106 protein-coding genes and 1 pseudogene (1 of these 107 only partly in view) are annotated in these 111,849 nt (G+C 68.8%); 57 read left to right on the plus strand and 50 right to left on the minus strand.

What is annotated here, in order from left to right; all coding sequences use genetic code 11:
• The 5 genes from sucD to DIE23_RS19630 form a co-directional block, all read left to right on the plus strand.
• A partial coding sequence (gene sucD, locus DIE23_RS19610) for a succinate--CoA ligase subunit alpha (RefSeq protein WP_124613651.1) occupies positions 1–786 on the plus strand: 786 nt, incomplete at its 5' end.
• Between the two features lie 160 nt (positions 787–946).
• Positions 947–1,651: a TerC family protein gene (locus tag DIE23_RS19615; protein WP_124613652.1), complete on the plus strand. Its 705-nt coding sequence runs from the start codon at positions 947–949 to the stop codon at positions 1,649–1,651.
• Positions 1,652–1,748: 97 nt separating this feature from the next.
• Positions 1,749–2,345 carry a pilin gene (locus DIE23_RS19620; protein ID WP_124613653.1) on the plus strand — a complete coding sequence of 199 codons (597 nt, stop codon included), beginning with the start codon at positions 1,749–1,751 and terminating at the stop codon, positions 2,343–2,345.
• A 150-nt stretch (positions 2,346–2,495) separates the two neighbouring features.
• Complete coding sequence (locus DIE23_RS19625; protein WP_124613654.1) at positions 2,496–4,274, plus strand: Wzy polymerase domain-containing protein; 1,779 nt, start codon at positions 2,496–2,498, stop codon at positions 4,272–4,274.
• A gap of 215 nt (positions 4,275–4,489) precedes the next feature.
• Positions 4,490–4,840, plus strand: a complete 351-nt coding sequence (locus DIE23_RS19630; RefSeq protein WP_124613655.1) for a TonB family protein — start codon at positions 4,490–4,492, stop codon at positions 4,838–4,840.
• A gap of 87 nt (positions 4,841–4,927) precedes the next feature.
• On the opposite strand, the gene DIE23_RS19635 is transcribed toward DIE23_RS19630, so the two are convergent.
• Both DIE23_RS19635 and moaC read right to left on the minus strand, forming a co-directional pair.
• Positions 4,928–6,133 carry a hypothetical protein gene (locus DIE23_RS19635; RefSeq protein ID WP_124613656.1) on the minus strand — a complete coding sequence of 402 codons (1,206 nt, stop codon included), beginning with the start codon at positions 6,131–6,133 and terminating at the stop codon, positions 4,928–4,930.
• Positions 6,134–6,224: 91 nt separating this feature from the next.
• Positions 6,225–6,713, minus strand: a complete 489-nt coding sequence (gene moaC / locus DIE23_RS19640) for a cyclic pyranopterin monophosphate synthase MoaC (protein ID WP_124613657.1) — start codon at positions 6,711–6,713, stop codon at positions 6,225–6,227.
• Positions 6,714–6,987: 274 nt separating this feature from the next.
• Here moaC and DIE23_RS19645 point away from each other — a divergent pair, with 274 nt between their 5' ends.
• On the plus strand, positions 6,988–8,682 hold the full coding sequence (locus DIE23_RS19645; protein WP_124613658.1) for a M48 family metalloprotease: 1,695 nt from the start codon (positions 6,988–6,990) through the stop codon (positions 8,680–8,682).
• A gap of 32 nt (positions 8,683–8,714) precedes the next feature.
• On the opposite strand, the gene DIE23_RS19650 is transcribed toward DIE23_RS19645, so the two are convergent.
• From DIE23_RS19650 to DIE23_RS19675, 6 genes are all read right to left on the minus strand, one after another.
• The gene (locus tag DIE23_RS19650; protein ID WP_124613659.1) at positions 8,715–9,326 is read right to left on the minus strand and encodes a DUF2946 family protein; all 612 of its coding nucleotides are present in this window, start codon (positions 9,324–9,326) and stop codon (positions 8,715–8,717) included.
• Positions 9,319–10,356, minus strand: coding sequence for a hydrolase (locus DIE23_RS19655; RefSeq protein ID WP_124613660.1), 1,038 nt, complete (start codon positions 10,354–10,356; stop codon positions 9,319–9,321). The genes DIE23_RS19650 and DIE23_RS19655 overlap by 8 nt, the downstream gene beginning before the upstream one ends.
• Before the next feature lie 33 nt (positions 10,357–10,389).
• The gene (locus tag DIE23_RS19660; RefSeq protein WP_014896161.1) at positions 10,390–10,836 is read right to left on the minus strand and encodes a nuclear transport factor 2 family protein; all 447 of its coding nucleotides are present in this window, start codon (positions 10,834–10,836) and stop codon (positions 10,390–10,392) included.
• A gap of 115 nt (positions 10,837–10,951) precedes the next feature.
• A complete protein-coding gene (gene waaF, locus DIE23_RS19665; protein ID WP_121859459.1) occupies positions 10,952–11,989 on the minus strand; it encodes a lipopolysaccharide heptosyltransferase II in 1,038 nt (345 codons plus the stop codon).
• A 142-nt stretch (positions 11,990–12,131) separates the two neighbouring features.
• Positions 12,132–12,326: a zinc-finger domain-containing protein gene (locus DIE23_RS19670; RefSeq protein ID WP_124613661.1), complete on the minus strand. Its 195-nt coding sequence runs from the start codon at positions 12,324–12,326 to the stop codon at positions 12,132–12,134.
• Positions 12,327–12,376: 50 nt separating this feature from the next.
• The gene (locus DIE23_RS19675; protein ID WP_124613662.1) at positions 12,377–13,300 is read right to left on the minus strand and encodes a branched-chain amino acid transaminase; all 924 of its coding nucleotides are present in this window, start codon (positions 13,298–13,300) and stop codon (positions 12,377–12,379) included.
• Between the two features lie 206 nt (positions 13,301–13,506).
• Between DIE23_RS19675 and DIE23_RS19680 the strand changes: the two genes are divergently transcribed.
• The 3 genes from DIE23_RS19680 to DIE23_RS19690 all read left to right on the plus strand — a co-directional run bounded on the left by DIE23_RS19680 (position 13,507) and on the right by DIE23_RS19690 (position 16,059).
• Positions 13,507–14,262, plus strand: coding sequence for an AzlC family ABC transporter permease (locus DIE23_RS19680; protein WP_124613663.1), 756 nt, complete (start codon positions 13,507–13,509; stop codon positions 14,260–14,262).
• A complete protein-coding gene (locus DIE23_RS19685) occupies positions 14,259–14,582 on the plus strand; it encodes an AzlD domain-containing protein (protein ID WP_124613664.1) in 324 nt (107 codons plus the stop codon). The genes DIE23_RS19680 and DIE23_RS19685 overlap by 4 nt, the downstream gene beginning before the upstream one ends.
• A gap of 280 nt (positions 14,583–14,862) precedes the next feature.
• Positions 14,863–16,059 carry a phosphoglycerate kinase gene (locus DIE23_RS19690; RefSeq protein WP_124613665.1) on the plus strand — a complete coding sequence of 399 codons (1,197 nt, stop codon included), beginning with the start codon at positions 14,863–14,865 and terminating at the stop codon, positions 16,057–16,059.
• Between the two features lie 157 nt (positions 16,060–16,216).
• Here the strand turns inward: DIE23_RS19690 and DIE23_RS40235 are convergent, their stop codons facing one another.
• Positions 16,217–16,345 carry a hypothetical protein gene (locus DIE23_RS40235; protein WP_260433547.1) on the minus strand — a complete coding sequence of 43 codons (129 nt, stop codon included), beginning with the start codon at positions 16,343–16,345 and terminating at the stop codon, positions 16,217–16,219.
• On the opposite strand from DIE23_RS40235, the gene pyk reads away from it, so the two are divergent.
• From pyk to DIE23_RS19720, 6 genes are all read left to right on the plus strand, one after another.
• Complete coding sequence (pyk, locus tag DIE23_RS19695; protein WP_044844504.1) at positions 16,344–17,780, plus strand: pyruvate kinase; 1,437 nt, start codon at positions 16,344–16,346, stop codon at positions 17,778–17,780. The two genes, DIE23_RS40235 and pyk, sit on opposite strands and share 2 nt — an antisense overlap.
• Positions 17,781–18,207: 427 nt before the next feature.
• Positions 18,208–19,272, plus strand: a complete 1,065-nt coding sequence (fba, locus tag DIE23_RS19700; protein WP_124613666.1) for a class II fructose-bisphosphate aldolase — start codon at positions 18,208–18,210, stop codon at positions 19,270–19,272.
• A 233-nt stretch (positions 19,273–19,505) separates the two neighbouring features.
• Entirely contained in the window at positions 19,506–20,396 is an 891-nt protein-coding gene (locus DIE23_RS19705; protein ID WP_124613667.1) for a phosphoribosylaminoimidazolesuccinocarboxamide synthase, read from the plus strand.
• A gap of 17 nt (positions 20,397–20,413) precedes the next feature.
• Positions 20,414–20,935, plus strand: coding sequence for a 5-(carboxyamino)imidazole ribonucleotide mutase (gene purE / locus DIE23_RS19710; RefSeq protein ID WP_012364611.1), 522 nt, complete (start codon positions 20,414–20,416; stop codon positions 20,933–20,935).
• Between the two features lie 81 nt (positions 20,936–21,016).
• Complete coding sequence (locus DIE23_RS19715; RefSeq protein WP_124613668.1) at positions 21,017–22,213, plus strand: 5-(carboxyamino)imidazole ribonucleotide synthase; 1,197 nt, start codon at positions 21,017–21,019, stop codon at positions 22,211–22,213.
• Between the two features lie 11 nt (positions 22,214–22,224).
• Positions 22,225–23,253, plus strand: coding sequence for an L-threonylcarbamoyladenylate synthase (locus DIE23_RS19720; RefSeq protein ID WP_124613669.1), 1,029 nt, complete (start codon positions 22,225–22,227; stop codon positions 23,251–23,253).
• Positions 23,254–23,341: 88 nt separating this feature from the next.
• Here DIE23_RS19720 and DIE23_RS19725 read toward each other — a convergent pair whose 3' ends face one another.
• The 3 genes from DIE23_RS19725 to dacB form a co-directional block, all read right to left on the minus strand.
• Positions 23,342–24,469 (minus strand): SGNH/GDSL hydrolase family protein, encoded by a 1,128-nt coding sequence (locus DIE23_RS19725; RefSeq protein ID WP_124613670.1) that lies wholly within the window; start codon positions 24,467–24,469, stop codon positions 23,342–23,344.
• 95 nt (positions 24,470–24,564) lie between these two features.
• Positions 24,565–25,479 (minus strand): sterol desaturase family protein, encoded by a 915-nt coding sequence (locus tag DIE23_RS19730; RefSeq protein WP_124613671.1) that lies wholly within the window; start codon positions 25,477–25,479, stop codon positions 24,565–24,567.
• A gap of 342 nt (positions 25,480–25,821) precedes the next feature.
• On the minus strand, positions 25,822–27,357 hold the full coding sequence (gene dacB / locus DIE23_RS19735; RefSeq protein ID WP_124613672.1) for a D-alanyl-D-alanine carboxypeptidase/D-alanyl-D-alanine-endopeptidase: 1,536 nt from the start codon (positions 27,355–27,357) through the stop codon (positions 25,822–25,824).
• A gap of 183 nt (positions 27,358–27,540) precedes the next feature.
• On the opposite strand from dacB, the gene DIE23_RS19740 reads away from it, so the two are divergent.
• The 6 genes from DIE23_RS19740 (at position 27,541) to DIE23_RS19765 (ending at position 32,911) form a co-directional block, all read left to right on the plus strand.
• Positions 27,541–28,203, plus strand: coding sequence for a response regulator (locus DIE23_RS19740; protein WP_124613673.1), 663 nt, complete (start codon positions 27,541–27,543; stop codon positions 28,201–28,203).
• A 3-nt stretch (positions 28,204–28,206) separates the two neighbouring features.
• Complete coding sequence (locus DIE23_RS19745; protein ID WP_124613674.1) at positions 28,207–29,553, plus strand: ATP-binding protein; 1,347 nt, start codon at positions 28,207–28,209, stop codon at positions 29,551–29,553.
• A 112-nt stretch (positions 29,554–29,665) separates the two neighbouring features.
• A complete protein-coding gene (locus DIE23_RS19750) occupies positions 29,666–31,150 on the plus strand; it encodes a DegQ family serine endoprotease (RefSeq protein ID WP_124613675.1) in 1,485 nt (494 codons plus the stop codon).
• Between the two features lie 95 nt (positions 31,151–31,245).
• Entirely contained in the window at positions 31,246–31,680 is a 435-nt protein-coding gene (locus tag DIE23_RS19755; protein WP_124613676.1) for a carboxypeptidase-like regulatory domain-containing protein, read from the plus strand.
• 132 nt (positions 31,681–31,812) lie between these two features.
• Positions 31,813–32,172, plus strand: coding sequence for a DUF427 domain-containing protein (locus DIE23_RS19760; protein ID WP_124613677.1), 360 nt, complete (start codon positions 31,813–31,815; stop codon positions 32,170–32,172).
• A 28-nt stretch (positions 32,173–32,200) separates the two neighbouring features.
• Positions 32,201–32,911: a CoxG family protein gene (locus DIE23_RS19765; protein WP_124613678.1), complete on the plus strand. Its 711-nt coding sequence runs from the start codon at positions 32,201–32,203 to the stop codon at positions 32,909–32,911.
• 54 nt (positions 32,912–32,965) lie between these two features.
• Here the strand turns inward: DIE23_RS19765 and DIE23_RS19770 are convergent, their stop codons facing one another.
• Positions 32,966–33,967 (minus strand): helix-turn-helix domain-containing protein, encoded by a 1,002-nt coding sequence (locus tag DIE23_RS19770; RefSeq protein WP_124613679.1) that lies wholly within the window; start codon positions 33,965–33,967, stop codon positions 32,966–32,968.
• 152 nt (positions 33,968–34,119) lie between these two features.
• On the opposite strand from DIE23_RS19770, the gene DIE23_RS19775 reads away from it, so the two are divergent.
• A complete protein-coding gene (locus tag DIE23_RS19775; protein ID WP_124613680.1) occupies positions 34,120–34,773 on the plus strand; it encodes a cysteine hydrolase family protein in 654 nt (217 codons plus the stop codon).
• Between the two features lie 120 nt (positions 34,774–34,893).
• Here the strand turns inward: DIE23_RS19775 and DIE23_RS19780 are convergent, their stop codons facing one another.
• A complete protein-coding gene (locus DIE23_RS19780) occupies positions 34,894–35,535 on the minus strand; it encodes a TetR family transcriptional regulator (protein WP_057929297.1) in 642 nt (213 codons plus the stop codon).
• Positions 35,536–35,933: 398 nt separating this feature from the next.
• Between DIE23_RS19780 and DIE23_RS19785 the strand changes: the two genes are divergently transcribed.
• Genes DIE23_RS19785 through DIE23_RS19795 form a run of 3 tightly spaced genes read left to right on the plus strand, consistent with a single transcriptional unit; the run spans position 35,934 to position 41,962 of the window.
• Entirely contained in the window at positions 35,934–37,223 is a 1,290-nt protein-coding gene (locus tag DIE23_RS19785; protein ID WP_124613681.1) for an efflux RND transporter periplasmic adaptor subunit, read from the plus strand.
• 15 nt (positions 37,224–37,238) lie between these two features.
• Positions 37,239–40,439: an efflux RND transporter permease BpeB gene (gene bpeB, locus DIE23_RS19790; RefSeq protein WP_124613682.1), complete on the plus strand. Its 3,201-nt coding sequence runs from the start codon at positions 37,239–37,241 to the stop codon at positions 40,437–40,439.
• Positions 40,439–41,962 (plus strand): efflux transporter outer membrane subunit, encoded by a 1,524-nt coding sequence (locus DIE23_RS19795; RefSeq protein WP_124613683.1) that lies wholly within the window; start codon positions 40,439–40,441, stop codon positions 41,960–41,962. Before bpeB ends, DIE23_RS19795 begins: the two co-directional genes overlap by 1 nt.
• Positions 41,963–42,224: 262 nt before the next feature.
• Here DIE23_RS19795 and DIE23_RS19800 read toward each other — a convergent pair whose 3' ends face one another.
• Both DIE23_RS19800 and DIE23_RS39600 read right to left on the minus strand, forming a co-directional pair.
• Positions 42,225–43,601 (minus strand): nucleobase:cation symporter-2 family protein, encoded by a 1,377-nt coding sequence (locus DIE23_RS19800; protein WP_185646496.1) that lies wholly within the window; start codon positions 43,599–43,601, stop codon positions 42,225–42,227.
• Positions 43,602–43,606: 5 nt separating this feature from the next.
• Positions 43,607–43,939, minus strand: coding sequence for a hypothetical protein (locus DIE23_RS39600; protein ID WP_185646497.1), 333 nt, complete (start codon positions 43,937–43,939; stop codon positions 43,607–43,609).
• A gap of 111 nt (positions 43,940–44,050) precedes the next feature.
• On the opposite strand from DIE23_RS39600, the gene DIE23_RS19805 reads away from it, so the two are divergent.
• The 3 genes and pseudogenes from DIE23_RS19805 to fghA all read left to right on the plus strand — a co-directional run bounded on the left by DIE23_RS19805 (position 44,051) and on the right by fghA (position 46,630).
• On the plus strand, positions 44,051–45,487 hold the full coding sequence (locus DIE23_RS19805; protein ID WP_124613685.1) for a xylulokinase: 1,437 nt from the start codon (positions 44,051–44,053) through the stop codon (positions 45,485–45,487).
• A 180-nt stretch (positions 45,488–45,667) separates the two neighbouring features.
• A pseudogene (locus DIE23_RS19810) lies at positions 45,668–45,766 on the plus strand (alcohol dehydrogenase); the annotation flags it as partial.
• A 15-nt stretch (positions 45,767–45,781) separates the two neighbouring features.
• On the plus strand, positions 45,782–46,630 hold the full coding sequence (fghA, locus tag DIE23_RS19815) for an S-formylglutathione hydrolase (RefSeq protein ID WP_124613686.1): 849 nt from the start codon (positions 45,782–45,784) through the stop codon (positions 46,628–46,630).
• A 110-nt stretch (positions 46,631–46,740) separates the two neighbouring features.
• On the opposite strand, the gene DIE23_RS19820 is transcribed toward fghA, so the two are convergent.
• Genes DIE23_RS19820 through DIE23_RS19835 form a run of 4 tightly spaced genes read right to left on the minus strand, consistent with a single transcriptional unit; the run spans position 46,741 to position 49,850 of the window.
• Entirely contained in the window at positions 46,741–47,523 is a 783-nt protein-coding gene (locus DIE23_RS19820; RefSeq protein WP_124613687.1) for a metal ABC transporter permease, read from the minus strand.
• Complete coding sequence (locus tag DIE23_RS19825) at positions 47,516–48,412, minus strand: ABC transporter ATP-binding protein (RefSeq protein WP_124613688.1); 897 nt, start codon at positions 48,410–48,412, stop codon at positions 47,516–47,518. Before DIE23_RS19825 ends, DIE23_RS19820 begins: the two co-directional genes overlap by 8 nt.
• A gap of 13 nt (positions 48,413–48,425) precedes the next feature.
• Positions 48,426–49,340: a metal ABC transporter solute-binding protein, Zn/Mn family gene (locus DIE23_RS19830; RefSeq protein WP_124613689.1), complete on the minus strand. Its 915-nt coding sequence runs from the start codon at positions 49,338–49,340 to the stop codon at positions 48,426–48,428.
• Between the two features lie 48 nt (positions 49,341–49,388).
• On the minus strand, positions 49,389–49,850 hold the full coding sequence (locus DIE23_RS19835; protein WP_014896195.1) for a Fur family transcriptional regulator: 462 nt from the start codon (positions 49,848–49,850) through the stop codon (positions 49,389–49,391).
• A gap of 328 nt (positions 49,851–50,178) precedes the next feature.
• On the opposite strand from DIE23_RS19835, the gene DIE23_RS19840 reads away from it, so the two are divergent.
• The 8 genes from DIE23_RS19840 (at position 50,179) to DIE23_RS19875 (ending at position 58,486) form a co-directional block, all read left to right on the plus strand.
• Positions 50,179–50,955, plus strand: coding sequence for an L-iditol 2-dehydrogenase (locus DIE23_RS19840; protein WP_124613690.1), 777 nt, complete (start codon positions 50,179–50,181; stop codon positions 50,953–50,955).
• Positions 50,956–51,030: 75 nt separating this feature from the next.
• Entirely contained in the window at positions 51,031–51,987 is a 957-nt protein-coding gene (locus tag DIE23_RS19845; RefSeq protein ID WP_124613691.1) for a sugar kinase, read from the plus strand.
• Complete coding sequence (locus tag DIE23_RS19850) at positions 51,975–53,327, plus strand: D-tagatose-bisphosphate aldolase, class II, non-catalytic subunit (RefSeq protein WP_124613692.1); 1,353 nt, start codon at positions 51,975–51,977, stop codon at positions 53,325–53,327. Before DIE23_RS19845 ends, DIE23_RS19850 begins: the two co-directional genes overlap by 13 nt.
• Positions 53,328–53,402: 75 nt before the next feature.
• Positions 53,403–54,728, plus strand: coding sequence for a sugar ABC transporter substrate-binding protein (locus DIE23_RS19855; RefSeq protein ID WP_124613693.1), 1,326 nt, complete (start codon positions 53,403–53,405; stop codon positions 54,726–54,728).
• A gap of 102 nt (positions 54,729–54,830) precedes the next feature.
• Positions 54,831–55,778, plus strand: coding sequence for a carbohydrate ABC transporter permease (locus DIE23_RS19860; protein WP_124613694.1), 948 nt, complete (start codon positions 54,831–54,833; stop codon positions 55,776–55,778).
• Positions 55,775–56,626: a carbohydrate ABC transporter permease gene (locus tag DIE23_RS19865; protein WP_124613695.1), complete on the plus strand. Its 852-nt coding sequence runs from the start codon at positions 55,775–55,777 to the stop codon at positions 56,624–56,626. Before DIE23_RS19860 ends, DIE23_RS19865 begins: the two co-directional genes overlap by 4 nt.
• Entirely contained in the window at positions 56,623–57,321 is a 699-nt protein-coding gene (locus DIE23_RS19870) for an HAD family phosphatase (protein WP_124613696.1), read from the plus strand. Before DIE23_RS19865 ends, DIE23_RS19870 begins: the two co-directional genes overlap by 4 nt.
• 55 nt (positions 57,322–57,376) lie before the next feature.
• The gene (locus DIE23_RS19875; RefSeq protein ID WP_124613697.1) at positions 57,377–58,486 is read left to right on the plus strand and encodes an ABC transporter ATP-binding protein; all 1,110 of its coding nucleotides are present in this window, start codon (positions 57,377–57,379) and stop codon (positions 58,484–58,486) included.
• 85 nt (positions 58,487–58,571) lie between these two features.
• Here the strand turns inward: DIE23_RS19875 and DIE23_RS19880 are convergent, their stop codons facing one another.
• The 4 genes from DIE23_RS19880 to DIE23_RS19895 form a co-directional block, all read right to left on the minus strand.
• A complete protein-coding gene (locus DIE23_RS19880) occupies positions 58,572–59,528 on the minus strand; it encodes a sugar-binding transcriptional regulator (RefSeq protein ID WP_124613698.1) in 957 nt (318 codons plus the stop codon).
• A gap of 122 nt (positions 59,529–59,650) precedes the next feature.
• On the minus strand, positions 59,651–61,132 hold the full coding sequence (gene xylB / locus DIE23_RS19885; RefSeq protein WP_124613699.1) for a xylulokinase: 1,482 nt from the start codon (positions 61,130–61,132) through the stop codon (positions 59,651–59,653).
• 127 nt (positions 61,133–61,259) lie between these two features.
• Positions 61,260–62,654 carry a D-arabinitol 4-dehydrogenase gene (gene dalD / locus DIE23_RS19890; protein ID WP_124613700.1) on the minus strand — a complete coding sequence of 465 codons (1,395 nt, stop codon included), beginning with the start codon at positions 62,652–62,654 and terminating at the stop codon, positions 61,260–61,262.
• A gap of 174 nt (positions 62,655–62,828) precedes the next feature.
• Positions 62,829–63,740 (minus strand): LysR family transcriptional regulator, encoded by a 912-nt coding sequence (locus DIE23_RS19895; protein WP_124613701.1) that lies wholly within the window; start codon positions 63,738–63,740, stop codon positions 62,829–62,831.
• A 99-nt stretch (positions 63,741–63,839) separates the two neighbouring features.
• Here DIE23_RS19895 and mdlC point away from each other — a divergent pair, with 99 nt between their 5' ends.
• From mdlC to DIE23_RS19915, 4 genes are all read left to right on the plus strand, one after another.
• Positions 63,840–65,447 (plus strand): benzoylformate decarboxylase, encoded by a 1,608-nt coding sequence (gene mdlC, locus DIE23_RS19900; RefSeq protein WP_124613702.1) that lies wholly within the window; start codon positions 63,840–63,842, stop codon positions 65,445–65,447.
• Between the two features lie 29 nt (positions 65,448–65,476).
• Positions 65,477–66,928: an aldehyde dehydrogenase family protein gene (locus DIE23_RS19905; RefSeq protein WP_124613703.1), complete on the plus strand. Its 1,452-nt coding sequence runs from the start codon at positions 65,477–65,479 to the stop codon at positions 66,926–66,928.
• Positions 66,929–66,941: 13 nt separating this feature from the next.
• Positions 66,942–67,886, plus strand: coding sequence for a ketopantoate reductase family protein (locus DIE23_RS19910; protein WP_124613704.1), 945 nt, complete (start codon positions 66,942–66,944; stop codon positions 67,884–67,886).
• A 272-nt stretch (positions 67,887–68,158) separates the two neighbouring features.
• Positions 68,159–69,556: an MFS transporter gene (locus DIE23_RS19915; RefSeq protein ID WP_124613705.1), complete on the plus strand. Its 1,398-nt coding sequence runs from the start codon at positions 68,159–68,161 to the stop codon at positions 69,554–69,556.
• 21 nt (positions 69,557–69,577) lie between these two features.
• Here the strand turns inward: DIE23_RS19915 and kynA are convergent, their stop codons facing one another.
• From kynA to kynB, 3 genes are all read right to left on the minus strand, one after another.
• Positions 69,578–70,504 carry a tryptophan 2,3-dioxygenase gene (kynA, locus tag DIE23_RS19920; RefSeq protein WP_124613745.1) on the minus strand — a complete coding sequence of 309 codons (927 nt, stop codon included), beginning with the start codon at positions 70,502–70,504 and terminating at the stop codon, positions 69,578–69,580.
• A 79-nt stretch (positions 70,505–70,583) separates the two neighbouring features.
• Positions 70,584–71,837 carry a kynureninase gene (gene kynU, locus DIE23_RS19925; protein ID WP_409364242.1) on the minus strand — a complete coding sequence of 418 codons (1,254 nt, stop codon included), beginning with the start codon at positions 71,835–71,837 and terminating at the stop codon, positions 70,584–70,586.
• Between the two features lie 25 nt (positions 71,838–71,862).
• Positions 71,863–72,504: an arylformamidase gene (kynB, locus tag DIE23_RS19930; protein ID WP_124613706.1), complete on the minus strand. Its 642-nt coding sequence runs from the start codon at positions 72,502–72,504 to the stop codon at positions 71,863–71,865.
• A 130-nt stretch (positions 72,505–72,634) separates the two neighbouring features.
• Between kynB and DIE23_RS19935 the strand changes: the two genes are divergently transcribed.
• Positions 72,635–73,135 (plus strand): Lrp/AsnC family transcriptional regulator, encoded by a 501-nt coding sequence (locus tag DIE23_RS19935; RefSeq protein ID WP_044844460.1) that lies wholly within the window; start codon positions 72,635–72,637, stop codon positions 73,133–73,135.
• Here DIE23_RS19935 and DIE23_RS19940 read toward each other — a convergent pair.
• The 3 genes from DIE23_RS19940 to DIE23_RS19950 form a co-directional block, all read right to left on the minus strand.
• A complete protein-coding gene (locus DIE23_RS19940) occupies positions 73,122–73,631 on the minus strand; it encodes a flavin reductase family protein (protein ID WP_124613707.1) in 510 nt (169 codons plus the stop codon). The two genes, DIE23_RS19935 and DIE23_RS19940, sit on opposite strands and share 14 nt — an antisense overlap.
• Positions 73,632–73,958: 327 nt before the next feature.
• Positions 73,959–74,624, minus strand: a complete 666-nt coding sequence (locus tag DIE23_RS19945) for a hypothetical protein (RefSeq protein ID WP_124613708.1) — start codon at positions 74,622–74,624, stop codon at positions 73,959–73,961.
• Entirely contained in the window at positions 74,621–76,027 is a 1,407-nt protein-coding gene (locus DIE23_RS19950) for a selenium-binding protein SBP56-related protein (RefSeq protein ID WP_124613709.1), read from the minus strand. Before DIE23_RS19950 ends, DIE23_RS19945 begins: the two co-directional genes overlap by 4 nt.
• Before the next feature lie 563 nt (positions 76,028–76,590).
• Between DIE23_RS19950 and msrA the strand changes: the two genes are divergently transcribed.
• Positions 76,591–77,151, plus strand: a complete 561-nt coding sequence (gene msrA, locus DIE23_RS19955) for a peptide-methionine (S)-S-oxide reductase MsrA (protein WP_124613710.1) — start codon at positions 76,591–76,593, stop codon at positions 77,149–77,151.
• A gap of 46 nt (positions 77,152–77,197) precedes the next feature.
• Here msrA and DIE23_RS19960 read toward each other — a convergent pair whose 3' ends face one another.
• From DIE23_RS19960 to pdxH, 3 genes are all read right to left on the minus strand, one after another.
• Positions 77,198–78,517, minus strand: coding sequence for a DUF72 domain-containing protein (locus DIE23_RS19960; protein WP_124613711.1), 1,320 nt, complete (start codon positions 78,515–78,517; stop codon positions 77,198–77,200).
• A gap of 23 nt (positions 78,518–78,540) precedes the next feature.
• A complete protein-coding gene (locus tag DIE23_RS19965) occupies positions 78,541–79,761 on the minus strand; it encodes a cyclopropane-fatty-acyl-phospholipid synthase family protein (protein WP_124613712.1) in 1,221 nt (406 codons plus the stop codon).
• Between the two features lie 133 nt (positions 79,762–79,894).
• Positions 79,895–80,539, minus strand: a complete 645-nt coding sequence (gene pdxH, locus DIE23_RS19970) for a pyridoxamine 5'-phosphate oxidase (RefSeq protein ID WP_124613713.1) — start codon at positions 80,537–80,539, stop codon at positions 79,895–79,897.
• 128 nt (positions 80,540–80,667) lie between these two features.
• Here pdxH and tcdA point away from each other — a divergent pair, with 128 nt between their 5' ends.
• The gene (tcdA, locus tag DIE23_RS19975; protein ID WP_124613714.1) at positions 80,668–81,525 is read left to right on the plus strand and encodes a tRNA cyclic N6-threonylcarbamoyladenosine(37) synthase TcdA; all 858 of its coding nucleotides are present in this window, start codon (positions 80,668–80,670) and stop codon (positions 81,523–81,525) included.
• A 109-nt stretch (positions 81,526–81,634) separates the two neighbouring features.
• Here the strand turns inward: tcdA and trxA are convergent, their stop codons facing one another.
• Together trxA and DIE23_RS19985 are read right to left on the minus strand one after the other, a co-directional pair.
• Positions 81,635–82,480, minus strand: coding sequence for a thioredoxin (gene trxA, locus DIE23_RS19980; protein WP_124613715.1), 846 nt, complete (start codon positions 82,478–82,480; stop codon positions 81,635–81,637).
• 52 nt (positions 82,481–82,532) lie between these two features.
• On the minus strand, positions 82,533–83,414 hold the full coding sequence (locus tag DIE23_RS19985) for a pirin family protein (RefSeq protein ID WP_124613716.1): 882 nt from the start codon (positions 83,412–83,414) through the stop codon (positions 82,533–82,535).
• 318 nt (positions 83,415–83,732) lie between these two features.
• Between DIE23_RS19985 and DIE23_RS19995 the strand changes: the two genes are divergently transcribed.
• Positions 83,733–84,611 (plus strand): EamA family transporter, encoded by an 879-nt coding sequence (locus DIE23_RS19995; RefSeq protein WP_185646499.1) that lies wholly within the window; start codon positions 83,733–83,735, stop codon positions 84,609–84,611.
• Between the two features lie 45 nt (positions 84,612–84,656).
• On the opposite strand, the gene DIE23_RS20000 is transcribed toward DIE23_RS19995, so the two are convergent.
• Together DIE23_RS20000 and tsaE are read right to left on the minus strand one after the other, a co-directional pair.
• Entirely contained in the window at positions 84,657–86,183 is a 1,527-nt protein-coding gene (locus tag DIE23_RS20000; RefSeq protein WP_124613719.1) for an N-acetylmuramoyl-L-alanine amidase, read from the minus strand.
• Positions 86,165–86,716, minus strand: a complete 552-nt coding sequence (gene tsaE, locus DIE23_RS20005) for a tRNA (adenosine(37)-N6)-threonylcarbamoyltransferase complex ATPase subunit type 1 TsaE (RefSeq protein ID WP_124613720.1) — start codon at positions 86,714–86,716, stop codon at positions 86,165–86,167. Before tsaE ends, DIE23_RS20000 begins: the two co-directional genes overlap by 19 nt.
• 17 nt (positions 86,717–86,733) lie before the next feature.
• Between tsaE and queG the strand changes: the two genes are divergently transcribed.
• The 3 genes from queG to xerD all read left to right on the plus strand — a co-directional run bounded on the left by queG (position 86,734) and on the right by xerD (position 89,462).
• Complete coding sequence (gene queG, locus DIE23_RS20010; protein WP_124613721.1) at positions 86,734–87,969, plus strand: tRNA epoxyqueuosine(34) reductase QueG; 1,236 nt, start codon at positions 86,734–86,736, stop codon at positions 87,967–87,969.
• A gap of 63 nt (positions 87,970–88,032) precedes the next feature.
• Positions 88,033–88,503 (plus strand): methylated-DNA--[protein]-cysteine S-methyltransferase, encoded by a 471-nt coding sequence (locus DIE23_RS20015; protein WP_124613722.1) that lies wholly within the window; start codon positions 88,033–88,035, stop codon positions 88,501–88,503.
• Positions 88,500–89,462: a site-specific tyrosine recombinase XerD gene (gene xerD, locus DIE23_RS20020; RefSeq protein ID WP_124613723.1), complete on the plus strand. Its 963-nt coding sequence runs from the start codon at positions 88,500–88,502 to the stop codon at positions 89,460–89,462. Before DIE23_RS20015 ends, xerD begins: the two co-directional genes overlap by 4 nt.
• A 46-nt stretch (positions 89,463–89,508) precedes the next feature.
• Here the strand turns inward: xerD and DIE23_RS20025 are convergent, their stop codons facing one another.
• Positions 89,509–91,071, minus strand: coding sequence for a class I adenylate-forming enzyme family protein (locus tag DIE23_RS20025; protein WP_124613724.1), 1,563 nt, complete (start codon positions 91,069–91,071; stop codon positions 89,509–89,511).
• Between the two features lie 280 nt (positions 91,072–91,351).
• On the opposite strand from DIE23_RS20025, the gene ybaK reads away from it, so the two are divergent.
• The gene (gene ybaK / locus DIE23_RS20030; protein WP_121859523.1) at positions 91,352–91,843 is read left to right on the plus strand and encodes a Cys-tRNA(Pro) deacylase; all 492 of its coding nucleotides are present in this window, start codon (positions 91,352–91,354) and stop codon (positions 91,841–91,843) included.
• 191 nt (positions 91,844–92,034) lie between these two features.
• Positions 92,035–92,673, plus strand: a complete 639-nt coding sequence (gene plsY, locus DIE23_RS20035; protein ID WP_124613725.1) for a glycerol-3-phosphate 1-O-acyltransferase PlsY — start codon at positions 92,035–92,037, stop codon at positions 92,671–92,673.
• Between the two features lie 115 nt (positions 92,674–92,788).
• Here plsY and DIE23_RS20040 read toward each other — a convergent pair whose 3' ends face one another.
• Positions 92,789–93,274: a YajQ family cyclic di-GMP-binding protein gene (locus DIE23_RS20040; RefSeq protein ID WP_124613726.1), complete on the minus strand. Its 486-nt coding sequence runs from the start codon at positions 93,272–93,274 to the stop codon at positions 92,789–92,791.
• A 136-nt stretch (positions 93,275–93,410) separates the two neighbouring features.
• On the opposite strand from DIE23_RS20040, the gene murB reads away from it, so the two are divergent.
• On the plus strand, positions 93,411–94,469 hold the full coding sequence (murB, locus tag DIE23_RS20045; protein ID WP_185646500.1) for a UDP-N-acetylmuramate dehydrogenase: 1,059 nt from the start codon (positions 93,411–93,413) through the stop codon (positions 94,467–94,469).
• Between the two features lie 120 nt (positions 94,470–94,589).
• Here the strand turns inward: murB and argF are convergent, their stop codons facing one another.
• On the minus strand, positions 94,590–95,519 hold the full coding sequence (gene argF, locus DIE23_RS20050) for an ornithine carbamoyltransferase (RefSeq protein ID WP_014896237.1): 930 nt from the start codon (positions 95,517–95,519) through the stop codon (positions 94,590–94,592).
• 413 nt (positions 95,520–95,932) lie between these two features.
• On the opposite strand from argF, the gene DIE23_RS20060 reads away from it, so the two are divergent.
• Positions 95,933–96,253, plus strand: coding sequence for a DUF3579 domain-containing protein (locus tag DIE23_RS20060; RefSeq protein ID WP_006762342.1), 321 nt, complete (start codon positions 95,933–95,935; stop codon positions 96,251–96,253).
• A 147-nt stretch (positions 96,254–96,400) separates the two neighbouring features.
• Here DIE23_RS20060 and rpsT read toward each other — a convergent pair whose 3' ends face one another.
• The gene (gene rpsT / locus DIE23_RS20065; protein ID WP_006482211.1) at positions 96,401–96,673 is read right to left on the minus strand and encodes a 30S ribosomal protein S20; all 273 of its coding nucleotides are present in this window, start codon (positions 96,671–96,673) and stop codon (positions 96,401–96,403) included.
• A 304-nt stretch (positions 96,674–96,977) separates the two neighbouring features.
• Here rpsT and murJ point away from each other — a divergent pair, with 304 nt between their 5' ends.
• Both murJ and DIE23_RS20075 read left to right on the plus strand, forming a co-directional pair.
• Entirely contained in the window at positions 96,978–98,528 is a 1,551-nt protein-coding gene (gene murJ / locus DIE23_RS20070; RefSeq protein ID WP_124613728.1) for a murein biosynthesis integral membrane protein MurJ, read from the plus strand.
• 8 nt (positions 98,529–98,536) lie between these two features.
• Entirely contained in the window at positions 98,537–99,379 is an 843-nt protein-coding gene (locus tag DIE23_RS20075) for a SirB1 family protein (RefSeq protein ID WP_124613729.1), read from the plus strand.
• A gap of 77 nt (positions 99,380–99,456) precedes the next feature.
• On the opposite strand, the gene DIE23_RS20080 is transcribed toward DIE23_RS20075, so the two are convergent.
• The 5 genes from DIE23_RS20080 to lpxK all read right to left on the minus strand — a co-directional run bounded on the left by DIE23_RS20080 (position 99,457) and on the right by lpxK (position 103,437).
• Complete coding sequence (locus DIE23_RS20080; protein WP_124613730.1) at positions 99,457–100,215, minus strand: 3-hydroxyacyl-CoA dehydrogenase; 759 nt, start codon at positions 100,213–100,215, stop codon at positions 99,457–99,459.
• 229 nt (positions 100,216–100,444) lie between these two features.
• Entirely contained in the window at positions 100,445–101,107 is a 663-nt protein-coding gene (gene adk / locus DIE23_RS20085; protein ID WP_124499805.1) for an adenylate kinase, read from the minus strand.
• A 207-nt stretch (positions 101,108–101,314) separates the two neighbouring features.
• Positions 101,315–102,106, minus strand: coding sequence for a 3-deoxy-manno-octulosonate cytidylyltransferase (kdsB, locus tag DIE23_RS20090; RefSeq protein WP_124613731.1), 792 nt, complete (start codon positions 102,104–102,106; stop codon positions 101,315–101,317).
• Between the two features lie 118 nt (positions 102,107–102,224).
• Positions 102,225–102,428 carry a Trm112 family protein gene (locus tag DIE23_RS20095; RefSeq protein ID WP_006750935.1) on the minus strand — a complete coding sequence of 68 codons (204 nt, stop codon included), beginning with the start codon at positions 102,426–102,428 and terminating at the stop codon, positions 102,225–102,227.
• Complete coding sequence (gene lpxK / locus DIE23_RS20100; protein WP_124613732.1) at positions 102,409–103,437, minus strand: tetraacyldisaccharide 4'-kinase; 1,029 nt, start codon at positions 103,435–103,437, stop codon at positions 102,409–102,411. Before lpxK ends, DIE23_RS20095 begins: the two co-directional genes overlap by 20 nt.
• A gap of 450 nt (positions 103,438–103,887) precedes the next feature.
• On the opposite strand from lpxK, the gene xseA reads away from it, so the two are divergent.
• Together xseA and sodB are read left to right on the plus strand one after the other, a co-directional pair.
• A complete protein-coding gene (gene xseA, locus DIE23_RS20105; protein WP_124613733.1) occupies positions 103,888–105,270 on the plus strand; it encodes an exodeoxyribonuclease VII large subunit in 1,383 nt (460 codons plus the stop codon).
• A gap of 251 nt (positions 105,271–105,521) precedes the next feature.
• Positions 105,522–106,100 carry a superoxide dismutase [Fe] gene (gene sodB, locus DIE23_RS20110; protein ID WP_124499809.1) on the plus strand — a complete coding sequence of 193 codons (579 nt, stop codon included), beginning with the start codon at positions 105,522–105,524 and terminating at the stop codon, positions 106,098–106,100.
• A gap of 110 nt (positions 106,101–106,210) precedes the next feature.
• Here the strand turns inward: sodB and chrA are convergent, their stop codons facing one another.
• Positions 106,211–107,422 carry a chromate efflux transporter gene (gene chrA / locus DIE23_RS20115; RefSeq protein ID WP_124613734.1) on the minus strand — a complete coding sequence of 404 codons (1,212 nt, stop codon included), beginning with the start codon at positions 107,420–107,422 and terminating at the stop codon, positions 106,211–106,213.
• Positions 107,423–107,525: 103 nt separating this feature from the next.
• On the minus strand, positions 107,526–108,233 hold the full coding sequence (locus DIE23_RS20120) for a Crp/Fnr family transcriptional regulator (RefSeq protein ID WP_124613735.1): 708 nt from the start codon (positions 108,231–108,233) through the stop codon (positions 107,526–107,528).
• A gap of 81 nt (positions 108,234–108,314) precedes the next feature.
• On the opposite strand from DIE23_RS20120, the gene DIE23_RS20125 reads away from it, so the two are divergent.
• Complete coding sequence (locus DIE23_RS20125; protein WP_124613736.1) at positions 108,315–108,839, plus strand: DUF962 domain-containing protein; 525 nt, start codon at positions 108,315–108,317, stop codon at positions 108,837–108,839.
• Between the two features lie 109 nt (positions 108,840–108,948).
• Positions 108,949–109,563, plus strand: a complete 615-nt coding sequence (locus DIE23_RS20130; RefSeq protein ID WP_124613737.1) for a methyltransferase domain-containing protein — start codon at positions 108,949–108,951, stop codon at positions 109,561–109,563.
• Positions 109,564–109,578: 15 nt separating this feature from the next.
• Here the strand turns inward: DIE23_RS20130 and DIE23_RS20135 are convergent, their stop codons facing one another.
• Positions 109,579–110,853 (minus strand): EAL domain-containing protein, encoded by a 1,275-nt coding sequence (locus DIE23_RS20135; protein WP_124613738.1) that lies wholly within the window; start codon positions 110,851–110,853, stop codon positions 109,579–109,581.
• Positions 110,854–111,033: 180 nt separating this feature from the next.
• Positions 111,034–111,849, minus strand: the 3' portion of a protein-coding gene (gene mdtD, locus DIE23_RS20140) for a multidrug transporter subunit MdtD (RefSeq protein WP_124613739.1). Its footprint extends 624 nt past the window's final position; the window shows 816 of its 1,440 coding nt (coding positions 625–1,440); its start codon lies off the right edge, out of view; its stop codon occupies positions 111,034–111,036.

Here is a 111,849-nt window from a genome sequence, read left to right on the forward strand (position 1 = left end):
AACGGCCGCGAAGCATTCGTCGCGGGCGTGAACCCGAAGAAGGCCGGCGAAGATTTCGAAGGCATTCCGATCTACGCAAGCGTCAAGGAAGCGAAGGAAGAAACCGGCGCGACCGTGTCGGTCATCTACGTTCCGCCGGCAGGCGCAGCTGCTGCGATCTGGGAAGCGGTCGAAGCCGATCTGGATCTCGCGATCTGCATCACGGAAGGCATCCCCGTCCGCGACATGATCGAAGTGAAGGACCGCATGCGCCGCGAAGGCCGCAAGACGCTGCTGCTCGGGCCGAACTGCCCGGGCACGATCACGCCGGACGAACTGAAGATCGGCATCATGCCGGGTCACATCCACCGCAAGGGCCGCATCGGTGTCGTGTCGCGTTCCGGCACGCTGACGTATGAAGCGGTTGCTCAGCTGACCGCGCTTGGCCTCGGCCAGTCGTCGGCAGTCGGTATCGGTGGCGACCCGATCAACGGTCTGAAGCACATCGACGTGATGAAGATGTTCAACGACGATCCGGATACGGATGCGGTCGTGATGATCGGCGAAATCGGCGGTCCGGACGAAGCCAACGCCGCTCAGTGGATCAAGGACAACATGAAGAAGCCGGTCGTCGGCTTCATCGCGGGTGTCACGGCGCCCCCGGGCAAGCGCATGGGCCACGCCGGCGCGCTGATCTCGGGCGGTGCGGATACGGCCGAAGCGAAGCTGGAAATCATGGAAGCGTGCGGCATCACCGTCACGCGCAACCCGTCGGAAATGGGCCGTCTGCTGAAGAAGGCGCTGTAATTCCCGTCTGGTTCGTCCTGCAAAAAACGCCGGCTCTGCCGGCGTTTTTTGTTATGCTCGCGCAATGAATTTGTAAGCCCCGGGCGTGCGCGATGCATGTGCCGGCGATGAACCGGGTCGCCTGTCCGACAGCCGTTGCCCCGAACCTCCATATCCACTCATGCTTGAATTCCTGACGTCGCTCCACTGGGGCGCGGTGTTTCAGATCGTCATCATCGACATCCTGCTCGGTGGCGACAACGCGGTCGTGATCGCGCTCGCGTGCCGCAACCTGCCGGCCAACCAGCGGCTGCGCGGCGTCGTGTGGGGCACGGCCGGCGCGATCCTGCTGCGGGTCGCGCTGATCGCGTTCGCGGTCGTGTTGCTCGACGTGCCGTTCCTGAAGTTCGGCGGCGGCCTGCTGCTGCTCTGGATCGGCATCAAGCTGATGGCGCCGGACGCCGATGCGCACGACAACGTGAAGCCGGCCGACCGGCTGTGGGACGCGGTGAAGACGATCGTGATCGCCGACGCCGTGATGAGCCTCGACAACGTGATCGCGATCGCCGGCGCGGCCGAGCAGGCCGATCCGTCGCATCGGCTGGCGCTGGTGATCTTCGGGCTCGTCGTCAGCGTGCCGATCATCGTATGGGGCAGCACGCTGGTGCTGAAGCTGCTCGACCGGTTCCCGATCGTCGTCGCGCTCGGCGCCGGGCTGCTGGGCTGGATCGCCGGCGGGCTGATGGTGCATGACCCGGTCGGCGACCGCTGGCCGGTGCTCGATACGTCGGCCGCGATCTACGGTGCGAGCATTGCCGGCGCGCTGTTCGTCGTCGCCGCCGGTTACGCGCTCCGGCGCCGCCGCGGCGTCCCGCACGCGCATTGACGTTGGCCGTCCGGCCGACTGCCGGAGCCGCGGCCCGCTGGCTACGATCGAAACGCCTGCCTGATTCGGCAGGCGTTTTTTGTTTCCGGAGCCAGTCATGTTCGAAGCCTTTTCCGTTTCCCTGTTCCGTCGCCTCGCCGCCGATCTGCGGCGCGCGCGCCGGCCGGTGCCGCGCTGGCGGCCGGCCGGCTTCACGCTGATCGAGCTGATGATCGTGCTCGCGATCGTCGGCGTGATCGCGGCCTATGCGATTCCCGCGTACCAGGATTACCTCGCGCGGTCGCGCGTTGGCGAGGGGCTCGCGCTCGCGTCGTCCGCGCGGCTCGCGGTCGCCGACAACGCCGCGAGCGGCGCGGGCCTCGACGGCGGCTACAGCCCGCCGGCCGCCACCCGCAACGTCGAATCCGTCGTCATCGACGGCGACACGGGCCAGATCACGGTGGCGTTCAGCGCCCGCGTCGCCGCGGCCGGTGCGAATACGCTCGTCCTGGTGCCGTCCGCGCCGGACAAGGCCGACACGCCGACCGCGCGCGTTTCGCTGAAAAAGGGCGCGATGCAGGCCGGTGCGATCACGTGGGAGTGCTTTGCCGCCGGCAAGGCTGCGTCGTCGCTCCCGGCGCCGGGAGCGGGCCCGCTGCCGACGGAGGCGGCGACGTTGCCCGCGAAGTATGCGCCGGCGGAATGCCGCGCGTAGTGTCGGGGGCATGCCGGTGCGTGCACGGCACGGCGCCCGCCGTGCCGGTGGGTCGCGCCGGTCCCGCCGCATCGGGTGACGGTGCGACGGGACCGCACAGAGCGGGGAAAGTTTTGTATAGTGCGCCGGTTGCTGACATCCGGTTCGCTCATGCCTTCTACTTTTTCCCGTTCGTTGCCGCTCGTTGCGCTGGCTGTCGCCCTGATCGTGCCGTACTCGATCACGAATCACACGTATCCGATCCCGACCTTTTATTCCGAGTTTGCCGCGCTGGTGCTGTATCTGCTGGTGGGGCTCTCCGTCGTCCTGCTCGCGCGCACGGGCCGCCCGGCCGAGCCCTTCGCCGCGCCGGCCGCGTTCGTCGCGCCGCTCGGGTTTGCGGCGGTGCTGATCGCGCAGGTCGCGCTGATGCCGCTGAAGGTGCCGTCGATGAACTGGCTGGCGGTCGGCTATCTGGCCGCCGCGCTGGTCGCGATGCAGGCCGGCTACACGCTCGCGCGCGAGGGGCTCGCCGAAGCCGCCGCGCGAATGATGGCCGGCGCGTTGATCCTTGGCGGGTTGCTCGCGGTCGCGAGCCAGATCGTGCAGTTGTTCCATCTCGAATCCGCAGTGTCGCCGTTCGTCGTGATGTACAACATCGCGGTCGATCGCCGTCCGTACGGCAACATGGCGCAGGCGAACCACCTGGCGACCTACATCGCGTTCGCGCTCGCGGGCGCGCTGTATCTGGCGCAGACGCGCCGGCTCGCGGCATGGGCGTGGCTTGTGTTGTCGATCGTGCTGTCCGTCGGGCTCGCGCTGACGGTGTCGCGCGGCCCGTGGCTGCAGGTCGCGGTGCTGGTCGTCGCTGGCTTCTGGATGGCATGGCTCGAGTCGCGTCGCGCGCCGGGCAACCGCCGCGCATGGCTGATGCCGGTCGCGCTCGCGGTGGCGTTCGTCGCCGTGAACGTCGCGGTGCGCTGGGCCAACTTGCACTTCCACTTGGGGCTCGCCGAGTCGGCGGCCGACCGGATGCGCGACGCGGGGCAGATCGCGCCGCGCCTCGCGCTGTGGAAGTACGGGCTCGCGATGTTCCGCGAGCATCCGCTGCTCGGCGTCGGCTGGGGCGAATTCCCGTCGCATCAGTTCGCGCTCGTGCGCACGCTCGGCGGTGTCGAGATCGCGAACAACTCGCACGATATCTTCATCGACCTGCTCGCGAAGTCCGGCCTCGTCGGCCTCGGCGTGCTCGTCATTGCGCTCGTGACGTGGTTCGTGCGCGTGGTGCGCGCGCCGCAGTCGAGCGCGCGTGTGTTCGGCCTCGCGCTGATCGGCATCCTGCTGATGCATGCGCTCGTCGAATATCCGCAGCAGTACATGTTCTTCCTGCTGCCGGCGATGTTCGTGATCGGCTTGCTTGACGTGAAGCCGCTGCGCATCCTGCCGGGCCGCGCGGCATTCGGGTTGTTCGCGGTGCTGTCGGTCGGCGGCGTGCTGGCGGCGGTGCCCGTGCTGCGCGACTACCAGCGCGCGGAAGTGCTGTATTACGGCAGCGATCCGGCCGCGCAGTACCGCGATGCGCCGTCGCTGCTGTTCGGCGCGTGGGGCGATTACGGGGCGGCGACGCTGCTGACGATTTCGCCGGACAACCTGCCGCTCAAGCTCGTCGCGCACGAGCGCGCGATCGCGCTGCTGCCCGGCGAGACGGTGCTGCGCCGCTATGCGGCGCTGCAGGCGCTGGCCGGCCGCGAAGCCGACGCGCTCGATACGGTCGCGCGCCTGCATGTGTTTGCAAAGGAATTGAAGGACTGGCCGCAGCAGCTCGCGTCGCTGTACAAGCTGTGCGACCAGCAGCCGGCGCTGAAGGCGTTCAAGGCCGCGGTCGTCGCGAAGTATGGGGAAGTGCCGGCCGACGCGGACGACGACGAATCGGACGACGATTCGGAGTGACGCCGCACGGCGCCGGGCGGGGAATCCCGGCGCTGGCCGGATTGCTGTGAGGCAGAGGGGCCGTGGCGGGTTGGGACGGTGCGGCGATTGCTTCCCGCGGGGAATGGATGCCTGCCGAATCCGGCGCGATTCGCGTCAACCATTGTCAAATCGCCGCCATGCGTGAGGCGGCGCGTGCACAATGCACGAACAGTACTGAAGAACGATATTCGACCATGGCCCATCGCTCGACCATCCTGATCCTGCCTGCCGTCGCCGTGCTGTTTTCCGGCTGCGCGATGCTGTCGTCGTCGCAGGAAAGCAAGCTGACCTGCCACATTCCGCGTGCCGTCTATCCGGATGGCGCGAAGCCGCTCACGCGTCCCGTCACCGTGCTCGTGCGCGCGTTGATGACGACCTCCGGCGAAGCGCAGAACGTCACCGTGACGACGAGCAGCCGCAACGCGGCGGCCGACCGCGCGGCCGTCGATGCGATGACGCATGCGACCTGCGCGCAGACCGGCGCCACCGCGAATCCGTTCCTGCTCACGCAGCCATTCGTGTTCGAGCCGCGACGCGGCGACTGACGGGCGGCCGGCGCGGCCGGTCATGCCGGCCGCTTTCCGTCGTTTCCTCTCCGGCGCTGCCGTGCCGCTGCGGCGTGCGGCCGAGGTTCAGTGCTGCGGCATCAGATTCGGGCCGTGGCACGCCGGCTCGGCCGCCTTGCGCAGCCCGAGCATCGTGAACCCGTTGCGCTCCTGGCGGATCAGCGCGTAGCGCCGCGCCGCCGTGTTGCCATCCTTGCCGGTCAGATCCAGTTCGACCTGGAAGCGATCCTTGCCGTCCGAGCAGCCGCGTACCGGACCGTACGCGAACCCGATGTCGGGCGCCTTGCTTTCCGCGTTGAACGCCTGCCGGGCTTTCAGCGCTGCGGCAGCGGCCGCAGGTTCGCTCCATTCGCGCGCGGGCGCGTCGCCCACCTTCAACCATTCGTCGACGAAATCGCGACCGTTGGCTGCCACCGGCTGCACGCGTTGCACGGTGTCGCCGTCGACGCGATAGCGGAAGATGCCCGGTCGTGTCATCACGTCGCTGTCGAGCGAGCCGACCGTCGTGCGCAGCTCGAAACCGTCGGGGCGCACCTTGAAGCGGATCGCATCGTCGTCGATCACGTAGCCGTGCTCCGTGTGGAACAGTGTGCGTTGCGCGGCCGTGCCGTTTGCCGGTGCGATCACGTCGGCACCGAACCGGCTCCAGTGCGACGAGCACCACGGCGTACCGTGGACGACCGCCACCTGGCCGCCGGGCAACGCGCCGAACCAGAAGCCGCCGCCGTACGCCCCGCCGATGTCCTTGTAGTCGTCGGCTTGCCAGCGCAGCACGCGCCGCCAGCCGCCGTTTTCCCATGCGTAGGCCGTGAGCAGGTTGTCGTCGCCGCACGCGATGTCGAAGCCGGCGCGCACGAAGAGGAGCGGGCGGGACGTGCCGTCGCGTTCGACGTCGACGTCCGGGTTGCGGCCGAACGCCGATTCGCCGGTTTTCGGCTGGGCGGGTTGGGCGGGTACGCCGAGCGTCGCGGCAAGTGCGCGTTTCAGCGCGGCCGGTTCAACGTGTTCGTCGCTGCACGCGAGCCGCGCGTCGATCGCGCCGACGAGCGCTTGCTTGTATGCGCGGATTGCATCGCGCAAAGGCGGGGATACATCAACAGTGCCACCGCCGTCGCCTTGCGGGTTGCGGACTTGCTGTACGCGGTGTTGCGCGTCGAGCGCCGCGCGCGCGGCGGAGTCGGCTGCAGGGCAGGGGCTCGCGGCGAAGCTTGCGGCCGGCAGCGTGAACAGTGCGCACAGAATCGGCGCGGCGTACTTCAGCGTCTTCTTCATCGATAACTTGTTCTTCTGATTTTCTACTGTTCGAAACGGGGAATCGTTACGGCCGACGATTCACCCCGAACTGCCCCGGGACAGGCGTGCTTCAGCGCGCTGCGTCCTCCGCCTTCCAGTCCCCCGATTTCCCGCCGCGCTTCTCGCGCACGCTCACGTCGGTGATCACCATCCCCCGATCGACCGCCTTGCACATGTCGTACACGGTCAGCAGTCCGACCTGCACCGCCGTCAGCGCTTCCATCTCGACGCCGGTCCGCCCGAACGTCTCGACCTGGGCGGCGCAGTGCACGCCCGGCAGTGTGTCGTCGAGTTCGAAGTCGACGGCCACGCGCGTCAGCGCGAGCGGGTGACACAGAGGAATCAGGTCGGCCGTGCGCTTCGCACCCTGGATCGCGGCAATACGTGCGACACCGAGCACGTCTCCTTTCTTCGCCTTGCCGTCGCGGATCAGCGCGAACGTCGCAGGCAGCATCCGGATCGTGCCGCGCGCGATCGCGATGCGTTGCGTTTCCTGCTTGCCGCCGACGTCGACCATGTGCGCGTGGCCCGCGGCGTCGAAATGGGTAAGTCCTGACATGTCTTGCTCCAGTGGAACGGAGGGCGCGCGCGAGCACGTTCCTCGATCCTGCTTCACGATCGGCCGGGGCGATGAAGCCGGTATTCGCTTCCCGATCCGATGCAACGTTTCAACGGGCGCCTATCATAGCAGTGGCATTCGCGACGCCAAGCGCGCAGACGGCGCATCCGCCGCACCGAACAGTCGCGATCGCGACGGTACAATGATCACAATCTTCAGACCAAACGCCGCGATGCGCGCCGCGTGCGCGGGACGGCGTCGCTTTCAGCTTGCCATGCGTGTCAAACAGTTGCTTGCCGTGTTGCTGTCGGCGGCGCTCGTACAGTCGCCGAGCGGCTATGCACAGAGCGCGTCCGCGCTGCCGCTCGAGCCTGCGGCCGGCGTCTCGCCGCCGATTTCCACGGTGCCGTCCGGCATCGCGACCGGCGTATTCGGCACCTACGGCGGCGCGGAAAGCCGGTTCTCCGGCACGGATGGCGCGTCCGCACCTGTCGCGAACTTGCGCGCACCGCTTCGTGCGCTGGAACTGCCCGACCTCGGCGACGGCTCCGGCGGTTCGCTGACGCCGCGGGCCGAGCGCCGTCTCGGCGAGCGCGTGATGCGCGAGGTGCGGCGCGACCCGGACTATCTGGACGACTGGCTCGTGCGCGACTACCTGAACGCGATGGCGGCACGGCTCGCTGCCGCGGCCGCCGCGCGCTACATCGGTGGCTACACGCCGGACTTCGACCTGTTCCCGGTGCGCGACCCGCAGATCAACGCATTTTCGATGCCGGGCGGCTTCATCGGGATCAACAGCGGGCTGGTCGTCACGACGCAGACGGAATCCGAACTCGCGTCGGTGGTCGGCCACGAGATGGGGCACGTGCTGCAGCGGCACATCGCGCGAATGATCGGCGCGAACGAAAAGACCGGTTACACCGCACTCGCGACGATGCTGCTCGGCGTGCTGGCGGGCGTGCTCGCGCGCAGCGGCGATCTCGGCAGCGCGATCGCGATGGGCGGGCAGGCCTATGCGGTCGACAACCAGCTGCGCTTCTCGCGGTCGGCGGAGCGCGAGGCCGATCGCGTCGGGTTCCAGTTGCTCGCGGGCGCCGGCTACGACCCGTACGGAATGCCGGGCTTCTTCGAACGGCTCGAGCGGGCGTCGATGGGCGACGCGGGCGTGCCGGCCTATGCGCGCACGCACCCGCTGACGGGCGAGCGGATCGCCGACATGGAGGATCGCGCGCGCCGCGCGCCGTACCGGCAGCCGCGCCAATCGGCCGAATACGGCTTCGTGCGCGCGCGGCTGCGCATTCTGCAGAACCGCGCACCGAACGACATCGCGGCCGAGGCGCGCCGGATGCAGCTCGAGATCGACGATCGCACGACGCCGAACGTCGCCGCGAACGAGTACGGGATCGCGCTCGCGAACATGCTGCTCGGCCAGTACGACGCGGCCGACAGGGCGCTCGCGTCGGCGCACGCTGCGTTCGACGTGCGCGAGCGGCGCGCGGACGATCCCGCGGCGAGTTCGCCGAGCCTCGACGTGCTCGCCGCGGACATCGCCCGCCGCGCGGGCCGGACCGACGACGCGGTGCGGCTCGCGGCGCTCGCGCAGCGGCGCTGGCCGGCGTCGCACGCGGCGATCGTCGCGCACCTGCAGGCACTGATCGCCGCGCGCCGCTTCGCCGAGGCGCAGGCGCTTGCGCGCACGCAGGCGCAAGCGGACCCCGAGCAGCCGGACTGGTGGGATTACCTCGCGAAGGCGAGCGACGGCAAGGGCGACGTACTCGCGCGGCGCCGTGCGCTCGCGGAGAAGCTGGCGCTCGACGGCGCATGGCCGTCGGCGATTCGCCAGTTGAAGGAGGCGCGCGACGCGAAGGACGTGTCGTTCTACGACCAGTCGATCATCGGCGCGCGGCTGCTGGAATTCGAGGCGCGCTACAAGGAAGAGCGCGAGGACGAGAAGAACGGCCGCGGATAATCGCCGTCAGGGGGCAGGGCAGCGGTTGCGCGTCAGCCTTCGGCGCTGCCGCTACCATCGTCCGGTGCGTCCGATGGTCTGCGCGCCCGCCGCGCGGGACTCGCGACGAAGCCGAACGTCGCCGGCACGTCGGCACAGGCGAGCGTGCCGAGCGGCAGCGTGCGCCCGTCGCGCCAGCGGAGCACGGGCGGCGTCGCGTCGAAGTCCGCGTGATCGGCGAACAGGCCGAGGTCGTGGTCGTGCAGCGCCGCGATGCGCGGCGGCGTGCCGGCCGCGCGAAACAGCACGCCGCCCGCATCGTCGAGCCACGCGGCGTCCGGTTCGAACGGCGCGCCGGTCTGGTCGGCCAGCGTGAGCTGCCCGTCGCGTTCGGCCAGGCGCACGACCCACGGCGTATAGGCGAGCTCGACGTACACGCGCTGCGGTCCGTTCTGGAAGAACCACTGGCCGTGCACGTCGCATTCGTAGTTGCGTCCGATGAACGCGTTCAGCGCCGCATGTCGGACCGGCGAGCCGAGCTCTCCGGCGGCCTGCGCGGCGTCGTCGCGCAGCCGCCACTCGCCGCGCCGGTCGAGCAGCAGCCAGCCGGTGCAGTGCGGCACGTTCGGCCACTTGGCGAGGGCCTGCCTGACGATGTCATCCATGGTCGACGAATTTCGAGCAATAGCCGAACACCCGCGCCGACAGCCAGTCGAGGCGGCCGGGGAACGGCCCGGTCATGAATCCCGCATGGCCGCCGGCCGCGGGCTGGTCGAGCTCGACGGCCGGCGACACGTCGGCGGCGCTCGGCAGCGCGGATTCGGGCAGGAACGGATCGTTGCGGGCGTTGAGGATCAGCGTGGGCACGTCAATCGCGGGCAGCAGCGGGCGCGTCGTGGCCTGCGTCCAGTAGTCGTCGGCGTCCGCGAAGCCGTGCAGCGGCGCGGTCACGACCTCGTCGAAGTCGCGCATCGTCACGGCCCGCAGCATCGCGTCGCGGTCGAACAGCCCCGGATACTGGTCGAGCTTCGCGAGCGCCTTGCGCTTCAGCGTCTTCAGGAAGCTGCGCGTATAGACCATCGCGAAGCCCTGCGACAGCGCGCGGCCGCCCGCATGCACGTCGATCGGCGTCGAGATCGCGGCGGCGGCGTGCACGATCGATGTGTCGCTGCGGTGCTCGCCGAGCCAGCGAAGCAGCACGTTGCCGCCGAGCGACACGCCGGCCGCGACGACCGGCCCGCGATGCTGCGCGGCGAGCCGGCGCAGGATCCAGTCGACTTCGGCGCTGTCGGCGAGATGGTAGAAGCGCGGCTGCCGGTTGAGCTCGCCGCTGCAACTGCGAAAGTGCGGGACGACCGCGTGCCAGCCCTTCGCGCGCGCGGTGGCCATCATTGCCAGCGCGTAGTGCGAGCCGGAACTGCCTTCGAGGCCGTGGAACAGCACGAACAGCGGCGCATCGGGCGGCGGCGCGGCACTGTCGAGATGCGCGACCCAGTCGAGATCGATGAAGTCGTGGTCGGGGGTTTCCCATCGCTCTCGTCGGTACGCGACCGCCGGACGCCGTGCGAACAGCGCGGGCACGATGGTTTGGGCATGGCTGTTCGGCAGCCAGCGCGGTGCGCGATAGCGCAGTGAATCGTCGTCGGGGGCCGGGGCCCCGGTCAGCGGCGAGGTGGGCGGAGAAGCCGTACTCATGATCGCCCCGCTAATGCGTTGCTTCGTTCTTCGTCAGTGCAGCGGACCCTGCCCGTGACGGATCTTCGCGGCGAATTGTCCGGCCGCTTGTTCGGGAATCAGGCTCGCGTGAATATGCGCGATGCGCCACTCGCCGCGTTCGTGAATCATCACGTACGTCGCGAAAACCATGTCGGGTTCGGCCGTCAGGTCGGCCTGCTGATGCGCTTCGGCGATCGTGTAGACGACGGTGCCGAGACTGTCGTATACGCGGATGTCGAGCGGTTCGATCGTCACGGGACGCGTCGCGAGCCGGTTGGCCAGCCCGCTGCGGATCTGGTCGAGGCCGTGCAGATGCTCGCCGTCGGCCCAGACGCAACTGGCGAAGTCCTCGTCGATCCACAACCCCAGCAGCGCGTCGAGATTGGCATCGGCGACGGCCTGGTAGTAGGCGTTCAGCGTATCGGCAGCGGCTTCGAAAAGGCGGGCAAAACGTGGCATCGGGGTTATCTCTCGCGCGCGTCGCGCGCCGTATTCAGCACGGCGGCCCGGGTGGAGCCGCCGTACACCGGTGAATCGGATTGCCCGGCGCGTCGTGCGACGCTGCCGGTCAGGGTCAGCGCTGCCCGACGAGCATGCCGCGCAAATCGCCGAATACCTGCTCGGGACCGAGTTCGCGCAGGCAGTTCAGATGGCCAAGCGGGCACTCGCGTTCGAAGCAGGGACTGCATTCGAGATGCAACCATTGTACCTTCGCCAGCTCCGACAGCGGAGGGGTGTGGCGCGGATCGGTCGATCCGTACAGTGCGACGAGCGGCCGGCGCAGCGCGGCGGCGACGTGCATCAGCCCCGAATCGTTGGTCACGACCGCGTTCGCGCGCGCGATCAGCGCGCACGCCTCGGATAGCGACGTCTGCCCGCACAGGTTGCGCACGTTCGGCGCGTGGTCTGCGATCGCCTGCGCGGCGGCCGCGTCCTTCTGCGAACCGAGCGCGACGATCTGCGTGTACGGGAACGACTGGTGGACGATCGTCGCGAGCGTCGCGAAGTGCTCGGGCGGCCAGCGCTTGGCCGGACCGTACTCCGCGCCGGGGCAGAACACGACGAGCGGCTTGCGTGTATCGAGATTGAAACGTGCGGACACGCGCGCCGTCTCGTTCAGGTCGGCGTCGAGGCGTGGCGCGGGCAGCGTCTTCATCGACTCGGGCAGCTTCGCGCCCGGCGCATAGGCGAGCGCCGCGTAATGCGTCGTCATCGGCGGCCGCTCGGCCGACTTGTCGGGGTTCGCGTGCCGTACGTTCAGCAGGCCGTAGCGGTGCTCGCCCGTGTAGCCGATCCGCAGCGGGATGTTCGCGAGCCACGGGATCACCGCGGACTTCAGCGAATTCGGCAGCACGTACGCCGCGTCGTAGCCGACGTCGCGCAGGTCGCTCGCGAGCTGCCAGCGGCGCAGCAGCTGCAGCTTGCCGTGCGCGAGGTCGGTCGCGTAGACATCGTGGATCTCGGGCATCCGCTCGAGCACGGGCGCGACCCACGTAGGCGCGACGGCATCGATCGCGATGCGGGGATGGAGCTTCTTCAGCAGCGCAAAAAGCGGCTGCGCCATCAATGCGTCACCGATCCAGTTCGGTGCGATAACCAGCGCTCGACGCATCAGGTCGACTTCCGATGTCGTAATGAAGCACGGTGCGCATGCACCGCGTTCGGGTTGTCAGAACAGGAAAAGGGCGGCGCGCCGGAACTCCGGCTGCGCCGCCTCGCGTGCGGCGGGCCCGCGGGCCCTGCCGGCCGGGGGCTCAGTGGCCCTTGACCACCTCGCCGTCGCGCAGCTTGTAGCGCGTGCCGCAGTACGGGCAGCGCGACTCGCCGTGCGAGACGTCGATGAAGACGCGCGGGTGCGCGCTCCAGCGCGCCATGGCCGGGTTCGGGCAGTAGGCGGGGAGATCCTTGGCCGTCAGCTCGACCAGCGGCATTTCCTTGATTTCACTCATGAGACTTTCTCTTATCACTCTTTTGTGGGGCGGTCGGTGGCGCGGCGCACTCAGACCTTCGTCAGCCAGTGCGCGTACTTCGCGTTCTTGCCCGACACGATATCGAAAAATGCCGACTGGAGCTTTTCCGTGACCGGCCCGCGCGCGCCGCTGCCGATCGTGCGGTTGTCGAGCTCGCGGATCGGCGTGACTTCGGCGGCCGTGCCCGTGAAGAACGCTTCGTCGGCCGTGTAGACCTCGTCGCGCGTGATGCGCTTCTCGATCACCTCGATGCCGGCGTCCTTCGCCAGCGTGATGATCGTGTCGCGCGTGATGCCGTCGAGGCACGACGCCAGGTCGGGCGTGTACAGCTTGCCGTTGTTCACCAGGAAGAAGTTCTCGCCGGAGCCTTCCGACACATAGCCGTCGACGTCGAGCAGCAGCGCTTCGTCGTAACCGTCGGCGGTCGCTTCCTGGTTCGCGAGGATCGAGTTCACGTACCAGCCCGACGCCTTCGCGCGCACCATCGACACGTTCACGTGGTGGCGCGTGAACGACGACGTCTTCACGCGGATGCCCTTCGCGAGGCCGTCCTCGCCGAGGTACGCGCCCCACGGCCATGCGGCGATCGCGACGTGGATCGTATTGCCCTTCGCCGACACACCGAGCTTTTCCGAGCCGACCCAGATGATCGGGCGCAGGTAGCACGACTCGAGCTTGTTCTCGCGCACGACTTCGAGCTGCGCGGCTTCGAGCGTTTCCCGGTCGAACGGCACGTCCATCTGGAAGATCTTCGCCGAATTCAGCAGACGTTTGGTGTGCTCGCGCAGGCGGAAGATCGCGGTGCTGCCGTCGGCCGTCTTGTACGCGCGCACACCCTCGAAGACGCCCATGCCGTAGTGCAGCGTATGGGTCAGGACGTGGATCTTGGCGTCGCGCCAGTCGATCAGCTTGCCGTCCATCCAGATCTTGCCGTCGCGGTCGGCCATTGACATAGGATTCTCCTGGGAAGCAGTAGTACAGCGGGTTGTGTGCAGCGTTGAGCCGGAAAGACGCTTATTTTAGCGTCATTTGGTGTCGATCCGGTCGGTCGGCACAGGGCCGGGGCTATAATCGTCCGGCACCGATTCCAATAACGACGGGCCGTGCCGGCGGGAGACGCCGGAGCCCGGACGAACCGCCCGCTGCGGCCCGCTTTCCCATGCTCGCTCGATTGTCCGCCACCGACCGCTTCGCGCTGATCCAGGGCGCGCGCGACTATTCCCCGACACTGATGGCGATCCTGTCCTGGGGGCTCGTCACCGGCATCGCGATGAGCAAGTCGGTGATGACGCTCGGGCAGGCGAGCGCGATGTCGATCTTCGTCTACGCGGGCTCGTCGCAGCTCGCGGTGCTGCCGCTCCTCGTCGCGAAGCTGCCGATCTGGACGATCCTGCTCACGGCCGCGATGGTCAACCTGCGCTTCGTGATCTTCAGCGCCGGGCTTGCTCCCCATTTTTCCTACCTGCCGCTGTGGCGGCGCCTCGCGATCGGCTATTTCAACGGTGACGTGATCTACCTGCTGTTCCAGAAACAGGGCTTCGCGTACGGCCACGTGCCGGGCAAGGAGGCGTACTTCTGGGGGATGGCGCTCGCGAGCTGGGCGTCGTGGCAGGTGTCGTCGCTCGCCGGCATCCTGCTCGCGAGTTTCTTTCCCGCGAGCTGGGGGCTGGAGTTGGCCGGCACGCTCGCGCTGATCCCGATCATGGTGTCGGCGGTCGCGAACCGCTCGACGCTCGCCGCCGTCGCGGTCGCGGGCATCGTGTCGCTGATTGCGTTCGACCTGCCGTACCGGCTCGCGCTGCCGATCGCGGTGCTGGCCGCGCTCGCGGCCGGCTGCATGGCCGATTTCTTCGTCGAACGCGCCGACTGGCGCCGCATCCGCACCGAAACCGTGCACGAGAAGGAAATCGAATGAGCGCAACGGAAATCTGGATCGTGATCGTCGGGATGACGATCGTCACGGCCGTCACGCGCGCGCTGTTCCTGCTCGGCGGCGAACGCACCGTGCTGCCCGAGCGCGCGCAGCGCGCGCTGCGCTACGCACCGGCCGCCGCGCTCGTCGCGGTCGTGCTGCCCGACGTGCTCGAAACGCCGGCCGGGCTGTCGTTCGCGCTGTCCAACCATCCGTTCTACGCGGCGCTCGCCGGCCTCGGCTGGTTCTTGTGGCGGCGCAGCATGCTCGGTACGATCATCATCGGGATGCTCGTCTTCACCGTGCTGCGCGTGATCTTCTGACGAATCGCCGTGCCGGCCAGCCGGGCGCCGGCCGCTTTCGCGCGCGCATTGTTGCGTTGCGGCAATATGTCGACGGTCGCGTGCGATCCCAAATAGGCGGAATTCGCCGCCGCACGGGTCAGTCTGCCGGATGGATCGGCTAGAATGCCCGTTCGAGATTTTTTACCCGTGCGCGTCATGCGAACCGCCAGCCACGGCTGCATCCGGCGCCCTTTCGCGGCAGCCCGCGCACGTCCAGCGTGAACCCCCTTTCCCCATCCACTACTTCAATCTGTTCAACATGAGCCAAGTCAAGCGTCTTACCGACCTGATCGCCGCCGGCCAGCTTGCCGGCAAGCGGGTGTTCATCCGCGCCGACCTGAACGTCCCGCAGGACGATCACGGCAACATCACCGAAGACACGCGCGTGCGCGCGTCCGTGCCGGCCATCCAGGCCGCGCTCGACGCCGGCGCGGCCGTGATGGTCACGTCGCACCTCGGTCGTCCGACCGAAGGCGAATTCAAGCCGGAAGACTCGCTCGCGCCGGTCGCGACGCGTCTCGCCGAACTGCTCGGCCGCGACGTGCCGCTCGTCTCGAACTGGGTCGAGAACGGCGTGAACGTCGCGCCGGGCCAGGTCGTGCTGCTCGAGAACTGCCGCGTGAACAAGGGCGAGAAGAAGAATTCGGACGAGCTCGCGCAGAAGATGGCGAAGCTCTGCGACGTGTACGTGAACGACGCGTTCGGCACCGCGCACCGCGCGGAAGCGACCACCCACGGGATCGCGAAGTACGCGCCGGTCGCGTGCGCGGGCCCGCTGCTGGCCGCCGAACTCGACGCGCTCGGCAAGGCGCTCGGCAACCCGGCGCGTCCGCTCGTCGCGATCGTCGCCGGTTCGAAGGTGTCGACCAAGCTGACCATCCTCAAGTCGCTGGCCGGCAAGGTCGACCAGCTGATCGTCGGCGGCGGCATCGCGAACACGTTCATGCTCGCGGCCGGCCTGTCGATCGGCAAGTCGCTCGCGGAAGCCGACCTCGTCAACGAGGCGAAGGCGATCATCGACGAAGCGCGCGAGCGCGGCGCATCGGTGCCGATCCCGACCGACGTCGTCACCGCGAAGGAATTCGCGCCGACGGCCGCGGCCACGGTGAAGCAGGTCGCCGACATCGAAGCGGACGACATGATCCTCGACATCGGCCCGGATACGGCCCGCGCGCTCGCCAGCCAGCTCGAGAAGGCCGGCACGATCGTGTGGAACGGCCCGGTCGGCGTGTTCGAGTTCGACCAGTTCGGCAACGGCACCAAGACGCTCGCGGAAGCGATCGCCAAATCGTCCGCGTTCTCGATCGCGGGCGGCGGCGACACGCTCGCGGCCATCGCGAAGTACGGCATCCATGACCAGGTCAGCTACATCTCGACGGGCGGCGGCGCCTTCCTCGAGTTCCTCGAGGGGAAGAAGCTGCCGGCGGTGGAAGTGCTCGAAACGCGGGCGGCCTGAGCGTGGCGGCGCGCGCAGGGGTGACGAGGGCCGCGCGCTCCGCGAAAGCGGAGCAGCCGGCCGGCGCGGGCAAGCGCAAACGCGCGCCCGCGCGGGCGAACTCGACCCCGCGCGCACCGGCGGCCGCCGGCGACGCGGCCGTGCGGCACCACGAGATTCAGAACAAAGCGATGCCGGGCGCAAGCACCGGCACGCCCACCGGAACGGCCGCCGCTGGGCCCGCCGATTCCGGCTCTCGCAGCGTTTCACCCAGCGCATCCACCTTGATCCAGATGAGGAGTTTCATGCAGCGCGCCACCAAGATAGTCGCCACGATCGGCCCGGCTTCCAGTTCGCCGGAGATTCTGCTGCAGATGATGCAGGCGGGCCTCGACGTCGTGCGGCTCAATTTTTCGCACGGCACGGCCGACGATCACCGCCAGCGCGCCGAGATGGTGCGCGAGGCCGCCCGCAGGGTCGGCCGCGAGATCGCGATCATGGCCGACCTCCAGGGTCCGAAGATCCGCGTCGGCAAGTTCGAGAACGGCAAGACGACGCTCGTGCCGGGCCAGGCCTTCATCCTCGATGCGGGCTGCGAGCTCGGCAACGACGAGCGGGTCGGCCTCGACTACAAGGAGCTGCCGCGCGACCTGAAGCCGGGCGACCTGCTGCTGCTGAACGACGGCCTGATCGTGCTGACCGTCGAGCGCGTGCTCGGCGACGAGATCCACACGATCGTCAAGGTGGGCGGCGAACTGTCGAACAACAAGGGGATCAACCGCCAGGGCGGCGGCCTGTCGGCGCCCGCGCTGACCGCGAAGGACATGGAGGACATCCGCACGGCGATGTCGCTCGGCGCGGATCTCGTCGCGGTGTCGTTCCCGAAGAACGCGACCGACATGGAAATGGCGCGCCAGCTCGCGAACATCGCGGGCGCGCCTTACGGCATCAAGCCGAAGATGATCGCGAAGATCGAGCGCGCGGAGGCGATTCCGGCGCTGCAGAGCATCCTCGACGCGTCCGACGGCATCATGGTCGCGCGCGGCGACCTCGCGGTGGAAGTCGGCAACGCGGCCGTGCCGGCGCTGCAGAAGCGCATGATCCGGATGGCGCGCGAGTCGAACAAGCTCGTGATCACCGCGACGCAGATGATGGAATCGATGATCCACGCGCCCGTGCCGACCCGTGCGGAAGTGTCGGACGTCGCGAACGCGGTGCTCGACGGCACCGACGCGGTGATGCTGTCGGCCGAGACGGCCGCCGGCAAGTACCCGGTCGTCACGATCGAGACGATGGCGGCCGTGTGCGTCGAGGCGGAAAAGTCCGAACATGTCGAGCTGGACAAGGATTTCCTTGATCGCACGTTCACGCGGATCGACCAGTCGATCGCGATGGGCGCGCTGTTCACCGCCTATCACCTGGGGGCGAAGGCGATCGTCGCGCTGACCGAATCGGGCGCGACCGCGCTGTGGATGTCGCGTCACTACACGCACGTGCCGATCTTCGCGCTGACGCCGCGCGTCGGCAGCGAGCGCACGATGGCGCTGTACCGCAACGTGACGCCGCTGCACGTCGACTTCAACAGCGACCGCGACTCCGCGCTGCAGGCGGCGCTCGAGATCGTCGTCAAGCAGGGCTACGTGCAGCACGGCGACATGGTCGTGCTGACCGTCGGCGAGCCGATGGGGCAGGCGGGCGGCACCAACACGCTGAAGATCGTGCGGGTCGGCGAGCATTATTGAGCGCCCCCAAACCTGTCGCTTCGCGCCGGGCCCCCGAGGGGGGCAATCCCCCAAGGGGACTTCCTGCGGGGCGGAAAACCTGGGCAGCCCGGCGTTTTCTTGAGAGCGCCGGCGTGCATCGGGCCGGTCCGTCGACCGGTCCACCGGCCGCCCGAGTTGATCGGGTGCCATTTTTTGACGAAAGCCGCGCGGGGTCCGATGGCCCGCGCGGCTTTTTTTCTGTTTTTTGCCCGCATTGTGCCGTGCGAAGGTAACAAAATGCGAGTACGCGCCACCGGGCGGTCGGAATCGGAGGCGCTTCGCGATAAAATGCGGCTATTCGACGCTCAGCCGCCGCTCAGCCGCGCCGTGCCGTCCCGGATTCGACGGGGGGCGAGCGCCGCGCCGGCGTCAGGGCGCACCGGTTTTCATTCCAAGGAGTTCCACAATGCCTCTCGTATCAATGCGTCAATTGCTGGACCACGCGGCAGAGCACGGTTACGGCCTGCCGGCCTTCAACGTGAACAACCTGGAGCAGGTCCAGGCGATCATGGCGGCGGCGGATCAGGTCGGCGCGCCCGTGATCATGCAGGCGTCGGCCGGCGCGCGTAAGTACGCGGGCGAGCCGTTCCTGCGCCACCTGATCGAAGCGGCTGTCGAGTCGTATCCGCACATCCCGGTCGTGATGCACCAGGACCACGGCCAGTCGCCGGCGGTCTGCATGGGCGCGATCCGCAGCGGCTTCACCAGCGTGATGATGGACGGTTCGCTCGAAGCCGACGGCAAGACGGTCGCCTCGTACGAATACAACGTCGAGGTGTCGCGCAAGGTCGTCGAGATGGCGCACTCGATCGGCGTGACGGTCGAAGCCGAACTCGGCGTGCTCGGCTCGCTCGAGACGATGAAGGGCGACAAGGAAGACGGCCACGGCGCGGAAGGCACGATGACCCGCGAGCAGCTGCTGACCGATCCGGAGCAGGCCGCCGACTTCGTGAAGCTCACGCAGTGTGACGCGCTCGCGATCGCGATCGGCACGTCGCACGGCGCGTACAAGTTCTCGAAGAAGCCGACGGGCGACATCCTGTCGATCCAGCGCATCAAGGAAATCCACGCACGCATCCCGAACACGCACCTGGTCATGCACGGTTCGTCGTCGGTGCCGCAGGAACTGCTGGCCGAGATCCGCGAATTCGGCGGCGACATGAAGGAAACCTACGGCGTGCCGGTCGAGGAAATCCAGGAAGGCATCAAGCACGGCGTGCGCAAGATCAACATCGACACCGACCTGCGTCTCGCGATCACCGGCGCGATCCGCCGCTACATGTTCGAGAACCCGGGCAAGTTCGATCCGCGCGACTACCTGAAGCCCGCACGCGAAGCGGCGAAGCAGGTGTGCGTCGACCGCTACCTCGCGTTCGGCTGCGAAGGCCAGGCGGCGAAGATCAAGCCGGTGTCGCTCGACAAGATCGCCGAACAGTACAAGTCCGGCGCGCTCGCGCAGGTCGTGCGGTAAGACTGTAGTACGATTGCCCCGCTCGGTTCTGCCGCCGGGCCGGGGCTGACTGCCCTGGGGCCCGATCTGATCCGGCCCCGGCAGCCGTTCCGTCCGGCCGAACGAGGGCCGGCCGGCAACCGACGGGCGCGATTCGCCCGCCGGTTCGCCGACGCATTGCAAGACCGCCGTTCCCGCCTGCCGCGGGGAACGGCGTTTCCCTTTTTGTTTGGCTCCTTATCTGCGAAAAGACGATGTCTACCCTTTACGAATCCACGCTCCGCTCGCTGCCGCTCCTCGGTCGCGGCAAGGTCCGCGACAACTACGCGGTCGGCAACGACAAGCTCCTGATCGTCACGACCGATCGCCTGTCGGCATTCGACGTGATCATGGGTGAGCCGATTCCGAACAAGGGCCGCGTGCTGAACCAGATGGCGAACTTCTGGTTCGACAAGCTCGCGCACATCGTGCCGAACCACCTGACGGGCGACGCGCCTGAATCGGTCGTCGCGGCCGACGAGGTCGAGCAGGTCAAGGGCCGCGCCGCGGTCGTCAAGCGCCTCGAGCCGATCATGATCGAAGCGGTCGTGCGCGGCTACCTCGCCGGCAGCGGCTGGAAGGAATACCAGGCATCGGGCGCCGTGTGCGGCGTGCAGTTGCCGGAAGGCCTGCAGAACGCGCAGAAGCTGCCCGAGCCGATCTTCACGCCGGCCGCGAAGGCCGAGCTCGGCGAGCACGACGAGAACATCACGTTCGAGGAAACCGAGCGCCGCATCGGCACCGAGCTGGCCGCGACGATCCGCGACATCTCGATCAAGCTCTACAAGGAAGCGGCCGACTACGCGGCGACGCGCGGCATCATCATCGCCGACACGAAGTTCGAATTCGGCCTCGACAACCACGGCAAGCTGTACCTGATGGACGAAGTGCTGACGGCCGATTCGTCGCGCTTCTGGCCGGCCGACCAGTACCAGGTCGGCACCAACCCGCCGTCGTTCGACAAGCAGTTCGTGCGCGACTGGCTCGAGGCGCAGCCGTGGGGCAAGACCGCGCCGGCACCGGCGCTGCCGGCCGACGTCGTCGAGAAGACGGCCGCGAAGTACCAGGAAGCGCTCGAGCGCATCACCGGCCAGCCGCTCGCCTGAGGGAAGGAACGCACGAAATGAGTGAAGTCCAGACTGCCCACACGCACAGCGCGCCGCTCGTCGGCGTGCTGATGGGTTCGAGTTCCGACTGGGACGTGATGAAGAACGCGGTCGCGATCCTGCAGGAATTCGGCGTGCCGTACGAAGCGAAGGTCGTGTCTGCGCACCGGATGCCCGACGAGATGTTCGACTATGCGGAGAAGGCGCGCGAGCGCGGGCTGCGCGCGATCATCGCGGGCGCCGGCGGTGCCGCGCACCTGCCCGGCATGCTGGCCGCGAAGACCACGGTGCCGGTGCTCGGCGTGCCGGTCGCGAGCAAGTACCTGAAGGGCGTCGATTCGCTGCACTCGATCGTGCAGATGCCGAAGGGCGTGCCGGTCGCGACGTTCGCGATCGGCGAGGCCGGCGCGGCGAACGCCGCACTGTTCGCGGTGTCGATCCTGTCCGGCACGTCGGTCGATTACGCGAACCGGCTCGCCGCGTTCCGCGTGCGCCAGAACGAAGCCGCGCACGCGATGGTGCTGCCGCCGCTCGCATGACGGCGCACCGGCGGCCGCGCGTCGCGGCCGCCTGACCTTCCCCACTGCGGCGGGCAGCGCCCGCCGCGACCGACCACTGACATGACCGCAACTCCTGATTCCGTTTCCCCGATCCTACCCGGCGCGTGGCTGGGCATGGTCGGCGGTGGCCAGCTCGGCCGCATGTTCTGCTTTGCCGCCCAGTCGATGGGCTATCGCGTCGCCGTGCTCGATCCCGATCCGACGAGCCCCGCCGGCGCGGTTGCCGACCGTCACCTGCGCGCGGCCTACGACGACGAAGCCGCGCTCGCCGAACTGGCCGAACTGTGCGATGCCGTGTCGACGGAATTCGAGAACGTGCCGGCCGCGAGCCTCGATTTCCTCGCGCGCACGACGTTCGTCGCGCCGGCCGGCCGCTGCGTCGCGGTCGCGCAGGACCGGATCGCGGAGAAGCGGTTCATCGAGGCGTCCGGCGTGCCGGTCGCGCCGCACGTCGTGATCGAATCGGCGGCGGCACTCGCCGCGCTCGACGATGCCGCGCTCGACGCGGTGTTGCCGGGCATCCTGAAGACGGCGCGCCTCGGCTACGACGGCAAGGGCCAGGTGCGCGTGAGCACCGCGCGGGAAGCGCGCGACGCGCATGCGTCGCTCGGCGGCGTGCCGTGCGTGCTCGAAAAGCGCCTGCCGCTGAAATACGAAGTGTCCGCGCTGATCGCGCGCGGCGCGGACGGCCGCTCGGCCGCCTTCCCGCTCGCGCAGAACGTGCATCACGACGGCATCCTCGCGCTGACCGTCGTGCCGGCGCCGGCTGCCGATGCCGCGCGCGTCGAAGAGGCGCAGCAGGCGGCCGTGCGGATTGCCGATACGCTCGGTTACGTCGGCGTGCTGTGCGTCGAATTCTTCGTGCTGGAAGACGGCTCGTTCGTCGCGAACGAAATGGCGCCGCGCCCGCACAACTCCGGCCACTACACGGTCGATGCGTGCGCAACGAGCCAGTTCGAGCAGCAGGTGCGCGCGATGACGCGCATGCCGCTCGGCAACCCGCGCCAGCATTCGCCGGCCGCGATGCTGAACATTCTCGGCGACGTGTGGTTCCCGAACGGTGCCGCGGCCGATGCCGTCACGCCGCCGTGGGACACGGTCGCCGCGATGCCGGCCGCGCACCTGCACCTGTACGGCAAGGAGGAAGCCCGCGTCGGCCGCAAGATGGGCCACGTGAACTTCACGGCCGAGACGCGCGACGATGCCGTCGCCGCTGCCACCGCGTGTGCGCAGCTGCTGCGCGTGCCGCTCGACTGAGGCACCCGCCGATGGCCATCGATCTCCCGAACTCCGTGACGCCCGCGCAGATCGACGCGGCTGCCGCGCTGCTCGACGCGGGGCAACTCGTCGCATTCCCGACCGAAACCGTGTACGGGCTCGGCGGCGACGCGGCGAATCCCGAGGCCGTCGCGCGCATTTATGCGGCGAAAGGGCGCCCGGCGAACCATCCGGTGATCGTGCATCTGCCGCCCGGCGGCGATCCGGGCTATTGGGCCGACGATCTGCCGGCCGATGCGCAGGCACTGATCGATGCATTCTGGCCGGGTCCGCTGACGCTGATCCTGAAGCGCCATGCGCGCATTCCGGATGCCGTGAGCGGCGGCCAGGATTCGGTCGGCCTGCGCTGTCCGTCGCATCCGGTCGCGCAGGCGCTGCTGGCCGCGTTCAGCGCGCGGCGCGGCGGCCACGGCGGCGTGGCTGCGCCGTCTGCGAACCGATTCGGCCACGTGAGCCCGACCACCGCGCAGCACGTGCGCGACGAATTCGGCGACACGGTTCACGTGCTCGACGGCGGTCCGTCCGAAGTCGGCATCGAATCGACGATCCTCGACCTGTCGCGCGGCTTCCCCGCGCTGCTGCGCCCGGGCCACGTGACACCGCAGCAGATCGCCGACGTGCTCGGCCGCGCGCCGCGCCTGCCCGACGGCAGCGACGCGACCGCGCCGCGCGCGTCCGGCACGCTGAAGGCGCATTACGCACCGAGCACGCCGCTCGCGCTGCTGCCGTTCGATTCGCTCGAGCCGCTGCTCGCGGCCGCACAGACTGACGGCGAGCGCGTCGCACTCGTCGCACGCGCGTCGCGCGCGGGACGCTGGGCGCAGGCCGACGGCGTGCATTTCGTCGCGGCGCCGGAAGATCCGCAGGCGTATGCGCGCGATTTGTACGGCATGCTGCGCGCGCTCGACCGTGCGCAGGTCGCACGCATCCTCGTCGAGAAGCTGCCCGAGACCGTCGAGTGGATCGCGGTCAACGATCGTCTCGGTCGTGCGGCCGCGGCGTTCGAGGCGCGCGACTGACACGGCCGTCCGCATCCCGCTCATGAAATAAAAAACGCCCGACCGGCGAACCGGTCGGGCGTTCTCGTTTGTGCGCGTGCCCGGCGGCTTACTTGCCGACGCCCGACGCCGCGATCTTCGTCTGGGCGAACTGGGCGAACAGCGCGTGCAGGCGCGTGGTCGGGTGGACCGTGTCGGCGAACATGTAGGTCTGGTCCGCGTTCGCGGTCGTGTAGGTCTGCGGCGAGCAGAACAGCGACTGGCCGAAGGCGCTCGGGTTCGCGACGCCGTACTGGGTGGCGGCCGCGATCATCGCCTTCAGGTTGCACGCGGTATCGGTATTCGACACCGAGAAGCCGTTGGCCTGGTAGTTCGCGAGGATGCCGTCCTGCCACGTGAACGTGTCGAGCATCACGTATTTGGTCGTGTCGACCTTGAGCGCCGCCAGCGTGGCGGCGAACGTGCCGTTGAACAGCATCGACAGTTGCGTGAGCGTCGTCTGCGTGCCGCCTTGCAGCGCGAGCGGCGTGCCGCCGATATCCGGCACATTCGACACGAACACGTGCGTCGCGCCGGCCGCGACGATCTGCTGGACCAGGCCGGCGAGCTGCTGCGCGGCCGCGCCGATGTTCTGCTGCAATTGCACCGGCGTGATGGCGCCCGCCTGCAGGGCCGCGACCTGATAGAAGATGTCGTTCGCGCCGCCGTTGAGCAGCACGATCTGGCCGGCGTTGAAGCTGCCGTGCTGCGTCAGGTACTGCTTGACCTGGTCGGCGATCGGCGTCGTGGTTGCCTGCGCGTAGTCGGGGTTCGGCACGCTCGACGCCGCATGGCCGATGCCCGGCTGCAGCGTCACGCGCGAGCCGCCCTGTGCGTAGCCGAGACCGCCCGTCGCCTGCAGCGGAATGCCGAAGCCACCCTGGTTCGCGGGCTGCAGCGTGTCGCCGTAGTATTGCGCGACGTCCTGCGTCCACACCTGGCCGGGGTTGGTCGTGAAGCGGCCGCCGCCGAAGCCGAGCTTGATCTGCGAGTAGGTACCGACGTCCGACAGGCTGTCGCCGAACGACACGATCTGCATCTTCACGCCGGACGGCGGCGTGCTCGACGCGCTGTTATTGTTGTCGTCGCCTCCGCCGCACGCGGCGAGCAGGGCGAGCGCGGCGCCCGCGATCGCGACTTGCGCGGTGCGCAGCAGGCGTTGACGGTTGCGCGACGGAGTGGGTTGTCGTGACTGCATCGATGGATCTCCTCGTAGATATGGCCCGATGTATTGTGCATCTATCACGTGCCCGCTCAGGTTCGGGTTGCGCGACGGCCGTTGGCTGAAATGGTTTATTGGTCGCGCACGGCCGCAAGCGGCGTGGTGCGCGGATCGTCGTTTGCGGCCTCGGCGTTCTGCGCATGATAAGCGCTCGCCCATTCGGGCGGGCCGAAAATCGCGCGCAGCTTGTTGCGCCATCCGTGGACGTGCAACGCGTCGGCCGCCATCGACACCCACTCGTGAAACGTCGCGACGAGCGGGTTGTTCGAGCCCAGCGGCTCGACGATTCCGTATTGCGGCGGATCGTCGCGCGACTCCTCGACGTAGCTGCCGAACAGGCGGTCCCAGATCACGAGCACACCTGCGTAATTGCGGTCGATGTAGCGCGGGTTGCGTGCATGGTGCGCGCGATGGATCGACGGCGTGTTGAGCACGTATTCGAGCCAGCCGAGCTTGCCGATCGCCTGCGTGTGCACGAAGAACTGGAACGCGAGGTTGATCAGCACGACGCCGACGATCTGCTGCGGCGGAAAGCCGAGGAACGCGAGCGGCAGCCAGAACGCCCACATGCCCGCGACGGGATACATCAGGCTCTGCCGGAATGCGGTCGAGAAATTCATCCGCTCGGACGAGTGGTGCACGACGTGCGCGGCCCACAGCCAGCGCACGCGATGGCTCGCGCGGTGGAATACGTAGTAGAGGAAATCCTGGCCGACGAACAGCACGGCGAACGACAGCCAGCCGTCGTGCCACGTGAACAGCCGGAAATGTGCGTAGCAGTACGCATAAACGGGGATCACGAACAGCCACGCGAGCTTGTCGGCACCCTGGTGCATCAGCGCGAGCGCCGCATTGCACAGCGTGTCGCGCCACGCATAGACATGGTCGTGCGCACGAGTGCGGGCGAGGTGCCGGGCCTCCCACGCGATGCAGAGCAGGAAGACGGGCGCCAGCGCGAGCAGAAGCAATTCGACGTCGAATCGCATGGACGTGTCTCCTCCTTTCCCCTGCAAGCCGTAAGGCCGGGCGTATGGCCCGTTGTCAATATCGGTCAGGCCAACAGCCTACGCAATCGCCACGCGCTAGGCGAGGGGGCAGCGTAGAGGGTTCCCTCTGAGGACAGGGTTTCTACGGAAGCCATGCGGAACGGGTGCGCGCGGTGCGGCCCCGTTTTATGGGTACGGCTGGCGGGCGGTGCGCGGCGCATCGGCGGCCGAAGCCGTTTCAAACCGCGCAGGGGAAATCCTGGGGCGGGGCGCCCCGACAGGTGGTGCCGCGCCGCGATCGACGCGAGCCGACGGCGGGGCGTGGGTGCGCCGCGTGCGTCGTCAGTGCGCGCCCGCGTAGATCCATTCGAGCAGCGTGTCGTGCGCGGCGCGCGCGCCTTCCGCGTGATCGTCGTTGATGAAACTGACGACGATGTAGCTCTGGCCGTCGGCCCCCGCGACGTAGCCCGCGATCGCGCGCACGTCGCGCAGCGTGCCGGTCTTGATGTGCGCGTTGCCGAGCACGCCGGCGTTGGTCAGGCGGTTCTTCATCGTGCCGTCGATGCCGGCGATCGGCAGCGAATCGATGAACGCCTGCGCGACGGGGCTCGCGTTCGCGGCCTGCAGCAGCGCGGCGAGCGACTGCGCGCTCACGTGCTCGTCGCGCGACAGGCCCGAGCCATTTTCAAGCTCGAGGTCGGGCATCGCGATTCCGCTCTTTTGCAGGAACGCGTGAACCGCGCGGCTCGACTGCTCGGGTGTCGCGGGTGGCTTGCCGGCGACCGCGCCGATCGTCAGGAACAGGTTGCGCGCCATCACGTTGTTGCTGAACTTGTTGATGTCGTAGACGATGCTGCCGAGCACGGGGCTGTGATGGACCGCGAGCGGCCGCGCGGTGGTCGGCACCTTGCCTTCGCTGACCGGTCCCGCGATCGTGCCGCCGTCCTGCTGCCACAGCGCGAGGAACCCGCGTGCGAAGAACGTCGTGTGATCGAGGATCGCGAGGTTCGTGGTGTACGCGCCGCAGCGCAGCGGATAGTCGCCGGCGAACGACGCGGTCATGATGCCGCCGCCGCCGGCCGACAGCGTCGGACGCGCGGCCGCGGCCGCCGCGCCGCACGATCCGGTGCCTTCGTACAACTGGTTGTCGATCGACAGGTTCGCGAGCGGCGGCAGCACGTCGACGGCCACCTTGCCGTCGTCGCCCGGCGTCACCGTGAACGACACGGCCTTGAACGCATACAGCAGCGGATCGGGGCCGACGTTGTACGGCGCGCTCACGTCGTCGTCGAACGACGGCAGGTCGCGCGTCGACGCGGCGAAATAGCTCTTGTCGAGCAGGAGGCCGCCGGCCACGCGCTTGATGCCCGCCTTGCGGATCTTGTCGACGAGGTCGATCAGTTCCTCCGGTACGAGCTTCGGATCGCCGGTGCCCTTGATGTACAGGTTGCCCTGCAGCGTGCCGTCCGGATCGACCGGGCCGTCCGCATACGCGGTGGTGCGCCAGCGGAAGTCGGGGCCGAGGATCGACAGGCCCGAGAAGGTCGTGACGAGCTTCATCGTCGACGCCGGCAGCATCGGCCGGCTCGCGTTCCATGCGATCAGCGGCTCGGGATCGCCGACGCGCTCGACGACGACGCTCATCGCCGATGCCGGCACCTTCGCGCGCTGCAGCGCGACCAGCACGGACGCCGGCAGGCCGGCCGCGCGCGCGGCGGGCGACACCACGGCGGTCTTGAGCGCTTCCTTGTGGGACTTCTTGCGGGCCTGTGCGGACGGTGCGAACGCAAGGGCCGTGCAGGTGGCGACGACGGCGGCCGCACGCAGGAAGGGGCGGGCGCGGGAGGCGAACCGGGCGGAAAGATCGGAAATCGGCATGGACGAATACGGGAAAAGCATGGGGCTCGGGCAGGGCGCGCGCGGCGCCGGAGCGCACATTGTAGAGACAAGTGCGGATACGCCCCCTGCAATCCGCCTTTCTGTTGCATTGCAGGGGGCGCATGCGATTCGCGGCGCTACAATGGTCGCCATGTTTTACTCATCCGATGGGTTCCGGTTCCGATGCGGATTCTGCTTGTTGAAGACGATCGAATGATTGCCGAGGGCGTACGCAAGGCGTTGCGTGCCGACGGCTTCGCGGTCGACTGGGTGCAGGACGGCGACGCCGCGCTCACGGCGCTCGGCAGCGAGACGTACGACCTGCTGCTGCTCGACCTCGGCCTGCCGAAGCGCGACGGCATCGACGTGCTGCGCACGCTGCGCGCGCGCGGGCTGTCGCTGCCGGTGCTGATCGTCACCGCGCGCGATGCCGTCGCCGATCGCGTGAAGGGGCTCGACGCGGGCGCCGACGACTACCTCGTGAAGCCGTTCGACCTCGACGAACTGGGCGCGCGGATGCGCGCGCTGATCCGCCGCCAGGCGGGGCGTAGCGAATCGCTGATCCGCCACGGCGCGCTGACGCTCGATCCGGCGTCGCACCAGGTGACGCTCGACGGCGCGCCCGTCGCACTGTCCGCGCGCGAGTTCGCGCTGCTCGAGGCGCTGCTCGCGCGGCCCGGCGCGGTGCTGTCGAAGAGCCAGCTCGAGGAGAAGATGTACGGCTGGGGCGAGGAGATCGGCAGCAACACGGTCGAGGTCTACATCCACGCGCTGCGCAAGAAGCTCGGTTCGGACCTGATCCGCAACGTGCGCGGGCTCGGCTACATGGTCGTCAAGGAAAGCTGACGCGTGAGGTCGATTCGTCATCAATTGCTGATCTGGCTGCTCGCGATCGTCGTCGCGGGCGTGGGCATCGCGGGCTGGTTGATCTACCGGCAGGCGCTCGCCGAAGCGAACGAGCTGTTCGACTACCAGCTGCAGGAAATCGCCGCGGCGCTGCCGTCCGAGCCGTTCTCGCAGGTGTTCGGTTCACGCACCAACGGCGACGAAGGTATCGTGATCCAGATCTGGAACCGCAACGGCGTGCTGATGTACTTCTCGCATCCGCGCGCGCCGATCGCGCCGCGCGCGGAACTCGGCTTCTCGACCGAGCGCACCGATCGCGGCGAATGGCGCGTGTACGGCGCGATCGTCGGCGACAACGTCGTGCAGCTCGCGCAGCCGCTGTCGGTGCGCAACCGGCTCGCGGCGAACGTCGCACTGCGCACGCTGTGGCCGCTGATCGTGCTGCTGCCGTTCCTCGGCGCGGCGGTCTGGATGATCGTCGGGCAAGGGCTCGCGCCGCTTGGGCGCCTCACGCGCGCGGTCGAGGCGCGCCGGCCGGAAGCGCTCGATCCGTTGCCCGATTCGCGCCTGCCGCTCGAGGTGCAGCCGCTCGTGCGCGCGCTGAACGGGCTGCTCGCGCGGCTGGCGGCAGCGCTCGACACGCAGAAGGCGTTCGTTGCCGATGCCGCGCATGAGCTGCGCACGCCGCTCGCGGCCGTGCAGATCCAGGCGCAGCTCGTCGCGCGCGCGAAGGACGACGCGTCGCGCCGCGAGGCGGTCGCCGATCTGCAGGACGGCGTCACGCGCGCGACGCGCCTCGCCGAGCAGTTGCTCGCGCTCGCGCGCGCCGAACCGGACGGCGCGACGATGCGCGAGCCGGTCGACCTGCAGGCGCTGCTCGTCGAATGCGTGGCCGCGCATGCACCGCTCGCGCAACGGCACAGCATCGATCTCGGCTTCGAGGAGACCCGCGCGGCGACCGTCGTCGCGGACGTTGGCGCGCTGCGCGTGATGTTCGGCAACCTGCTCGACAACGCGGTGAAGTACACGCCGGACGGTGGCCGCATCGACGTGTCGCTGACGCGCGACGCGGCCGGCCGCGCATGCGTGCAGATCGGCGACAGCGGGCCCGGCATCCCGGCCGACGAGCGCGAGCGCGTGTTCGACCGCTTCTACCGCGACAGCTCGGCGCGGGCGCGCGCCGACGTGTCGGGCAGCGGGCTCGGGCTCGCGATCGTCAAGCGCGTGGCGGCGCAGCAGGGCGCGACGGTGACGCTCGGCGACGCGGCTGCAGGCGGCCTGCTCGTGAGCGTCGTGTTCCGCGACGCCGAGATGCCGGCGCAGGTGCCGCAGGCGTCCGAATCCGTATGACGAACCGGCGCCGCGCGGGCGCCGGCGCTGGCCTAAGCGCCGCTTAAGGTCGATTAAGCCTCCTTTAAGTCAGGGTCGTTACGCTGCGTCCTAACAACGAGGAGGTCCTACGATGAACACCCGATTCCTTGCGCGCGGCGCCGTCGCGGTCGCCGTGGCGGCCGCCCTGTCCGCCGGCTATGTCGCAGGCACCCGCCGCGCCGATCCGCAGATCATCACGCCCGCGCAGGCCGCCGCGCTGATGCCGGCCGAGGCCGCGGCGAAGACTGGCATTCCCGATTTCTCCGGGCTGGTCGAAACCTACGGCCCGGCGGTCGTGAACATCAGCGCGAAGCACGTCGTGAAGCAGGTGTCGCGACGGGTGCAGCAGCCGCAGTTGCCGATGGATCCGAGCGATCCGTTCTACCAGTTCTTCAAGCACTTCTACGGCCAGGTGCCGGGCATGGGCGGCGATGCACAGCCGGACGACCAGCCGAGCGCGAGCCTCGGTTCGGGATTCATCGTCAGCGCCGACGGATACATCCTCACCAATGCGCACGTGATCGACGGCGCGAACGTCGTCACGGTCAAGCTGACCGACAAGCGCGAATACAAGGCGAAGGTCGTCGGCGCCGACAAGCAGTCCGACGTCGCGGTGCTGAAGATCGACGCGAGCGGCCTGCCGACCGTGAAGATCGGCGACCCGGGGCAGAGCAAGGTCGGCCAGTGGGTCGTCGCGATCGGTTCACCGTACGGCTTCGACAACACGGTCACGTCCGGCATCATCAGCGCGAAATCGCGTGCGCTGCCCGACGAGAACTACACGCCGTTCATCCAGACCGACGTGCCGGTGAACCCCGGCAACTCGGGCGGCCCGCTGTTCAACCTGCAGGGCGAGGTGATCGGTATCAACTCGATGATCTACTCGCAGACGGGCGGCTTCCAGGGCCTGTCGTTCGCGATTCCGATCAACGAGGCGATCAAGGTCAAGGACGAGCTCGTGAAGACGGGCCACGTGAGCCGCGGCCGGCTCGGCGTCGCCGTGCAGGGGCTGAACCAGACGCTCGCGAGCTCGTTCGGGCTGCAGAAGCCGGACGGCGCGCTCGTCAGCTCGGTCGACCCGAACGGCCCGGCCGCGAAGGCCGGCCTGCAGCCGGGCGACGTGATCCTCGCGGTCAACGGCTCGCCGGTGGCCGACTCCACGTCGCTGCCCGCGCAGATCGCGAACCTGAAGCCGGGCTCGAAGGCCGACCTGCAGGTGTGGCGCGACAAGTCGAAGAAGTCGATCAGCGTGACGCTCGGCGCGATGACCGACGCGAAGCTGGCATCGAACGACGGCGGCCCCGTCGAGCAGGGGCGCCTCGGCGTCGCGGTGCGTCCGCTCTCGCCGCAGGAGCGCAGCGCCGCCAACCTGTCGCACGGGCTGATCGTGCAGCAGGCGGGCGGTCCGGCAGCCAGCGCGGGCATCCAGCCCGGCGACGTGATCCTCGCGGTCAACGGCCGCCCGGTCACGAGCCCCGAGCAGTTGCGCGACGCGGTCAAGGGAGCGGGCAACAGTCTTGCTCTCCTGATTCAGCGCGACAATGCACAGATCTTCGTACCGGTCGACCTGAGCTGACCGGCGGCCGTTGCGGGCCGGCCTGGCCGGCCCTGGCGGGCGCCGCCGGCGTTCGGCCCCGTGGGTGCTGTGTTCCGACCCGAAAGGAGAGAGCCATGCAATATCTACGCAACGTGTCCCGATTTGCCGTCGCCGCGGCGCTGGCCGCCGGCTTCGCCGCCGCGCCCGGCGCGTACGCGCAATCGGACGGCTTGCCCGCGGCGAGCCAGCAGGGCGATGTCAGCTACGTGTCAGGCGGCATCGGCAAGGACCAATCGACGGCATTCGAGCAGAACGAAGCAGCATGGCCGCTGGCGCTGCGCTTCACCGGCAAGGGCGGCGAATACCTGGCCGATGTCCATGTGCGGATCGTCGACGGCAAGGGCACCGAGCTGCTGGCGACGGACGCACGCGGGCCGTACATGCTCGTGAAGCTGCCGCCGGGGCGCTACACCGTACATGCGTCGTACCAGGGCAGTGACGAATCGCGCACGGTCACGGTCGGTGCGAAGGGCGGCGCGAAGGCCGCGTTCCAGTGGAGTGCGCAGTAGCGCGTCGCGCGGGCCTTCCGGGGCGCGCAATCGGACCCGGTTTCGCCCATAATGAGAGCCACGGCACCCTTGCCGTGGCTTTTTCGTTTCCTGCGCCCGGCTTGCACGCCGGAGCCGCCCGGAGGAGAAACGATGTCCGATGCCGCCGACCCTCGCCTCGAAATCGTGCCGAACCGTCATCGCGTGCGCGTGATCCATCGCGGCATCACGTACGCCGATTCGCACGGCGCACTGACCGTGCGCGAAACGGGCCTGCCGGATATCCATTACCTGCCGCGCGGCGACGTGAACATGCACCGGCTCGTGAAGTCGAGCGTCACGACGGTCTGTCCGCTGAGGGGCCAGGCCGTGTATTTCGACCTGCAGACAGAAGACGGCGTCATCGAGAACGCCGCATGGAGTTACGAGGAACCGGGGGCGACCGCGTCCGCGCTTGCGCACTACGTCGCCTTCGATGCCGCACGGGTCGACAGTCTCGTCGAGACGTCCTGATGCGGCGCGTGTTCATCGGGGAGGCATCATGGAACTGACCGACACGTTACGCGTACCGCTCGCGCCGGCTGTCGTGCGGGAGTCGCTCGAGGATCTCGCGTTGCTGCGGGCGAGCTTCGACCATTGCGAATCATTCGTGAAGCTCGCGCATGGCGAGTTCGCGCTGACCATCACGGTGCCGCTCGGTCCGCTGCGCGCGCGCTACGACGTGCGTGCGCACTCGGCGAGCGAGCAGGGCGACGCGGAAGGGCTGCCGCGCCGCGTGCTCAACTTCAAGGCGCGAGCCGACGGCCTCGGCGCGCTGCGCGGGCAGGTCGAGCTCGTGCTGCGGCCGGACGATGACGACGCGGCTGCGACGTGCATCGAATACGTGGTGTGGACGACGGCGAGCGGGCCGCTCGCCGAGCTGCCGGCGCGGCAGATCGAGAATGCGCTGCACGAGTGGACCGACGATTTCTTCCGCGAATTCTGCGCGGTCGTGCAGGCGAAGCACGGTCTCGTGCCGAACCGCGCGCGCTCGAGCCCGCAGCGTCGCCAGCATGTGTTCCTGCGGCCGGCGGCGCTGATGGCCGCGGCCAAGCGTCCGCCGCCGCCGCACCTCGGCGGCGCGCTGAGCGGCCGCGCCGCGAGCGCCGTGCATCATCGCGAATCCGGTCCGCTGCCCGTCTGGGCGTGGGCGGCGATCGTCGTGTTCGTCGCGCTGCTGCTGTATGCGGCGCGCTGGATCAACGGCGCCTGAGCAACTGGGCGCGCCGCTGCGTTGCCCGGCCGAGCGCCGGCGGCGCGGTGGCCGCTAGCGCCGCGCGTCGAACCCGGCGCCGCGAAACTCCCTCCGATAGGCCGACGGCGACGTGCCGAGCGCGCCCGCGAAATGCTGGCGCAGCGACACGCTCGAGCCGTAGCCGGCCGCCTGCGCGATCGCGTCGATCGATTGTCCGGTGGTTTCCAGCAGATGCTGCGCGCGCGCGAGCCGCTCGGCCTGCAGCCACGCGGTGACCGTCGTGCCCGTCGCCTGACGGAAGTGGCGCGTGAACGTGCGCCGGCTCATCAGCACGCGTTCGGCGAGCGAATCCACACTGTGCGCGACGTCGAGATGCGCGCGCACCCAGTCGAGCAGGCCCGCGAGCCGCGCGTCGCGCGGATGCACGGCGACCGGCTGCGGCACGTATTGCGCCTGGCCGCCCTGGCGGTGCGGCGGGATCACGAGACGGCGCGCGATCTGGTTCGCGGCGTCCGAGCCGAAGCGCCGCCGCACGACGTGCAGGCAGCAGTCGAGCCCCGCGGCCGTGCCGGCCGACGTCATCAGGTTGCCGTCGTCGACGTACAGCACGTCGGGGTCGAGCTTCACGCGCGGGAAGCGCCGCGCGAAGTCGTCGGCCCATGCCCAGTGCGTCGTGGCCGGGCGCCCGTCGAGCAGCCCCGCCGCGGCGAGCACGTATGCGCCCAGGCACAGGCCGACCAACTGCGCGCCGCGCGCGGCGGCCGCGCGCACCGCATCGACCAGCACGTCAGGCGGTGCCTCGTCGGGATCGCGCCATGCCGGCACGATGACGATGTCCGCGTCGTCGAGCGCGTCGAGTCCGTACGGCGCGGTGATCGTGAAGCCGCCCGTCGTCGACAGCACGCCGCGCTCGGCCGAGCACACGCGGAATTCGAACGCGGGCATCGCGGCCGCATCGCGCTCCTTGCCGAACACGACGGACGGCACCGACAGGTGGAACGGGCTGATGCCGTCATACGCGATCACGGCGACGACGGTCGGGGCGGGGGCAACGGACGACGCAGCGGCGCGCATGACGGGCTCCGGGATGGCGATGGCCCGATTCTATCGAAGAATGGCTATCGGGCCACTGTCCGCCTGCGCGATGCGATCCGACAATGCATCGCATCGCGCTGCTGGCCGCTCCGTTCCGGAGCGGGGCGGCGCCGCCGAACCCGGAGCCTGCCATGTCGAATGCCGTATCGCCTTCCGCTTCCCGCCGTGCCCTCATCGTGATCGATGTCCAGAACGAATACGTGACGGGCAACCTGCCGATCGAATATCCGCCCGTTGATGCATCGCTGGCGAACATCGGCCGCGCGATCGACGCCGCGCACGCGGCCGGCGTGCCCGTGATCGTCGTCCAGCACGTCGCGCCGGCGGGCGCGCCGATCTTCGCGCCGGGCACGGACGGCGTCGCGCTGCATCCGGTCGTCGCCGACCGGCCGCATGCGCACCGGGTCGTGAAGGCGCAGGCCAGCGCGTTCGCCGGCACCGATCTCGCCGCGTGGCTCGATGCGCACGGCATCGACACGCTCGCAGTCGCCGGCTACATGACGCACAACTGCAATGCGGCGACGGTCTATCACGCGGCGCACGCGGGGCTCGCCGTCGAGTACCTGGCGGACGCGACCGGCGCGTTGCCGTACGAAAACGAAGCGGGTGCGGCGAGTGCCGAAGAGATTCACCGCGCGTACACGGTGGTGTTCCAGTCGAATTTCGCGGCCGTGATGTCGACCGACGCGTGGATCGCGGGACTCGGCGGCGCGGCGATGCCGGCGCGCGATTCGGTGGCCGCGTCGAACCGGCGGGCCCGCGCGCAACGCGCGAAGGCGGCCTGAGCGAATCGGGGACGACGGGGAGGGTCGGTCGGGCGGAGCGGCGGCGGCGCCCGTGCGCGGCCGGCTCGACCGGCCGGTCGCGGTGACGCGGCGCATGGCGCGCCGTCGGAGGGGCGCCGGTCAGTCGCCCGTCTTCAGCATCGCCGGGCTGTAGCGCATCATGTCGAAGCAGCCGTCGACGAGCTGTTCCGCATGCTGCTCGGCGTCGATCTCGTCGGGCAGCATCAGCATGTCTCGCACGAAACCGCTGACGAGCGTGTGCAGCATCAGCGTCGCGCGCCACGTGTCGAGCCGCTCGGGCAACAGCTTGAGCCGCACGGCGCCCGCGAGATCGGCATCGATCGCGTGCAGCGCCTCGCTCATTCCCGCGCGGTTGCGCTGCAGCAGCGGCTCCATGTCCGCGACGTACTCGCACTTCATGAACAGGATGCTGAACACGCGCCGCAACTGCGAGTCGCGCTGCACGCCGAGCAGGCACCAGATCAGGATCTTGCGGATCTTCTCGAGCGGATTGCCGCCGGGCGCGTCGAGCGGCATCCGCTTGAGTTCGTCGATCGGCAGGAACACGCGGTCGAACATCGCGTCGAACAGCTCGCTCTTGTTCGCGAAATGCCAGTAGATCGCGCCGCGCGTCACGCCGGCGTGCTGGGCAATGTCCGCGAGCGACGTGTGCGACACGCCCTTCTCGAAGAACACGTGTTCGGCGGCGTCGAGAATGCGATTGCGCGTCTCGAGCGCCTCCTCCTTGGTGCGTCTGACCATGTGCAGGCCTGAATGAATCGATCGTAGGTGAATATAGGGTCTGTAACCCTCGTCGCCGCCAGGCGGAGCCGCTATGCTTGCGACTGGTAATAATTCGTAAGACTTGGCGGTTGGCGACGGGCGAGCAGGCTTTTTACATACATTCATGAATGTATATACAATACCACCCTACGATCGAATGACCAAAGTGGCAATCAGTTAATATCCCACTCTGCTGATTCCCGCCAAAGTACCAGTCCGCAGTTCGCGGCATCTCGTCGGCATGGAGGTCTCGTGCCGACTTGCTGTATCCAGTAGTCCAGTAATTCAGGTGTTCGATCGGCGCCGCGAGGCGCATCCGTGTGACGCTCCGTTCGGGCGCCGCACTTATTCCATTGGTTATACACAGAGGTCGCTCCATGCGCGTCGAACGGGTTCCATACCGCTTACTCACTGTCGCGACGGCCGCCGTTTTCCTGGCCGCGTGCGGGAAAAAAGAATCGGCACCGCCGCCGCAAACGCCGGAAGTCGGCGTCGTCACCGTCCAGCCGCAATCCGTGTCGGTCTTCACCGAACTGCCGGGCCGCACCAGCGCATTCCTCGTCGCGCAGGTCCGCGCACGGGTCGACGGCATCGTGCTGCGCCGTGAATTCACCGAAGGCAGCGACGTCAAGGCCGGCCAGCGCCTCTACAAGATCGACCCGGCGCCGTACCTTGCCACCCTGAACAGCGCGAAGGCGACGCTCGCGAAGGCGCAGGCGAACCTCGTCACGCAGAACGCCCTGGTCGCACGCTACAAGGTGCTGGTGGCCGCGAACGCGGTCAGCAAGCAGGACTACGACAACGCGGTGGCCACGCAAGGGCAGGCCGCGGCGGACGTCGCGGCCGGCAAGGCGGCGGTCGACACCGCGCAGATCAACCTCGGCTATACGGACGTCGTGTCGCCGATCAGCGGCCGCGTCGGCATTTCGCAGGTGACGCCGGGCGCCTATGTGCAGGCGAGCCAGGCGACGCTGATGTCGACCGTGCAGCAGCTCGATCCGGTGTACGTCGACCTGACGCAGTCGAGCCTCGACGGGCTGAAGCTGCGCCAGGACGTGCAGAGCGGCCGCCTGAAGACGAGCGGCCCGGGCGCGGCGAAGGTGTCGCTGATCCTGGAAGACGGCAAGACCTATTCGGAGGCCGGCAAGCTGCAGTTCTCGGACGTGACGGTCGACCAGACGACGGGCTCGGTGACGATCCGCGCGGTGTTCCCGAACACGGGCCGCGTGCTGCTGCCGGGGATGTTCGTGCGCGCCCGGATCGAGGAAGGCGTGAACGAGAACGCGTTCCTGGTGCCGCAGATCGGCGTCACGCATGACCAGAAGGGCCAGGCGGTCGCGATGGTCGTGAACGCGAGCAACAAGGTCGAGCCGCGTCCGCTGAAGACGACCGGCATGCAAGGTCAGAACTGGATCGTCGAAGGCGGTCTGCAGGCGGGCGACCGCGTGATCGTGCAGGGCGTCGACAAGGTGCGTCCGGGCGCGACCGTGAAGTCGGTCGCGGCGCAGCTGTCGGCCGCCGCAGCCGCATCGGGTGCCGCCGCATCCGCCGCGCCGGCCGCCGCCGGTTCGGGCGCCGCGGCTGCTTCGGGTGCCGCAGCCGCCTCGGGTGCCGCCGCATCGGGCGCAGTGCCGGCGAGCGCCGCCGCTGCGTCGAGCGCGCAATAACAGGGAGCCTGTTTCATGGCAAAGTTTTTTATCGATCGCCCGATCTTCGCGTGGGTGATCGCCATCATCCTGATGCTGGCCGGGGTTGCGGCGATCTTCACGCTGCCGATCTCGCAGTATCCGACGATCGCGCCGCCATCGATCCAGATCACCGCGAACTACCCGGGCGCTTCCGCGAAGACGGTGGAAGACACGGTGACGCAGGTGATCGAGCAGCAGATGAGCGGTCTCGACAACTTCCTGTACATGTCGTCGACGAGCGATGACTCGGGTAACGCGACGATCACGCTGACCTTCGCGCCGGGCACCAACGCCGACATCGCGCAGGTCCAGGTGCAGAACAAGCTGTCGCTCGCGACGCCGGTTCTGCCGCAGGTCGTGCAGCAGCTCGGCCTGTCGGTGACGAAGTCGAGCAGCAGCTTCCTGCTGGTGCTCGCCTTCAACTCCGAAGACGGCAGCATGAACAAGTACGACCTCGCGAACTTCGTGGCGTCGCACGTGAAGGATCCGATCAGCCGGTTGAACGGCGTCGGTACCGTCACGCTGTTCGGCTCGCAGTACGCGATGCGGATCTGGCTCGACCCGACCCGCCTGACGAACTACGGCCTCACGCCGGTCGACGTGACGAGCGCGATCACCGCGCAGAACGTGCAGATCGCGGGCGGCCAGATCGGCGGCACGCCGGCCAAGCCGGGCACCGTGCTGCAGGCGACGATCACCGAATCGACGCTGCTGCAGACGCCCGAGCAGTTCGGCAACATCCTGCTGAAGGTCAACCAGGACGGCTCGCAGGTTCGCCTGAAGGACGTCGCGCAAATCGGCCTCGGCGGCGAAAACTACAACTTCGACACGAAGTACAACGGTCAGCCGACCGCGGCACTCGGTATCCAGCTCGCGACCAACGCGAACGCGCTCGCGACCGCGAAGGCCGTGCGCGCGAAGATCGACGAGCTCGCACCGTTCTTCCCGCACGGCCTCGTCGTGAAGTATCCGTACGACACGACGCCGTTCGTGAAGCTGTCGATCGAGGAAGTGGTCAAGACGCTGCTCGAAGGTATCGTGCTCGTGTTCCTCGTGATGTATCTGTTCCTGCAGAACCTGCGGGCGACGATCATCCCGACGATCGCGGTGCCGGTGGTGCTGCTCGGCACGTTTGCGATCATGTCGCTGGTGGGCTTCTCGATCAACACGCTGTCGATGTTCGGCCTCGTGCTCGCGATCGGCCTGCTGGTGGACGATGCGATCGTGGTGGTGGAGAACGTCGAGCGCGTGATGGCGGAAGAGGGGCTGTCACCGAAGGAGGCGACCCGCAAGGCGATGGGCCAGATCACCGGCGCACTCGTCGGCGTGGCGCTCGTGCTGTCGGCGGTGTTCGTGCCGGTCGCGTTCTCCGGCGGGTCGGTCGGCGCGATCTATCGTCAGTTCTCGCTGACGATCGTGTCGGCGATGGTGCTGTCGGTGCTGGTCGCGTTGATTCTGACCCCCGCACTGTGCGCGACGATCCTCAAGCCGATCCCGCAAGGGCATCACGAAGAGAAGAAGGGCTTCTTCGGCTGGTTCAACCGCACGTTCAACAACAGCCGCGACAAGTACCACGTCGGCGTGCACCACGTGATCAAGCGATCGGGCCGCTGGCTCATCATCTATCTGGTCGTGATCGTCGCGGTCGGGCTGCTGTTCGTGCGCTTGCCGAAGTCGTTCCTGCCCGATGAAGACCAGGGCCTGATGTTCGTGATCGTGCAGACGCCGTCGGGTTCGACGCAGGAAACGACCGCGAAGACGCTCGCGAACATTTCCGACTACCTGCTGAAGGACGAGAAGGACATCGTCGAGTCGGCGTTCACGGTCAACGGCTTCAGCTTCGCCGGCCGCGGCCAGAACTCCGGTCTGGTGTTCGTGCGCCTGAAGGACTACTCGCAGCGCCAGCACGCGAACCAGAAGGTCCAGGCGCTGATCGGCCGGATGTTCGGGCGCTATTCGGGTTACAAGGACGCGATCGTGATCCCGTTCAACCCGCCGTCGATTCCGGAACTCGGCACCGCCGCCGGCTTCGACTTCGAGCTGACGGACAACGCCGGTCTCGGTCACGATGCGCTGATGGCCGCACGCAACCAGCTGCTCGGGATGGCCTCGAAGGATCCGACGCTGCAGGGCGTGCGTCCGAACGGGCTGAACGATACGCCGCAGTACAAGGTCGACATCGATCGCGAGAAGGCGAATGCGCTCGGCGTGACCGCGGATGCGATCGACCAGACGTTCTCGATCGCGTGGGCGTCGAAGTACGTGAACAACTTCCTCGACACCGACGGCCGGATCAAGAAGGTGTACGTGCAGTCGGATGCACCGTTCCGGATGACGCCCGAGGACATGAACATCTGGTACGTGCGCAACGGCTCGGGCGGGATGGTGCCGTTCAGCGCGTTCGCGACCGGCCACTGGACGTACGGTTCGCCGAAGCTCGAGCGTTACAACGGCGTGTCGGCGATGGAAATCCAGGGTCAGGCCGCACCGGGCAAGTCGACCGGTCAGGCGATGACCGCGATGGAAGGGCTCGCGAAGAAGCTGCCGGTCGGTATCGGCTATTCGTGGACCGGCCTGTCGTTCCAGGAAATCCAGTCCGGCTCGCAGGCGCCGATCCTGTACGCGATCTCGATCCTCGTCGTGTTCCTGTGTCTCGCGGCACTGTATGAAAGCTGGTCGATCCCGTTCTCGGTGATCATGGTGGTGCCGCTCGGCGTGGTCGGCGCACTGCTCGCGGCGACGATGCGCGGCCTCGAGAACGACGTGTTCTTCCAGGTCGGCCTGTTGACCACGGTGGGTTTGTCCGCGAAGAACGCGATCCTGATCGTCGAGTTCGCGCGCGAACTGCAGATGACGGAGAAGATGGGGCCGATCGAGGCCGCGCTGGAAGCAGCGCGCCTGCGGCTGCGCCCGATCCTGATGACGTCGCTCGCGTTCATTCTCGGCGTGATGCCGCTCGCGATCAGCAATGGCGCGGGTTCGGCCAGCCAGCACGCGATCGGTACAGGCGTGATCGGCGGGATGATCACGGCGACGTTCCTCGCGATCTTCATGATCCCGATGTTCTTCGTGAAGATCCGCGCGATCTTCAGCGGCGAGAAGGAAGACGTCGACCAGGCGCTGCGCCTGGCTCAGGACCACTTGCACCACGCAGAGAAGCCGGGCAACGGCGACGAAGGCAACAAGGGACAGTGATGATGCAAAAACACGCTTTGACTGCAATCGCGGTCGCGCTCCTTGCCACGGGCTGCACGATGGCGCCGCATTACACGCGGCCCGACGCGCCCGTCGCGCAGGCGTACCCGGCCGGCGGCGTCTATGCGACGCAACCGGGCGCTGCCGGCGCGCGCAGCGCGAACGGCCAGGCGGCGACCGCCATCGGCTGGCGCGAATTCTTCGTCGATCCGCGCCTGCAGCGGCTGATCGAGATCGCGCTGAAGAACAACCGCGACCTGCGCGTGTCGGTGCTGAACATCGAGGCGGCGCGCGCGCAGTACCAGATCACGCGCGCGGGCCTGTTCCCGACGCTCGACGGTACGGGCACGGGCAGCATCCAGCGCGTGCCGCAGGGCCTGTCGACGACGGGCGCGCCGTATATCTCGCGCGCTTACAACGTCGGGCTGTCGGCGTCGTGGGAACTCGACCTGTTCGGTCGCGTGCAGAGCCTGAAGGACCAGGCGCTCGCGCAGTACCTGTCGACGTCGTACGCGCGGCAAGCGGCGGAAATCTCGCTGGTGTCGCAGGTGGCTGACCAGTACCTGACGTTGTTGTCGACCGACGACCTGCTGCAGGTCACGGAAAACACGCTGAAGACCGCGCAGGCATCGTACGACCTGACGAAGCTGCAGTTCGACAACGGCACGGGCTCCGAGCTCGAGCTGCGTCAGGCGCAGACGGTTGTCGAGACGGCGCTCGCGAACCAGCAGGCGCAGGCACGTGCGCGTGCGCAGGCACTGAACGCGCTGGTGCTGCTGATCGGCGAACCGCTGCCGGACGATCTGCCGGCGGGCATGCCGCTCGACGCGCAGAACCTGCTGACGGATGTGCCGGCCGGTCTGCCGTCCGACCTGCTGACGCGTCGTCCGGACGTGATGCAGGCCGAGCAGACGCTCTTGGCCGCGAACGCGAACATCGGCGCGGCACGCGCGGCGTTCTTCCCGCGCATCTCGCTGACCGGCGCGTTCGGTACCGGCAGCTCGACGCTCGGCGGCCTGTTCAAGGCCGGCACGGCGGCGTGGTCGTTCGCGCCGCAGATCACGATGCCGATCTTCGAAGGCGGGCAGAACATCGCGAACCTGAACCTCGCGAACGTGCAGAAGCGCATCGAGATCGCCAACTACGAGAAGGCGATCCAGTCGGCATTCCGCGAAGTGTCCGACGGGCTGGCCGCACGCGGCACGTACGACCAGCAGATCGCCGCGCTCGAGCGCAACGAGCATGCGCAGCAGCGCCGCTTCGATCTGTCGGACCTGCGCTACAAGAACGGTGTCGATAGCTACCTGTCGGTGCTGACCGCGCAAACCGATCTGTACTCCGCACAGCAGTCGCTGATCAACGCGCGCCTGGCACGCTGGACGAACCTCGTCACGCTGTACCGCGCACTGGGCGGCGGCTGGATCCAGCGCGCGGGCGAGACGCCGCGCGCGCCGGACGAGACGGTCGACTACGACAAGGCGGCCGCACCGGCGCCCGCGTCGGCAGCGGCGACGAACGGGTAAGCACGACGGCGGGCAGGGGCGGGGAATCGCTCCGGTTCGCTGAAGTTGCAGTCCCCGGAATGCCACAACGCCTCGGACGAAAGTCCGTGGCGTTTCTTTTTTTGCGGACGGTTTGCGGCGACTGCGGATCGTCATCATGAGGCTGCCGGCATCACCGCCGCCGTCTCCCGACCGCGCGCCCCCAAGCAAAACGCCACGGCAAGCCGTGGCGTTTTTCCTCTACCGCATCGCGCCGTGTTCCGGCGCGTCTGCGGCGGATCGATCAGTGATGCACGTCGGCCGGGCGTCCGTCGAAGTCGTGTCCTGCGCGGCGGATGTCGCAACGCGCGTCCTTCTCGCCTTTCACGCCGTTGAACACGATGTTCAGGATCACGGAGGTGGCCGACGCGAGCAGGATGCCGCTGTGCAGGATCGGTGCGAGCGCGGGCGGCAGCTTCGAGAAGAAGTGCGGCGACACGACCGGCACGAGGCCCATGCCGACGCTCACGGCGACGATGAACAGGTTGTGCGAGTTGTTCACGAAGTCGACCTTCGACAGCACCTTGATGCCGTTCGCGGCCACCATCCCGAACATCACGATGCCCGCGCCGCCGAGCACGAACGGCGGCACCGACGCGACGACCTGCGCCATCTTCGGGAACAGGCCGAGCAGCACCAGGATCACGCCGCCCGTCGCGCAGACGAACCGGCTCTTCACGCCCGTCACGCCGATCAGGCCGACGTTCTGCGAGAACGACGTATGCGGGAACGAGTTGAAGATGCCGCCGATCAGCGTGCCGAGGCCGTCGACGCGCAGGCCGCGCACGAGGCGCTCCTGGTTGACCGGGCGATCGACCATGTCGCCGACCGCGAGGAACATGCCGGTCGATTCGATGAACGTGACGAACATCACCGTGACCATCGTCGCGATCGACAGCGGGTCGAAGTGCGGCAGGCCGAAGTGGAACGGCATCACGAAGCCCACCCACGGTGCATGTGCGACGCCGTCGGTATTCACGCGGCCGATCGCGAACGCGATCACGAAGCCGGCGACGATGCCGAGCAGCACCGAGATGTTCGCGAGGAAGCCGCGGCCGTACTTGTTGATCAGCAGGATCAGCGTGAGCACGAGCAGCGACAGGCCGAGGTAGACGGGGCTACCGTATTCGGGGTTGCCGACGCCGCCGGCCGCCCAGTTGATCCCGACTTCCATCAGCGACAGCCCGATCACCGCGATCACGGTGCCGACCACGACCGGCGGGAAGAACCGCAACAGCTTGCCGATCATCGGCGCGAGCACGATGCCGATGATGCCGGCCGCGATGGTCGAGCCGAAGATGTCGAGAATACCGAGGCCCGGGTTGGTGCCGATCGCGATCATCGGGCCGACTGCCGCGAACGTGCAGCCCATGATGACGGGCAGGCGGATCCCGAAGATCCACAGGCCGAGCGTCTGGATCAGCGTGGCGATGCCGCACGAAAACAGATCGGCGCTGATCAGGAACGCGATCTGGTCTTTCGGCAGCTTCAGCGCGCCGCCGACGATAAGCGGCACGGCGACAGCGCCGGCGTACATGACGAGGACGTGCTGCAGACCAAGCGTTACAAGCTTGCCGGTCGGCAGCACCTCATCGCACGGATGGACCGTGTTCGATTGCATCTGTCTCACTCCATGATCTTGTTTTCGGGGTGGTACGAAGTTATGCGGAATGCAACATCGCAACAAGAGCGCTGGGTTCTATTCCGTTCTTTGCTGGTTCGATATGCCAATTCGGCATGAAACAGGGTGTCGATCATCGGGAAACTGCCGCTGGAGTGAGGTTTCCCGGTTTTATAGCCCTCCAAAATAGCGCGGGCCCCCGTGTCAAATATCGGTCGCTTTATGGTGTGTATCGCGACCGCGGCATAGTGGCAAAAACGACCGGCGAAAAATCGCGCCGGGTTAACCCGCGAAAGGCTGTTTTGGCGGGCAAGGTGCGGCCCGGCGAAACCGGTCATGCACGGTCGTGTTTTCGCGTCGCCGCGCTGCCAAAAGCGCCGCACAAATCGGGGCGCATGTCGCGATCCCGCTATCATCGAGATCCGTTCACTCGAATACGCCATCCCGCCATGCGCCTGCTCGGAATCGACCTCGGTACCGGCTCCGTCAAACTCGTCACGCTCGATGCCGATGGCGTCGAGCGCGCGGTTGCGAGCGAACCCTATGCGTTGTCGTCGCCGCACCCCGGCTGGGCCGAAATCGCGCCCGACGTGTGGTGGCAGGCGCTCGTGCGCGCCGCTGCACGGCTGCCGGCCGGCGAGCGCGAGCAGGTCGCCGCGATCGGCTTCTCCGGCCAGATGCATGGCGTCGTGCTGATCGACGCGGCCGGGCAGCCGGTGCGGCCCGCGCTGTTGTGGCCCGATACGCGCGCGGTGCGCGAAGCGGACGCGTCGGATTGGCCAGACGCGCCGAATCCCGTCGCGCCCGGCATGGCGGGCCCGTTGTTGCGCTGGCTGTCAGCACACGAACCGCAGCTGCTGCAGGCCGCATGCCGTGCCGTGCAACCGAAGGACTGGCTGCGCATCGCGCTGGGCGGCGAGGTCGCGGCCGATCCGAGCGACGCGTGCGCGACCGCGCTCGCGACGCCGGACGGCGCATGGGATACGGCGCTGATCGACTCGCTGGGCCTGCCGGCCGACCGGTTCGCACCGGTCCGGGCGTCGGGCGCGCGCTGCGGCGTGCTCGATGCGAAGGCCGCGGCGGCACTCGGGCTGCCGGCCGGCGTGCCGCTGGCGACGGGGGCGGCCGATACCGCGTGCGCGGCGCTCGGCAGCGGGCTCGTCGCGGCCGGCGACGCGCTGCTGACCACCGGCAGCGGCGGCCAGATCGTCGTGCTCGCGGATGCGTTGCCGCCCGCCCGGCGCGGACTGCATCGCTATCGCACGGCGGCCGGCGGCGGCTATTACACGATGGCCGCGATGCAGAACGTCGGACTCGCGCTCGAAGCCGTGCGCGGCTGGCTCGGCTATCCGGGCTGGACCGATGCGTACGACGACGCGTTCGCGCAGCCGGCGTCGGAGCGGCTCTGTTTCCTGCCGTACCTGACGGGCGAGCGGTCGCCGTGGATGAATCCCGATGCGCGCGGCGGCTGGCTCGGTCTCGGGCTCGGCGACACGCGCGGTGCGATGATGCGCGCCGCATTCGAAGGCGTCGCGTTCGCGTTGCGCGCGGGGCTCGACGCGATTCGCGATGCGAACCGGGCAGATCCGGTGACGGCGCTGCGCCTCGCCGGCGGCGGCTCGGTCGATCCGCGCTGGCGCCAGTTGCTTGCGGATGCGCTCGGTGCGTCGCTCGACGCGGTCGATTGCCCGAACGCCGCGACACGCGGCGCCGCACTGCTCGCGGGCGTCGCGATCGGGCACTGGCGCGACGATGCGCTGCGCACGCTGGCGCCGGCTGCGTCGCCGGTCGCCGCGCCGCGCGACGATCGCGCGCTGGCCGCACGCCACGCGCGTTTCATCGATCTGTATGCGCGAACGGATGCGTGGTTCACGAGCGGCGTTTAAACTCGGGCACTTGTCGTTTTGCGTCGGCGATGACGCGTCATGGCAAGCCGCCGGCTGTTTCGCGCGCGCGACTGGCGGCGGGATCGGCGATCATGGCGAGCACGATGCGGTTACGCGGTGCCGCTTGCGACGCCGCACGGTGCGTGCGTGTCGACCGGTGACACGGCAAACGCTGCAACTGACGACCTGGTCACGCACACGCTGCCGCTCGAGACGCTCGACGACGGCGTCGACCCGATGAAGAAGGGCGAATCGATTCGCCCGATCGTGGTGTATTGAACGGAAGGGAACCCCATGCTCGAACTCGTTTCTTCGCATGCTTGCCACGGTGGCGAGCAACGCTTCTATCGCCACGATTCGACGGCGATCGGCCTGCCGATGAAGTTCTCGGTGTACCTGCCGCCGCAGGCGGCGCACGGCCGCGTGCCGGCGCTGTTCTATCTCGCGGGGCTCACGTGCACCGAGGAGACGTTCGCGATCAAGGGCGGCGCGCAGCAGTACGCGGCGCAGCACGGCCTCGCGCTCGTGATGCCTGATACGAGCCCGCGCGGCGCGGGCGTGCCGGGCGAGGCCGATGCATGGGATTTCGGCGTCGGCGCGGGCTTCTATGTCGACGCGACGCAAGCGCCGTGGGCGACGCATTACCGGATGGAGTCGTACGTGACGGGCGAACTGCGCGAACTCGTCGCGGCCGAACTGCCGATCGACGGTACGCGGCTCGGGATCTTCGGCCACTCGATGGGCGGGCACGGCGCGCTGACGCTCGCGTTGCGTCATCCAGGCCTGTACCGGTCGGTGTCGGCATTCGCGCCGATCGCCGCGCCGACGCGCTGCCCGTGGGGCGAGAAGGCGTTCTCGGGGTACCTGGGTGCCGACCGCGACGCGTGGAAGCAGCACGACGCGAGCGAGCTCGTTGCGCGCGCGGATGCGCCGAAATTCCCGGACGGTATCCTCGTCGACCAGGGCCTCGCCGACCAGTTCCTCGCGAACCAGCTGAACCCCGACGTGTTCGAAGCCGCGTGCGCGAAGGCCGGCCAGCCGCTGACGCTGCGCCGGCATGAGGGCTACGACCACGGCTACTACTTCATCTCGACGTTCATTGCCGATCATGTCGCGCATCATGCGCGGGTGCTGGCGCGGTGAAAGGGGCGCGACACGCGTAACCCGCAGCACGCGCTGCTCGTCGCGCGCGAATGCAAAAACGCCGGCGGCCTTTCGGGCACGCCGGCGTTTTCATTTTCACCGCTCGACGATCAGTGGCGTCGCAACAGGCTCGCCCCATACACAATCGCGGACAGCGCGGTGATCCAGAAACTCGTCGGCCAGTCGGTGTGATACGCGAGCGCGATTCCCGCCCACGCCTCGAACAACGCGAACAACGCGGCGAGCAGCACGCCGGTCGATAGCCGCGTCGACACGTTCTGCGCGGCCGCGGCCGGCCCGACCAGCAGCGTGAATACGAGCAGCACGCCGACGATCTGCGTCGCCGCGGCCACCGCCAGCGCGCACACGGCGAGGAACAGCATCGACACCGTGCGCAGCGACACGCCCTTGGCTTCGGCCAGTTCGGGCTGCAGCGACGCGAACAGCAGCGGCCGCGCGATCAGCGCGAGTGCGACGAGGCTCACCGCGCCGATGCCGGCCAGCACCGCGAGCGTGTCGTGGCTGACCGCGAGCACGTTGCCGAACAGCAGCGCGGTGACCTGCGTCGCGAACGACGTGTAGAAATGCAGGAACAGCAGCCCGAAGCCGAGCGCGCCCGACAGGATCACACCGATCGCGACGTCGCGGCCCGCGAGCCGTTCGCCAAGCGCGCCCATTCCGATCCCGGCCGCGAGCGTGAAGCCGACCATCCCCCAGATCGGCGAGATGCCGAGCAGCACCGCGCCGGTCGCGCCCGTGAAGCCGACGTGCGACAGCGCATGGCCGGCGAAGGTTTGTCCGCGCAGCACCAGGAAGTAGCCGACGATGCCCGCGAGCACCGCGACGATCCCCGACGCGGCGAACGCGTTGATCATGAAGTCGTATTCAAACATCGTGCGAATGCCCGGGATGAGCGTGTCCGTGGTGGTGATGGCCGTGATCGTGGCCGCCGCTGCCGCCATGCGAGTGACCGTCGTCGTCCTCGTGTTCGTGATCGTGCTTTTCGATTTCGACGTCGCCCGACATCACGAAGATCTTGCCGTTCACGCGCATCACGTCGATCGGCGAGCCGTAGAGCCGCGACAGCACCGGTTTCGTGATCACCTCGTCGACGGTGCCGAGCGCCGCGACGCCGTTGCCGAGATACAGCACGCGGTCGAGCGCGTTCAACAGCGGATTCAGTTCGTGCGCGGAAAACAGCACGGTGATGCCGAGTTCGCGCTGCACGTTGCGCACGAGTTCGACGACGCCGCGCTGGTGGTTCGGATCGAGGCTGATCAGCGGCTCGTCGAGCAGCAGCAGCTTCGGGCTGCCGAGCAGGCACTGCGCGAGCAGCAGGCGCTGCCGCTCGCCGCCCGACAGTTCCGACAGCGGCCGGCGCGCGAGCGTCGGGCCGCCGACGAGGTCGAGGACGCGGTCGACGTCGCGCCGCGTCGCGGCGTTCGTGTGCGGCAGCCCCCAGCGGTGACCATCGGCGGCCATCGCGACGAAGTCGTAGCCGCGCATCCGGCGATTCGCGAGGCCGCTCCTGATCTGCGGCATGTAGCCGATCGACGCGTTGCCGCGCACGACCGGCACGCCGCCGACCGACAGCGTGCCGTCCGTGACGGGCACGAGGCCGAGCACCGCGCGCATCAGCGTCGTCTTGCCCGCGCCGTTCGGCCCGAGCACGCCGACGAATTCGCCGGGTTCGATCGAGAAGCTCACGTCGCGCAGGATCGTGCGTCCGCCCAGTTCGAGCGTGACGCGATCGAGTGCGAGTGCATGGGGAGTGGCGGTCATGTCGTTGCGTGGGTCATTTCTTGCTGGCGGAAAGCGCGGCCGCGAGCGCGTCGAGCTGGCCGGCCATCCATTGCTGGAAGGTCTTGCCGGCCGGCTGCGTCTCGGTGACGCTGACGCTCGGCACGCCGCCGTCGCGCGCAACCTTCAGCAGGCGCTTGGTCATCGGCGCTTCGGCCTGGCTGTTGTAGATCAGCACGCGCACCTGCTTCTTGCGCAGGTCGTTCTCGAACGCGGCGACGTCCTGCGCGCTGGCTTCGGTGTCGTTCATCGTCGCGAGCTGGAAGCGCTGGTTGCGCATGTCGAGGCCGATCGCATCCGACATGTAGCCGAACACCGGCTCGGTGGCCGTCACCGGCACGCCCTTGTACTGCGCGCGCAGCGCGGCGGCCTTGTCGTCGATCGACTTCAGCGACGCGACGAACTTCTGCAGGTTCGCGTCGTAGTCGGCCTTGTTCGCCGGATCGGCACGGCCGAGCTCGGCCGCGAGCGCACGCGCGGCGGCCGGCATGGTCGCCGGGTCGTACCACAGGTGCGGGTTGTCGCCGGCCTTCTTGCCGACGAGATCCGCGACGACGATCGTCGCGCGCTTCGCCTGCTTCGACGCGCCGAGCAGCTTGCCCATCCACGGATCGTAGTCCGCGCCGTTGTAGATCACGACCTGCGCGTGCTGCAGCGCGCGCGCGGTCTTCGGGCTCGCTTCGAACAGGTGCGGATCCTGGTCGGGACTGCTGAGGATGCTGGTCACCGCGACATGGCTGCCGCCGATCTGTGACGCGAGGTCGCCATAGAAATTCTCGGCGGCGACCACGTTGACGGTCGCGGCCTGCGCGAAGGCGGGTGCCGCGATCGACAGCGCGGCGGCCACGGCGGCCAGCAGACGGGCAAGCGGCAGGGCGCGCCGCGGCGGGCGCTTCAGGGCAATGGACATGAAACTCCTCGTTGGAAGGGACGGCGCATGCGCCGCGCGTGTGCGGTGTCAGCGTTGCGCGGGCTTGCCCTTGCAGTGCCCGCACAGGCCGTTCAGCTCGACGACCTGGTGGTGGACTTCGAATCCGTGTGCGGGCTCGCTCGCGGACAACTGTTTCGCGAGGTCGCTGCCCGGAATCTCGACGGTCTCGCCGCACGAATCGCAGATCAGGAACTGGCCTTCGTGCGGCACGCCGATCTCGCAGCACGCGAAGAATGCGTTCTTCGATTCGATCCGGTGGATGAAGCCGTGCTCGACGAGGAAATCCAGCGCGCGATAGACGGTCGTGGGCGGCACGCGGCCGCGCTGCGGCTCGAGTTCGGCGAGCAGGTCGTACGCGCCGATCGGGCGCTGCGCGGCCAGCACGCGTTCGTAGACCTGACGGCGCAGCGGCGTCCACGCGAGCCCGTGCTCGGCGGCGAATGCGTCGGCCCGGGACAGCCGGGCGTCGATGGGCGATGAGGTGGCCATGGCGTGAAGCAGGCAATGAAACGAAGTATGGCGATGATATAACGTATCTCCTTGCCGTGCAGCCCGAATTCCTGCCGATGCACGCGCTCCGTCCCCTTCATCGCCGTTTCAGCCGCGCCGCACCCAGCCCGCCGCGCCTTGCCGGGCGCGGGTCACCGGCCGGCGCCCGGCAAGGCCGTGCCGCAGCGCATCATCGAAAACCGCCGTGTCGCCTTGACAGCATGAATCGCGTATCCGATCATTCGATCAACTACAGAGCAATTGATCGGCCAGCGAGCGTTCGCTCACCTCGCGGCCTTCGTGCAGCAGAACGAACCGGAGACAACCAGTGAGACTGGAAGACAAGGTCGCGATCCTGACGGGCGCGGCAAGCGGCATCGGCGAAGCGGTTGCGCAACGCTATCTGGACGAGGGCGCGCGCTGTGTGCTGGTCGACCTGAAGCCGGCGAGCGGTTCGCTCGCACGACTGATCGAGGCGCATCCCGGCCGTGCGGTGGCCGTCACCGCGGACGTCACGCGCCGAGACGACATCGCGCGCATCGTCGCGACCGCCGTCGAGCGCTTCGGCGGCATCGACATCCTGTTCAACAACGCGGCGCTGTTCGACATGCGCCCGATCCTCGACGAATCCTGGGACGTGTTCGACCGGCTGTTCGCGGTCAACGTGAAAGGGCTGTTCTTCCTGATGCAGGCGGTCGCGCAGCGGATGGTCGAGCAGGGGCGCGGCGGCAAGATCGTCAACATGTCGTCGCAGGCCGGGCGTCGCGGCGAGGCACTCGTTTCGCACTACTGTGCGACCAAGGCCGCGGTGATCAGCTACACGCAGTCGGCCGCGCTCGCGCTCGCGCCGCACCGGATCAACGTGAACGGGATCGCACCGGGCGTGGTCGACACGCCGATGTGGGAGCAGGTCGATGCGCTGTTCGCGCGCTACGAGAACCGGCCGCTCGGCGAGAAGAAGCGGCTCGTGGGCGAAGCCGTGCCACTCGGCCGGATGGGCGTGCCGGGCGACCTGACGGGCGCCGCGCTGTTCCTCGCGTCGGCCGACGCCGACTACATCACCGCCCAGACGCTGAACGTCGACGGCGGCAACTGGATGAGCTGAGATGGCACCGCTCGCACGCGCAACCTGCCGGCCGGCCCGCGACGCAGCGGCCGCCGTCGAACGAGGGCACGCCTGATGGCCGAGATCGTCGCCGCCGGCGAACTGCTGGCCGAATTCGTCGCCGCCGAGCGCGGCCAGGGTTTCGACACGCCGGGCCTGTTCTCGGGCCCGTTCCCGAGCGGCGCGCCGGCGATCTTCGCCGACCAGGCCGCGCGGCTCGGTGCGCGCGTCGCCTATGCGGGCTGCGTCGGCCGCGATGCGTTCGGCGACGCGATCGTCGCGCGGCTCGAGCGCGACGGCGTCGACGTCGCACGCATCCGCCGCGTCGCACGTCCGACCGGCACCGCGTTCGTTGCCTACCGCGACGACGGCTCGCGCAGCTTCGTCTTCAGCCTGTCCACCAGCGCGGCCGCGTGCGTCGACGCGTCCGACGTCGACACCGCGATGTTCGACGGCTGCCGCTACTTCCACGTGATGGGCTCGTCGCTGACGAGCGAATCGGCGATCGCGGCGGTGCAGCGCGGCGTGATCGAGGCGGCGCGCGTCGGCGCGAAGGTATCGTTCGACCCGAACGTGCGGCCCGAGATGCTGAGCTTCCGTCCGATGCGCGCGGCGCTCGACACGATGCTCGCCGCGTGCCACATGTTCCTGCCGAGCGAGGCCGACCTGCCGTTCTTCTGCGGGCCGCAGCCGGCCGAACGCGCGATCGCGGGGCTGCTCGCGACGCATCCGCTGCTCGAGCGCGTCGTGCTCAAGCGCGGCGCGGCCGGCAGCGTCGCGTTCGATCGCGCGAGCCGCGTCGACGCGCCGGCTTATCCCGTCGACGAACTTGATCCGACCGGCGCCGGCGACTGCTTCGGCGGCACGCTGGTCGCGAGCCTCGTCGCCGGCATGCCGATCGACGTCGCGCTGCGCCGCGCGAACGCGGCCGGCGCGATCGCGGTCACGCGGCGCGGCCCGATGGAGGGCAACAGCAGCGCGGCCGAGATCGACCGTTTCCTGACCGAACGAGGTGTCGCATGTCCGGCCTGACCCCCGTCGCCGAGCGCCCACGCAGCGCGCATGCCGACGCCGTGCTGCGGATGATCTTCGACGCGAACCGCGCGGATGCGCAGCGCGGCATCTATTCGATCTGCAGCGCGCACCGGCTCGTGCTGGAGGCCGCATGCGAGGCCGCGCGCGCGGACGGCTCGCCGCTCCTGATCGAGGCGACCTGCAACCAGGTGAACCATCTCGGCGGCTACACGGGCATGACGCCCGCCGATTTCCGCCGCGACGTCGACGCGATCGCGCAGCGCTGCGGGCTCGCGCCGTCGGCGCTCGTGCTCGGCGGCGACCATCTGGGCCCGAACCCGTGGCGGCACCGTCGCGCGGCCGACGCGATGCGCGAGGCGGCCGCGATGGTCGCCGCGTATGTCGAAGCCGGCTTCGAGAAGATCCACCTCGATGCGAGCATGGCGTGCGTGGACGATCCGGTGCGGCTCGACGACCGGACGATCGCCGCCCGCGCGGCCGAGCTGTGCCGCGCGGCCGAAGACGCGGCGGCGCGCGCCGGTGTCGCGCCCGTCTACGTGATCGGCACCGAGGTGCCGACGCCGGGCGGCGAAGTGGCGGGTGACGCGGGCGGCGACGCGATCGCGCGGATCGCGGTCACGCGCAGCGACAGCATCGCGGCGACGCTCGACGCGCACCGCAGCGCATTCGCGGCGGCCGGGCTCGACGACGCATGGACGCGTGTCGTCGCGATCGTCGCGCAGCCGGGCGTCGACTTCGACGATCGCCACGTGCTCGACTACGACAGTGCGAAGGCCGCGTCGCTCGGCGCGAGCATCCTGCGCACGCCACGCCTCGTATTCGAAGCGCATTCGACCGACTACCAGACCGAAGGCGCGCTCGCCGCGCTCGTGCGCGACCACTTCGCGGTGCTGAAGGTCGGCCCCGCGCTGACCTTCGCGCTGCGCGAGGCGCTGTTCGCGCTTACCTTCATCGAGGACGCGCTGATCGACGACGTCGCGCAGCGCTCGCGGTTGCGCGACGTCGTCGACGCCGCGATGCGCGCACAGCCCGAGCACTGGGCACCGTACTACCGCGGCGACGAAACCGAGCAGCGGCTCGCGCGCCAGTTCAGCTACAGCGACCGGATCCGCTACTACTGGCTGCAGCCGGCCGTCGCGGCGGCGGTCGAGCAACTGTTCGACAACCTCGCGCGGCAGCCGGTGCCCGAAACGCTCGTCGCGCAGTGGCTGCCGGACGTGTATGCGGCGTGTCGCGCGGGCGGCCTCGCGAAGGAACCGCGCGCGTGGGTGCGCCACCGGATACGCGACGTGATCGCGCACTATGCGCGCGCGTGCGGCATGCAGCGGCCGGCGTGACGGGTCGCGAAGGAAACGCAGCAACAGGAAACACGCAACACCGACGACAGTTCGAACAATCACAGGAGACATGCCATGCAACGAAAGATGCTCGATGCCGCCGTACGCCGCTTCGCCGGAGCCGCGCTCGCGACGGCCGCGTGCGCGGCGTCCGCCGGCACGCTGACGATCGCGACGCTGAACAACCCGGACATGATCGAGTTGAAGAAGCTGTCGCCGGCGTTCGAGAAGGCGAACCCGGACATCAAGCTGAACTGGGTGATCCTCGAGGAGAACGTGCTGCGCCAGCGCGCGACCACCGACATCACGACCGGCAGCGGCCAGTTCGACGTGATGGCGATCGGCACCTACGAGACGCCGCAGTGGGGCAAGCGCGGCTGGCTCGCGCCGATGACGGGGCTGCCCGCCGACTACGACCTGAACGACATCGTGAAGACGGCGCGCGACAGCCTGTCGTACAACGGCCAGCTGTATGCGCTGCCGTTCTACGTCGAGAGCTCGATGACGTTCTACCGCAAGGACCTGTTCGCGGCGAAGGGGCTCAAGATGCCCGACCAGCCGACCTACGACCAGATCGCCGAGTTCGCGGACAAGCTCACCGACAAGTCGAAGGGCACCTACGGGATCTGCCTGCGCGGCAAGGCCGGGTGGGGCGAGAACATGGCGTACGTGTCGACGGTCGTGAACACGTTCGGCGGGCGCTGGTTCGACGAGAACTGGAACGCGCAGCTCACGTCGCCGGAATGGAAGAAGGCGATCGGTTTCTACGTGAACCTGCTGAAGAAAGACGGTCCGCCGGGAGCGAGCTCCAACGGCTTCAACGAGAACCTGACCCTGACCGCCTCGGGCAAGTGCGCGATGTGGATCGACGCGACGGTCGCGGCCGGGATGCTCTATAACAAACAGCAGTCGCAGGTCGCCGACAGGATCGGTTTCGCGGCCGCGCCGGTCGCCGCCACGCCGAAGGGCTCGCACTGGCTGTGGGCGTGGGCGCTGGCCGTGCCGAAGACGTCGAAGCAGCAGGACGCCGCGCGCAAGTTCATCGCGTGGGCGACGTCGAAGCAGTACATCGAGATGGTCGGCAAGGACGAAGGCTGGGCGTCGGTGCCGCCGGGCACGCGCGCGTCGACCTACCAGCGCCCCGAGTACAAGGCCGCGGCGCCGTTCTCGGACTTCGTGCTGAAGGCGATCGAGACGGCCGACCCGAACGATCCGTCGCTGAAGAAGGTGCCGTACACGGGCGTGCAGTACGTCGGGATTCCTGAATTCCAGTCGTTCGGCACGGTGGTCGGCCAGGCGATCGCGGGTGCGGTGGCCGGCCAGATGACGGTCGACCAGGCGCTGGCCGCCGGGCAGGCTGCCGCCGACCGCGCGGTGCGCCAGGCCGGCTACAAGAAGTAACGCGGCCCGCACCGTGCGCGCCGCCGCGCACGGTGCACGTCGCCGAAGCAGAAAGGCGGGCCGCCCGTTCGCGCCCGCGCCTCAACCGGAGGGACTCCGATCATGCGTCATTTACGTCTTCCCCTGAGCCACGCGCCGTCGGTCGGCGACGCGTCGTCGCCGCCGGGCGCGCCGCGCCGCGCGCGCGGCGGCGCCAGCTGGCTCGTGTCGCCGTCCGTCGCGGTGCTGCTGCTGTGGATGTCGATTCCGCTCGCGATGACGATCTGGTATTCGTTCTCGCGCTACAACCTGCTGAACCCGGACGTGAAGGGCTTCGCGGGTCTCGACAACTACCGCTTCCTCGCGACCGATCCGTCGTTCCTGCCCGCGATCTGGCACACGCTCGTGCTGATCGGCGCGGTGCTTGCGATCACCGTGGTCGGCGGCGTGCTGATGGCCGTGCTGTTCGACCGCAAGTTCTACGGGCAGGGCGTGGCGCGCCTGCTCGTGATCGCGCCGTTTTTCGTGATGCCGACGGTCGCCGCGCTGATCTGGAAGAACATGATCCTGCATCCGGTGTACGGGCTCGTCGCGAACGCGATGCGCGCGCTCGGGATGACGCCGATCGACTGGTTCGCCGATTACCCGCTCACCGCCGTGATCATCATCGTCGCGTGGCAGTGGCTGCCGTTCGCGTTCCTGATCCTGTTCACCGCGATCCAGTCGCTCGACCAGGAGCAGAAGGAAGCCGCGCGCATCGACGGCGCGGGCCCGATCGCGATGTTCTTCTACATCACGCTGCCGCACCTGAAGCGCGCGATCGCCGTGGTCGTGATGATGGAGACGATCTTCCTGCTGTCGATCTTCGCGGAGATCTACACGACGACGGGCGGCGGCCCGGGCAATGCGACGACCAACCTGTCGTACCTGATCTATGCGCTCGGCCTGCAGCAGTTCGACGTCGGCCTCGCATCCGCGGGCGGGATCATCGCCGTCGTGGTCGCGAACGTCGTGTCGTTCTTCCTGGTGCGGATGCTCGCGCGCAACCTGAAGGGGGAGTACGAGAAATGAGCGACGTGACTCTCGAAGGCCGGCGTGCGCCGGCCCCGTTCGACCTCGTGCGGCGCGCGCTGCCCGGCGCGCTCGCGTGGCTGCTCGCACTGCTGCTGTTCTTCCCGATCTTCTGGATGGCGATCACCGCGTTCAAGACCGAGCAGCAGGCGTACGCGTCGACGCTGTTCTTCATGCCGACGCTCGACAGCTTCCGCGAGGTGTTCGCGCGCAGCAACTACTTCGCGTTCGCGTGGAACTCGGTGCTGATCTCGGCGGGCGTCACGGTGATCTCGCTGCTGCTCGCGGTGCCGGCCGCCTACGCGATGGCGTTCTTCCCGAACCACCGCACGCAGAAGGTGCTGCTGTGGATGCTGTCGACCAAGATGATGCCGTCGGTCGGCGTGCTCGTGCCGATCTACCTGCTATGGAAGAACGCGGGGCTGCTCGATACCGTGTCGGGCCTCGTGATCGTGTACACGCTGATCAACCTGCCGATCGCGGTTTGGATGACCTTCACGTACTTCAACGAGATCCCGAGGGACATCCTCGAGGCGGGGCGCATCGACGGCGCGTCGACGTGGCAGGAGATCGTCTACCTGCTGATGCCGATGGCGCTGCCGGGGCTCGCGTCCACCGCGCTCCTGCTCGTGATCCTGTCGTGGAACGAGGCGTTCTGGAGCATCAACCTGTCGAGCTCGAACGCCGCGCCGCTGACCGTGTTCATCGCGTCCTACTCGAGTCCCGAGGGGCTGTTCTGGGCGAAGCTTTCCGCGGCTTCCTTGCTCGCGGTCGCGCCGATCCTGATCGTCGGCTGGCTGTCGCAGAAGCAGCTCGTGCGCGGGCTCACGTTCGGGGCGGTCAAATGAGCGCGGCCGGTCATGGGGTGAACGTGCTGATCTGCGATTGCGACGGCGTGCTGATCGACAGCGAGGCCGTCGCCGCCGACGTGATCGTGCGCGAGCTCGACGCGCGCTGGCCGGGCGTCGACGCGCGGCCGGCGGTGATGCCGCTGCTCGGGCTGCGCATCGAGCGCGTGCTGGCCGGCGCGGGCGAGGCCGTCGGCCGCACGCTGACGGCCGACGACGTCGACGCGATCCGCCGCGCGGTCGAGGCGGCGGCCGTCAACGCGCCGATGGTCGACGGGATCGATACGGCACTCGCGGCGCTCGAGCTGACGACAGCGTGCGCGAGCAACAGCTACCGCGCGTACGTCGAGGCGGCGCTCGCGCGCACCGGCCTCGCGCGCTTCTTCGGCGACCGGCTGTTCTGCGCGGATTCCGTCGCGCGGCCGAAGCCGGCGCCCGACGTGTATCTCGCGGCCGCGCGCGCGCTCGGCGCGGTGCCCGCGCAATGCCTCGTCGTCGAGGACAGCGTGACCGGCATCACCGCGGCCGCCGCGGCCGGCATGACCGTGCTCGGCTTCGTCGGCGGCGGGCATGCGTCGGCCGCGCAGATCGACGCGCTGCGCGGGATCGGCGCGCGTCACGTATTCGACGACATGCACGAACTGCCCGGCTACGTCGCGCGCTGGCAGGCGACGGGCGCCGTGCTGCCGAACTAGCAACGATTGCGCGCCGCATCGAACGCGGCGCATCACGAACGAACGGAGACAGACCATGGCAAGCGTGCTCCTGCGCAACATCGCGAAGCGCTACGACGACACCGAAGTGCTGCGCAACGTGAACCTCGACATCGCCGACGGCGAATTCGTCGTGTTCGTCGGGCCGAGCGGCTGCGGCAAATCCACGCTGATGCGGATGATCGCCGGGCTCGAGGACATCTCGAGCGGCGACCTGCTGATCGACGGCGCGAAGGTCAACGACGTGCCGAGCGCGAAGCGCGGCATCGCGATGGTGTTCCAGTCGTATGCGCTGTATCCGCACATGACGCTGTACGACAACATGGCGTTCGGCCTGAAGCTCGCCGGCGCGAAGAAACCCGAGATCGACCAGGCGGTGAAGCAGGCCGCGAAGATCCTGCACATCGATCATCTGCTCGACCGCAAGCCGAAGCAGCTGTCGGGCGGCCAGCGGCAGCGCGTCGCGATCGGCCGCGCGATCACGCGCAAGCCGAAGGTGTTCCTGTTCGACGAGCCGTTGTCGAACCTTGACGCCGCGCTGCGTGTGAAGATGCGGCTGGAATTCGCGCGGCTGCACGACGAGCTGAAGACGACGATGATCTACGTGACGCACGACCAGGTCGAGGCGATGACGCTCGCCGACAAGATCGTCGTGCTGTCGGGCGGCGCGGTGCAACAGGTCGGCACGCCGAACGCGTTGTACCACGCGCCGGCCAACCAGTTCGTCGCGGGCTTCATCGGCTCGCCGAAGATGAATTTCCTGACGGGCACGGTCGAGTCGGCCGACGCGACCGGCGTGCTGGTGCGCTTCGGCAGCGGCGAGACGCAGCGCGTCGCGGTCGATGCGGCGGCGCTGCAGCGCGGCGCGGCCGTGACCGTCGGCGTGCGGCCCGAGCATCTGCTGGTGGGGCAGGCGGCGACCGGCGTCGCGGCACGGACGATGGCCGTCGAATCGCTCGGCGATGCCGCGTATCTGTATGCGGAGTCGGCCGTCGCACCGGACGGGCTGATCGCGCGGATTCCGCCGCTCGACACGTACCGCACCGGCGAGGCGTTGCACGTGTACGCGCAGGCCGAGCACTGCCACCTGTTCGACGAGCAGGGTCAGGCGTTCCGGCGGCTGAGCGCGCACGCGAAGGCGGCGTGATGCACGGGCGCACGGCAGGATGCGCGTTCGTCGCGCGTGCCGTGCGCCGCAGGGGGCGGACGACAGGCGCGCCCGTTCAGCGGCGTCAGGCCGCCTTCGCCTCGAGCGCCGCGCGCGCGCAGGTCTCGTCGGTGACGAGCCCCGACAGCCAGCCGCCGCGCAGCGCGGCGATCACCGCGTCGCGCTTCTTCGGGCCGCCCGCGAACGCGATCGTCGGACGCTTCGGCGGCGCGTCGAGCGCGACGCTCGTCACGCGCGCGCTCGTCGACACGTCGATCAGCCTGCCCTGCGCATCGATCGGCACGCCGAGCAGTTCGGCCACCGCGCCGAGCGCGGTCATCTCGTCGCGTTCCTGTTCGGTGATGAAGCCGTCCTCGTAGAGCGGGCAGTGCGGGCCGATGTTGCCGATCCCGACGAACGCGACGTCGGCCTCGGCCGACAGCGCGTCGACGATCCGGTACAGCCGGTGATTGCACCACTGCGCGCGCTCGGCGTCGCTGTCGGCGAACAGCGGCGCGGGCAGCAGGAAGTGCTTGCCGCCGGTCTTCTCGGAGATGTACTGCGCGACGTCGTAGCGGTTCGACGAGCCGTCGGCCGCGATCGCGCCGACCATCGACACGAGCCGGTGCTGCGGCCGCTCGATCTGCGCGATCTGCGCGACCGCGGCCTTCAGCGTCCGGCCGCTGCTGACGGCGATCACCATCGGCCGCGTTTCGTTCAGGTAGCGCTCCATCACCTGCGCACCGGCGACCGCGAGCTTGCGGTCGATCGCTTCGGGTGCATCGGCATCGACGGGCACGACTTCGCACATCGCGAGCCCGTAGCGTTTCGACAGTTGCGCGCCGAGGTCGAGACAGTCGGCGAGCTGGTGATCGACGCGCACGCGGATCAGGTTCTTCTCGACCGCGAACGCGACGAGGCGCTGCGCGACCGGGCGCGACACCTGCAGCTTCTCGGCGATTTCGTTCTGCGTGTCGCCCGCGACGTAGTAGAGCCACGCGGCACGCGTGGCGAGATCGAGTTTTTCTGAGGACTTGGACACGATAGCGGTTCGGTTTGGATCTGGGGGCCGCCCCGCGGGCCGGCCGTCGGGCGGCGCAACGGCATCCACTGTAACGCATGCCGGGCGCGGCCGACGGCCACGGCGCGTCGCTGCGGCGGCGCTTACGCGAGCCGCGCGCGCGACGGTTCGTAAAGCGGGCGCACGTGGCGATACAGCGCGCGGAATGCGTCGAGGCGCTCGCGCAGCAGCGCATGACGGGCGGCGTCGGGCGCGTATTCGGCGCGCACCGGCGGCTTGGTCAGCACGACATGCGGATCGCCGCCGACGGCGAGCCAGCCCAGCCGCGCCGCGCCGAGCGCCGCACCGGTTTCGCCGCCGCCGTGCTGGCGCGTGCGCACGTTCAGCGCGTCGGCGATCAGCTGCGCCCAGAACGCGCTGCGCGCACCGCCGCCGATCAGCGACAGCCGGTCGGTTTCGACGCCGGCCGTGTGCAGCGCATCGAGGCCGTCCGCGAGGCCGAGCGTCACGCCTTCCAGCACCGCGTAGCCGAGATGCGCGCGTTCGGTCGCGTGCGTCATCCCGAAGAACACGCCCTGCGCATACGGATCGTTGTGCGGCGTGCGTTCGCCGGACAGGTAGGGCAGGAACAGCGGCGCCGTCGCGAGCGCGTCCGCGTCGAGCGCCTCGATTTCGGCGAGCAGCGCCGGCTCGTCGGTGCCCGTCAGCTTGCAGACCCAGCGCAGGCAGCTCGCGGCCGACAGCACGACGCTCATCAGTTGCCAACGATCGGGGATCGCATGACAGAACGCATGCACGGCCGATGCGGGATTCGGCATGAAGCGGTCGCCGACCACGCTCAGCACGCCCGACGTGCCGAGCGACACGAAGCCGTCGCCCGCGTGGATCGCGCCGATGCCGAGCGCGCTCGTCGCGTTGTCGCCGCCGCCGCCCGCCACCACGACGGCCTCCGACAGCCCGAGTTCGCGCGCGACGTCCGCGCGCAGCGTGCCGGACGGCGCGTTGCCTTCGACGATGCGCGGCATCTGGTCGCGCGTCATGTCGCACGCGGCGAGCAGTGCGTCGGACCAGTCGCGGCGTGCGACGTCGAGCCACAGCGTGCCGGCCGCGTCGGACGGATCGGACACCTTCGCACCGGTGAGCCGGAAGCGCAGGTAGTCCTTCGGCATCAGCACGCACGCGGTCGCGGCGAACACGTCCGGTTCGTGATTCGCGACCCACAGCAGTTTCGGCGCGGTGAAGCCGGGCATCGCGAGGTTGCCGGCCAGCGCGTGCAGATCGGGTGCGCGTTCGGTGAGCAGTGCGCATTCGTCGGCGCTGCGCATGTCGTTCCACAGGATCGCTGGGCGCAGCACGCGATCGTCGCGCCCGAGCAGCACCGCGCCGTGCATCTGCCCGGACAGGCCGATCCCGCGCACCTGCGCGAAGGCCTGCGGATGCCGCGCGCGCAGCGCCGCGAGCGCGGCGAGCGTGCCTTGCCACCAGTCGTCCGGATGCTGTTCCGCCCAGCGCGGGTGCGGCCGCGACACGCTGAACGGCGTGCCCGCGGTGCCGACCACGGTGCCGTCCGGGGCAAGCAGCAGCACCTTCACTTCCGAGGTGCCGAGGTCGATGCCGAGATACATGAGCGATCCGTTCCGTCAGTGAGGAGCCGCTACTTTAGCCGCACGCGCGCGCGCCTGCCAACGCAGGTTCGCCCGGATGCGGGGCCGCTCGAGGGCGGCCGGTTGCCTGGCCGTGGTCCGCCGCGCCTCAGCGCTGCGCGAGCCATGCGTCGACGCGCGCGAGCCCGGCGCGCAGCGCTTCGAACAGCGCCGCGTTGCCGGCGAGCGCGCCCCACAGTGCGCGGCTCGCGCACAATGCGACGACCGGGTCGTCGGCCTCGACGATCGCCCGCGCGGCGCCGTCGTCCATCACGCCGTCCTGGTACGCATATGGCAGCAAGCCGCGCGCCCAGCGTTCGAGAAAGCGCAGGAACAGCGCCGGCAACACCGCGGTGGCGACCGGCGCCGCGCCGCGTGCGAACGATTCGACGAGCGTCGGCGCGATGAAGCCGGGAATCTTCGAGAAACCGTCGGCCGCGACGCGCTGGTTCGTGTCGAGCACGTACGGATTACCGAAACGTTCGAGCACGACGTCGCGGTAGCGTTCGAGGTCGAGCGGGCTCGGGCTGAGACACGGGATCACGTCCTGCGTCACGTAGTCGTGCGCGAAGCGGCGGATCGCCGCGTCGTGCGTGCCTTCGTGGATATACGTGTGGCCCGCGAGCGTGCCTGCCCACGCGATGCAGCTGTGCGTCGCGTTGAGGATGCGGATCTTTGCTTCCTCGTACGGATGCACGTCGTCGACCAGTTCCGCGCCGGCCAGCTCCCAGCGCGGCCGGCCCGCCGCGAAGCGGTCCTCGATCACCCACTGGATGAACGATTCGCCCATCACCGGACACGCGTCGTCGACGCCGGTTGCCGCGCGCACGCGTTCGCGCACGTCGGCGGTCGGGCGCGGCGTGATGCGATCGACCATCGCGCTCGGCGTCGCGACGTTCGCATCGAACCAGGCGAGCAGGCCGGCCTCGCCGCGCCGTTCGAGGAATTCGCGCATGCCCGCGCGAAAGCGCGCGCCGTTGTTGCGCAGGTTGTCGCAGCTCTGCAGCGTGAGCGGGCCCGCGCCGCGTGTCACGCGCTCGGCGAGCAGCGCCGTGAGCGCGCCGTACAGCGTCGTGCGCGCGCCCTGCAGGTCGGCCGCGAGATCGGCGTTCGCGAGGTCGAGCCGGTTGTGTTCGTCGAGGTAGTAACCGCCTTCGGTGACGGTGAACGACACGATCCGGCACGCCGGATCGGCGCCGGCATCGATCAGCGCGGCGAGGTCGATCGACCACGGCAGCACGCGCGAGATCGCGCGGATCGTTTCGTAGGCGCGCTCGCCTTGCGGCGTGACGGTTTCGAGCGTGTACGCGCCGTGCTGGGCGGCGAGCGCGTCCATCGTCGCGCGCATGTCGTCGCGGATGTTGCCGACGGTCAGCGACCAGCGTTCGTCGGCCGGCACGGCCGCGTTCGCGCGATGCAGATACCACGCCTGGTGCGCGCGGTGAAACGAGCCTGCGCCGATGTGCAGCAGCACGGGCGCGTGGGCGGAGGACGATTCGCTCATCCGGTGTCTCCTGTTCGTGCCAGTCTTTCCTGTCGAATTCGATCAATTGCTCTTTGTGTGAACGAATGATCGTATTCGGGCGAACGAAAGTCAAGGCGGGGACACGGCATTTCGATGGTGCGCCGCGGCGGCGCGCGCGTCGCTTGCGCCGCTTGTCGACGGCGGGGACGGGCGTCAGCGGCCGTCGCGCGTCAATGCGACGAGTTCGTCGAGCAGCTTGCCGGCCGGCCCCGGCAGGATGCCGTGGCGGCGGCGGAACGCGGTGAGCGTGCGCACCGCGACGACCTCGCGCACCGGCAGCGTATCGATTGTGCCGGCGCGCTGTTCGGCGCCGTACATCGGTTCGGCCATCCAGCTCAGGAAGCCCGCGTGCGCGACGAGGCTCTTCAGCGTCGTGACCGAGCGCGTCTCGACCGCGATGTCGGGCAGCGCGAGCCCGTGCGCGTCGAAGGTCGCGCGCATGTGGTCGAACGGCGCGGTGCCGCGTGGCGGAATCGCCCAGCGCGCGTGCAGCGTGTCGGCGAGCGTCGGCGCGCGGCCGAGTGCGCGCAGCGGATGCTGCGGCGCCGCAACGATATGGCTGCGATCTTTCCAGCGGCACTCCGGAATCGCGACGATCTCGTCGGTGTCGGGCCCGTGCGCGGACAGCGCGAGATCGATCTCGTGCGTGTGGAGCCCTTCCGCGAGCCGGTCCCACACGCCTTCGAGAATCTCGACGCGCAGGTTCGGCCAGCGGTCGAGCACGCGGCCGACCGCGACCGGCAGCACGAGGCTCGCGATGCTGCCCACCGTGCCGACCTTGATCGTGCCCTTCGCGAAGCCGCGCATCGCGTCGAGTTCCTCGCGCGCGTGCTGGGCCTCGTGCTGCAGCAGCGTCGCGTGCGGCAGCAGCGCCTCGCCGAACGCGGTCAGCTGCACGCCTTTCGAATGGCGCTCGAACAGCGGCGCGCCGACCTGGTCCTCGAGCCGCTTCAGGATCCGGCTCAGCGCCGGCTGGGTCACGTGCAGCGCGTCGGCCGCGCGGCCGAGGCTGCCGCACGCGACGATGGTCGTGAACGCACGCAATTGTCGGAGATCGAAAGTCATGCCGAACCGTAATGGCTTTTCGCAGAAAATACAGTATCCGAGAATGACTCGAGCTTCGATACTGTGGAAACCGCCAAGCCACCGAGGAGACGCCCGAGCATGTCCGGCACCCCGTCCCAATCCGCCGCCCCGATCACCGTCCGCGACGCCGTCATCGACTTGTTCCGCCAGTTCGGCATCGATCGCGTGTTCGGCAATCCCGGCTCGACCGAGCTGCCGATGTTCCGCGATTTCCCCGCCGATTTCCGCTACGTGCTCGGCCTGCAGGAGGCCGTCGTGGTCGGCATGGCGGACGGTCATGCGCAGGCCACCGGCAATGCGGCGGTCGTCAACCTGCATTCGGCGGCCGGCGTCGGCAACGCGATGGGCAACCTGTTCACCGCGTTCAGGAACCGCACGCCGCTGATCGTCACCGCCGGCCAGCAGGCGCGCGCGATCCTGCCGTTCGATCCGTTCCTCGGCGCGACGCAGGCCGCCGAGCTGCCGAAGCCGTACGTGAAATGGAGCATCGAGCCCGCGCGTGCGCAGGACGTGCCGGCCGCGATCGCGCGTGCGTACCGGATCGCGATGCAGGAGCCGTGCGGACCGGTGTTCGTGTCGATCCCGGTCGACGACTGGGACCAGCCGGCCGAGTTGCTGCCGCGCCGCGACGTGAGCAGCGTCGTGCGGCCCGACCCCGATGCGCTCTCACGGCTCGGCGATGCGCTCGATGCCGCGCGGCGTCCCGCGCTGGTGGTCGGCGCCGCCGTCGATCGGGCCGGTGCGTGGGACGACGTCGTGCGGCTCGCCGAGCGGCACCGGGCCAGCGTGTACGTCGCGCCGATGTCGGGGCGCTGCAGCTTTCCCGAGGACCATCCGCTGTTCGCCGGCTTCCTGCCCGCGATCCGCGAGAAGATCGTCGCGCGGCTCGACGGGCACGACCTCGTGTTCGCGTTCGGCGCGCCCGCGTTCACCTATCACATCGAGGGCTTCGGCCCGCACGTGCCGCCGGGCGCCACGCTCGTTCAGCTCGTCGACGATCCAGGCATCGCCGCGTGGACGCCGTCGGGCGATGCGGTCGTCGGCAACCTGCGGCTCGCGGCGCGCGACCTGCTGGCCCGGCCGGCGCCGGCCGAGCGGCCGATGCCCGCGCCGCGGCCGGCGCGTCCGCGCGCCGACGCGCCGGCCGCCGGCGAACGGATGTCGGTGGCATTCGCGCTGCAGACGCTCGCCGACGTGCGCGACGCGCACGACATCGTCGTCGAGGAAGCGCCGAGCGCGCGGCCGGTGATGCAGGCGCACCTGCCGTTCACGCGCAGCGGCACGTTCTACACGATGGACAGCGGCGGGCTCGGCTACGGGATGCCGGCCGCGGTCGGCGTCGCGCTCGCGCAGCCGGGGCGGCGCGTGATCGGGCTGATCGGCGACGGGTCGAGCCTCTATTCGATTCAGGCATTGTGGAGTGCCGCGCAGTTGAAGCTGCCGATCACGTTCGTGATCCTGAACAATCGGCGCTACGCTGCGCTGCAGGACTTCGCGCCCGTGTTCGGCTTCGGTCCCGACGATCCGGTGCAGGGCACCGATCTGCCCGACCTGGATTTCGTCGCGCTCGCGCAAGGGATGGGGTGCCGCGGCATCCACGTCGCCGATGCCGCGCGCCTGCACGACACGCTGACGGATGCGCTGCGGGCCGATACGCCCGTCGTCGTCGACGTCGAAGTTGCCTGACGCGCGTGGCGCGTCGTTCCGGAGAATCCATGCAAACCGTATCGATGCTGATCGGCGGCGAACGCCGCCATTCGTCCAGCGGCGCGACCTTCGTGCGCCGCAACCCGCTCGACGGCGGAGTCGCGTCGGCCGCGCCTGCGGCCACGGTCGACGATGCCCGCGCGGCGGCCGACGCGGCCGCCCGTGCGTTTCCCGGATGGGCGGCGCTCGGCCCCGGCGCGCGCCGCGCGCTGCTGTTGAAGGCGGCCGCCGCGCTCGAAGCGAAGCACGAGCAGTTCGTCGCCGCGATGGCGGCCGAAACGGGCGCGTCGGCGCTTTGGGCCGGCTTCAATGTGCACCTTGCCGCGAGCGGGCTCGTCGAGGCCGCGTCGCTGACCACGCAGATCGGCGGCGAGCTGATCCCGTCCGACGTGCCCGGTTCGCTCGCGATGGGCGTGCGGCAACCCGCGGGCGTCGTGCTCGGCATCGCGCCGTGGAACGCGCCGGTGATCCTCGCGACGCGCGCGCTCGCGCTGCCGCTCGCCTGCGGGAACACGGTCGTGCTGAAGGGCTCCGAACTGTGCCCCGTCACGCACGGGCTGATCGTCGAGGCGCTGCAGGAGGCCGGGCTGCCGCCGGGCGTCGTGAACTTCGTGACGAACGCGCCCGAGGATGCGGGCGCCGTCGTCGACGCCCTGATCGCCCATCCGGCCGTGCGCCGCGTGAATTTCACCGGATCGACGCGCGTCGGGCGGATCGTCGCCGAAGCGTGCGCGCGTCATCTGAAACCGTCGGTGCTCGAACTCGGCGGCAAGGCGCCGTTCGTCGTGCTCGACGATGCGGATCTCGACGCGGCGGTCGCGGCGGCCGCATTCGGCGCGTTCGCGAATTCCGGACAGATCTGCATGTCGACCGAGCGGATCGTCGTCGACGCATCGATTGCCGACGCGTTCGTCGCGAAGCTCGCGGCCAAGGCCGCGTCGCTGCCGCTCGGCGATCCGCGTCGCGGGCCCGTCGTGCTCGGTTCGCTGATCGACATGAACGCCGTCGAGCGCTGCAACGCGCTGATCGACGATGCGCTCGCGCACGGCGCGACGCTGCGCTGCGGCGGCAAGTCGGACAGCACGCTGTTCCCGGCAACGCTGCTGGATCACGTGACGCCCGCGATGCGGATCTACGCGGAGGAATCGTTCGGGCCGGTGAAGGGCATCGTGCGGGTCGACGGCGAGGCGGCCGCGATCCGCTGCGCGAACGACAACGCGTTCGGGCTGGCGTCGGCCGTGTTCAGCCGCGATGTCGCGCGCGCGATGCGCGTCGCGGCGCGCATCGAATCGGGCATCTGCCACGTGAACGGGCCGACCGTGCACGACGAGGCGCAGATGCCGTTCGGCGGCGTGAAGGACAGCGGTTTCGGCCATTTCGGCGGCAAGGCCGGCATCGCCGCGTTCACGGACCTGCGCTGGATCACCGTGCAGACCGCGCCGCGCCACTATCCGTTCTGAGAGGCTGCCGACGATGAAGATCGCGATTCTCGGTGCCGGTGCGATGGGCTCGCTGTTCGGCGGGTTGCTGGCCGAACGCGGCGAGGCCGTCACGCTGATCGACGTGAACGACGCGCATCTCGATGCGATCCGTCGCGACGGGCTGCGTATCGACGACGATCGCGGCGAACGCCGCATCCACGCGTTGCAGGCCGTGCGGCCGGAAGCGGCGAATGCGGCGGCAAGCGCATCGCCCGACACACCATTCGACCTGCTGATCGTTTTCACGAAATCGCTGCACACACGTGCGGCGCTCGAAGGCGTACGCGCATTGCTGACGCCGCGTACATACGTGCTGACGCTGCAGAACGGCCTCGGCAACGTCGAGACGCTGAACGCGTTCGTGCCGCTCGAGCGCATTCTGGTCGGCGTCACCACGTGGCCGGCCGACTTCGCCGCGGCGGGGCACGTGCGTTCGCACGGTGCGGGCACGATCCGCATGATGACGACCGACGGCGCGGCGCGCCCGTTCGCGGCGGCCGTGGCCGACGCGCTGTCGCGTGCCGGGCTCGCGTGTTCGCTCGATGCGGACGTGTGGGCCGCGATCTGGGAAAAGGTTGCGTTCAACGCGGCGCTCAACGCGCTGTGCGCGGCGACGGGCTGCACGGTCGACCAGCTCGGCCGCGAACCTGGCGGCCCGCGGCTTGCGCTCGCGATCGCGGCGGAGACGGCTGCCGTCGCGCGTGCGAAAGGCATCGCCGTGGACGGCGAACGCATCGCGCGCAACCTCGAGCATGCGATCCACGCGCATCGCGGCCATCGGCCGTCGATGCTGCAGGACGTGCTCGCGGGCCGCCGTACCGAGATCGATGCGATCAACGGACAGGTCGTGGAGGCGGCGCGCGAGACGGGCGTCGCGGTGCCGCACACCGACACGCTGCTTGCACTCGTCCGGCTGATCGACGCACGGATGAATTGAGCATCAGGCCGGCGGCCGGCTAGCGCCGCACGACGAGAAGCGCGCGCCGCGCATGGGCGACGGCGTTCGCTCGAGACGGATTGGACAGCACACCGGAGCCAGCGCGGGCGCGTTGACACCGACCGTGCAGCACACGAGATCCGGGCACGCGACAGCGCGCCAGCCCGGGCCACTGGAGACGCCATGAAAGCCATCGAATGCCGTTGTCTTGCCGCGCGCCGTTCGCGCACGTTGCCACCGATGCCACCGATGCGTGGCACCCGGGAGGTCGCATGAGCACGCGCGACGGATTGCAGCCGCCGCCGGTCGACATCGACGCGACGCTCGACGATGGCCCGTTCACGCCGATGCAGCGTTGCGTGGTGCTGCTCGCCGCGCTCGCGATCGTGCTCGACGGCTTCGACGGCCAGTTGATCGGCTTCGCGATTCCGGTGCTGATCCGCGAATGGGGGATCACGCGCGGCGCGTTCGCGCCGGCGGTGGCCGCCGGGCTGGTCGGGATGGGTATCGGCAGCGCATGCGCGGGGCTCGTCGCGGACCGCTTCGGCCGCCGCCAGGCCGTGATCGGCAGCGTGTTCCTGTTCGGCATCGCGACCTGCGCGATCGGCTTCGCGCCGGATGTCGCGGCGATCGCGATGCTGCGTTTCTGCGCGGGGCTCGGGATCGGCGGCGCGCTGCCGACGGCCACGACGATGACGGCCGAATACACGCCCGCGCGGCGCCGCACGATGATGGTGACGGCGACGATCGTCTGCGTGCCGCTCGGCGGCATGCTGGCCGGGTTGTTCGCGCACGAGGTGCTGCCGCGCTACGGCTGGCGCGGGCTGTTCTTCGCGGGCGGCGCGCTGCCGCTCGTGCTCGGCTTCGTGCTGGTACGCGCGCTGCCCGAATCGCCGCGCTACCTGGCGCGTCGCCCCGCACGCTGGCCGGAACTCGGCGCGCTGCTCGCGCGCATGCAGCGGCCCGTCGCACCCGGCACCGCGTTTACCGATCTGCGCGATGCACGCGCGCCCGGCGCACGAGGCGGGTTCGGTGCGCTGTTCGCCGGCGGGCAAGCGCGCGACACGATCGCGTTGTGGTGCGCGTTCTTCATGTGCCTGCTCGCGGTGTATGCGGCATTCAGCTGGCTGCCGACGATGCTGGCCGCGAGCGGGCTGAGCGTGTCGGTCGCGGGCTCGGGACTCACCGCGTACAACCTCGGCGGCGTGATCGGCGCGCTGCTGTGTGCATGGGCGATCGCGCATGCCGGTTCGCGCTGGCCGCTTGCGCTGTGCAGCATCGGCGGCGCCGTGAGCGCGGTGTGGCTGATGGGGGTGGATGCGGGACGCCACACGGGCTGGCTGATCGTCGGGCTTGGCCTGCACGGACTGTTCGTGAACGCGGTGCAGTCGACGATGTATGCGCTCTGCGCGTACATCTACCCGACGGCGGTGCGGGCGACCGGCACCGCGAGCGCGCTCGCATTCGGCAGGCTCGGCGCGATCCTCAGCGCGTTCGCGGGCGCGCTCGTGATCACCACGGGCGGCGCGACCGCGTACCTGACGATGCTGGCCGCCGCGATGGGCGTGGTGTGCATCGCGCTGCTCGCGATGCGGCGGCACATTCCGCGGCTGGCGCACGAACGTGCGTCGCCGCGCGAAGGGGAGGAGCTGGCCCGCACGTCGTCATGACGCGCGGGCGCACGGCGTGCGTTACAGCGTGGTGCGCACGTGCCAGAGCTCGGGGAACAGCACGACGTCGAGCATCTTGCGCAGATACGGCGCGCCGCTCGTGCCGCCGGTGCCCTGCTTGAAGCCGATGATGCGCTCGACGGTCGTCACGTGGCGGAAACGCCACTGGCGGAACGCATCCTCGAGATCGACGAGTTCCTCGGCCATCTCGTACAGCTCCCAGTGCTGCTGCGGGTGACGATAGACCTCGAGCCACGCGGCCTCGACGGTTTCGTCGTGACGCATCGGCTGTGTCCAGTCGCGCTCGAGCCGCTCGGGCGCGATCGGGAAGCCGCGCCGTGCGAGCAGGCGCACGACCTCGTCGTAGAACGACGGCGCCTCGAGCGTCGCGCGCACCTGTTCGAGGATGTCGGGCCGGTGCGCATGCGGCTGCAGCATCTGCACGTTCTTGTTGCCGAGCAGGAATTCGAGCTGCCGGTACTGGTACGACTGGAAGCCCGACGACTGGCCGAGATACGGCCGCATCGCCGAATACTCGGACGGCGTCATCGTCGACAGCACGTTCCACGCCTGCACGAGCTGCTCGAGGATCCGCGACACGCGCGCGAGCATCTTGAACGCGGGCGGCAGCGCGTCGCCGCGCACCGCGTCGAGCGCGCCGCGCAGCTCGAACAGCGCGAGCTTCATCCACAGCTCGCTCGTCTGATGCTGGATGATGAACAGCATCTCGTTGTGATCGGGCGACAGCGGATGCTGTGCGTCGAGGATCGAATTCAGCGACAGGTAGTCGCCGTAGCTCATCGACTTCGAGAAATCGAGCTGCGCGTCGTGCCAGCCGGCTTGCGCGGCGGCATCGCCCGGCACGTGCGGGGCTTCATGAGCGGGGTGGGCCGCGCGTGCGCCCGAGAACGGGCAGCCCGTCGGCGCATCGTCGCCGGGCAGCTGCATATGACCAGAATTCACGACTCTCTCCAGATTTGAATGACGGGGGCGCGGCGCGCGACCCGCGCGCGCCGGGCGATGCCGATCAGGTCACCGCGCCGCGCTCGGCGAACTCCGGCGCCTTCCACGCATCGGTGGCCAGGATGTCGCGCAGCGTCTCGACGGCATCCCACACGTCGACGAAGCGCGTATAGAGCGGCGTGAAGCCGAAGCGCAGCACGTACGGCTCGCGGTAGTCGCCGATCACGCCGCGCGCGATCAGCGCCTGCATCACCTCGTAGCCGTGCGGATGCTCGAAGCTCGCCTGCGAGCCGCGCTGGTGATGCGCGCGCGGCGTGACGAGCTTCAGCGACAGTCCCGCGCAGCGCGCTTCGACGAGCGCGATGAACGCGTCGGTGAGCGCGAGCGACTTGCGGCGGATCGCGTGCATGTCGGTCTGCAGGAACACGTCGAGCCCGCATTCGACCATCGACATCGACACGATCGGCTGCGTGCCGCACAGGAAGCGCGCGATGCCCGGATCGGGCGCGAAGCCCGGCTGCATCGCGAACGGTGCGCGGTGGCCCCACCAGCCCGACAGCGGCTGCGAGAAGTGTGCGTGATGGCGGTGCGGCACCCACACGAACGCCGGCGAACCGGGGCCGCCGTTCAGGTACTTGTACGTGCAGCCGACCGCGCCGTCCGCATGCGCGCCGTTCAGGTCGACCGGCACCGCGCCGGCCGAGTGCGCGAGATCCCACAGCATCAGCGCGCCCGCGTCGTGCACCAGCTGCGTGACGGCCGGCATGTCGTGCATGTAGCCGGTGCGGTAGTTCACGTGCGTGATCATCGCGACGGCCGTATCCGCGCCGAGCGCGTCGGGCAGGTCCGCCGGATCGTCGATCAGGCGCAACTCATAGTCGCCGCCGAGCTGTTCGATCAGCCCTTGCGCGATGTACAGGTCGGTCGGGAAGTTCGAGCGCTCCGACACGATCACGCGGCGCTCCGGCGCGCGCTCGGCCTGGTGGCGCAGCATCGCCGACAGCAGCTTGAACAGGTTGATCGAGATGGTGTCGGTCACGACGGTCTCGCCGGGCGCGCCGCCGATCAGCGTCGCGAGCTTGTCGCCGAGGCGGCGCGGCAGTGCGAACCAGCCGGCGGTGTTCCAGCTGCGGATCAGGCCTTCGCCCCATTCGGCGCCGATCACTTCTTGCGCGCGGGCGGCCGATGCGCGCGGCTGCGCGCCGAGCGAGTTGCCGTCGAGATAGATCACGCCGTCGGGCAGCGCGAACTGGTTGCGCAGCGCGGCGAGCGGGTCGTCACGGTCGAGGGCGAGCGCGTCTTCACGGGTCTTGATCATGATGTCGGGTCAGTGGTTCGGTTAATCAGGAGGTTCGGCCGGGCAGCGCGCGCAGCACCGCGCGCACGGGGCTCGCGTCGAGCGTCGCGAACTTCAGCGGCAGCGCGATCAGTTCGTAGTCGCCGGGCGGCACGTCGTCGAGCACGATCCCTTCGAGGATCGCCATCCGGTGCGCGCGCACGCGGTGATGCGCGTCCATGGTCTTCGATTCCTGCGGGTCGAGCGACGGTGTGTCGATGCCGATCAGCTTGACGCCGCGCGCGGCGAGCAGATCGATGGTCTCGGGCGCGACCGCGCAGAAGCCACTGTCCCATTGCTCGACGCTGGCGCGCGCATAGGTGCGCAGCAGCACGCGCGGCGGCACGCCGTCGAGCGCGGCCTCGAGGTCGGCCGGTCGCACGACCGGCGACGCGCCGATGCAGTGGATCACGCGGCACGGGCCGAGATAGGTATCGAGCGGCACCGCGCCGATCGGCGCGCCGTCGGCGTCGTAGTGGAGCGGCGCATCGCAGTGCGCGCCCGTGTGCGGCGACAGCGTCAGGCGCGCGACGTTGACCGGCGAGCCGGCCTCCATCCGCCATACGCGTTCGACGGAAACCGGCGTGTCGCCCGGCCACACGGGGGTGGCGGGGCTGACGGGCGGCGAGATGTCCCAGAGTGTGTCCATGGCATGATGAATCGGTGAATCGATGCTTCGAATGATAGGTGGACGCTCGCAGAAAGTGCTTGCGAAATAAACATGGACAATCCGCCCGATTGGCAGATAATTCGAATCAGAGGGAAAACGGGGACCAAAAATGCACGCGATCACGCTCGATGCCACCGACTGCCGGATTCTGGCGGTACTGCAGGAGGAGGGCAGAATCAGCAATCTCGACCTGGCGGAACGGATCTCGCTTTCGCCGTCCGCCTGTTTGCGCCGGATGCGCCTGCTCGAGGAGCAGGGCGTGATCGAGCACTATCGCGCGTGCCTGAGCCGCGAGAAGCTCGGTTTCGAGCTCGAGGCGTTCGTGCAGGTGTCGATGCGCAACGAAGAGAATCAATGGCACGAGCGCTTCGCGGAAGCGCTGCGCGAATGGCCGGAGGTGGTCGGCGCGTTCGTCGTGACGGGCGAGAGCCACTATCTGCTGCGCGTGCTCGCGCACAACCTCAAGCACTATTCGGATTTCGTGCTGAACCGGCTCTACAAGGCGCCGGGCGTGATGGACATCCGGTCGAACATCGTGCTGCAGACGCTGAAGGACGAAGCGGGCGCGCCGGTCGGGCTGGCGCGCATGGGGGCGATCAAAGCGGTGTGAGGGCGTGGAAGCCGCCGCCGTGGAACACGAGCGGCGGTGCGGCATCCGACACGGCACGCACGCCGCAGCGTTCCACTTCGCCGACAAAGATCACATGGTCGCCTTCGTCGTAGCGGCTGCGGTTGTGGCATTCGAACCACGCGAGCGCACCGTCGAGCACCGGCATCCCCGAGTTGCCGGCCGCGTGCGCGATCCCTTCGAAGCGGTCGCCCTTGTAGGTCGAGAAGCGCTTGCACAGGTCGAGCTGCGACGCCGCGAGCACGTTCACCACGTAATGGCTGTTGCTGCGGAACACCGGCGTCGACGCCGATTTGTGCGCGAGGCTCCACAGCACGAGCGGCGGATCGAGCGACACCGAGTTGAACGAGCTCGCGGTGATGCCGATCAGCTGCCCGGACGGCGCACGCGTCGTGATGACGGTGACGCCGGTCGCGAACTGGCCGAGCGCCTGGCGAAAGGCGGCCGAATCGAAATCGGGTGGGGTGGCGTGCTTCATCGGGCGGCCATCCGGATCGAAACGGACAGGCGCGGCGCGCGGCGGGTGCGGGGGGCGCGGCGGACGAAAGGCAGCAAGGCCAGGGCGGTCGGTCGGGAAGTGGTGCGCATGGCGCGATTTTAGCGGAATCGCGACCGCCGGGCCCGTGCGGACGGTGGATTGCGGGGCCAGTGTGAGGTAGCGAACACTGGCGCGCGGCGCTGCAATCGTGTCCGCGGCGGCGTTTCTGTCGCGTTTCATTGCGCGATGGCAGTGACCCGTCCATGGGGCACGCCATCGGCCACATCATGAATCACGCGTGAGCTCCGCGGCAGTCGCCGCTCTGCGCTACTGCGCCGCCGCCAGCCCGAGCGACAGAGCCCCCGTCAGGATCAGGCTCGACGCCCACACCGCATCGAGATTGAACCAGCTCCGCGCGACGAACTTCAGCCCGAGATAGCGGTATACCAGCCACGCGAGCACGCCGCCCGCGCCGATCATCGCGGCCGCGTGCACGGCCGCGACGACGAGCGCCATCCCGAGATGCGCGTCGACGAGCGTGGCCGCCGCGCGATGGCCGGCGTCCGTGTCGAGCCCGCAAAGCCCCAGATAGATCGGCACCAGCATCAGCCCCGCGCCATGCGCGAGCGCGACCGCGAACGACCACAGGCCGAGCCGCGCGGGCGGAATCCGCGCGAGCGCGCGCGGATGCCGCCGCCGGATCAGCAGCGCCGCGCCGAAGCCGATCACGAGCGCGCTCGCACCGATCCGGATCGCCGACTGCCATGCGAGCAGCGCGGCGAGCAGCCCGAACGGCAACATCACCATGAATACCGCGAGCGCATGACCGAGCGCGAGATAGCCGAGCGCCGCGACGAGCGCGCCGACGCGGCGCGTCATCAGCGCGTTCGAGACCGCGAGCGGCCAGCCCATCGCCGGATTGAGCCCGTGATAGACGCCGCTCGCGAGCACGGCCGCCCACAGCGCGAGCGGCGCGGAGAGGCCGGTGCTCAACGCTTGACCGACGGATAGCAGAACGAGTCGGTCGAGCAGTCGCCGCCTTCGAGCCGGATCTGGTGCGCGCGATAGCCGTCGGGGAAGTCGACCCAGTAGTCGTCGGCGAGCGTCAGCCCGCCGTCCGGCCCCGCATGCGCGAGCACCTGCGCGGCCGGCACGCCGTCCGGATAGAACTGGTCGTCCCACGTCGAGTACAGCGAGTTGGTCCAGTACACGCGCCGGCCGTCGCGGCTGATCTCGACCATCTGCGGGCCACCCGCGAACGCGCGGCCGTTCGTGTGCGGCGCGCGGTGCACGATCCCGCCGATGCGTACCGACCCCGCGAGCACCGGGTGATGCGGATCCGACACGTCGTACTGGCGCATCTCGCCGGTCCCCCAGCACGACACGTACAGGAAGCGGTCGTCGAGCGACAGGTCGATGTCGGTCACGAGCGGCGGCACCGCGCCGAATCCCCTGAGCAGCGGCGGCAACTCGTCGGCGGCGGCCGGCTCGGGCGGAATCGTCGCGGTCTTCTTCACATGGAACTGGCCGTCCTCGCGCCACCAGGTCCAGATCGACCCTTCGAGATTGGTCGTGTCGACCACGACGCCGACGAACCCGTATTCGCGCACCGGATCGTGCGCGGGTCGCACCTCCAGCGCCATCTGGTGGTGCGCGCCGAGATCGATCGTCTGCACATTGCGTCGTGCGCGCAGGTCCCAGAAATGCAGCCGGTGGCCGTACCGGTTCGCGAGCAGGTCTTCCGGCACGATGCCGTTCTCGAATTGCGGCGGCAGCGCCCATTCGCTCGACACCATGTAGTCGCGCGGCAGGTTCCACCAGAAGTCGTAATGCTTGTCCTGCGGGCCGCGATCGATTTCCCAGCGGCCGAGCACGTCGAAGGTCTCGCAGTCCATGATGAAGATGCCGGGTGCGCCGTCGGTGCCGTCCTTGCCCGCGCCGCCGAGCGTACTCACGTAGATACCCTCGGGGCCGCAATGAACCGTATGCGGCCGCGAATAGCCGGTCTTCGCGAACACCTCGTCGGGCTCGATGATCTTGTGGATGCGTGCCTGCGTCGGGTGCGGTTTCGTGTCGATCACGTAGATCCGCGACGAGCGCAGGCCGGGGATGATCAGGAAGCGGCGCTCGAGGAACGCGTGACCGGTCAGCGGCGACAGCGACGACGAGCACGCATTCCAGCCGAAGTGGTGAAACTCGTCGCCGGTGTTCGGCATCGTCACCGTGTGCACGATCTTGCCGTAGGTCGCCGAGCCGGGTTTCACGTCGATCACGGCGAGCGCGTCGGGTCTGGAAAAATCGGGGCTCAGCAACAACGTATAGGCAAATTCCTCCGCCGGCGCCTGCATCGCCAGTTCCGGCGATGCGTGAAATGTCGGGTCAGGCCGCATGCTCATCGTAGTGCCTCTCTCGGTGGTATCGGATCACGGGCGCACGGCCGTTCAGTGCGGACGTGCGGGTCGAACAAGTCGTGTGATGCGAATGCGCCGGCGGCCGCACGCATTTGCAGGGCGTGCGGTGCGGTGCATCAGATCGGGAAAGCGGGGAAACGCGGTGCACCGGGTCGCCGCGCATGCGGCGCAACGGGCGCCGGGCGACGCGAGGGTGCGGTGAAAGCGACGGCGCGCGGGGCACCGGCGGTCTGGCCCGCAATGCGGACGATTTCTGCTGAGGCGCGCATATCGATGTTCCGGCAGATGATGTTGGCATCAGGGCGGGCATGCATCGGACGCTGCGTGCAGCCGGACGGTGTGCCGTCGCGGCGAAGCGTGCCTAAGTGTAGTCGAGAAACGCGCGGCCGGTGGTGCGCGGCGCGCGTGCGGTCCTGCCGGATTCGCGCGCGAGTGAGATACTTGGACGCTGCCGTTTCGCGCCGGGCAACCGGGCAGCGGCGATACGGACCGGCGGCGCCGGTGCGCGCCCGCGTGCCGGCCGCCGTCATCAACGAGGTAATGAATTCATGGTGAACGAGATGCTTGAAACCGCGACTGTGGGCGGCGGGTGCTTCTGGTGCACGGAGGCCGTGTTTCTCGACGTCGACGGCGTGACGGCCGTCCAGTCGGGCTATGCGGGCGGCCATACGCGCAATCCCGGCTATCGTGACGTATGCGACGGCGACACCGGTCACGCGGAGGTCGTGAACGTGACGTTCGATCCGGCGCGCATCGGTTATCGCGAGATCCTCGAGATTTTCTTCGCGACGCACGATCCGACCCAGCTGAACCGCCAGGGCAACGACATCGGCACGCAATACCGTTCGGTCGTGTTCACGCATTCGGACGCGCAGCGCGACGTCGCGCTCGACGTGATCCGCGAACTGGAGCGCGAGCAGGTGTTCGGGCAACCGATCGTCACGCAGGTCGTGCCGCTCGACGACAACTACTGGCCGGCCGAGGACTATCACCAGAACTATTACGCGCGCAATCCGGGGCAGGGCTACTGCTCGGTCGTGATCGGGCCGAAGCTCGCGAAATTCCGCCAGAAGTTCTCGCACCGGCTGAAGTCGCTGCGCGGCGCGTAATCGGCGCATCCGTCCGCAAGCGGCACGGGCACCCGCGCCGCGACCCCTACGCCGCCTCGCTGCGCCAGTGCGCGCACGCGGCGGCGATCTCACGCGCGAGCGCGAGGCACGACAGCGGCGCGGAGCCTTCCGCCTTGTTGTTGATCGTGATGATCACCGGCTGTCCGGCCAGCGCATAGCGCGCGGCCAGCTCGGCGAGCGCCGAGCGCGTGGCCGGATCCTCGTCGACGAGCTTGTCGAACGGCTCGTACTTCGCTTTTGCCTGTTCGTACTTGAACCCGCCGTGCAGGCTCCAGCGCACGATCAGCGGGCCCGGCGCATCGCCATCGAGCAGCGCGAGCGCGGCCGCCTGGCGCAGCGGGTCGGGCATCCGCGCGTGCAGGCCGACGCAGTAGCGCACGCCGAGCGCCGCGAGCGCGCGGATGAAGCGCGGCGTGAGCAGGCTCGCGTCGCGGATCTCGATCGCGTAGCGCGTGCCGTCGGCGTCCGGCGGCAACGGCGGCAGTGCCGCGAAGAACGCCGACAGCCGGTCGATCAGCGCGGCCGGCTCGGCGAGCAGTTGATCGGGAATCGGCGAGAACTGGAACACCAGCACCCCGGCCTTCCTGCCGAGCCCTTCGAGGCACGGCTGCACGAATTCCCGGGTGGCGAGCGGTGCATCGAGGAAGGTCGGGTTCGGGCCCGACGGCTCGCCGCGCCGGCCGCGCACGACCGCGTCGGTGACGGACGCCGGCGCCTTCACGACGAAGCGGAAGTCGTCCGGTACCTGTTGCGCGTAGCGCAGGTAGTCGGCCACCGACAGCGGCCCGTAGAACGACCGGTCGAGGCTCACGCTCTTCAGCAGCGGATGCGCTCCGTACGCCTCGAGCCCTTCGCGCGACAGCTTCGTTTGCGCGAAGTCGCCGTCGTAGACGATGCCGTCCCAGCCGGGGAAATACCACGACGACGTGCCGAGCCGAACATTCGGCGGCAGCGCGGCCGCCGCGTCGGCGACTTCCGCGGAAACCGGTGCGGGCGGCACGCCGCGCCGGCGCCGGCCTTTCTTTTGCGGCGCGGCCGGCGGGGACGGCTCGTCCCACAGCAGGCCGGAGGCGGGGGGCGGTTCCGGTTCCTGATTGGCGGAAGGGCGGGGTGATGCGCGTCCGGCGCGCGCAGGCGACTTTGCAGGTTGCGCGGCATCGCGCTCGTCCGGCGTCACGCGTTCGCCGGCGCCTGCAGGGTGGTCGTCTTCCGCGGGCGCAGCCGCGCGCGTGTCGTCGGGCGACGCGCCGAACAGGTCGAACTGCCCGTCGGCGTGCGACCCGTCCGGTTCGTCGCGCTGCTGTCGTTGCGGCGGCGTGTTGCCCCGCGTCCTGCCGTCACCCATGCCTGCCCAGCGTGAAGTGCCGCCTAGCGCGGCAGCGGTTTTTCGTACATGTAGCGCCGCGACCACGGCAGCGTTTTTGCGCTGCGTCCGGCCTTGCGGCACACGATCTGGAAGATCGACACGTCGTCGTGCTCGAACGCATACGCGCAACCGGCGAGGTACACGCGCCAGATGCGGAATTTTTCGTCGTCGACGAGCGCGCGCGCCTGTTCCGCCTTCGCCTCGAAGTTCTCGGTCCAGATCTCGAGCGTGCGCGCATAGTGCCGCCGCAGGCTTTCGACGTCAATCGCCTCGAGCCCGCCGCGCTGCGCCGCTTCGAGCGCGAGGCTGATGTGCGGCAGCTCGCCGTCCGGGAACACGTAGCGGTCAATGAATTCGCCGCCGCCGAGCGCCGTTTCGCCGCTTTCCGCGTCGGTCGACGTGATCCCGTGGTTCATCGCGATGCCGTCGTCGGTCAGCAGGTCGTGCACGCGCGAGAAATAGAGCGGCAGGTTCTTGCGGCCGACGTGCTCGAACATCCCGACGCTCGTGATGCGGTCGAACTGGCCCTCGATCTCGCGGTAGTCCTGCAGGCGGATCTCGATCTTGTCCTCGAGCCCGGCGGCCTTCACGCGTGCGGTCGCGAGATCGAACTGGTTCTGCGACAGCGTCACGCCCAGGCACGTCGCGCCGAACTTCTGCGCGGCGCGCAGCACGAGCGCGCCCCAGCCGCAGCCGATGTCGAGCAGGCACTGGCCGGGCTCGAGCTGGATCTTGGTCAGGATGTGGTCGATCTTCTTGATCTGCGCGGTCGCGAGATCCTCGTCGCCGTTCTCGAAGTACGCGCACGAGTACACCATGTTCTCGTCGAGCCACAGCTGGTAGAACGCGTTCGAGACGTCGTAGTGATACTGGATCGCCTTCCGGTCGGTGCTCTTCGTGTGATTGAAGTAGCGCCTCACGCGCGCGAGCTTGCCGGCGCTGGTGACCGTGTTGCGCGCGAGCGAGTAGCTGATGTTGATGATGTCCGACAGCCGGCCCTCGATGTCGATCTTGCCCTTCACGTATGCCTCGCCGAGATTGTCGAGGCTCGGTTCGAGCAGGAGCGGCAACGCGGACGCGCTGTTGACCTTCAGCGTGACCTGCGGCGCGCTGAAGGTGCCGAAATCGAGTTGATCGCCGTTCCACAGCACGAGGCGCGCCGGTATGTTCGCCTTCGCCCGTACTTCGTCCGCCCACTGTGCCAGCTTCTTTTCCCAGAACATTTGGAATCTCCGTTTGTTCGTTGAATCGAATACAGCCAAGTATCTTGACCGGCGCCCGCCTCTCGCGAGGCGGGCGCCCGAATGCAACACGAGACACGACCGGCGAGCGCCGGCACCGCGGCCGCGGTTCGGCTTACGGCGACAGGCGCGAGATCGTCCAGCCAGACGCCGCCGCGGCGTCGCGCGTATAGAGCAGGCGGTCGTGCAGCCGCGACGGGCGGCCCTGCCAGAACTCGATCGCATCGGGCACGACGCGATAGCCGCCCCAGTGCGCCGGCCGTGGCGGGTTCTCGCCGTAGCGTTCCGCGACATCCTTCTCGCGCGCTTCGAGCGTCGCGCGGCTGTCGATCACGGCGCTCTGCTCCGACGCCCACGCACCGATGCGCGAGCCGAGCGGGCGCGACGCGAAATAGCGGTCGCTTTCGTCGGCGCTGGTCTTCTCGATCCGGCCTTCGATGCGCACCTGGCGCTCGAGCTCGATCCAGTAGAACAGCAGCGCCGCGTGCGGATGGGCGGCGAGATCGCGGCCCTTGCGGCTTTCGTAATTGGTAAAGAAGACGAACCCGCGTTCGTCGACGCCCTTGATGAGCACGATTCGGGCCGACGGCCGGCCGTTATCGCCGACGGTGGCGAGCGTCATCGTATTGGGCTCGGGGAGCTTGGCGGCGAGCGCCTCCTTGAACCAGCGATCGAACTGGGCGAAGGGGTCGGGGGCGGCATCGGCTTCGTCGAGCGAAGCACGCGAATAATTGATGCGGAGATCGGCGAGAGTCGTCATGTTATGCAAACGCTTCAATCTGGGGCCAGTATAGCGAACGCGCGAGAATCGTGCGTGCACAGTGGCGCGTGTCGACGGGGAGTTCAGGCAAAATAGAGGGCTGCTCGACTTACGTTTTCCTTGCTGCCATGTCCGCTGCCGACACTGCCCCGCCCAGTTCTTCTGATCTTACCCCGACCCCGACAATCAAGCTTGACGTGGATCGCGAACGCCGCTTTGGCGGCATCGCGCGGCTGTACGGCGCCCCCGCGCTCGCCGCGTTCGAGGGGGCGCACGTTGCCGTGATCGGCATCGGCGGCGTCGGATCGTGGACGGCCGAGGCGCTCGCGCGCAGCGCGATCGGCACGCTGACGCTGATCGATCTCGACAACGTCGCCGAAAGCAATACGAATCGGCAGATCCATGCGCTCGACGGCAATTACGGCAAGCCGAAGGTCGACGCGATGGCCGAGCGGATCGCGCTGATCGATCCCGCGTGCCGCGTGAACCGGATCGAGGATTTCGCGGAACCCGACAACTTCGACGCGCTGCTCGGCGGCGGCTTCGACTACGTGATCGACGCGATCGACAGTGTGCGCACGAAGGTCGCGCTGATCGCGTGGTGCGTCGCGAAAGGGCAGCCGCTCGTCACGGTCGGCGGCGCGGGCGGGCAGCTCGACCCGACGCGCATCCGCATCGACGATCTCGCGCTGACGATCCAGGATCCGCTGCTGTCGAAGGTGCGCGCGCAGCTGCGCAAGCAGTACGGCTTTCCGCGCGGGCCGAAGGCGCGCTTCAAGGTCAGCGCCGTGTATTCGGACGAGCCGCTGATCTATCCGGAAGCGGCCGCTTGCGATATCGAGGACGGTGCGGAGCCGTCCGCCGCCGCGCATGTCGCGGGGCTCAACTGCGCGGGGTTCGGTTCGAGCGTGTGCGTGACCGCGAGCTTCGGCTTCGCGGCCGCCGCGCATGCGCTGCGGGCGATCGCGGCGCGGGCCGCGGGCTGATCGGGGAGTCGATCGACGCGCCGGGGAATGTTGCGGCGCGGCAGGCCCGCCGCGCGCCGCCCGCGACAAGGCGATTCGGCCGGGCCATCGTGGCCCGGCCGGTCGCTCGTCAGTTGAGCGCCATGCTCAGCTTGCGCCGCCATGCGGCCACGAGTTCGGGGCGATCGCCCGCCAGCTCGAATACCGAGATCATCGTGCGGCGGCCGAGGTCGTCGCCATACGCGCGGTCGCGCAACACGATTTCCAGCAACTGCTCGAGCGCCCCTTCGTACGCGCGTCGCGCGATCAGGCTCTGCGCGAGGTCGAAGCGTGCTTCGAGATCGGCGGGGTTCGCTTCGATGCGTGCTTCGAGCGCATCGGTCGGCGGCAGGTCGGCCGTCGCGTCGAGCGCATCGAAACGGGTCTTGATGGCCTGGTAGCGCGGATCCGCAGCCTGCACGGTCGGCGACAGGCGCTCGGCCTCCGCGCGCGCGGTGTCCACCTCGTTGTTCGCGAGCAGCAGTTCGATCAGGTCGAGCCGTGCGTCGTCGAAACCGGGGTTCAGCGCGAGCGCCGCTTCGAGGTGGGTGAGCGCATCGTCGTAGCGCGACTCGGCGATCGCGTATTGCGCGGCGCGGCGTTCGGCTTCGTCGGGCGCCGGCAGCAGCCGGTCGAGGAACGCGCGCAACTGGCCTTCCGGCAGCACGCCGATGAACTGGTCGACCGGGCGCCCGTCGGCGAACGCGATCACGTGCGGGATGCTGCGCGTCTGGAAGTGCGCGGCGAGCTCCTGGTTCTCGTCGACGTTCACCTTCACGAGTTTCCAGCGGCCGTCGTAATCGGCTTCGAGCTTTTCGAGCAGCGGGCCGAGCGTCTTGCAGGGGCCGCACCACGGCGCCCAGAAGTCGACCAGCACGGGCGTGTCCAGCGACGCCTCGATGACGTCTTTTTCGAAAGTGGCAAGCGTGGTGTCCATGTCGTTCTCTTCCGTTCGAATGTCGTCAGGATGGGGGCGGCGCGCCCCTTTTTCAACGCGGCTTCGCTTCGGGCAGCGGAATCCACTCGGTTTCGCCGGGGACCTTGCCCATTTCCTGGTTCGTCCACGCCCGTTTCGCGCGCTCGATCGCGTCGCGGCTGCTGGCGACGAAGTTCCATTCGATGAAGCGTTCGCCGTCGATCTTGTCGCCGCCCAGCAGCATCGCGCGCGCGCCGTTGCCGCTCACGAGCGTGACGGTGGCGCCGGGCGCGAGCACGGCCATCTGCTCGGCCGGCACCGGCGTGCCGTCGATCGAGAGGTCGCCGCCGACCACGTAGACCGCGCGCTCCTCGTGCGACGCGTCGAGTTCGAGGCTGCCGCCGGCCGCGAATTCCGCGGCGACATACAGCGTGCGCGAGAACGTCGTGACGGGCGAGCGCAGGCCGAACGCGTCGCCGGCGATCACCGTCAGCGACACGCCGTTCTCGTCGCGCTTCGGCAGCGCGTCGGCCGCATGGTGTTCGAACGACGGCTCGGTGGTTTCGTGTGCGACGGGCAGCGCGACCCAGGTCTGGATCCCGTGCACGGTATGGCCGCTCGCGCGCTGCGCGTCGGGCGTGCGCTCCGAGTGCACGATGCCGCGGCCGGCCGTCATCCAGTTCACGTCTCCCGGCACGATTTCCTGCAGCGAGCCGAGGCTGTCGCGGTGCAGGATCGCGCCGTCGAACAGGTAGGTGACGGTGGCGAGTCCGATGTGCGGATGCGGGCGCACGTCGAGCCCGGTGCCGGCCGGCAGCGTCGCGGGGCCCATGTGATCGAAGAAGATGAACGGGCCGACGAGGCGCGCGGCGAGCGCGGGCAGCGTGCGGCGCACCTGCAGGTTGCCGATGTCGCGAATGTGCGGCTTCAGCAGGGCTTTGATCGGATCGGTCATGGCGGGCCTCGTGGGGAACAGCTGGAATGCCGGTCATTGTACTGGCGGCACGGCGGCACGGCGGCACGGCGGCACGGCGGCACGGCGGCACGGCGGCACGGTGGCACGGTGGCACGGCGGCGACGCGCGCATCGCGGGGCGCAAGCACCGGCCGGCGGCGCCGGCGCAAGCGGGCACGCGCGATGCGGCCTTCCCGCTGCCGCTTCGTCGCCGCATGTTGCCGATTCCATGCGCGCCGCGCGGGTATCGGGCCGCACGGCGAAATTCGGTAGACTGATCGGCCTCGGAAACCATCTGACAATTGAGGAGACGCCGATGATGGCCCCGAAGGACTTGCTGCTCGCGCTGGTCGTGATCCTGGCGTGGGGCGTGAACTTCGTCGTGATCAAGGTCGGCCTGCACGGCATGCCGCCGATGCTGCTCGGCGCGCTGCGCTTCACGCTTGCGGCGGTGCCTGCGGTGTTCTTCGTGCGCCGACCGCAGATTCCGTGGCGCATGCTGATCCTGTACGGCGCGACGATCCAGCTCGGCCAGTTCGTGTTCCTGTTCACCGGCATGTACGTCGGCATGCCGGCCGGCCTCGCGTCGCTCGTGCTGCAGTCGCAGGCATTCTTCACGCTGGTGTTCGCGATGCTGTTCCTCGGCGAGCGGCTGCGCGTGCAGAACCTGGTCGGGCTCGCGATCGCCGCGGCCGGGCTCGCCCTGATCGCGGCGCAGGGCGGCCGCGCGATGACGTTCGCGGGCTTCCTGCTGACGATCTGCTCGGCCGCGATGTGGGCGTTCGGCAACATCGTCACGAAGAAGGTGGGCAAGGCGAACCTGGTGTCGCTCGTCGTGTGGGCGAGTCTCGTGCCGCCCGTGCCGTTCTTCCTGCTGTCGCTGTGGTTCGAGGGGCCGCAGCGGATCGAGGCCGCGCTGCTCGGTCTGAACGGCGAGTCGATCTTCGCGGTCGTCTATCTCGCGTTCGTCGCGACGCTCGTCGGCTACGGCTTGTGGAGCCGTCTGATGTCGCGCTATCCGGCCGCACAGGTCGCGCAGTTCTCGCTGCTGGTGCCGATCGTCGGGCTCGCGTCGTCGGCGCTGCTGCTCGACGAGCATCTGACGGACGTGCAGTTGATCGGCGCCGCGCTCGTGATGGGCGGGCTCGCGGTGAACGTGTTCGGCGGGAAGCTGGTGCGCCGTTTCGCGGCGTCGTGACGCGCCGGCACGCAGCGCGTGCCGGCGGCGGGGGAGGGTGGCCCGTCAGGCCATCCGGCTCTTCGCGAGCGGCGGATTCGCGGCGAAGTAACGCTTGATGCCGCGGAAGATCGCGTCGGCCATCTGGTCGCGATAGCTGTCGTCGTTCAGCCTGCTCTCCTCTTCCGGGTTGCTGATGAACGCGGTCTCGACGAGGATCGACGGAATGTCGGGCGCCTTCAACACCGCGAACCCGGCCTGCTCGACCGAGCCCTTGTGCAGCTTGTTGATGCCGCCGACTTCCTTCAGCACGTAGTTGCCGTAGCGCAGCGAATCGCGGATCTGCGCGGTCGTCGACATGTCGAACAGCGCACGGCTGACGGCCGCGTCCTGCGTCTTGATGTTGATGCCGCCGATCAGGTCGGACGAGTTCTCCTTGTTCGCGAGCCAGCGCGCCGCGGCGCTCGACGCACCGTGGTCGGACAGCGCGAACACCGACGAGCCCCGCGCGGACGGCGTCGTGAACGCATCGGCGTGGATCGACACGAAGAGATCCGCGCCGACGCGGCGCGCCTTCTGCACGCGTACGTTCAGCGGGACGAAGAAGTCGGCGTCGCGCGTCATCATCGCGCGCATGTTCGGCGCGCCGTCGATCTTTGCGCGCAGCTTCTTCGCGATGTCGAGTGCGATGTGCTTCTCGTACGTGCCGCCGCCGCCGATCGCGCCCGGATCCTCGCCGCCGTGGCCCGGATCGATCGCGACCGTCAGCAGGCGCACGGTGCCGCCCTTGCCGGATTTCGGCGCGGTGAACTTGTAGGTATCGCCGTCGTCGTCGCTGTCGTCGCGGCGCGCGATGACGGGTGGCGGCTTGACGGCCGGCTTCGCGGGTGCGGAAGGCGTGGCGGCGGCCGGCGGCGTGCGCGGCGTCGCCGGCGTGTTCTGCGCGAAGCGCTGGAAGAACGCGTCGCTGTTGTCGCCCGTGGCGGGCGGCGGCGCGGCCGGGCCCGCGAGCGTGGTCGGCGGCTGCATCTGCTGCGCGCGCGCGGTGTCGTTGAGCGCCTGTTCCTTGCGTTCCGTCTGCGCGATCAGGTCGGTCAGCGGATCGGGTGCGACGGCCGGATACAGGTCGAACACGAGCCGGTACTTGTAGGTGCCCACCGGCGGCAGCGTGAATACCTGCGGCTTCACCGAGCCTTTCAGGTCGAACACCATCCGCACGACGTGCGGCTGATACTGGCCGACGCGCACCGACTGGATCTGCGGATCGTTCGGCGCGATCTTCGACACGAGGTCGCGCAGCGCCTGGTCGAGATCGAGCCCGTTCAGGTCGACGACGAGCCGGTCGGGCCCCTGCAGCAGCTGTTGGCTATTCTGCAGCGGCTGGTCGGATTCGATCGTGACGCGCGTGTAATCGCGCGCGGGCCATACGCGCACGCCGAGCACCGACGACGCGTGCGCGAGCCGCGGTGCGACGAGACCGAGCACCAGCGTCGACGCGCCCGCGCACAAGATCTGGCGGCGCCGCCAGTTGTGCGTCGCTGTGGCCGCCGATTCGATCGAGCGGAACGGTTTGATCAACATCTTTCGAGACATGCCTTTCCTGAAGCGCTGTACGCCCGGACGGTGAGGGCGCGGCCGTCGCCATCAATGTCGAGCGAGAAAACCAGATCGGGCACGCCGAGCAGGGTGCCTGCCTGTTGCGGCCATTCGACGAGGCAGATCGCGCTGGAATTGAAATATTCGCGAAAGCCTGCGTCGGACCACTCGGCCGGATCGTTGAATCGATACAGATCGAAGTGATAGACCTCAAGTTCCCCGTCGTCGCGTGCGAATGCGTACGGTTCGACGAGCGTGTAGGTCGGGCTGCGCACGCGTCCCGGGTGGCCGAGGCCGCGCAGGATCGCGCGCACGAGGGTCGTCTTGCCCGCGCCGAGGTCGCCGATCAGCTGGATCTGCAGTCCGTCGAACGCGTGTGCATGGGCGAGTTCGCCGCGTGCCGCGTCGAGCGCGTGCGCGAAGCGGGTGCCGAAGGCCTCGGTCGCCGCTTCGTCGGCGAGTGCGATCACGCGCTCCGCGAGCGGGGCAGGCAGCGTGTCGGCATGAGGCGTATGGGACGTGGCTGGCATTCTCGTAAAATAGTGCGATGAACCGATTACCGGAACTCGCCGCATCCGACAGGCCTTCGACTCGTGCCGAAGGCGTGGCGCCGTGCGCGCTCGATGATGCGACGTTGACTGCGCTCGCCGCTCGCATCAGGGCGTGGGGGCGCGAATTGGGTTTCGGGGCGATCGGCATCAGCGATACCGATCTCTCGGATGCCGAAGCAGGCCTCGCCGCCTGGCTGGAAGCCGGGTACCACGGCGAAATGGATTATATGGCGAAACACGGGATGAAACGCGCGCGGCCGGCCGAACTTGTGGCCGGTACGCGACGCGTGATCTCCGCGCGGCTCGCCTATCTGCCGGCCCAGACACTTGCCGCCGACGGTCCTGCTGCATCCGCCGGCGCGCTCGTGCCGCATGACTGGCGCGCACGCGAGCGCGCGCGTCTCGACGATCCTCAGGCGGCCGTCGTGTCGATCTACGCACGCGGCCGCGACTATCACAAGGTGCTGCGCAACCGCCTGCAGACGCTCGCGGAGCGCATCGAGCGCGAGATCGGCGCATTCGGCTACCGCGTGTTCACCGATTCGGCGCCGGTGCTCGAGGTCGAGCTCGCGCAGAAGGCCGGGGTCGGCTGGCGCGGCAAGCATACGCTGTTGCTGCAGCGCGACGCGGGTTCGCTGTTCTTCCTCGGCGAGATCTACGTCGACGTGCCGCTGCCGACCGACGCGCAAACGGCGCCCGACAGCGCGCCCGAGACGCCCGGCGCGCACTGCGGCAGCTGCACGCGCTGCATCGGCGCATGTCCGACCGGTGCGATCGTCGAACCGTATCGCGTCGACGCGCGCCGCTGCATCTCGTACCTGACGATCGAACTGAAAGGCAGCATTCCGGAGCCGCTGCGGCCGATGATCGGCAACCGCGTGTACGGCTGCGACGACTGCCAGCTCGTGTGTCCGTGGAACAAGTTCGCGCAGGCCGCGCCCGTCGCCGATTTCGACGTGCGGCACGGGCTCGACCGCGCGACGCTCGTCGAGCTGTTCGGCTGGGACGCTGACACATTCGATACGCGGATGCAGGGCAGCGCGATCCGGCGCATCGGTTACGAAAGCTGGCTGCGCAATCTCGCGGTCGGGCTCGGCAATGCGTTGCGCGCGCCGGCCGATCGGCTCGCGCCCGATGCGCGCGACGCGATCGTCGCCGCGTTGCGCGCGCGGGCCGACGATCCGTCGCCGGTCGTGCGCGAGCATGTCGAATGGGCGCTGCGTGCCGCATGAAGGCGGCGTAAAGTGTCGTCGGCGCGCGGCGGCGCCGCGCGTTTCACCGGTGAGGAGAAGCTCATGTTCAACGCAGTCATCGACGCACCGTTCGGCAAGGTCGGCATCCGCACCGATGCCGCGGTGGTGCGCGAGATCGTCTATCTGCCCGAGTCGGTCAAGTCGGTCGATCCGGATTCACTGCTCGCGAAGCGCGCGGTCAAGCAGATCGAACGTTATTTCGAGCGCGCGTCGGCACGCTTCGACCTGCCGCTCGCCGACGTCGGCAGTGCCTTCCAGCATCGTGTGTGGAACGTGATCAGCGATATTCCGCCCGGCACGGTGCTGACCTACGGACAGGTCGCGAAGCGGATCGGCAGCGCGCCGCGCGCGGTCGGCCAGGCGTGCGGCGCGAACTATTTCCCGCTCGTGATCCCGTGCCATCGCGTCGTCGCGGCAGGTGGCCTCGGCGGCTTCGCGAACCACGATGACAATGGCTATTACCAGAAAGTGAAGCGCTGGCTGCTGGCGCACGAAGGCGTGCCGTACCGATGAGTGAACCGTTGCTTTCCCCCGACTCCGCGTCCGACGCCACCGGCGACGAGGCCGCGGCATCGCCCGCGCTGCTCGCGAGCCGCGCGTCGATCGACGTGTTCTGCGACGCGCTGTGGCTCGAGCACGGGCTCGCGCGCAACACGCTCGATGCGTACCGGCGCGATCTGATGCTGTTTTCGCAATGGCTGGCCGCGACGCACGATACGTCGCTCGACTCGGCCGACGAGACGATGGTGACCGGCTACATCGGCGCGCGCAGCGACGGCAAGGCGACGTCGTCGAACCGGCGGCTATCGGTGTTCCGTCGCTATTACGGCTGGGCCGTGCGCGAGCATCGCGCGAGCGCGGACCCGACGCTGCGGATCACGTCGGCGAAGCAGGCCGCGCGGTTTCCGTCGACGCTGTCCGAGGCGCAGGTCGAGGCGCTGCTCGGCGCGCCCGACATCGGCACGCCGCTCGGCCTGCGCGATCGCACGATGCTGGAGCTGATGTACGCGAGCGGGCTGCGCGTGAGCGAGCTCGTCACGCTGAAGACCGTCGAGGTCGGGCTCAACGAGGGCGTCGTGCGCGTGATGGGCAAGGGTTCGAAGGAGCGGCTCGTGCCGTTCGGCGAAGTCGCGCATGGCTGGATCGAGCGCTACCTGCGCGACGCGCGGCCGGCGCTGCTCGGCGCGCGCGCGGCCGACGCGCTGTTCGTGACCGCGCGCGGCGACGGGATGACGCGCCAGCAGTTCTGGAACATCATCAAGCGCCACGCGCAGCACGCCGACGTGCGCGCGCACCTGTCGCCGCATACGCTGCGGCACGCGTTCGCGACGCACCTGCTGAACCACGGCGCCGACCTGCGCGTCGTGCAGCTGCTGCTCGGCCACAGCGACATCTCGACCACGCAGATCTACACGCACGTCGCGCGCGAGCGGCTGAAGACGCTGCACGCGCAACATCACCCGCGCGGCTAGCGCGGCGCGCGCCGGCCCACGCGCGGGATGCGGCTGGCGCCGCGCATCACGCGAGATCGCGCAGCTTGTGCTTCAGCACCTTGCCCGTCGACGCGGCGGGCAGCGCATCGAGCACGCGGATGCGCGCGGGGCGCTTGTAGGGCGCGAGCCGTTCCGCGCACCATGCCTGCAGCGCGGCCTCGGTCGCGGTCGCGCCCGGCACCAGCTCGACGAACGCGAGCACTTCCTCGTTGCCCTCGACCGCGCGGCCGACGACGGCCGCCTGCACGACGTCCGGGTGCGCGTTCAGCACCTGTTCGACCTCGACCGGATACACGTTGAAGCCCGAGTGGATGATCAGCTCCTTGCTGCGGCCCGCGATCGTCACGGAGCCGTCCGCTTCCCGGCGCGCGAGATCGCCAGTGCTGAGCCAGCCGTCGGGCGACACGGCCGCGCGCGTCGCATCCGCGTTGCGGTAGTAGCCGAGCATCACGTTCGGCCCGCGCACACGGATTTCGCCCACTTCGCCTGGCGGCACGTCGGCGCCGTCCGGTCCGACGATCCGCATCTCGACGCCCGGGATGGGCACGCCGACCGAGCAGTCGGTACGCGGCGCGTCGAGCGGCGTCTGCGTGATCGTCGGGCTGCTCTCGGTCATCCCGTAGCCGTTGTGCAGGGGCACGCCGTATACGCGCTCGACGCGCGCCTTCAGGTCGGCGTCGAGCGGCGAGCCGCCCGAATACGCGAAGCGCAGCCGCGGCGCGCGCCATGCGTGCGCGTGCGTGTGCAGGTGCTCGAGCAGCTTCGCGTGCATCGCGGGCACGCCCTGGAAGATCGTCACGCCTTCGTCGGCGAGCGCGACACGCACGGCCTCCGGCGAGAAGCGCGGCGCGAGCCGCAGCGTTGCGCCCGCGTACAGGCTGCCGAGGCAGACCGACGCGAGCCCGTACACGTGCGATACCGGCAGCACCGTATAGACGAGGTCGTCGGGCGACACGCCGCGCAGCGCGCTCGACGTCGCCGCGATGAACAGCAGGTTGCGGTGCGACAGCATCACGCCTTTCGGCGTACCCGTCGTGCCGGTCGTGTAGATCAGCGCCGCGCACTGCGCGGCTCCGTCGGTCGCCACCGGCTCGCCGGGCGCGTTCGTGTCGACGCGGTACGACCAGGCGCCGATGTCGACCGGCAGCGCGTCGGCGGGCGTCGCGTCGTAGCGCGCCGCGTGTGTGCGCGCATCGGGCGATGCTTCCGTCGCGAACGCGATCAGCTTCGGCCGTGCGTGCGCGGCGATCGCATCGAGTTCGCCGGCCGACAGCCGCGCGTTCGACACGAGCGCCCATGCGTCGACGCGCGCGACCGCGAACAGCAGCACGATCTGCGCGACGCTGTTTTCCGCGACGATCATCACGCGATCGCCGCCGCGCACGCCAAGGCGCGCGAGCCGCTCGGCGGCCGCATCGACGGCCTGCGACAGCTCGGCGTACGACAGGCGACGCGCGTCCTCGATCAGCGCCGGATGCGGGGGCGCATGCGCGGCCCAGCGGGCGGGCACGTCGGCGATGCGGCCGGGCAGCGCGGCGAGCAGTGCCGCGACGTCGAGCGGCGCGGATGGGCGGGCAGGCGAGGACATGGCGTCTCCAGAAGAAGGGCCGGGCGGCGGCGCGGCGAGTTTTGCGAACGATCGTGCCATGACGGCGGGTGCGCCACAATCGGTCAATCGGGCAATAGCACTTCGCGATGTCCGCAATGATGACGGAGGGGGCGCCGCGGCGACAGGCGCGCTCGCCCGGGACCCCGGGACAAAAGGGCCGCGAGTATACCGCCGGTGCGCGGCACGCTGCCGCGATCACGAGAGGGTGCGATCGCGCGATGACGACCGCCCGCCGGTCGTTCGCCATTAAAATGCCGCCATGAGCAAATCCAGACACGTGTCCGAGACACCCGCGACCCAGCTGCTGCGCCGCCACGGCGTCGCATTCGACGAGCATCCGTACGACTACGTCGAGCACGGCGGCACCGGCGAGTCGGCGCGCCAGCTCGGCGTCGACGAGCATAGCGTCGTGAAGACGCTCGTGATGGAGGACGAGCACGCGAAGCCGCTGATCGTGCTGATGCACGGCGACCGCACGGTGTCGACCAAGAACCTCGCTCGGCAGATCGGCGCGAAGCGCGTCGAGCCGTGCAAGCCCGACGTCGCGAACCGCCATTCCGGCTATCTGGTCGGCGGCACGTCGCCGTTCGGCACGCGCAAGACGATGCCCGTGTACGTCGAGTCGACCATCCTCGAATTGCCGACGATCTACCTGAACGGCGGCCGTCGCGGCTACCTCGTCAGCCTCGCGCCGGCGGTGCTCACGACGCTGCTCGGTGCGACACCCGTGCAGTGCGCGAGTGTCGACTGAGGGTTTCACCTTCGTGGCAGGCCGTGCTCGTTCGGTAGAATGAGCGCCGTTTCGGCCGCTCGGCCCGCTCGGCCCGCACGGCCGGCCGCCACGGCCTGCCAGCGGTTCGCCGCGACGGCACCCGCCGCAACCGGCCGGCATGCCGCGCCCGGCCGTCCCTTTACCGATACGTTGAAAGAAGAGTTCTCCGCATGCAGATCCTGCTCGCCGCACTTGTTGCCTACCTGATCGGTTCGGTGTCGTTCGCCGTTGTCGTCAGCGCCGCGATGGGCCTGGCCGATCCCCGTTCGTACGGGTCGAAGAATCCCGGCGCGACCAACGTGCTGCGCAGCGGCAACAAGAAGGCCGCGATCCTGACGCTCGTCGGCGACGCATTCAAGGGCTGGCTCGCCGTCTGGCTCGCGCGGCACTTCGGGCTGTCCGACGTCGCCGTCGCGTGGGTCGCGATCGCCGTGTTCGTCGGCCACCTGTATCCGGTGTTCTTCCGCTTCCAGGGCGGCAAGGGCGTCGCGACCGCAGCCGGCGTGCTGCTCGCCGTGCACCCGGTGCTCGGCCTCGCGACCGCGCTGACCTGGCTGATCGTCGCGTTCTTCTTCCGCTATTCGTCGCTCGCGGCGCTGGTGGCGGCCGTGTTCGCACCGGTGTTCGACGTGTTCCTGTTCGGCACCGGCCACAACCCCGTCGCATGGGCCGTGCTGGCGATGAGCGTGCTGCTCGTGTGGCGTCACCGCGGCAACATCTCGAAGCTGCTGGCCGGGCAGGAAAGCCGGATCGGCGACAAGAAGAAGGCAGCCTCCGACGGCGGTGCGCAGGACGGCGGGAAGGTCTGAGGAAGGGGATTGCTGCGGCCCGCCGGGGCGCCCCGTGTGCGGGGCCCGGCGGCGCGGCGTGATCGGCTGACGGCGCGGTTGACTGCGCGGCTGACGTCGGGATTGGCGGCGTCGATCAGTCGCGGAAGTTGTTGAAGTCGAGCGGAGTGTCGGTCACGTCCTTGCGCAGCATCGCGATCACGCTCTGCAGGTCGTCGCGCTTCGTGCTGGCCACGCGCACCGCGTCGCCCTGGATGCTCGCCTGCACCTTGATCTTGCTGTCTTTCACGAGCCTGACGATCTTCTTCGCGAGGTCGCCCGTCACGCCCTTCTTCACGGTGACGATCTGCTTGACCTTGTCGCCGCCGATCTTCTCGACCTTGCCGTAGTCGAGGAAGCGCACGTCGACGTTGCGCTTCGCGAGCTTGTTGATCAGCACGTCCTTGACCTGGCCGAGCTTGAAATCGTCGTCGGCGAACAGCGTCAGCTCGCGCTCCTTCTGCTCGACGCGCGCGTCGGAGCCCTTGAAGTCGAAGCGCGTCGAAATTTCCTTGTTCGACTGCTCGATGGCGTTCTTCACTTCGATCATGTTCGCTTCGGAAACGACGTCGAACGATGGCATGGCATTCTCCCTTGAGATGCGGGCGCCCGGCTTGCGCGCGGGCACTCGCTATAATTGCGGACTGTTTGCCATTTTACCGATGCCCCTCCGTTTGCCCAAGGCCGGCCGTGCGCCCGCCCGGCGGACGTGACCGCGAATACCGATGCCTTCTGACGATTCCGCCCTGTCGCTGCTCCCCGACCATCCGCTCGCCGCGCACAACACGTTCGGCATCGCCGCGAAGGCGCGCTTTGCCGCGCGCATCACGCACGCCGCGCAGTTCGAGGCGCTGCACCGCGACCCGCGCGTCGCGTCGCTGCCGCAACTCGTGCTCGGCGGCGGCAGCAACGTCGTGTTCACGCGCGATTTCGACGGCGTCGTGCTGCTCGACGAGATCGCCGGCCGCCGCGTTGTGCGCGAGGACGACGATGCATGGTACGTCGAGGCCGGCGGCGGCGAGAGCTGGCATACGTTCGTCGCGTGGACGCTCGAGCACGGGATGCCGGGCCTCGAGAACCTTGCGCTGATTCCGGGCACCGTCGGCGCCGCGCCGATCCAGAACATCGGCGCGTACGGCCTCGAGATGAAGACGTATTTCGACTCGCTGGTCGCCGTCGAACTCGCGACGGGGCGCAGCGAGCGCTTCGACGCCGCGCGCTGCGCGTTCGGCTATCGCGACAGCTTCTTCAAGCGGGAAGGGCGCGGCCGTTTCGCGATCGTCGCGGTGACGTTCCGGCTGCCCAAAAGCTGGACGCCGCGACTCGGCTATGCGGACGTCACGCGCGAACTCGACGCGCGTGGCATCGCGCCGGACGCGGCGACGCCGCTCGACGTGTTCGACGTGTTCGACGCGGTCGTCGCGATCCGCCGCGCGAAGCTGCCCGATCCGCTGGTGCTCGGCAACGCGGGCAGTTTCTTCAAGAATCCGGTGATCGACGACGCGCAGTTCGACGCGCTGCGCGCGCGCGCGCCGGACGTCGTGTCGTATCCGCAGCCGGACGGGCAGGTGAAGCTAGCGGCCGGCTGGCTGATCGACCGCTGCGGCTGGAAAGGGCGCGCGCTCGGCGCGGCGGCCGTGCACGAGCGGCAGGCGCTCGTGCTGGTGAATCGCGGTGGCGCGACGGGCGCCGACGTGCTCGCGCTGGCGCGGGCGATCCAGGACGACGTGCGCGAGCGGTTCGGCGTCGAGCTCGAACCCGAGCCGGTGTGCCTTTAACGTCGGTTTTCGTCCCGCGCGTTTCATTCGCTTCGCCCCGTACAAACAAAAAGCGCCGATCGTCGATCGGTGCTTTTTGTTCATATTCCGCCGGGTTCCGGCGGCGCGCGAGTGCTGCGGTCAGTGCTTGAGGCGGCCGAGCAGCAGGAACTCCATCAGCGCCTTCTGCACGTGCAGGCGGTTTTCCGCCTCGTCCCACACGACGCTCTGCGGGCCGTCGATCACGCCGGCCGTCACTTCCTCGCCGCGGTGCGCGGGCAGGCAGTGCATGAAGAGCGCGTCGGGGTTCGCGTGGCCCATCATTTCCTCGTCGACGCACCAGTCGGCAAACGCCTGCTTGCGCGCTTCGTTCTCGGCTTCGAAGCCCATGCTCGTCCACACGTCGGTCGTCACGAGATCGGCGCCCTTGCACGCTTCGTTCGGATCGTCGAACACCTCGTAGAACGGCGCGCTGTCCGGCGACACGAGCTTCATGTCGAGCGCATAGCCCGGCGGCGTCGACAGGCGCAGCTTGAAGCCGAGGATCTGCGCGGCTTCGATCCACGTGTACAGCATGTTGTTCGCATCGCCGACCCACGCGACCGTCTTGCCGGCGATCGGGCCGCGGTGCTCGTAGTACGTGAAGATGTCGGCGAGCACCTGGCACGGGTGGTATTCGTTGGTCAGGCCGTTGATCACCGGCACGCGGGAGTTCTCCGCGAAGCGCGTGATCACGTCCTGCTCGAACGTGCGGATCATGATGATGTCGACCATCCGCGAGATGACCTGCGCGGAATCCTCGACCGGCTCGCCGCGGCCGAGCTGCGTGTCGCGCGTGCTCATGAACACCGCGTGGCCGCCGAGCTGGAAGATGCCGGCTTCGAACGACAGCCGCGTGCGCGTCGAGCTCTTCTCGAAGATCATCGCGAGCGTGCGGTCGTGCAGCGGGTGATAGGTCTCGTAGTTCTTGAACTTGCGCTTCAGGATACCCGTGCGTTCGAGCACGTACTCGTAGTCTTCCAGCGAGAAATCCTTGAACTGCAGGTAGTGACGAATGGTTTTGGCGGTCATGAAGCGAAATACGGCGGGTCTCACCCGGCAGCGGGGCCGGACGGCGCCGCCGTCGGGTGTGGATAACTCAAAGCAGCATAAAGGATTTTCTGTGCTTTGACGAGCCACGAAGAAAAGCGGGGAGCGATCGGGGCGGGCGACGGAGGGTGTCGGAAGAGGGGGGGCGGCACGACGCGCGATGGCGCGCTGCGGTATAATTCAAAAGTTTTCTCCAGCCCGGCAGGCAAGGCTTTTCGCGTTCTGCCGGACACAAGCCGTGCGCTGCACAAATCCGGTGCGGCGCGCCGGCGGCACGCATCGACGGCCTGTTTTTCGGGATATCGAAGCGCGTGTGCCGCCGTCCCCCCAGCCTTGTGTTCGCGTGTCCAGGCGCCGTCGCCTGGACATTGCCGGGCCGTCACTTGGGTAACCACATGGCTGAAACCCCTCCGACCGAATTCTTCATCCAGGGCATCACGAAAGACGGGAAAAAATTTCGCCCGAGCGACTGGTCGGAGCGTCTGGCCGGCGTCATGGCCTGCTTCGGGCCGGGTGCGAGCGGGCCGAACGCGCGCCTGAAATATTCGCTGTACGTGCGCCCGACGATGCTCGGCGACCTGAAATGCGTGATCCTCGATTCCCGGCTGCGCGACATCGAGCCGATGGCGTTCGATTTCGTGCTGAACTTCGCGAAGGACAACAACCTCGTCGTCACCGAGGCGTGCGAACTGCCGGACTACAACGAAAAGAAGTGAATTCGACGGGCGAGGGCGCATGCCGCGCCCGCGTCCGGCAGTCGCCCGGCGCGATGCACGGACGACGCGCAACAAAAAAGCCCGCCTAGGCGGGCTTTTTTGCGATCGCAGGAAACAGGAGCGCCCGCCGAAGCGGGCACGCCGGATTTACGCTGCTGCCTGCAGACCCTTGACGGCTGCGGCGAGGCGGCTCTTGCTGCGAGCGGCCTTGTTCTTGTGAACGATCTTCTTGTCGGCGATCGTGTCGATCGTCTTCACGGCAGCCTTGAACAGCTCGGCAGCCTTTGCCTGGTCGCCGGCTTCAACAGCCTTGCGAACCGACTTGATCGCGGTACGGAATTTCGAGCGCAGCGCCGAGTTGTGCGAATTTGCCTTCGCGGCTTGGCGGGCGCGCTTGCGTGCTTGTGCGGAGTTAGCCATGACGGTTCCTTATCCTGTCCTGTTTCCAGAGCTTGGAGCCTGACGGCCAAGCGCTGCTTTTCGATCCGTCCCCTGAGAGCGATTGCCCAGGGGCGCATAAAAAACGGTGATTTTAACCGAGGCCGAGACATGAAAACGACAGGCGCCGTGCATGTAACAGGCTCAGAAACCGGCGATTATAGCAACAAAATCAAGCGTGTGGCAAGGTCAACGTGACGTCGGCCGGACGGGGGCGCCGGCGACGTGCGCCCTTTTCGGCATCCGTCCGTGCCGGGACACGCAACGTCCGTATAATAAGCGCCCCATGAATCTATTCCGAGCCCTGCTGACGGTCAGCGGCTTCACGCTGCTGTCGCGCGTGACCGGACTGGCCCGCGAGACGCTGATCGCCCGTGCGTTCGGCGCCAGTCAATACACCGACGCGTTCTACGTCGCTTTCCGCATTCCGAACCTGCTGCGCCGCCTGTCCGCCGAAGGCGCGTTCTCGCAGGCGTTCGTGCCGATCCTGGCCGAGTTCAAGAACCAGCAGGGGCACGACGCGACCAAGGCGCTCGTCGACGCGATGTCGACCGTGCTCGCCTGGGCGCTCGCCGTGCTGTCGGTCCTCGGGATCGCCGGCGCGTCGTGGGTCGTGTTCGCGGTCGCGTCCGGCCTGCACACCGACGGGCAGGCGTTCCCGCTCGCGGTCACGATGACGCGGATCATGTTCCCGTACATCGTGTTCATCTCGCTGACGACGCTCGCCTCCGGCGTGCTGAACACCTACAAGAGTTTCTCGCTGCCGGCGTTCGCGCCGGTGCTGCTCAACGTCGCGTTCATCGCCGCGGCCGTGTTCGTCGCGCCGCATCTGAAGGTGCCGGTCTACGCGCTCGCATGGGCCGTCATCGTGGGCGGCGTGCTGCAGTTCCTCGTGCAGCTGCCGGGGCTGAAGAAGATCGACATGGTGCCGCTGATCGGCCTCAACCCGGCGCGCGCGCTGCGTCATCCCGGCGTGAAGCGCGTGCTCGCCAAGATGGTGCCCGCGACGTTCGCGGTGTCGGTCGCGCAACTGTCGCTGATCATCAACACCAACATCGCGTCGCGGCTCGGGCAGGGCGCGGTGTCGTGGATCAACTACGCCGACCGGTTGATGGAATTCCCGACCGCGCTGCTCGGTGTCGCGCTCGGCACGATCCTGCTGCCGAGCCTGTCGAAGGCGCACGTCGATGCCGATTCGCATGAATATTCGGCGTTGCTCGACTGGGGGCTGCGCGTCACGTTCCTGCTCGCGGCGCCGAGCGCGCTCGCGCTGTTTTTCTTCGCGACGCCGCTCACCGCGACGTTGTTCAACTACGGCAAGTTCGATGGGCATACGGTCACGATGGTCGCGCGCGCGCTCGCGACCTACGGGATCGGTCTCGTCGGCATCATCCTGATCAAGATTCTCGCGCCGGGCTTCTACGCTAAGCAGGACATCAAGACGCCCGTGAAGATCGCGATCGGCGTGCTGATCGTCACGCAGATCTCGAACTACGTGTTCGTGCCGCTGATCGGCCATGCGGGCCTCACGTTGAGCATCGGCGTCGGTGCATGCCTGAACTCGCTGCTGCTGTTCCTCGGGCTGCGCAAGCGCGGCATCTACCAGCCGTCGCCGGGCTGGCTGCGCTTCTTCGTGCAGTTGATCGGCGCGGCGCTCGTGCTCGCGGGCCTGATGCACTGGTGCGCGATCAGCTTCGACTGGACCGGCATGCGTGCGCAGCCGCTCGATCGCATTGCGCTGATGGCCGCGTGCCTCGTGCTGTTCGCTGCACTATATTTCGGTATGTTGTGGGTGATGGGCTTCAAATACGCTTACTTCAGAAGGCGCGCCAAGTGACGACCGCAATGACCCGCGTCCTCGACTACTTCAGCACGCTCGTGGCGGACGACGACAGTCTGCCCGTCACGGAAACCGCGCTGTCGCTCGCGCAGGACGCGTATCCCGACCTCGACCTGCAGGGTACGCTGGCCGAAATCGACATGCTGGCCGCGCGGCTGAGCCGCCGGCTCGCCGACGATGCGGACCTGAAGGACCGCGTCGCCGCGCTGAACGAATTCTTCTTCCGCGAACTCGGCTTCGCATGCAATCACAACGATTACTACGACCCCGATAACAGCCACCTGAACGCGGTGCTGAAGCGGCGGCGCGGGATTCCGATCTCGCTGTCGGTGCTGTACCTGGAGCTCGCCGAGCAGATTGGCGTGCCGGCGCGCGGCGTGTCGTTCCCCGGCCACTTCCTGCTGCGTGTGACGCTGCCGGACGGCGACCTGATCATCGATCCGACCAACGGCCATTCGCTGTCCGAAGCCGAGATGGTCGAGATGCTCGAGCCGTACGTCGCGCGTGCGGCGGGCGCGGTCGACAGCGCGTTGCGCGCGTTGCTGCAGCCGGCCACGAGCCGCGAGATCATCGCGCGGATGCTGCGCAACCTGAAGACGATCTATCTGCAGACGGAACGGTGGCAGCGGCTGCTCGCGGTGCAGCAGCGGCTCGTGATCCTGTTGCCCGAACACCTCGACGAGGTGCGCGATCGCGGCTTCGCGTATGCGCGGCTCGACTATCTGCGCCCCGCGCTCGAGGATCTCGAGCAGTATCTGGGTGAGCGGCCCGAGGCGGACGACGCGACCGTCGTCGAATCGCAGGTGACCGAGTTGCGGCAGCGGATGCAGCGCGACGGCGAGGACTGAGCCCTCGCCGTATCGCTGGAACCCGGAACGTCAAAACGCCCGCATCGCGGGCGTTTTTCGTTTGCAGCTGTTCGCATTTATTTCGGCTGCATCCGGATCGCGCCGTCGAGGCGGATCACTTCGCCGTTGAGCATCGGGTTCTCGACGATCTGGCGCACCAGCATCGCGTATTCGTCCGGTTTGCCGAGCCGCGGCGGGAACGGCACCATCGCGCCGAGCGCGTCCTGCACGTCCTTCGGCATACCGAGCAGCATCGGTGTCTCGAACAGCCCGGGCGCGATCGTCATCACGCGGATGCCGCTGCGCGACAGGTCGCGTGCGATCGGCAGCGTCATGCCTGCGACGCCGGCCTTCGACGCCGCATACGCGGCCTGGCCGATCTGCCCGTCGTAGGCGGCGACCGATGCGGTGCTGACGATCACGCCGCGTTCGCCACCGTCGTTCGGCGCGGTCGCGGCCATCGCGGCCGCCGCGAGCCGGATCATGTTGAAGGTGCCGATCAGGTTCACGTTGATCGTCTTCGCGAACACGTCGAGCGGATGCGCGCCGTCCTTGCCGACGGTTTTCGCGGCGGGCGCGATGCCCGCGCAGTTCACGAGGCCGCGCAGCGTGCCCGCGCGCGTCGCGGCGTCGACGGTCGCCTGCGCGTCGGTCTCGCTCGACACGTCGCAGCGCACGAACAGGCCGCCCAGCTCGCTCGCGAGCGCCGTGCCGGCCGCCTCGTTCAGGTCGGCGAGCACGACCTTGCCGCCGGCCTGCGCAAGCATGCGGGCCGTTCCGGCGCCGAGGCCCGATGCGCCGCCCGTGATCAGAAAGACGTTGCCGCGAATCTCCATCACTGTCTCCTTGGTTGGGTCCGATGCCGGTCGATCGGAGGATAGGCCGCCGGGCCGGTTCACGCGACGCACACATTCGATCGATTGTACGGGGCGCCGCCGGGCGTCGGCGAGACCGGCACGGTCGTGCGAATCCAGGTCGGAGGAAACGGACCGAATCGACAACGCAGACGAAACGGACGAAAAAAAACCGCCCGGAAAGGGCGGCTTGCGGTGCACGACGCGATGCTCACTTCAGTGCGTCGAACGCACGCTCTCGGATTTCATCGACGCTGCCGAGGCCCGAGATCTTGCGATACTGCGGGGCCTTCAGGCCGTTTTCCTCGCCGCGCTGCGCCCAGTCGCCGTAGTACGTGATCAGCGGCTTGGTCTGCGCTTCGTACACTTCGAGACGCTTCTTGACGGTTTCTTCCTTGTCGTCGTCGCGCTGGATCAGCGGTTCGCCCGTCACGTCGTCCTTGCCCTCGACCTTCGGCGGGTTGAACTTCACGTGGTACGTGCGGCCCGATGCCGGGTGCGTGCGGCGGCCGCTCATGCGCTCGACGATCTCCGAGAACGGGACGTCGATTTCGAGCACGTAGTCGATCGCGACGCCGGCTTCCTTCATCGCGTCAGCCTGCGCGATCGTGCGCGGGAAGCCGTCGAACAGGTAGCCGTTCGCGCAGTCGGATTCCTTCAGGCGCTCCTTCACGAGGCCGATGATCAGGGCGTCCGGCACGAGCTTGCCGGCGTCCATGTAGCCCTTCGCCTCGACGCCGAGCGGCGAGCCGGCCTTGACGGCCGCGCGCAGCATGTCGCCCGTCGAGATCTGCGGGATGCCGAACTTTTCCTTGATGAAATTTGCCTGGGTACCCTTGCCCGCGCCGGGCGCACCCAACAGGATCAAACGCATGGTGATATCTCCGGTATGTAGATTCGTGTGGCGAGACGCAAAAGCGTCGGCGACAGCATGCGCGGGGCTTGCCTTGCGCGCGGCGGACCGGTCTGATGCGGCGCGTCGGCGAAAAGCGACGTGCGGCTGCCGGGACGGGCCGTGGCGGGGGCAAGCGAGGCGCGCGGGTCGCGGACGGCTCGCACAATCGCCTGATTATGCCACGGGTTATTTTGAACCCGGCCGAAAAAGGGCCTGCACGCGCGCGAGATCGGCCGGCGTGTCGATTCCGGCTTCGGGCGCATGCTCGGTGATCAGCACGGCGATGCGCTCGCCGTGCCACATCGCACGCAGCTGTTCGAGCTGCTCGGCCTGCTCGATCGGCGCCTGCGCGAGCGACGGATAGGTGCGCAGGAAACGCGCGCGATACGCGTAGAGGCCGATGTGGCGGAAGACCGGAAAGGCCGGCGCCGGCATGGCCGCGACGTCGGGCCAGTGCGGCTGGTACGCATCGCGGCTCCACGGAATCGGCGCGCGTGAGAAGTACATCGCGACGTTGCGCGCGTCGAGCGCGACCTTCACGATGTTCGGGTTGAACACGTCGGCCGCGTCGTGGATCGGGTGCGCGGCGGTCGCGATCGCGCAGTCCGGATGCGCGGCGAGGTGCGACGCTACGTCGCGCACAAGCGCGGGGTCGATCAGCGGCTCGTCACCCTGCACGTTGACGACGACGGTGTCGTCGCGCCACCCGAACGTCGCGGCGACTTCCGCGAGCCGGTCGGTGCCGGACGGATGGTCGGCGCGCGTCAGCACCGCTTCGAAACCGTGCTCGCGGGCCGCGTCGAGCACGCTCTGCGCGTCGGACGCGACGAGCACCTGCTGCGCACCCGCTTCGCGCGCACGTTCGGCGACACGGACGACCATCGGCTTGCCGCCGAGATCGGCGAGCGGCTTGTTCGGCAGGCGCGTCGACGCGAGCCGGGCAGGAATGACGGCGATGAAGGGCTGCGGATGAGTCATCGGGGCGGGTCGGTGAGAAGAGCGGGGCGGGCGGCGCGTCGAAGGCAGGCCGCTCGGCAGGGTCCGGCACGCGGCCGCGGGCGAACTGCGGCCGGGCGCCGGTACAGCGGTGCGGCGTTTAGCTGCCCGCCGGGCCGGCGGGGTCGACCGGCGTGCCTTCGACGGTCTGGCGTGCTTCGTCGACGAGCATCACGGGGATGCCGTCGCGGATCGGGTAGGCGAGCTTGTCGGCGTTGCAGATCAGCTCCTGCGCGGCGCGGTCATAGTGGAGCGGGCCTTTGCAGATAGGGCACACAAGGATTTCAAGCAGGCGAGCGTCCACGGAGTTTCTCCACAACGAGGGCAATGAGGCGAGGATCGAGCGCGGCTTCGACGGGGACGACCCACAGCCGAGCGTCGCGCCAGGAAGCGCCCAATTTTACTGCATCCTTCTCGGTGATCAGGATCGCATCGACCGCGTCGTCGACGAACGGATTGTCGGCGAACGCGTAATGGTCGGGCAGCGCGCGCGTCGCCGGCGCGAGGCCGGCCGCGCGCAGCGTCGCGAAGAAGCGTTCCGGCGCGCCGATGCCGGCCGCGGCGAGCACGCGCTCGTTCGCGAATTGCGACAGCGGGCGGCGCAGCGCCGGCTGGTCGAGGTGCCAGGCGGCGCCCGGTGTCAGCGCGAGCGCATAGGTATCGGGCCACGGCGGCAGCGCGCCGCTGTACGGATCGTTGACGAGCGTCGCGTCGCGATGGCGCGACAGCGGCTCGCGCAGCGGGCCGGCCGGCAGCAGGAAGCCGTTGCCGCCGAGCCGGTGGTCGAACACGACGAGCTCGACCGTGCGCGCGAGGCGGTAGTGCTGGAGGCCGTCGTCGCTGACGATCACGTCGACGTCAGGATGCGCGGCGCGCAGCGCCTGCGCGGCCGCGACGCGGTCGGGGCAGACCCAGACGGGCGCACCGGTGCGGCGCGCGATCAACAGCGGTTCGTCGCCGGCCGCGCTCGCGCGCGACGCGGGCGTGACCGCGGTGGGCGCCTTCACGTTCGCGCCGTAGCCGCGCGACACGACGCCCGGCGTGAAACCGGCCGCGCGCAGCGCGTCGACGAGCGCGATCACGGTCGGCGTCTTGCCGGTGCCGCCGACGGTCACGTTGCCGACCACGACGACGGGCACGCCGACGTCGACCGGCTGCTTCCAGCCCTGCGCGTAGGCCGTGCGGCGCAGCGCCGCGCACAGGCCGAACACGCACGCGAACGGCGTGAGCGCCCACGCGAGGGCGCCGCGCCGCTGCCATTCGCGCGTGAGGCGCGCTTCGAGCCGCGCGAGCGGGCTGCCGGGCGCGCTCATCGGGCCGGGCGCGGCGCGTCGTGCGCCGCGGCGTGGGACGGATTCGTCAAGACGGATTCTCCGTTGGGCGGCGCATGCCGCAAGGTCTTCGGAAGGCGGCACTCTAGCGCGCCGCACGCGGGCGCGGCAAGCGCGGCCGGGCGACGCCCTCGATGGGGCCGGATCGGGGCGGGCTGTGGATAACTCTGTGAAAAACTCCCTGCCTGTTCGCGTCAAACGCCCGCCAGGTGGACATCGAATCGATGGCAAATCAAACCGTAAGGTTTAAAAAACTATAAAAATCAATGTGTTGTGTGGAATCGTCTGGTTTTTTCCGCGGTTTTCAAGCGTTTTTGATGGACGATTGCCAGAGTGTGGACACCTTCCGCGTGTTGCAGCGCGGGCGGCCGGCGCTGGACGCCGCGCGCGCGTCGGACTATCGTGTCGCCGCCAGCATTCATTCGACCGCCCATGCTTTCCGACTCTCCTTTTTCCGCTCCCGGCGCCACTCGCGGCGGCGACGAAGTGATTCCCGTTTCGGCGCTCAATCGCGCGATTTCGACGATGCTCGAGCGCTCGTTTCCGCTGCTGTGGATCTCGGGCGAAGTGTCGAATTTCACGCGCGCCGCGAGCGGCCACTGGTATTTCTCGATCAAGGACCAGCAGGCGCAGATGCGCTGCGTGATGTTTCGCGGTCGCGCGCAGTACGCGGAATTCACGCCGCGCGAAGGCGACCGGATCGAGGTGCGCGCGGTCGTCACGATGTACGAGCCGCGCGGCGAAGTGCAGCTCAACGTCGAGGCCGTGCGGCGCACCGGCCAAGGGCGCCTGTACGAGGCGTTCCTGAGGCTGAAGGCGCAGCTCGAGGCCGAAGGCCTGTTCGCGCCCGAGCGCAAGCGGCCGCTGCCGGCGCACCCGCGCGCGATCGGCATCGTCACGTCGCTGCAGGCCGCCGCGCTGCGTGACGTGCTGACCACGCTCGCGCGCCGCGCGCCGCACATCCCGGTGATCGTCTATCCGGCGCCCGTGCAGGGCGCGGGCTCGGCCGAGAAGCTCGTCGCGGCCGTGCAGACCGCGAACGCGCGGCGCGAGGTCGACGTGCTGCTGGTCTGTCGCGGCGGCGGGTCGATCGAGGATCTGTGGTCGTTCAACGACGAAGCGCTCGCGCGTGCGATCGCGGCGAGCGAACTGCCGGTCGTCAGCGGCGTCGGCCACGAAACCGATTTCACGATCGCGGACTTCGCGGCCGACCTGCGCGCGCCGACGCCGACCGGCGCGGCCGAGCTCGCGAGTCCGCAGCGCGCGTTGCTGTTGCGCGAGGTTGCCGACCGGCAGCGCGTGCTTGCACGCAGCCTGGAACGCGGGCTCGAGCAGCGTGCGCAGCAGCTCGACTGGCTCGCGCGCCGGCTCGTCAGCCCGGCCGAACGGCTGCAGCGGCAGCGCGTCCATGTCGAACAGCTGGCGGTGCGGCTCGCGTCGGCGGCGTCGCGGCCGGTGCGCGACGCGCGTGCGCGTTTCGCGCTCGCGCAATTGCGCTGGCAGCGCGCGCGGCCCGACCCGGCGCAGGCGCGCCATGCGCTCGCAGGGCTGTCGCAACGTCTCACGGTGGCGCTGCAGCGCCGTCACGAGCGCGATACCGCGCGCGTGTCGGCCTGCGCGGCGCGGCTAGAGGTGCTGAGCCCGCAGCGCACGCTCGAGCGCGGCTACGCGGCGCTGATCGACACGCAGACCGGCCGCGCGGTGCGCGCGCCGAATGCGCTGAAACCGCAGCGCCGCCTGACCGTGCATCTCGCCGAGGGCTCGGCCGACGTATCGCTCGCCGACGTGCAGCCGCGGCTGACCGATGCGATCTGACGACGGCGGTGGCGGCGGCGTAAGCGAAACGAAGGTCACGCACCCGGCGGTCCGGATGCACCGGGCGTGCCGGACGCGGGAACGGAGGCTGCGCATCGTCGTCTCGTCCTGCCGGATGAAGCGTCAGCGCCGATTTTCTGCATACCGCGGATAAATGCCCGTGAGTTTGCGGGGATATTCGGACTCGCCTACAATCGGACGCTCGGCAGCATTCAACACAGCCTCCCTACATACTCAACGAAGGAATCGCCATGGCTCATACGCTCCCGCCGCTCCCGTACGCTGAAGACGCACTCGCGCCGACCATCTCGAAAGAGACGATCGAGTACCACTACGGCAAGCACCATCAGGCTTATGTGACGAACCTGAACAATCTGATCCCGGGCACGGAGTTCGAAAGCCTGTCGCTGGAAGAGATCGTGAAGAAGTCGTCGGGCGGCATCTTCAACAACGCCGCGCAAATCTGGAACCACACGTTCTTCTGGAACAGCCTGTCGCCGAACGGCGGCGGCGCACCGTCGGGCGCGCTGGGCGACGCGATCAACGCGAAGTGGGGTTCGTACGACGCGTTCAAGGAAGCGTTCACGAAGGCCGCGGTCGGCACGTTCGGTTCGGGCTGGGCATGGCTCGTGAAGAAGGCCGACGGTTCGCTCGACATCGTGTCGACGAGCAACGCCGCCACGCCGCTGACGACGGCCGACAAGCCGCTGCTGACGATCGACGTGTGGGAACACGCGTACTACATCGACTACCGCAACGCACGTCCGAAGTTCGTCGAAGCGTTCTGGAACATCGTGAACTGGGACTTCGCGGCGAAGAACTTCGCGTAAGTCCAGGCGTCCCGCGCGCCTTTGCGGCGCGCGGCACCCCAAGAAAAGCCCTCGTCACGAGGGCTTTGTTGTTTTTGTCGGGCGTGAATCGACGCGCGGCATTCGCCGGATCAGACGATCATCCCCGACAACCAGCCGAGCGCCGCACTGGCGATCACGACGGCCCACGGCGGCACGCGCCAGAACACGAGCGCGACGAACGCGACGAGCGCGGCCGCGAAGTCGCGCGGCGACACGATCGTGTCGCTCCACACCGGGTGATAGAGCGCGGCCAGCAGCAGCCCGACGACGGCCGCGTTCACGCCCGCGAGCGCGGCCTGCATGCGCGTGCTGCGGCGCAGGCGTTCCCAGAACGGCGCGGTGCCCGCGACGAGCAGGAACGACGGCGCGAAGATCGACACGAGCGCGATCGTTCCGCCGAGCCAGCCGTTCGGCGCGTCGCGCAGCGATGCCCCGAGGAAGGCCGAGAACGTGAAGAGCGGCCCCGGCACGGCCTGCGCGATGCCGTAGCCGGCCAGGAACGCGGAATCGCCGATCCAGCCCGGCGCGACGACGGCGGCCTGCAGCAGCGGCAGCACCACGTGCCCGCCGCCGAACACGAGCGCGCCGGTGCGGAAGAAGGCGTCGATCACTGCGAGCGTGCTCGAATGAAACGCACCGGCCGCGACCGGCAAGACGACGATCAGCGCGGCGAACAGGACAAGCCACAGCACGCCCGCGCGGTTCGACACGTGCAGCGGCAATGGATCGTGGGCGCCGCGGTCGGGCTGGGGCAACAGCACGAGACCGGCTGCGCCCGCCGCGACGATCACGGCCACCTGTAGCCATGCGGCCGGCACGAGCAGCGCGATGCAGGCCGCGATCACCATCAGCGTGACGCGGCGCGCATCCGGGCACAGCGTGCGCGCCATGCCCCACACCGCCTGCGCGATCACCGCGACCGACACGATGCGCAGCCCGTGCAGCGCGCCCGCCGCGACCGGCATGCCCGTCGCGTTCACGCCGAGCGCGAACAGCATCATCAGCAGCGCCGACGGCAGCGTGAAGCCGAGCCACGCGGCGAACATCCCCGCATAGCCCGCGCGAGACAGGCCGATCGCCATCCCGACCTGGCTGCTCGCCGGCCCCGGGAGGAACTGGCACAGGCCGACGAGATCCGCATACGTGCGTTCGGTCAGCCAGCCGCGCCGCGTGACGAACGCGTCGCGGAAGTAGCCGAGATGCGCGACGGGCCCGCCGAACGACGTGAGGCCGAGTCGCAGGAACGCGACGAATACGGGCCACGCGTGGCGGGAAGGAGTAGTGACGGTGGACGTGTTCAAGCGTGGATGCGGGGAGGGTGAACGAGCCGCCACGATAGCGCGATGCGATGCCGGCGGGAATGCGGCGTTGCGGCGATTGCGCGGCGGCGGTGTCGGGACATGGTCAGTACGTGTGGTCGGGCAGCCCGCTCGCGCGGCGCAGCGCGTCGACGTCGACGAGTTCGATCTCGCCGACATGCAGCCGCACGACGCCGTCGGCCTGCAGCGCCTTCAGCAGCTGGTTGGTGGTCTGCCGCGTCAGCGACAGCATCGCCGCGAGTTTTTCCTGCGATAGCCGGATGCGCGTGCGGCCGGCGCTGATCCCGCCGTAGCCGTCGGCGATCATCAGCAGCCGTGCGGCCAGCCGCTGCGCGGCCGGCATCACGCTCATCGATTCGACGGTCAGGAAGCTCAGCCGGAGCTTTTGCGCCATCAACAGCGCGAACTGCCGCCAGTATTGCGGCGTCGTGTCGAGCGTCGCGAGCAGCGCGGCCTGCGGGACGTGCAGCAGCAGCGTGTCGTCGAGTGCGATCGCGTCGTGCGTGCGCGGCTGGCCGTCGAACAGCGCGATCTCGCCGAACCATGTGACGGGTTCGGCGACCATCAGCAGCGCTTCCTTGCCCTGCGGATCGACCGCGCCTATGGTGAGGGAACCGGCCAGCACCGCATACAGCCCGCACGGCGGGTCGCCGCGGCGAAACAGCGCGTGGCCGGCCGGCAGGCGCCGCAACGCGGCGCGGGCGAGCAGGTCGTCGCGCAACGCGGGCGGCAGCGCGGCGAACCACGGGTGCGCTGCGATCTGCGGCAGGTAGGGGGCGAGCGGCGAGGGCATGGGCACGCGATGTCGGGTAGCTGACAGAGGTTCTCGGGCGTGACGCGCATCATAGCGCTCAATGATCGTTCAGGAGACACCATGAAGACGCTCGAAGACCACCTTTCCCAGTATGCGGCCTACCATCGCGACGCGCGCAACATCGCGACGCATCTGGTCGGCATCCCGATGATCGTGTTCGCGGTCGAGGTGCTGCTGTCGCGGCCGGCGCTCGGCACGCTGGCCGGTATCGCTCTGTCACCGGCGCTGCTGCTCGCGGTGGCGTTCGCGGCGTTCTACCTGCGCCTCGACCTGCGCTTCGGGGTGGTGATGACCGCGCTGTTCGCACTCGGCCTGTGGGCCGCGCAGACGCTCGCGCTGCTGCCGACCGCGCGATGGCTCGGGATCGGCATCGGCGCGTTCGTGGTCGGCTGGATCGTGCAGTTTGTCGGGCACTGGTTCGAGGGGCGCAAGCCCGCGTTCGTCGACGACCTGGTCGGGCTGATGGTCGGGCCGCTGTTCGTCGTCGCGGAAGTCGCGTTCTTCATGGGCCTGCGCGGCGACGTGCGCCGCGAGGTCGAGCGGCGCTCGGGCCCTGTCCATGGCGGCGCGCACTCGCATGTCTGACACGTCGGCCGCGCAGGTACCGCGCGTCGCCCACCACACCACGCGCGATGCGCAACGGCTAAGATGCGGGGTGCGTCGCACGACAGGACGCGTACGCGGAGCTATCGACATGGTGGATCGCCCGACTCTCGATGCCTACGAAGCCCATGCCGCGCAATACGCGCAGGACTGGCTCGACCAGGCCGCCCCCGACGACATGTATGCGCTGCTCGAGCAGTATTTCTCGCCGGGGCCGACGGCCGACGTCGGCTGCGGCGCGGGGCGCGATACCGCGTGGCTCGCTTCACGGGGATTCGACGTGCGCGGCTACGATGCGAGCGCCGCGCTGCTCGCCGAGGCGCGCCTGCGCCACCCGTCGCTGACGTTCGAGCTGGCTGCGCTGCCGGCGCTCGCCGGCGTGCCGTCCGGCGCGTTTCGAAACGTGTTGTGCGAGACGGTCGTCATGCATCTCGAACAGGCGGATGCCGCGGCGGCGGCCGCGCGGCTGGCCGCGCTGCTGATGTCCGGCGGCACGTTGTACCTGAGCTGGCGGGTGGCCGGCAACGGCGCGTTGCGCGACGAGCGCGGTCGCTTGTACACGCCGCTCGATTCGGCGCGGATGCATGCGGCGCTCGGCGCCGGCATGCACGTGATCGACGAGCACGAGGTGGTCAGTGCGTCGTCCGGCAAGCGCGTGCACCGGCTGATCGCGCGTCGGGCCGGCGACGTCGAGGGCGCAGCATGAGCGCGGCGCGCGAACTCATTCGCGGTTAAGCGCCGCTTCCCAGTTGATGTCGACGCACAGCACCTGCATGCCGGTCGCGGCCGGCGCGGCGATCGATGCGGTCACGCACAGGTGCGCTTCGTTGATCGACAGGTACGGAGGCGTCAGCTGCACGCGGCCCGGCGCGCGCATCGCGTGGATGAAGTAGGGGCGGCGCTCCCAGCTCGCGCCTTCCGAATGCAGCAGCGGCCGGAAGCGCTTCGCCCGCTGCGATACGCTGCCGCGCGCGAGCACGTTGTCGCCGATCTGGCGGCCCGATGCATCGAGCAGGAAGCAGCGCGCGGTTTCCGGCAACCCGAGCACGGCGCCGGCGGCGTCGATCAGCGATTCGCCCGCGACGAGCTTCTGGCTCGCTTCCTCCAGCGCCGCGACATACGGCGCGAGGCGTTCGGCCTGCGTGTGCTCGCGTTGCGCGACGCGCAGCCGCAACGCGGCCGACAGCGTATCCATGCAGCCGGCGGCGGCCTGCGGTTGTACGGGGTCGACGCTCGGCCCCGCGAAGTACTGCCCTTGCACGAAATCGACGTCGCATTCGAGCGCGATCAGCGCATCGCGCTCGGTCGAGAGCCCGCCCATCAGCACGAGCTGTCCGGATTCGTGCAGCAGCGACACGAGCCCCGGCAGCACACGCTCGAGATGTGAGTGTTCGCTCGCCTGCGCGAGGATCCCGCGGTCGAGCGTGACGATGTCGGGGTGCAGGTGCCACACGCGGTCGATGTTCGAATGCTTCGCGCCGAAGCCGCCGAGCGCGATCAGGAAGCCGGCCTTGCGCAGACCGTCGACGATCGCCGCATAGCGCGGCGTCTCGCCGCCTGCCTGCTCGGGCACCTCGAGCACCACGCGATGCGGCGGCAGGCCGAGCGCCTTCAGGTTCGCGAGCAGCGCGTCGCCGTAGATGGTGTCCATCAGCGCGGCCGGATGCAGGCTCAGGAAGAGCCATTCGTCGTGACTGTCGAACGCGTGGAAGTTGCCGAGATGCAGCGATTCGGCGAGCCGGCCGAGCTCGAGCAGGTCGCCGCGCCGCGCCGCCTGCGTGAACACCTCGTGCGACGCGACCTGGCGGCTTTCCTCGTCGTGCGCGCGCAGCGACGCGTGATAGCCGATCGCCCGGCGGTGCGACACCGAGAAAACGGGCTGAAACACGCTGAACACGGTGTACGCACCGTACAGCACGGTGCGCCGCTTTCCGTCGTCGCCGGCGACGGGGCGGGGCGGCTGAAAGCCGGGTGGATCGATGTCGATCATGCTCATGATGTCGGCCGAAGGAAGACTGCCAGTTTACCTACAGAATAGGCGAGCAAGAAGCATGCACGACATCGCGCCCCGTGCGACGGCCGGTCGCGGCCGGCGGCTGCCGCGCGGTGCGGACGTTCTGCACCGACATGGTGCGCGGCGCGCCGTCGTGGCGATTGTGGTGGCGCGCGCCGTGTGTCACGCGCGTTCGGATGGATCCGTCTTGTGCTGCGCGCGGCCGCGGATCTCGGGTGCGAGCTGCGCGAAGATCCATGCGGACGCGGCCGTGATGATCCCGACGCAGATGAAGGTCGCATGGAACGCCGGCAGCGTGTTGCTCGGCGTCACCGTGCGCAGCATCCCCGTGAAGGTGGCCAGCAGCGTGCCCGCGACCGTGACGCCGAGGCTCATCGACAGCATCTGCACGAGCGAGAACAGGCTGTTGCCGCTGCTCGCGCCGCCCGTGCCCAGATCCTTCAGCGTCAGCGTGTTCATCGCGGTGAACTGCATCGAGTTGAAACCGCCGAACAGCGCGAGATGAACGACCTTCACCCACACGGGCACCGTGTCGCGCATCAGCGCGAAGCTCGCCATCATCACGCCGACCATGATCGTGTTCGCGAGCAGTACCTTGCGGTAGCCGTGCTGCGTGATCAGGCGCGTGATGATCCGCTTCGAGAACATCCCGGCCGCCGCGACCGGCAGCATCATCAGCCCGGCCTCGAACGCCGAATAGCCGAGGCTCACCTGCAGCAGCAGCGGGATCAGGTACGGCATCGCGCCGCTGCCGATCCGCGCGAACAGGTTGCCGAGCAGGCCGACGCTGAACGTATGGATCTTGAACAGTTCGAGCGAGAAGATCGGCTGCGGCGCGCGTACCGCGTACAGGCCGTACGCGACGAAGCACGCGAGGCTCAGGATCAGCAGCACGAGCACGGCCGCGTGCTGCATTCCGAGATCGGCGAGGCCGTCGAGCGACAGCGAGATCGCGACCATCCCGATCGTCAGCAGCAG

Origin of the sequence: Burkholderia sp. Bp9143 (genome assembly GCF_003853645.1) — a bacterium.
GTDB lineage: Bacteria > Pseudomonadota > Gammaproteobacteria > Burkholderiales > Burkholderiaceae > Burkholderia.

Excerpts from the sequence above, each read along its gene's own strand:
- DIE23_RS19685 (WP_124613664.1), top strand. The coding sequence starts at position 14,259 with ATGAGCGCAACGGAAATCTGGATCGTGATCGTCGGGATGACGATCGTC.
- DIE23_RS19760 (WP_124613677.1), top strand. The coding sequence starts at position 31,813 with ATGTCCGATGCCGCCGACCCTCGCCTCGAAATCGTGCCGAACCGTCAT.
- DIE23_RS19615 (WP_124613652.1), top strand. The coding sequence starts at position 947 with ATGCTTGAATTCCTGACGTCGCTCCACTGGGGCGCGGTGTTTCAGATC.
- DIE23_RS19635 (WP_124613656.1), bottom strand. The coding sequence starts at position 6,133 with ATGAAGAAGACGCTGAAGTACGCCGCGCCGATTCTGTGCGCACTGTTC.
- DIE23_RS19950 (WP_124613709.1), bottom strand. The coding sequence starts at position 76,027 with ATGAGCATGCGGCCTGACCCGACATTTCACGCATCGCCGGAACTGGCG.
- DIE23_RS19965 (WP_124613712.1), bottom strand. The coding sequence starts at position 79,761 with ATGTTCTGGGAAAAGAAGCTGGCACAGTGGGCGGACGAAGTACGGGCG.
- DIE23_RS19855 (WP_124613693.1), top strand. The coding sequence starts at position 53,403 with ATGCAACGAAAGATGCTCGATGCCGCCGTACGCCGCTTCGCCGGAGCC.
- dalD (WP_124613700.1), bottom strand. The coding sequence starts at position 62,654 with ATGAGCGAATCGTCCTCCGCCCACGCGCCCGTGCTGCTGCACATCGGC.
- DIE23_RS19670 (WP_124613661.1), bottom strand. The coding sequence starts at position 12,326 with ATGAGTGAAATCAAGGAAATGCCGCTGGTCGAGCTGACGGCCAAGGAT.
- moaC (WP_124613657.1), bottom strand. The coding sequence starts at position 6,713 with ATGTCAGGACTTACCCATTTCGACGCCGCGGGCCACGCGCACATGGTC.
- DIE23_RS19650 (WP_124613659.1), bottom strand. The coding sequence starts at position 9,326 with ATGGATGACATCGTCAGGCAGGCCCTCGCCAAGTGGCCGAACGTGCCG.
- DIE23_RS19655 (WP_124613660.1), bottom strand. The coding sequence starts at position 10,356 with ATGAGTACGGCTTCTCCGCCCACCTCGCCGCTGACCGGGGCCCCGGCC.
- DIE23_RS19770 (WP_124613679.1), bottom strand. The coding sequence starts at position 33,967 with ATGCGCGCCGCTGCGTCGTCCGTTGCCCCCGCCCCGACCGTCGTCGCC.
- trxA (WP_124613715.1), bottom strand. The coding sequence starts at position 82,480 with ATGGACACCACGCTTGCCACTTTCGAAAAAGACGTCATCGAGGCGTCG.
- msrA (WP_124613710.1), top strand. The coding sequence starts at position 76,591 with ATGGTGAACGAGATGCTTGAAACCGCGACTGTGGGCGGCGGGTGCTTC.
- xseA (WP_124613733.1), top strand. The coding sequence starts at position 103,888 with ATGCTTTCCGACTCTCCTTTTTCCGCTCCCGGCGCCACTCGCGGCGGC.
- DIE23_RS19825 (WP_124613688.1), bottom strand. The coding sequence starts at position 48,412 with ATGACCGCCACTCCCCATGCACTCGCACTCGATCGCGTCACGCTCGAA.
- DIE23_RS19645 (WP_124613658.1), top strand. The coding sequence starts at position 6,988 with ATGCGTGTCAAACAGTTGCTTGCCGTGTTGCTGTCGGCGGCGCTCGTA.
- DIE23_RS19725 (WP_124613670.1), bottom strand. The coding sequence starts at position 24,469 with ATGCAGTCACGACAACCCACTCCGTCGCGCAACCGTCAACGCCTGCTG.
- DIE23_RS19660 (WP_014896161.1), bottom strand. The coding sequence starts at position 10,836 with ATGCCACGTTTTGCCCGCCTTTTCGAAGCCGCTGCCGATACGCTGAAC.
- DIE23_RS19830 (WP_124613689.1), bottom strand. The coding sequence starts at position 49,340 with ATGTCCATTGCCCTGAAGCGCCCGCCGCGGCGCGCCCTGCCGCTTGCC.
- DIE23_RS19985 (WP_124613716.1), bottom strand. The coding sequence starts at position 83,414 with ATGACCGATCCGATCAAAGCCCTGCTGAAGCCGCACATTCGCGACATC.
- fba (WP_124613666.1), top strand. The coding sequence starts at position 18,208 with ATGCCTCTCGTATCAATGCGTCAATTGCTGGACCACGCGGCAGAGCAC.
- pdxH (WP_124613713.1), bottom strand. The coding sequence starts at position 80,539 with ATGACGACTCTCGCCGATCTCCGCATCAATTATTCGCGTGCTTCGCTC.
- DIE23_RS19805 (WP_124613685.1), top strand. The coding sequence starts at position 44,051 with ATGCGCCTGCTCGGAATCGACCTCGGTACCGGCTCCGTCAAACTCGTC.
- DIE23_RS20120 (WP_124613735.1), bottom strand. The coding sequence starts at position 108,233 with ATGCCCTCGCCGCTCGCCCCCTACCTGCCGCAGATCGCAGCGCACCCG.
- DIE23_RS19715 (WP_124613668.1), top strand. The coding sequence starts at position 21,017 with ATGACCGCAACTCCTGATTCCGTTTCCCCGATCCTACCCGGCGCGTGG.
- murJ (WP_124613728.1), top strand. The coding sequence starts at position 96,978 with ATGAATCTATTCCGAGCCCTGCTGACGGTCAGCGGCTTCACGCTGCTG.
- DIE23_RS19800 (WP_185646496.1), bottom strand. The coding sequence starts at position 43,601 with ATGCAATCGAACACGGTCCATCCGTGCGATGAGGTGCTGCCGACCGGC.
- DIE23_RS19780 (WP_057929297.1), bottom strand. The coding sequence starts at position 35,535 with ATGGTCAGACGCACCAAGGAGGAGGCGCTCGAGACGCGCAATCGCATT.
- pyk (WP_044844504.1), top strand. The coding sequence starts at position 16,344 with ATGCAGCGCGCCACCAAGATAGTCGCCACGATCGGCCCGGCTTCCAGT.
- DIE23_RS19755 (WP_124613676.1), top strand. The coding sequence starts at position 31,246 with ATGCAATATCTACGCAACGTGTCCCGATTTGCCGTCGCCGCGGCGCTG.
- DIE23_RS19915 (WP_124613705.1), top strand. The coding sequence starts at position 68,159 with ATGAGCACGCGCGACGGATTGCAGCCGCCGCCGGTCGACATCGACGCG.
- DIE23_RS19910 (WP_124613704.1), top strand. The coding sequence starts at position 66,942 with ATGAAGATCGCGATTCTCGGTGCCGGTGCGATGGGCTCGCTGTTCGGC.
- DIE23_RS19895 (WP_124613701.1), bottom strand. The coding sequence starts at position 63,740 with ATGACTTTCGATCTCCGACAATTGCGTGCGTTCACGACCATCGTCGCG.
- DIE23_RS20080 (WP_124613730.1), bottom strand. The coding sequence starts at position 100,215 with ATGGAGATTCGCGGCAACGTCTTTCTGATCACGGGCGGCGCATCGGGC.
- lpxK (WP_124613732.1), bottom strand. The coding sequence starts at position 103,437 with ATGAGCGCGCCCGGCAGCCCGCTCGCGCGGCTCGAAGCGCGCCTCACG.
- DIE23_RS19750 (WP_124613675.1), top strand. The coding sequence starts at position 29,666 with ATGAACACCCGATTCCTTGCGCGCGGCGCCGTCGCGGTCGCCGTGGCG.
- DIE23_RS19795 (WP_124613683.1), top strand. The coding sequence starts at position 40,439 with ATGATGCAAAAACACGCTTTGACTGCAATCGCGGTCGCGCTCCTTGCC.
- kynA (WP_124613745.1), bottom strand. The coding sequence starts at position 70,504 with ATGCAGCTGCCCGGCGACGATGCGCCGACGGGCTGCCCGTTCTCGGGC.
- fghA (WP_124613686.1), top strand. The coding sequence starts at position 45,782 with ATGCTCGAACTCGTTTCTTCGCATGCTTGCCACGGTGGCGAGCAACGC.
- DIE23_RS20040 (WP_124613726.1), bottom strand. The coding sequence starts at position 93,274 with ATGCCATCGTTCGACGTCGTTTCCGAAGCGAACATGATCGAAGTGAAG.
- mdlC (WP_124613702.1), top strand. The coding sequence starts at position 63,840 with ATGTCCGGCACCCCGTCCCAATCCGCCGCCCCGATCACCGTCCGCGAC.
- queG (WP_124613721.1), top strand. The coding sequence starts at position 86,734 with ATGAACCGATTACCGGAACTCGCCGCATCCGACAGGCCTTCGACTCGT.
- DIE23_RS19775 (WP_124613680.1), top strand. The coding sequence starts at position 34,120 with ATGTCGAATGCCGTATCGCCTTCCGCTTCCCGCCGTGCCCTCATCGTG.
- DIE23_RS19675 (WP_124613662.1), bottom strand. The coding sequence starts at position 13,300 with ATGTCAATGGCCGACCGCGACGGCAAGATCTGGATGGACGGCAAGCTG.
- DIE23_RS20125 (WP_124613736.1), top strand. The coding sequence starts at position 108,315 with ATGAAGACGCTCGAAGACCACCTTTCCCAGTATGCGGCCTACCATCGC.
- DIE23_RS20015 (WP_124613722.1), top strand. The coding sequence starts at position 88,033 with ATGTTCAACGCAGTCATCGACGCACCGTTCGGCAAGGTCGGCATCCGC.
- dacB (WP_124613672.1), bottom strand. The coding sequence starts at position 27,357 with ATGCCGATTTCCGATCTTTCCGCCCGGTTCGCCTCCCGCGCCCGCCCC.
- DIE23_RS19835 (WP_014896195.1), bottom strand. The coding sequence starts at position 49,850 with ATGGCCACCTCATCGCCCATCGACGCCCGGCTGTCCCGGGCCGACGCA.
- DIE23_RS19935 (WP_044844460.1), top strand. The coding sequence starts at position 72,635 with ATGCACGCGATCACGCTCGATGCCACCGACTGCCGGATTCTGGCGGTA.
- DIE23_RS19820 (WP_124613687.1), bottom strand. The coding sequence starts at position 47,523 with ATGTTTGAATACGACTTCATGATCAACGCGTTCGCCGCGTCGGGGATC.
- waaF (WP_121859459.1), bottom strand. The coding sequence starts at position 11,989 with ATGCGTCGAGCGCTGGTTATCGCACCGAACTGGATCGGTGACGCATTG.
- DIE23_RS19765 (WP_124613678.1), top strand. The coding sequence starts at position 32,201 with ATGGAACTGACCGACACGTTACGCGTACCGCTCGCGCCGGCTGTCGTG.
- DIE23_RS20000 (WP_124613719.1), bottom strand. The coding sequence starts at position 86,183 with ATGTCTCGAAAGATGTTGATCAAACCGTTCCGCTCGATCGAATCGGCG.
- purE (WP_012364611.1), top strand. The coding sequence starts at position 20,414 with ATGAGTGAAGTCCAGACTGCCCACACGCACAGCGCGCCGCTCGTCGGC.
- DIE23_RS19860 (WP_124613694.1), top strand. The coding sequence starts at position 54,831 with ATGCGTCATTTACGTCTTCCCCTGAGCCACGCGCCGTCGGTCGGCGAC.
- DIE23_RS19785 (WP_124613681.1), top strand. The coding sequence starts at position 35,934 with ATGCGCGTCGAACGGGTTCCATACCGCTTACTCACTGTCGCGACGGCC.
- DIE23_RS40235 (WP_260433547.1), bottom strand. The coding sequence starts at position 16,345 with ATGAAACTCCTCATCTGGATCAAGGTGGATGCGCTGGGTGAAACGCTG.
- DIE23_RS19705 (WP_124613667.1), top strand. The coding sequence starts at position 19,506 with ATGTCTACCCTTTACGAATCCACGCTCCGCTCGCTGCCGCTCCTCGGT.
- DIE23_RS19620 (WP_124613653.1), top strand. The coding sequence starts at position 1,749 with ATGTTCGAAGCCTTTTCCGTTTCCCTGTTCCGTCGCCTCGCCGCCGAT.
- DIE23_RS19870 (WP_124613696.1), top strand. The coding sequence starts at position 56,623 with ATGAGCGCGGCCGGTCATGGGGTGAACGTGCTGATCTGCGATTGCGAC.
- DIE23_RS19680 (WP_124613663.1), top strand. The coding sequence starts at position 13,507 with ATGCTCGCTCGATTGTCCGCCACCGACCGCTTCGCGCTGATCCAGGGC.
- DIE23_RS19730 (WP_124613671.1), bottom strand. The coding sequence starts at position 25,479 with ATGCGATTCGACGTCGAATTGCTTCTGCTCGCGCTGGCGCCCGTCTTC.
- argF (WP_014896237.1), bottom strand. The coding sequence starts at position 95,519 with ATGACCGCCAAAACCATTCGTCACTACCTGCAGTTCAAGGATTTCTCG.
- DIE23_RS20135 (WP_124613738.1), bottom strand. The coding sequence starts at position 110,853 with ATGAGCATGATCGACATCGATCCACCCGGCTTTCAGCCGCCCCGCCCC.
- DIE23_RS20025 (WP_124613724.1), bottom strand. The coding sequence starts at position 91,071 with ATGTCCTCGCCTGCCCGCCCATCCGCGCCGCTCGACGTCGCGGCACTG.
- tcdA (WP_124613714.1), top strand. The coding sequence starts at position 80,668 with ATGTCCGCTGCCGACACTGCCCCGCCCAGTTCTTCTGATCTTACCCCG.
- DIE23_RS19995 (WP_185646499.1), top strand. The coding sequence starts at position 83,733 with ATGGCCCCGAAGGACTTGCTGCTCGCGCTGGTCGTGATCCTGGCGTGG.
- xerD (WP_124613723.1), top strand. The coding sequence starts at position 88,500 with ATGAGTGAACCGTTGCTTTCCCCCGACTCCGCGTCCGACGCCACCGGC.
- rpsT (WP_006482211.1), bottom strand. The coding sequence starts at position 96,673 with ATGGCTAACTCCGCACAAGCACGCAAGCGCGCCCGCCAAGCCGCGAAG.
- DIE23_RS20130 (WP_124613737.1), top strand. The coding sequence starts at position 108,949 with ATGGTGGATCGCCCGACTCTCGATGCCTACGAAGCCCATGCCGCGCAA.
- DIE23_RS19865 (WP_124613695.1), top strand. The coding sequence starts at position 55,775 with ATGAGCGACGTGACTCTCGAAGGCCGGCGTGCGCCGGCCCCGTTCGAC.
- DIE23_RS39600 (WP_185646497.1), bottom strand. The coding sequence starts at position 43,939 with ATGACCGGTTTCGCCGGGCCGCACCTTGCCCGCCAAAACAGCCTTTCG.
- DIE23_RS19630 (WP_124613655.1), top strand. The coding sequence starts at position 4,490 with ATGGCCCATCGCTCGACCATCCTGATCCTGCCTGCCGTCGCCGTGCTG.
- plsY (WP_124613725.1), top strand. The coding sequence starts at position 92,035 with ATGCAGATCCTGCTCGCCGCACTTGTTGCCTACCTGATCGGTTCGGTG.
- DIE23_RS19850 (WP_124613692.1), top strand. The coding sequence starts at position 51,975 with ATGTCCGGCCTGACCCCCGTCGCCGAGCGCCCACGCAGCGCGCATGCC.
- DIE23_RS19740 (WP_124613673.1), top strand. The coding sequence starts at position 27,541 with ATGCGGATTCTGCTTGTTGAAGACGATCGAATGATTGCCGAGGGCGTA.
- DIE23_RS20060 (WP_006762342.1), top strand. The coding sequence starts at position 95,933 with ATGGCTGAAACCCCTCCGACCGAATTCTTCATCCAGGGCATCACGAAA.
- DIE23_RS19690 (WP_124613665.1), top strand. The coding sequence starts at position 14,863 with ATGAGCCAAGTCAAGCGTCTTACCGACCTGATCGCCGCCGGCCAGCTT.
- DIE23_RS19960 (WP_124613711.1), bottom strand. The coding sequence starts at position 78,517 with ATGGGTGACGGCAGGACGCGGGGCAACACGCCGCCGCAACGACAGCAG.
- sodB (WP_124499809.1), top strand. The coding sequence starts at position 105,522 with ATGGCTCATACGCTCCCGCCGCTCCCGTACGCTGAAGACGCACTCGCG.
- DIE23_RS19875 (WP_124613697.1), top strand. The coding sequence starts at position 57,377 with ATGGCAAGCGTGCTCCTGCGCAACATCGCGAAGCGCTACGACGACACC.
- ybaK (WP_121859523.1), top strand. The coding sequence starts at position 91,352 with ATGAGCAAATCCAGACACGTGTCCGAGACACCCGCGACCCAGCTGCTG.
- tsaE (WP_124613720.1), bottom strand. The coding sequence starts at position 86,716 with ATGCCAGCCACGTCCCATACGCCTCATGCCGACACGCTGCCTGCCCCG.
- adk (WP_124499805.1), bottom strand. The coding sequence starts at position 101,107 with ATGCGTTTGATCCTGTTGGGTGCGCCCGGCGCGGGCAAGGGTACCCAG.
- bpeB (WP_124613682.1), top strand. The coding sequence starts at position 37,239 with ATGGCAAAGTTTTTTATCGATCGCCCGATCTTCGCGTGGGTGATCGCC.
- DIE23_RS20075 (WP_124613729.1), top strand. The coding sequence starts at position 98,537 with ATGACCCGCGTCCTCGACTACTTCAGCACGCTCGTGGCGGACGACGAC.
- kynB (WP_124613706.1), bottom strand. The coding sequence starts at position 72,504 with ATGGACACACTCTGGGACATCTCGCCGCCCGTCAGCCCCGCCACCCCC.
- DIE23_RS19905 (WP_124613703.1), top strand. The coding sequence starts at position 65,477 with ATGCAAACCGTATCGATGCTGATCGGCGGCGAACGCCGCCATTCGTCC.
- DIE23_RS19720 (WP_124613669.1), top strand. The coding sequence starts at position 22,225 with ATGGCCATCGATCTCCCGAACTCCGTGACGCCCGCGCAGATCGACGCG.
- xylB (WP_124613699.1), bottom strand. The coding sequence starts at position 61,132 with ATGTATCTCGGCATCGACCTCGGCACCTCGGAAGTGAAGGTGCTGCTG.
- kdsB (WP_124613731.1), bottom strand. The coding sequence starts at position 102,106 with ATGACTCATCCGCAGCCCTTCATCGCCGTCATTCCTGCCCGGCTCGCG.
- DIE23_RS19940 (WP_124613707.1), bottom strand. The coding sequence starts at position 73,631 with ATGAAGCACGCCACCCCACCCGATTTCGATTCGGCCGCCTTTCGCCAG.
- kynU (WP_409364242.1), bottom strand. The coding sequence starts at position 71,837 with ATGATCAAGACCCGTGAAGACGCGCTCGCCCTCGACCGTGACGACCCG.
- DIE23_RS19845 (WP_124613691.1), top strand. The coding sequence starts at position 51,031 with ATGGCCGAGATCGTCGCCGCCGGCGAACTGCTGGCCGAATTCGTCGCC.
- DIE23_RS19625 (WP_124613654.1), top strand. The coding sequence starts at position 2,496 with ATGCCTTCTACTTTTTCCCGTTCGTTGCCGCTCGTTGCGCTGGCTGTC.